The 115,343-nt window shown below is 66.5% G+C and carries 103 protein-coding genes and 2 pseudogenes (1 of these 105 running past the window's edge); 34 read left to right on the top strand and 71 right to left on the bottom strand.

Annotation, left to right across the window (positions count from 1 at the left end; translation table 11 throughout):
- Positions 1-283, bottom strand: the 5' portion of a protein-coding gene (locus tag A5724_RS29090) for an RluA family pseudouridine synthase (RefSeq protein ID WP_067810471.1). 647 nt of this gene lie to the left of the window's left edge; only the first 283 of its 930 coding nucleotides appear in the window; the start codon lies at positions 281-283; its stop codon lies off the left edge, out of view.
- A complete protein-coding gene (gene lspA, locus A5724_RS29085) occupies positions 280-843 on the bottom strand; it encodes a signal peptidase II (protein WP_067810469.1) in 564 nt (187 codons plus the stop codon). The genes A5724_RS29090 and lspA overlap by 4 nt, the downstream gene beginning before the upstream one ends.
- A 43-nt stretch (positions 844-886) precedes the next feature.
- Here lspA and A5724_RS29080 point away from each other — a divergent pair, with 43 nt between their 5' ends.
- Together A5724_RS29080 and A5724_RS29075 are read left to right on the top strand one after the other, a co-directional pair.
- Positions 887-1,819, top strand: coding sequence for an asparaginase (locus A5724_RS29080; protein WP_067810468.1), 933 nt, complete (start codon positions 887-889; stop codon positions 1,817-1,819).
- A gap of 12 nt (positions 1,820-1,831) precedes the next feature.
- Positions 1,832-2,284 carry a hypothetical protein gene (locus tag A5724_RS29075; protein WP_067810789.1) on the top strand — a complete coding sequence of 151 codons (453 nt, stop codon included), beginning with the start codon at positions 1,832-1,834 and terminating at the stop codon, positions 2,282-2,284.
- Here A5724_RS29075 and A5724_RS29070 read toward each other — a convergent pair.
- Entirely contained in the window at positions 2,266-3,615 is a 1,350-nt protein-coding gene (locus tag A5724_RS29070) for a DNA polymerase IV (RefSeq protein ID WP_197518827.1), read from the bottom strand. The genes A5724_RS29075 and A5724_RS29070 overlap by 19 nt on opposite strands.
- A gap of 44 nt (positions 3,616-3,659) precedes the next feature.
- On the opposite strand from A5724_RS29070, the gene A5724_RS29065 reads away from it, so the two are divergent.
- The gene (locus A5724_RS29065) at positions 3,660-3,866 is read left to right on the top strand and encodes an RNA-binding S4 domain-containing protein (RefSeq protein ID WP_067810464.1); all 207 of its coding nucleotides are present in this window, start codon (positions 3,660-3,662) and stop codon (positions 3,864-3,866) included.
- 26 nt (positions 3,867-3,892) lie between these two features.
- Here the strand turns inward: A5724_RS29065 and ileS are convergent, their stop codons facing one another.
- Positions 3,893-7,030: an isoleucine--tRNA ligase gene (gene ileS / locus A5724_RS29060; protein WP_369830680.1), complete on the bottom strand. Its 3,138-nt coding sequence runs from the start codon at positions 7,028-7,030 to the stop codon at positions 3,893-3,895.
- 175 nt (positions 7,031-7,205) lie between these two features.
- Positions 7,206-7,349: a hypothetical protein gene (locus A5724_RS34020; protein ID WP_156752503.1), complete on the bottom strand. Its 144-nt coding sequence runs from the start codon at positions 7,347-7,349 to the stop codon at positions 7,206-7,208.
- Between the two features lie 18 nt (positions 7,350-7,367).
- Between A5724_RS34020 and A5724_RS34015 the strand changes: the two are divergent.
- Positions 7,368-7,559: pseudogene (locus A5724_RS34015) on the top strand (PaaI family thioesterase); the annotation flags it as partial.
- On the opposite strand, the gene A5724_RS29055 reads toward A5724_RS34015, so the two are convergent.
- Positions 7,541-8,110: a carboxymuconolactone decarboxylase family protein gene (locus A5724_RS29055; RefSeq protein WP_067810460.1), complete on the bottom strand. Its 570-nt coding sequence runs from the start codon at positions 8,108-8,110 to the stop codon at positions 7,541-7,543. The pseudogene A5724_RS34015 and the gene A5724_RS29055 overlap by 19 nt on opposite strands.
- Positions 8,111-8,280: 170 nt before the next feature.
- A pseudogene (locus A5724_RS35250) lies at positions 8,281-8,448 on the bottom strand (alcohol dehydrogenase); the annotation flags it as partial.
- Between the two features lie 31 nt (positions 8,449-8,479).
- On the opposite strand from A5724_RS35250, the gene A5724_RS29045 reads away from it, so the two are divergent.
- Positions 8,480-8,695 (top strand): dodecin, encoded by a 216-nt coding sequence (locus tag A5724_RS29045; RefSeq protein ID WP_067810455.1) that lies wholly within the window; start codon positions 8,480-8,482, stop codon positions 8,693-8,695.
- A gap of 2 nt (positions 8,696-8,697) precedes the next feature.
- Here A5724_RS29045 and A5724_RS29040 read toward each other — a convergent pair whose 3' ends face one another.
- Entirely contained in the window at positions 8,698-9,342 is a 645-nt protein-coding gene (locus A5724_RS29040; protein ID WP_067810452.1) for a hypothetical protein, read from the bottom strand.
- Between the two features lie 136 nt (positions 9,343-9,478).
- On the opposite strand from A5724_RS29040, the gene A5724_RS29035 reads away from it, so the two are divergent.
- A complete protein-coding gene (locus A5724_RS29035; protein WP_067810446.1) occupies positions 9,479-9,844 on the top strand; it encodes a DNA-binding protein in 366 nt (121 codons plus the stop codon).
- Positions 9,845-9,895: 51 nt separating this feature from the next.
- Positions 9,896-10,630 carry a hypothetical protein gene (locus tag A5724_RS29030; RefSeq protein WP_067810444.1) on the top strand — a complete coding sequence of 245 codons (735 nt, stop codon included), beginning with the start codon at positions 9,896-9,898 and terminating at the stop codon, positions 10,628-10,630.
- Here the strand turns inward: A5724_RS29030 and A5724_RS29025 are convergent.
- The 4 genes from A5724_RS29025 to mutA are packed head-to-tail and all read right to left on the bottom strand — an operon-like array spanning position 10,627 to position 16,974.
- A complete protein-coding gene (locus A5724_RS29025; protein WP_067810442.1) occupies positions 10,627-11,898 on the bottom strand; it encodes a serine hydrolase domain-containing protein in 1,272 nt (423 codons plus the stop codon). The two genes, A5724_RS29030 and A5724_RS29025, sit on opposite strands and share 4 nt — an antisense overlap.
- A gap of 50 nt (positions 11,899-11,948) precedes the next feature.
- Positions 11,949-12,944 (bottom strand): methylmalonyl Co-A mutase-associated GTPase MeaB, encoded by a 996-nt coding sequence (meaB, locus tag A5724_RS29020; protein WP_067810438.1) that lies wholly within the window; start codon positions 12,942-12,944, stop codon positions 11,949-11,951.
- Entirely contained in the window at positions 12,945-15,167 is a 2,223-nt protein-coding gene (gene scpA, locus A5724_RS29015; RefSeq protein WP_067810437.1) for a methylmalonyl-CoA mutase, read from the bottom strand.
- A gap of 1 nt (position 15,168) precedes the next feature.
- On the bottom strand, positions 15,169-16,974 hold the full coding sequence (gene mutA, locus A5724_RS29010; protein ID WP_067810436.1) for a methylmalonyl-CoA mutase small subunit: 1,806 nt from the start codon (positions 16,972-16,974) through the stop codon (positions 15,169-15,171).
- Positions 16,975-17,074: 100 nt separating this feature from the next.
- Here mutA and A5724_RS29005 point away from each other — a divergent pair, with 100 nt between their 5' ends.
- Entirely contained in the window at positions 17,075-17,875 is an 801-nt protein-coding gene (locus A5724_RS29005; protein WP_082965339.1) for a TVP38/TMEM64 family protein, read from the top strand.
- On the opposite strand, the gene A5724_RS29000 is transcribed toward A5724_RS29005, so the two are convergent.
- Positions 17,785-18,990, bottom strand: coding sequence for an SPFH domain-containing protein (locus A5724_RS29000; RefSeq protein WP_067810434.1), 1,206 nt, complete (start codon positions 18,988-18,990; stop codon positions 17,785-17,787). The two genes, A5724_RS29005 and A5724_RS29000, sit on opposite strands and share 91 nt — an antisense overlap.
- Positions 18,991-19,023: 33 nt before the next feature.
- Positions 19,024-19,455, bottom strand: coding sequence for an NfeD family protein (locus A5724_RS28995; protein WP_067810432.1), 432 nt, complete (start codon positions 19,453-19,455; stop codon positions 19,024-19,026).
- A 59-nt stretch (positions 19,456-19,514) separates the two neighbouring features.
- Between A5724_RS28995 and A5724_RS28990 the strand changes: the two genes are divergently transcribed.
- Positions 19,515-20,357, top strand: coding sequence for a hypothetical protein (locus A5724_RS28990; RefSeq protein ID WP_067810430.1), 843 nt, complete (start codon positions 19,515-19,517; stop codon positions 20,355-20,357).
- 2 nt (positions 20,358-20,359) lie between these two features.
- Here the strand turns inward: A5724_RS28990 and A5724_RS28985 are convergent, their stop codons facing one another.
- The 11 genes from A5724_RS28985 to A5724_RS28935 form a co-directional block, all read right to left on the bottom strand.
- On the bottom strand, positions 20,360-21,706 hold the full coding sequence (locus A5724_RS28985) for a hypothetical protein (protein ID WP_067810428.1): 1,347 nt from the start codon (positions 21,704-21,706) through the stop codon (positions 20,360-20,362).
- A 361-nt stretch (positions 21,707-22,067) separates the two neighbouring features.
- The gene (locus A5724_RS28980; protein ID WP_156752510.1) at positions 22,068-23,060 is read right to left on the bottom strand and encodes a ferrochelatase; all 993 of its coding nucleotides are present in this window, start codon (positions 23,058-23,060) and stop codon (positions 22,068-22,070) included.
- Positions 23,061-23,091: 31 nt separating this feature from the next.
- A complete protein-coding gene (gene inhA, locus A5724_RS28975; protein WP_067810424.1) occupies positions 23,092-23,901 on the bottom strand; it encodes an NADH-dependent enoyl-ACP reductase InhA in 810 nt (269 codons plus the stop codon).
- Positions 23,902-23,916: 15 nt separating this feature from the next.
- A complete protein-coding gene (gene fabG1, locus A5724_RS28970) occupies positions 23,917-24,633 on the bottom strand; it encodes a 3-oxoacyl-ACP reductase FabG1 (protein ID WP_067810422.1) in 717 nt (238 codons plus the stop codon).
- Positions 24,634-24,676: 43 nt separating this feature from the next.
- Entirely contained in the window at positions 24,677-25,684 is a 1,008-nt protein-coding gene (locus A5724_RS28965) for a VWA domain-containing protein (RefSeq protein WP_067810421.1), read from the bottom strand.
- Between the two features lie 5 nt (positions 25,685-25,689).
- Entirely contained in the window at positions 25,690-26,697 is a 1,008-nt protein-coding gene (locus tag A5724_RS28960) for a VWA domain-containing protein (protein WP_067810420.1), read from the bottom strand.
- Between the two features lie 23 nt (positions 26,698-26,720).
- Positions 26,721-27,668 (bottom strand): DUF58 domain-containing protein, encoded by a 948-nt coding sequence (locus A5724_RS28955; protein ID WP_067810419.1) that lies wholly within the window; start codon positions 27,666-27,668, stop codon positions 26,721-26,723.
- On the bottom strand, positions 27,665-28,813 hold the full coding sequence (locus A5724_RS28950; protein ID WP_067810786.1) for a MoxR family ATPase: 1,149 nt from the start codon (positions 28,811-28,813) through the stop codon (positions 27,665-27,667). The genes A5724_RS28955 and A5724_RS28950 overlap by 4 nt, the downstream gene beginning before the upstream one ends.
- Positions 28,814-28,987: 174 nt before the next feature.
- A complete protein-coding gene (gene ripB / locus A5724_RS28945) occupies positions 28,988-29,686 on the bottom strand; it encodes an NlpC/P60 family peptidoglycan endopeptidase RipB (protein ID WP_067810418.1) in 699 nt (232 codons plus the stop codon).
- Entirely contained in the window at positions 29,680-31,065 is a 1,386-nt protein-coding gene (ripA, locus tag A5724_RS28940; RefSeq protein WP_067810417.1) for an NlpC/P60 family peptidoglycan endopeptidase RipA, read from the bottom strand. Before ripA ends, ripB begins: the two co-directional genes overlap by 7 nt.
- A gap of 233 nt (positions 31,066-31,298) precedes the next feature.
- The gene (locus tag A5724_RS28935) at positions 31,299-31,859 is read right to left on the bottom strand and encodes a DUF6676 family protein (protein WP_067810416.1); all 561 of its coding nucleotides are present in this window, start codon (positions 31,857-31,859) and stop codon (positions 31,299-31,301) included.
- A gap of 160 nt (positions 31,860-32,019) precedes the next feature.
- Between A5724_RS28935 and acnA the strand changes: the two genes are divergently transcribed.
- Together acnA and A5724_RS28925 are read left to right on the top strand one after the other, a co-directional pair.
- Entirely contained in the window at positions 32,020-34,869 is a 2,850-nt protein-coding gene (gene acnA, locus A5724_RS28930) for an aconitate hydratase AcnA (RefSeq protein ID WP_067810415.1), read from the top strand.
- 8 nt (positions 34,870-34,877) lie between these two features.
- Positions 34,878-35,444, top strand: coding sequence for a TetR/AcrR family transcriptional regulator (locus A5724_RS28925; RefSeq protein ID WP_067810414.1), 567 nt, complete (start codon positions 34,878-34,880; stop codon positions 35,442-35,444).
- Here A5724_RS28925 and A5724_RS28920 read toward each other — a convergent pair.
- The 7 genes from A5724_RS28920 to A5724_RS28890 all read right to left on the bottom strand — a co-directional run bounded on the left by A5724_RS28920 (position 35,441) and on the right by A5724_RS28890 (position 40,186).
- The gene (locus A5724_RS28920) at positions 35,441-35,635 is read right to left on the bottom strand and encodes a helix-turn-helix domain-containing protein (RefSeq protein WP_067810781.1); all 195 of its coding nucleotides are present in this window, start codon (positions 35,633-35,635) and stop codon (positions 35,441-35,443) included. The two genes, A5724_RS28925 and A5724_RS28920, sit on opposite strands and share 4 nt — an antisense overlap.
- Before the next feature lie 106 nt (positions 35,636-35,741).
- Positions 35,742-37,370 (bottom strand): ABC-F family ATP-binding cassette domain-containing protein, encoded by a 1,629-nt coding sequence (locus A5724_RS28915; protein ID WP_067810779.1) that lies wholly within the window; start codon positions 37,368-37,370, stop codon positions 35,742-35,744.
- Between the two features lie 33 nt (positions 37,371-37,403).
- Positions 37,404-38,213, bottom strand: a complete 810-nt coding sequence (locus A5724_RS28910) for an enoyl-CoA hydratase (protein WP_067810413.1) — start codon at positions 38,211-38,213, stop codon at positions 37,404-37,406.
- Between the two features lie 26 nt (positions 38,214-38,239).
- Entirely contained in the window at positions 38,240-38,605 is a 366-nt protein-coding gene (trxA, locus tag A5724_RS28905; protein WP_067810410.1) for a thioredoxin, read from the bottom strand.
- Positions 38,606-38,674: 69 nt separating this feature from the next.
- The gene (locus A5724_RS28900) at positions 38,675-38,917 is read right to left on the bottom strand and encodes an anti-sigma factor (protein ID WP_232005016.1); all 243 of its coding nucleotides are present in this window, start codon (positions 38,915-38,917) and stop codon (positions 38,675-38,677) included.
- A complete protein-coding gene (locus A5724_RS28895) occupies positions 38,914-39,546 on the bottom strand; it encodes an RNA polymerase sigma factor (protein WP_067810406.1) in 633 nt (210 codons plus the stop codon). The genes A5724_RS28900 and A5724_RS28895 overlap by 4 nt, the downstream gene beginning before the upstream one ends.
- A 7-nt stretch (positions 39,547-39,553) precedes the next feature.
- Complete coding sequence (locus A5724_RS28890; protein WP_067810403.1) at positions 39,554-40,186, bottom strand: hypothetical protein; 633 nt, start codon at positions 40,184-40,186, stop codon at positions 39,554-39,556.
- A 105-nt stretch (positions 40,187-40,291) separates the two neighbouring features.
- Between A5724_RS28890 and A5724_RS28885 the strand changes: the two genes are divergently transcribed.
- Entirely contained in the window at positions 40,292-40,813 is a 522-nt protein-coding gene (locus tag A5724_RS28885; RefSeq protein WP_067810401.1) for a phenylacetaldoxime dehydratase family protein, read from the top strand.
- On the opposite strand, the gene A5724_RS28880 is transcribed toward A5724_RS28885, so the two are convergent.
- The gene (locus A5724_RS28880) at positions 40,786-41,667 is read right to left on the bottom strand and encodes a MarR family winged helix-turn-helix transcriptional regulator (protein ID WP_197518812.1); all 882 of its coding nucleotides are present in this window, start codon (positions 41,665-41,667) and stop codon (positions 40,786-40,788) included. The genes A5724_RS28885 and A5724_RS28880 overlap by 28 nt on opposite strands.
- 95 nt (positions 41,668-41,762) lie before the next feature.
- Here A5724_RS28880 and A5724_RS28870 point away from each other — a divergent pair, with 95 nt between their 5' ends.
- The gene (locus tag A5724_RS28870) at positions 41,763-42,425 is read left to right on the top strand and encodes a DUF5666 domain-containing protein (protein ID WP_156752501.1); all 663 of its coding nucleotides are present in this window, start codon (positions 41,763-41,765) and stop codon (positions 42,423-42,425) included.
- Here A5724_RS28870 and A5724_RS28865 read toward each other — a convergent pair.
- The 8 genes from A5724_RS28865 to A5724_RS28830 are packed head-to-tail and all read right to left on the bottom strand — an operon-like array spanning position 42,382 to position 49,246.
- The gene (locus A5724_RS28865) at positions 42,382-42,960 is read right to left on the bottom strand and encodes a hypothetical protein (RefSeq protein ID WP_067810396.1); all 579 of its coding nucleotides are present in this window, start codon (positions 42,958-42,960) and stop codon (positions 42,382-42,384) included. The genes A5724_RS28870 and A5724_RS28865 overlap by 44 nt on opposite strands.
- A 28-nt stretch (positions 42,961-42,988) precedes the next feature.
- Positions 42,989-43,336: a metal-sulfur cluster assembly factor gene (locus A5724_RS28860; RefSeq protein WP_067810395.1), complete on the bottom strand. Its 348-nt coding sequence runs from the start codon at positions 43,334-43,336 to the stop codon at positions 42,989-42,991.
- Positions 43,333-43,791, bottom strand: a complete 459-nt coding sequence (gene sufU / locus A5724_RS28855; protein ID WP_067810394.1) for a Fe-S cluster assembly sulfur transfer protein SufU — start codon at positions 43,789-43,791, stop codon at positions 43,333-43,335. The genes A5724_RS28860 and sufU overlap by 4 nt, the downstream gene beginning before the upstream one ends.
- Entirely contained in the window at positions 43,788-45,023 is a 1,236-nt protein-coding gene (locus tag A5724_RS28850) for a cysteine desulfurase (protein ID WP_067810392.1), read from the bottom strand. Before A5724_RS28850 ends, sufU begins: the two co-directional genes overlap by 4 nt.
- A 2-nt stretch (positions 45,024-45,025) precedes the next feature.
- Positions 45,026-45,793 (bottom strand): Fe-S cluster assembly ATPase SufC, encoded by a 768-nt coding sequence (sufC, locus tag A5724_RS28845; RefSeq protein ID WP_067810390.1) that lies wholly within the window; start codon positions 45,791-45,793, stop codon positions 45,026-45,028.
- Entirely contained in the window at positions 45,790-46,989 is a 1,200-nt protein-coding gene (sufD, locus tag A5724_RS28840) for a Fe-S cluster assembly protein SufD (RefSeq protein WP_082965338.1), read from the bottom strand. The genes sufC and sufD overlap by 4 nt, the downstream gene beginning before the upstream one ends.
- Entirely contained in the window at positions 46,989-48,434 is a 1,446-nt protein-coding gene (sufB, locus tag A5724_RS28835) for a Fe-S cluster assembly protein SufB (RefSeq protein WP_067810387.1), read from the bottom strand. The genes sufD and sufB overlap by 1 nt, the downstream gene beginning before the upstream one ends.
- Positions 48,431-49,246 (bottom strand): metalloregulator ArsR/SmtB family transcription factor, encoded by an 816-nt coding sequence (locus tag A5724_RS28830; protein ID WP_082965337.1) that lies wholly within the window; start codon positions 49,244-49,246, stop codon positions 48,431-48,433. The genes sufB and A5724_RS28830 overlap by 4 nt, the downstream gene beginning before the upstream one ends.
- Positions 49,247-49,270: 24 nt before the next feature.
- Between A5724_RS28830 and mptB the strand changes: the two genes are divergently transcribed.
- The 4 genes from mptB (at position 49,271) to A5724_RS28810 (ending at position 53,750) form a co-directional block, all read left to right on the top strand.
- Entirely contained in the window at positions 49,271-50,983 is a 1,713-nt protein-coding gene (gene mptB, locus A5724_RS28825; protein ID WP_067810383.1) for a polyprenol phosphomannose-dependent alpha 1,6 mannosyltransferase MptB, read from the top strand.
- The gene (locus A5724_RS28820) at positions 50,980-51,912 is read left to right on the top strand and encodes an ABC transporter ATP-binding protein (RefSeq protein ID WP_067810382.1); all 933 of its coding nucleotides are present in this window, start codon (positions 50,980-50,982) and stop codon (positions 51,910-51,912) included. The genes mptB and A5724_RS28820 overlap by 4 nt, the downstream gene beginning before the upstream one ends.
- On the top strand, positions 51,909-52,682 hold the full coding sequence (locus A5724_RS28815) for an ABC transporter permease (protein WP_067810380.1): 774 nt from the start codon (positions 51,909-51,911) through the stop codon (positions 52,680-52,682). The genes A5724_RS28820 and A5724_RS28815 overlap by 4 nt, the downstream gene beginning before the upstream one ends.
- A gap of 156 nt (positions 52,683-52,838) precedes the next feature.
- Positions 52,839-53,750, top strand: a complete 912-nt coding sequence (locus A5724_RS28810; RefSeq protein ID WP_067810775.1) for a heme A synthase — start codon at positions 52,839-52,841, stop codon at positions 53,748-53,750.
- Here the strand turns inward: A5724_RS28810 and A5724_RS28805 are convergent.
- Complete coding sequence (locus tag A5724_RS28805; protein WP_067810378.1) at positions 53,700-54,638, bottom strand: RimK family alpha-L-glutamate ligase; 939 nt, start codon at positions 54,636-54,638, stop codon at positions 53,700-53,702. The genes A5724_RS28810 and A5724_RS28805 overlap by 51 nt on opposite strands.
- Positions 54,639-54,656: 18 nt before the next feature.
- Between A5724_RS28805 and A5724_RS28800 the strand changes: the two genes are divergently transcribed.
- Positions 54,657-55,628 carry a quinone oxidoreductase gene (locus tag A5724_RS28800; protein ID WP_067810376.1) on the top strand — a complete coding sequence of 324 codons (972 nt, stop codon included), beginning with the start codon at positions 54,657-54,659 and terminating at the stop codon, positions 55,626-55,628.
- Here the strand turns inward: A5724_RS28800 and A5724_RS28795 are convergent.
- On the bottom strand, positions 55,617-56,549 hold the full coding sequence (locus A5724_RS28795) for a heme o synthase (RefSeq protein ID WP_067810374.1): 933 nt from the start codon (positions 56,547-56,549) through the stop codon (positions 55,617-55,619). The genes A5724_RS28800 and A5724_RS28795 overlap by 12 nt on opposite strands.
- A gap of 176 nt (positions 56,550-56,725) precedes the next feature.
- On the opposite strand from A5724_RS28795, the gene tkt reads away from it, so the two are divergent.
- The 7 genes from tkt (at position 56,726) to A5724_RS33425 (ending at position 63,908) form a co-directional block, all read left to right on the top strand.
- The gene (gene tkt, locus A5724_RS28790; protein WP_067810371.1) at positions 56,726-58,816 is read left to right on the top strand and encodes a transketolase; all 2,091 of its coding nucleotides are present in this window, start codon (positions 56,726-56,728) and stop codon (positions 58,814-58,816) included.
- A gap of 12 nt (positions 58,817-58,828) precedes the next feature.
- Complete coding sequence (gene tal / locus A5724_RS28785) at positions 58,829-59,950, top strand: transaldolase (RefSeq protein WP_197518824.1); 1,122 nt, start codon at positions 58,829-58,831, stop codon at positions 59,948-59,950.
- On the top strand, positions 59,947-61,473 hold the full coding sequence (gene zwf / locus A5724_RS28780; protein ID WP_067810369.1) for a glucose-6-phosphate dehydrogenase: 1,527 nt from the start codon (positions 59,947-59,949) through the stop codon (positions 61,471-61,473). Before tal ends, zwf begins: the two co-directional genes overlap by 4 nt.
- Positions 61,474-62,385, top strand: coding sequence for a glucose-6-phosphate dehydrogenase assembly protein OpcA (gene opcA / locus A5724_RS28775; protein ID WP_067810367.1), 912 nt, complete (start codon positions 61,474-61,476; stop codon positions 62,383-62,385).
- Positions 62,382-63,119 carry a 6-phosphogluconolactonase gene (gene pgl, locus A5724_RS28770; protein WP_067810360.1) on the top strand — a complete coding sequence of 246 codons (738 nt, stop codon included), beginning with the start codon at positions 62,382-62,384 and terminating at the stop codon, positions 63,117-63,119. The genes opcA and pgl overlap by 4 nt, the downstream gene beginning before the upstream one ends.
- A 143-nt stretch (positions 63,120-63,262) precedes the next feature.
- Positions 63,263-63,460, top strand: a complete 198-nt coding sequence (locus tag A5724_RS33430) for a hypothetical protein (protein ID WP_232005015.1) — start codon at positions 63,263-63,265, stop codon at positions 63,458-63,460.
- Positions 63,461-63,611: 151 nt separating this feature from the next.
- Complete coding sequence (locus A5724_RS33425; protein WP_197518811.1) at positions 63,612-63,908, top strand: hypothetical protein; 297 nt, start codon at positions 63,612-63,614, stop codon at positions 63,906-63,908.
- On the opposite strand, the gene A5724_RS28760 is transcribed toward A5724_RS33425, so the two are convergent.
- Genes A5724_RS28760 through A5724_RS28745 form a run of 4 tightly spaced genes read right to left on the bottom strand, consistent with a single transcriptional unit; the run spans position 63,841 to position 82,218 of the window.
- The gene (locus A5724_RS28760) at positions 63,841-66,924 is read right to left on the bottom strand and encodes an RND family transporter (RefSeq protein ID WP_255397308.1); all 3,084 of its coding nucleotides are present in this window, start codon (positions 66,922-66,924) and stop codon (positions 63,841-63,843) included. The genes A5724_RS33425 and A5724_RS28760 overlap by 68 nt on opposite strands.
- Positions 66,921-68,270 carry a wax ester/triacylglycerol synthase family O-acyltransferase gene (locus A5724_RS28755; protein WP_067810356.1) on the bottom strand — a complete coding sequence of 450 codons (1,350 nt, stop codon included), beginning with the start codon at positions 68,268-68,270 and terminating at the stop codon, positions 66,921-66,923. The genes A5724_RS28760 and A5724_RS28755 overlap by 4 nt, the downstream gene beginning before the upstream one ends.
- 32 nt (positions 68,271-68,302) lie before the next feature.
- Positions 68,303-69,049, bottom strand: a complete 747-nt coding sequence (locus A5724_RS28750) for an NAD(P)/FAD-dependent oxidoreductase (protein WP_067810354.1) — start codon at positions 69,047-69,049, stop codon at positions 68,303-68,305.
- On the bottom strand, positions 69,049-82,218 hold the full coding sequence (locus A5724_RS28745; RefSeq protein WP_082965335.1) for a hybrid non-ribosomal peptide synthetase/type I polyketide synthase: 13,170 nt from the start codon (positions 82,216-82,218) through the stop codon (positions 69,049-69,051). Before A5724_RS28745 ends, A5724_RS28750 begins: the two co-directional genes overlap by 1 nt.
- Positions 82,219-82,788: 570 nt before the next feature.
- Between A5724_RS28745 and A5724_RS28740 the strand changes: the two genes are divergently transcribed.
- The gene (locus A5724_RS28740; RefSeq protein WP_067810772.1) at positions 82,789-83,163 is read left to right on the top strand and encodes an ATPase; all 375 of its coding nucleotides are present in this window, start codon (positions 82,789-82,791) and stop codon (positions 83,161-83,163) included.
- Here A5724_RS28740 and A5724_RS28735 read toward each other — a convergent pair.
- From A5724_RS28735 to uvrC, 13 genes are all read right to left on the bottom strand, one after another.
- A complete protein-coding gene (locus A5724_RS28735) occupies positions 83,132-84,409 on the bottom strand; it encodes an amidohydrolase family protein (protein WP_067810350.1) in 1,278 nt (425 codons plus the stop codon). The genes A5724_RS28740 and A5724_RS28735 overlap by 32 nt on opposite strands.
- Positions 84,410-84,420: 11 nt before the next feature.
- Positions 84,421-87,216, bottom strand: a complete 2,796-nt coding sequence (gene ppc / locus A5724_RS28730) for a phosphoenolpyruvate carboxylase (RefSeq protein WP_067810346.1) — start codon at positions 87,214-87,216, stop codon at positions 84,421-84,423.
- Between the two features lie 44 nt (positions 87,217-87,260).
- Positions 87,261-87,602, bottom strand: coding sequence for a hypothetical protein (locus A5724_RS33420; RefSeq protein ID WP_082965334.1), 342 nt, complete (start codon positions 87,600-87,602; stop codon positions 87,261-87,263).
- On the bottom strand, positions 87,599-88,231 hold the full coding sequence (locus tag A5724_RS28720; RefSeq protein WP_067810342.1) for an MspA family porin: 633 nt from the start codon (positions 88,229-88,231) through the stop codon (positions 87,599-87,601). The genes A5724_RS33420 and A5724_RS28720 overlap by 4 nt, the downstream gene beginning before the upstream one ends.
- 268 nt (positions 88,232-88,499) lie before the next feature.
- Positions 88,500-88,733, bottom strand: a complete 234-nt coding sequence (gene secG, locus A5724_RS28715; RefSeq protein WP_067810341.1) for a preprotein translocase subunit SecG — start codon at positions 88,731-88,733, stop codon at positions 88,500-88,502.
- A 31-nt stretch (positions 88,734-88,764) separates the two neighbouring features.
- Positions 88,765-89,550: a triose-phosphate isomerase gene (gene tpiA, locus A5724_RS28710; RefSeq protein ID WP_067810340.1), complete on the bottom strand. Its 786-nt coding sequence runs from the start codon at positions 89,548-89,550 to the stop codon at positions 88,765-88,767.
- 8 nt (positions 89,551-89,558) lie between these two features.
- Positions 89,559-90,785 carry a phosphoglycerate kinase gene (pgk, locus tag A5724_RS28705; protein WP_067810339.1) on the bottom strand — a complete coding sequence of 409 codons (1,227 nt, stop codon included), beginning with the start codon at positions 90,783-90,785 and terminating at the stop codon, positions 89,559-89,561.
- Positions 90,786-90,789: 4 nt separating this feature from the next.
- Positions 90,790-91,812, bottom strand: coding sequence for a type I glyceraldehyde-3-phosphate dehydrogenase (gap, locus tag A5724_RS28700; protein WP_067810338.1), 1,023 nt, complete (start codon positions 91,810-91,812; stop codon positions 90,790-90,792).
- Entirely contained in the window at positions 91,809-92,285 is a 477-nt protein-coding gene (locus tag A5724_RS28695) for a hypothetical protein (RefSeq protein WP_067810337.1), read from the bottom strand. Before A5724_RS28695 ends, gap begins: the two co-directional genes overlap by 4 nt.
- A gap of 56 nt (positions 92,286-92,341) precedes the next feature.
- Positions 92,342-93,319 carry a DNA-binding protein WhiA gene (gene whiA, locus A5724_RS28690; RefSeq protein WP_082965347.1) on the bottom strand — a complete coding sequence of 326 codons (978 nt, stop codon included), beginning with the start codon at positions 93,317-93,319 and terminating at the stop codon, positions 92,342-92,344.
- Positions 93,316-94,341, bottom strand: coding sequence for a uridine diphosphate-N-acetylglucosamine-binding protein YvcK (gene yvcK, locus A5724_RS28685; protein ID WP_067810333.1), 1,026 nt, complete (start codon positions 94,339-94,341; stop codon positions 93,316-93,318). Before yvcK ends, whiA begins: the two co-directional genes overlap by 4 nt.
- 25 nt (positions 94,342-94,366) lie before the next feature.
- A complete protein-coding gene (gene rapZ, locus A5724_RS28680; RefSeq protein WP_369830679.1) occupies positions 94,367-95,272 on the bottom strand; it encodes an RNase adapter RapZ in 906 nt (301 codons plus the stop codon).
- A gap of 8 nt (positions 95,273-95,280) precedes the next feature.
- A complete protein-coding gene (uvrC, locus tag A5724_RS28675) occupies positions 95,281-97,263 on the bottom strand; it encodes an excinuclease ABC subunit UvrC (RefSeq protein WP_067810330.1) in 1,983 nt (660 codons plus the stop codon).
- A gap of 53 nt (positions 97,264-97,316) precedes the next feature.
- Here uvrC and A5724_RS28670 point away from each other — a divergent pair, with 53 nt between their 5' ends.
- Positions 97,317-99,257, top strand: a complete 1,941-nt coding sequence (locus A5724_RS28670; protein WP_156752500.1) for a gamma-glutamyltransferase family protein — start codon at positions 97,317-97,319, stop codon at positions 99,255-99,257.
- A gap of 5 nt (positions 99,258-99,262) precedes the next feature.
- Positions 99,263-99,730 (top strand): GNAT family N-acetyltransferase, encoded by a 468-nt coding sequence (locus A5724_RS28665; RefSeq protein ID WP_067810769.1) that lies wholly within the window; start codon positions 99,263-99,265, stop codon positions 99,728-99,730.
- On the opposite strand, the gene A5724_RS28660 is transcribed toward A5724_RS28665, so the two are convergent.
- The 4 genes from A5724_RS28660 to A5724_RS28645 all read right to left on the bottom strand — a co-directional run bounded on the left by A5724_RS28660 (position 99,717) and on the right by A5724_RS28645 (position 104,094).
- The gene (locus A5724_RS28660; protein ID WP_067810326.1) at positions 99,717-100,172 is read right to left on the bottom strand and encodes a PH domain-containing protein; all 456 of its coding nucleotides are present in this window, start codon (positions 100,170-100,172) and stop codon (positions 99,717-99,719) included. The genes A5724_RS28665 and A5724_RS28660 overlap by 14 nt on opposite strands.
- Entirely contained in the window at positions 100,169-100,642 is a 474-nt protein-coding gene (gene ribH / locus A5724_RS28655; protein WP_067810324.1) for a 6,7-dimethyl-8-ribityllumazine synthase, read from the bottom strand. Before ribH ends, A5724_RS28660 begins: the two co-directional genes overlap by 4 nt.
- On the bottom strand, positions 100,639-101,910 hold the full coding sequence (locus A5724_RS28650) for a bifunctional 3,4-dihydroxy-2-butanone-4-phosphate synthase/GTP cyclohydrolase II (RefSeq protein ID WP_067810322.1): 1,272 nt from the start codon (positions 101,908-101,910) through the stop codon (positions 100,639-100,641). Before A5724_RS28650 ends, ribH begins: the two co-directional genes overlap by 4 nt.
- A gap of 63 nt (positions 101,911-101,973) precedes the next feature.
- Positions 101,974-104,094 carry an Ig-like domain-containing protein gene (locus tag A5724_RS28645; protein ID WP_156752499.1) on the bottom strand — a complete coding sequence of 707 codons (2,121 nt, stop codon included), beginning with the start codon at positions 104,092-104,094 and terminating at the stop codon, positions 101,974-101,976.
- A gap of 10 nt (positions 104,095-104,104) precedes the next feature.
- On the opposite strand from A5724_RS28645, the gene A5724_RS34010 reads away from it, so the two are divergent.
- Positions 104,105-104,296: a hypothetical protein gene (locus A5724_RS34010; RefSeq protein WP_156752498.1), complete on the top strand. Its 192-nt coding sequence runs from the start codon at positions 104,105-104,107 to the stop codon at positions 104,294-104,296.
- 457 nt (positions 104,297-104,753) lie between these two features.
- Here A5724_RS34010 and A5724_RS28635 read toward each other — a convergent pair whose 3' ends face one another.
- Positions 104,754-105,374, bottom strand: a complete 621-nt coding sequence (locus A5724_RS28635) for a riboflavin synthase (RefSeq protein WP_067810315.1) — start codon at positions 105,372-105,374, stop codon at positions 104,754-104,756.
- 118 nt (positions 105,375-105,492) lie between these two features.
- On the opposite strand from A5724_RS28635, the gene A5724_RS28630 reads away from it, so the two are divergent.
- Positions 105,493-106,191 carry an LppX_LprAFG lipoprotein gene (locus A5724_RS28630; protein WP_067810313.1) on the top strand — a complete coding sequence of 233 codons (699 nt, stop codon included), beginning with the start codon at positions 105,493-105,495 and terminating at the stop codon, positions 106,189-106,191.
- Positions 106,191-107,759 carry an MFS transporter gene (locus A5724_RS28625; protein WP_067810308.1) on the top strand — a complete coding sequence of 523 codons (1,569 nt, stop codon included), beginning with the start codon at positions 106,191-106,193 and terminating at the stop codon, positions 107,757-107,759. Before A5724_RS28630 ends, A5724_RS28625 begins: the two co-directional genes overlap by 1 nt.
- 4 nt (positions 107,760-107,763) lie before the next feature.
- Here the strand turns inward: A5724_RS28625 and A5724_RS34295 are convergent, their stop codons facing one another.
- Positions 107,764-107,931 carry a hypothetical protein gene (locus tag A5724_RS34295; protein WP_197518810.1) on the bottom strand — a complete coding sequence of 56 codons (168 nt, stop codon included), beginning with the start codon at positions 107,929-107,931 and terminating at the stop codon, positions 107,764-107,766.
- 148 nt (positions 107,932-108,079) lie between these two features.
- Here A5724_RS34295 and A5724_RS28620 point away from each other — a divergent pair, with 148 nt between their 5' ends.
- Genes A5724_RS28620 through A5724_RS28610 form a run of 3 tightly spaced genes read left to right on the top strand, consistent with a single transcriptional unit; the run spans position 108,080 to position 110,766 of the window.
- The gene (locus tag A5724_RS28620; RefSeq protein WP_197518808.1) at positions 108,080-108,643 is read left to right on the top strand and encodes a type 1 glutamine amidotransferase domain-containing protein; all 564 of its coding nucleotides are present in this window, start codon (positions 108,080-108,082) and stop codon (positions 108,641-108,643) included.
- Positions 108,644-108,691: 48 nt separating this feature from the next.
- Positions 108,692-109,741 carry an ABC transporter permease gene (locus A5724_RS28615; RefSeq protein ID WP_067810306.1) on the top strand — a complete coding sequence of 350 codons (1,050 nt, stop codon included), beginning with the start codon at positions 108,692-108,694 and terminating at the stop codon, positions 109,739-109,741.
- 2 nt (positions 109,742-109,743) lie between these two features.
- Positions 109,744-110,766, top strand: a complete 1,023-nt coding sequence (locus A5724_RS28610; protein ID WP_067810304.1) for an ATP-binding cassette domain-containing protein — start codon at positions 109,744-109,746, stop codon at positions 110,764-110,766.
- Here A5724_RS28610 and ribD read toward each other — a convergent pair.
- The 5 genes from ribD to A5724_RS28585 are packed head-to-tail and all read right to left on the bottom strand — an operon-like array spanning position 110,747 to position 115,324.
- On the bottom strand, positions 110,747-111,748 hold the full coding sequence (gene ribD / locus A5724_RS28605) for a bifunctional diaminohydroxyphosphoribosylaminopyrimidine deaminase/5-amino-6-(5-phosphoribosylamino)uracil reductase RibD (protein WP_067810303.1): 1,002 nt from the start codon (positions 111,746-111,748) through the stop codon (positions 110,747-110,749). The two genes, A5724_RS28610 and ribD, sit on opposite strands and share 20 nt — an antisense overlap.
- Positions 111,748-112,422, bottom strand: coding sequence for a ribulose-phosphate 3-epimerase (gene rpe, locus A5724_RS28600; RefSeq protein WP_067810302.1), 675 nt, complete (start codon positions 112,420-112,422; stop codon positions 111,748-111,750). The genes ribD and rpe overlap by 1 nt, the downstream gene beginning before the upstream one ends.
- Before the next feature lie 35 nt (positions 112,423-112,457).
- Complete coding sequence (locus A5724_RS28595) at positions 112,458-113,831, bottom strand: RsmB/NOP family class I SAM-dependent RNA methyltransferase (protein WP_067810300.1); 1,374 nt, start codon at positions 113,829-113,831, stop codon at positions 112,458-112,460.
- Positions 113,828-114,757: a methionyl-tRNA formyltransferase gene (gene fmt, locus A5724_RS28590; protein ID WP_067810298.1), complete on the bottom strand. Its 930-nt coding sequence runs from the start codon at positions 114,755-114,757 to the stop codon at positions 113,828-113,830. The genes A5724_RS28595 and fmt overlap by 4 nt, the downstream gene beginning before the upstream one ends.
- A 30-nt stretch (positions 114,758-114,787) precedes the next feature.
- Complete coding sequence (locus A5724_RS28585) at positions 114,788-115,324, bottom strand: LemA family protein (protein WP_067810295.1); 537 nt, start codon at positions 115,322-115,324, stop codon at positions 114,788-114,790.
- Positions 115,325-115,343: the final 19 nt, after the last annotated feature.

Raw genomic sequence — 115,343 nt, 5'->3', positions numbered from 1 at the left:
TGTCGACGGCGACGATGTCGGAGTCGGAGTACAGGATCGCCATGCCCTCAATGTCGACGGGCGTGTTCTCCACCGGCGCAGGCGCTTCCGGTAGCCGCACCTCCAACCAGGCGCCCGCCGTCAGCTTGTCGGACTTGCCCGCTAGCGCACCGTCCACCTCGACGCCGCCGTCTTCAGCCAGCGCCGCCGCAGCGGTCCGCGACAACCCGAGCAGCCGCGCGAGACCGGCGTCGACACGCATACCGGCCAGTCCCTCGGGGACTGGCATCGACCGCGTCGTCACTCGGACGAGTCAGCCTTGCGACGGCCGACCGTGTCGAAGTCAAAACCGAACAGCGACAACGCAACCAGCAGGATCGCACCGCCGACCACCGACGGGTCCGCCACGTTGAACACCGGCCACCACCCGATCGACAGGAAGTCCACCACGTGCCCGCGCAGCGGACCCGGTGAACGGAAGAACCTGTCGACCAGGTTGCCCATCGCGCCGCCCAGGATCATGCCCAGCCCGATCGCCCACCAGGGCGAGACCAGTCGCCTGCCCATCCAGATGATGCCGATCACCACCCCGGTGGCGATCAAGGTCAGCACCCAGGTGTAGCCGGTCGCCATCGAGAACGCCGCACCGGAGTTGCGCACCAACGTCCACGTGATGGTGTCGCCGACGATGGACACCGGCTGGCCGGGGGTCAACAACCGGACCGCGAGCACCTTGGTGACGATGTCCAGTATGAGGACCACCGCCGCGACGCCGAGCAGCAGGCGCAGCCGCTTCGGTGCAGGCTCGGACGGGGCCGCCTCGTCAGTCACGGGTTCGGCCGTCCCCGGGGATTCATCGGTCACTCCCCCATCATCGCAGGAGAGTCGTTTTGCGATGATTTCCCCCATGGGTCGCCTGGTCGTCGTCACCACCGGAGGCACCATCGCCACCAGCAGCGACGAGCACGGGATCAAGCGGCCGACCCGCAGCGGCGCCGATCTGACCGCAGGCCTCGACGTCGACGTGGTCGATCTGATGTCGGTTGACAGCTCGCAGCTGACACCGGCGCATTGGGACCGAATTCGCGACGCGGTGCTGACCGCCTGTAAGGATGCGGGCGCCGACGGCATCGTGGTCACGCACGGCACCGACACCATGGAGGAAACGGCGCTCTGGCTGGAGCTGACCTACGACGGCGCGGCGCCCGTAGTGGTTACCGGCGCGCTGCACAGCGCCGACGTACCGGACGCCGACGGGCCCGCGAACCTGCGCGACGCGCTCGCGCTGGCGGGCAGCCCGGATGCCCGCGGCCTCGGCGTGCTGGTGAGCCTGGCGGGCACGGTGTGGCAACCGCTGGGCCTGCAGAAGACCGCGACTGGTGACCTGCGCGGGTTCACCGGCGACGTGCTCGGCACCATGGTCGACGGCCGGTATCTGCCGCAGCGCGACAAGGCGCGGCCGTATCTGGGGCCGCTGTCGGCGGCGCAGGCGCCCCGGGTAGACACCGTCGCGGTGTACGCGGGGTCCGACGCGGTCGCGATGGATGCCTATGTGGCGGCAGGCGCCCGCGGCATCGTGCTGCAGGCCGTCGGTTCGGGCAATGCAGGCGCGGCCGTGGTCGACGGGGTGCGGCGGCACTGCCGCGACGGCGTCACGGTGGCGGTGTCGACGCGGGTGCCCGGCGGGCACGTCAACGCCGGCTACGGGCCGGGCCGCGAGTTGGTGGACGCCGGGGCCGTCGTGGTACCCCAACTGCCCGCCGCGCAGGCGAGGGTGTTGGTGATGGCCGCGCTGGCGGCCGGCTCACCCGTCGGCGACGTCGTCGCCCGCTGGGGCTGATAGAACCAAATGATGGAGTCGAGGTGGACCGCGGCCGCGATCGCCGGTCTGGCGCTGGCCGCCGCACCGCCCGCGGGCGCCGAACCGCCTGCCGACGACATTCGCGCCTACCCGATCGCGCAGGGCAACTACACCACGCCGAACGACTTCTACTACGTCTTCTTCAGGACACCAGACGGCCGATCATGCGGCATCGGGCCGAACGGCGGCCCGGTGGGCTGCGACGCCGTGCCCACCGATGCGCCGCCGGACACCAACCAGACCGTCGTCAACAGCTGGGCGCCCGCGGAATACCGCCACTCGGACACCGCGTCGTTCACCCGTGACGTCGCCGTCCTCCCGGCGGGGCAGCGGCTGGAGAACTGGGGTGTGAGTTGCGCTGTCGTGGGCGACGGGGCGGTGCGCTGCGAGACGTACAACAGCCACGGCTTCCTGCTGGCCCCCTCCTACGGCGAACTCTGGTAACGGCTCAGCTCGTCGACGTAGTCCGGCCAGTCGAGGCTGTCGACGGGGTTGGCCCGCGCAATCCGCGGCTCGTCGTCGGGAAACGTGCGCGCCGGGCCTGGGCCCGTGCCGCGCGTCTCGAACCGCACGGTCATCACGCCATGTCCCGCCCCTTGAATCCAGCCGTGGCCGTAGTCGGTGTGCACTACATCGTCGCCGATCCGCCACGCGGGCCCAGTGGCCGCAAGTTCGGTGACGGTCGGGCCCACGCTGGTGTTCGACACGTCCTCGGCCGCCAATTCCAAGTCGGGGAACAACGATTCCTGGCGTACGTCGGTCAATCCCGAAAACCCGACGCCGACAAGGCGAATCGGGCCGATCTCGAGGGGGTCGAGCAGCAGCCGCCGCGCCATCGCGGTCAGCGTCGACGCATCGGTGGTGGCGTACGGAAGGGTCGCGGACCGCGTGAGGATGCTCATATCGGATTTCTTCAGCTTGACGGTGACGGTGCGCGCTCCGCGACCGTCCTTCTCCAACCGTGCGTGGGCGTGTTCGCCGATGGGCCCCAACGCCTCCCGCAGCTGATCGAGCGTGGTCAGGTCTTCGGCGAAGGTGGATTCGGCGCTGATCTGTTTGGCGGGGGCGTTCTCGGCGACGGGCCGGTCGTCGATGCCCTGCGCGAGCCGGTGCAGCGCGGCGCCGACGGCCGTGCCGAGGATGTTCGCGGCCTCGGCGTCGGACAGCGCGGCGAGTTGGCCGATGGTCTCGATGCCGAGCCGATGCAGCTTCTCCTCGGCCACCGGCCCGATGCCCCACAACCGACGCACCGGAAGGCCGTGCAGCAGAACGGTTTCCTCGTCGCGGCGCACCACCCGGATGCCGTCGGGCTTGGCCAGGTCGGAGGCGATCTTGGCGATCTGTTTGCCTGAGCCGGCACCGACGGACGCGACCAGCCCGGTCTCGTCGCGGATCCTGGCCTTCAGGTGCCTGCAGAACGCCTCGACGTCGTCGGCACTCGCACCCGCCAGTTCCGGGGGTTCGCCGAACGCCTCGTCGAACGACAACTGCTCGAGGACCGGCACGAGGGTTCGGACCGTTTCGAACACGCGGCGACTGGCCACGCCGTAGACCACGCCGCGCGGCGGCAGCACGACGGCGGCGGCGCCGACCAGGCGGCGGGCCTGGTGCATCGGCATGGCGGAGCGCGCGCCGTACACCCGCGACTCGTAGCTGGCGCCCGCCACCACGCCGCGTCCGCCGAGACCGCCGACGAGCACTGGCCTGCCCCGCAGCGTGGGCCGGGTCAACTGCTCGACGGATGCGAAGAACGCATCCATGTCGAAGTGCAGCACCCAACGATCCATGGCGCCGATGCTAGGGGGCTAGCGTGACGGGAATGCACGACGTGCCGATTCGCGACGAGACGATCCGGTTGGGTCAGTTCCTGAAACTGGCTGGCCTGATCGACAGCGGGGCAGACGCCAAAGCCGTCATCGCCGACGGGCTGGTCATCGTGAACGACGAGATCGAGCGCCGCAGGGGCAGGCAGCTTCGTTCCGGCGACACCGTGTCGTTCGACGGCCGCAGTGCACGGGTCGGCTGACCGGTCCGTTACGGCCCCTTGGCGGGTCAGGCCTGCGCGATCGCTACCCGCACGCCGCCGCTCAACTTCGCGCCGTCGACGGGCTCGGCGAACTGGAAACTGGTCGCGAGGATCTCGCCAGCGATCAGATCGGCGTGCGTCCGGGCCCACTGCTCGCGTTCGGAGGGCACCGCGATGGTGACGCGGATCCGGTCCGACACGTCGAGACCGGTCGACTTGCGCAGATCCTGCAGCTCACGGATCAGGTCGCGGGCCCAGCCCTCGGCCTCCAGTTCTTCGGTCACGGTGCCGTCGAGGACCACCAGTCCGGCACCGTCGGGCAGTGCGCTGGTGTACTCCGGGTCGGCGGCCACCAACCGCGAGCTGTACTCCTCCGGCTGCAGCAGGGCCGGACCCGCCGTCAAGGTGCCGTCGGCGTTGACCACCGCTTCGCCCGCCTTGACGGCCTTGATCGCGGCCTGCACATCCTTGCCCAGCCGCGGGCCTGCCGCCTTGGCGTTGACGGTCAGCTCGAAACGCCCGTAGGTGTCGATGTCGTCGGTCAACTCGACCGCCTTGACGTTGAGCTCATCGGCGAGCAGGTCCGCGAACGGCGCCAGCCGCTGCGGATTGTCCACTGCCACAGTCAGTTTCGGCAGCGGTAGGCGTACCCGCAGCTTCTTCGCCTTGCGCAGCGACGACGCCGCCGATGCGACCTCGCGGACCAGGTCCATATCGGCCACCAGGTCAGGGTCGGTGGGCACCACACCGGCCTCCGGCCAGTCCGTCAGGTGCACGGACCGCTCACCGGTGACGCCGCGCCAGATGACCTCGGTGATCAGCGGGAGCAGCGGCGCCGCCAGCCTGCCGGTCACCTCGAGCACCGTATGCAGCGTGTCGATCGCGTCGGCGTCCTCCTCCCAGAACCGCTGACGCGACCGTCGCACATACCAATTCGTCAACGCCTCGGTGAACTGCCGCAACTGATCGCATGCGCCGAAGATGTCGCACACGTCCAGCGACGCGGTCAGGTCGTCACGCAACTCGGCGAGCTTGGCCAGGATGTAGCGGTCCAGCACATGCGGCGAGTCGGTGCGCCAGGTGCCCTTCTTCGGCGCGTACAGCGCCAGAAACGTATACGCGTTCCACAACGGCAGCAGCACCTGCCGCACACCCTCGCGGATGCCCTGCTCGGTGACGATCAGGTTGCCGCCGCGCAGGATCGGCGAGGCCATCAGAAACCACCGCATCGCGTCGGAGCCGTCGCGGTCGAACACCTCGGTCACGTCGGGGTAATTGCGCAGCGACTTGCTCATCTTCTGGCCGTCGTTGCCCAGCACGATGCCGTGTGCCACACAGGTTTTGAACGCTGGCCGGTCGAACAGCGCCGTGGCGAGCACGTGCAGTGTGTAGAACCAGCCGCGGGTCTGACCGATGTACTCGACGATGAAGTCGCCGGGGAAATGCGTGTCGAACCAGTCCTGGTTCTCGAACGGGTAGTGCACCTGCCCGTAGGGCATGGACCCGGAGTCGAACCACACGTCGAACACGTCCTCGATGCGCCGCATCGTCGAGCGCCCGGTCGGATCATCGGGATTGGGTCGGGTCAGCTCATCGATGTACGGCCGGTGCAGATTGTCCGGCCGCACCCCGAAGTCGCGCTCGAGTTCGTCGAGGCTGCCGTACACGTCGATCCGCGGGTAATCCGGGTTGTCGGACTTCCACACCGGAATCGGGCTGCCCCAGTATCGGTTTCGCGAGATCGACCAGTCCCGCGCGCCTGCCAGCCACTTGCCGAACTGGCCGTCCTTGACGTGCTCGGGATACCAGGTGATGTCCTGGTTGAGTTCGACCATCCGGTCCTTGAAGTCGCTGACCTTGATGAACCACGACGACACCGCCCGGTAGATCAACGGGTTTCGGCACCGCCAGCAGTGCGGGTAGGAGTGTTCGTAGGTCTCGTGGCGCAACAGCACCGCGCCGTTGGCCGCCGCCGCGCGACCCTGGTTCTTCAGGTCGCGGATGATCTGCGGGTTCGCGTCGAACACGTGCTGGCCGGCGTAGTCCGGGACGGTGTTGTCGAAGCGGCCCTTGGCGTCGACCGGCGTGACCGCGGTGATGCCCGCGGGCTGAGTTGTCGCCATGTCGTCCTCGCCGTACGCCGGCGACATGTGCACGATGCCGGTGCCGTCCCCGGTGCTGACGAAATCGGCGGCCAACACCCGGAACGAGTTCGGCGCGTCCATGAAATACGGGAACGGCGGCAGATACCGGGTTTCCAGCAGATCGCGGCCGGTGTAGGTGGCCAGCACCTCCGGTTCCTCGCCCAGTTCGCGCGCATAGGCCGCAAGCCGAGCCTGCGCCAGCACGTAACGCCGGTCGTCGGGACCCGCCACCAACACGTAGGTGACGTCGCGGCCCACCGCGACGGCCTGGTTCGACGGCAGCGTCCACGGTGTCGTCGTCCAGATCAACAGGTAGGCGCCCTCGAGTGGGCCCTCGCTGACCTTGAAGCCGACCGTGATCGCCGGGTCCTGACGGCTCTGGTAGACGTCGTCGTCCATCCGCAGTTCGTGGTTGGACAGCGGCGTCTCGTCGTTCCAGCAGTACGGCAGCACCCGATTGCCTTCGTAGGCAAGGCCTTTGTCCCACAGCTGCTTGAACGCCCAGATCACCGACTCCATGAAGCCGAGATCCAGTGTCTTGTAGTCGTTGTCGAAGTCGACCCAGCGGGCCTGGCGGGTGACGTAGGCGCGCCACTCGTTGGTGTATTTGAGCACCGACTCGCGGCAGGCTTCGTTGAACTTCTCGATGCCCATCTCTTCGATCTGCGCCTTGTCGGCGATGCCGAGTTGGCGTTGCACCTCGAGTTCGGCGGGCAGGCCGTGGGTATCCCACCCGAACCGGCGCTCCACCTTGTATCCGCGCATCGTGCGATAGCGCGGCACGATGTCCTTCACATAGCCGGTCAGCAGATGCCCGTAGTGCGGCAGGCCGTTGGCGAACGGCGGACCGTCGTAGAAGACGTATTCCGGCGCACCCTCACGCCGCGCGACGCTGGCGCGGAACGTGTCGTCTTTCTCCCAGTAGTCGAGGACGTCGCACTCGAGATCCGGGAACTTCGGGGCTCCGGATGTCGGCTTCGGATATGCGGTCACTGTGGTGCGTAGTCTCCATGCCGAGATGTCCAGGCACGGGGACGACGTCGCGCCGGTGCGCGAGCGCCGCGGTACCACCCCGCTTGCGCACACTGCTGTGCGCCGCTCAACTGCAGGCGATGACGGGCCCACCCGTTCGGGTCTACTTGGCTGGTTCAGCTGTTCTTCCGAAGGCTCCCCGGTGATGGCCGGATCGATGCCGTTAGCCCGATTCTAGTGGGCGCCGCAAATCAGGCTGACCAGGCGCCGCGTCGCCCGCCCGGCCGGATCCGACGATGCCGCTGACGACGGTCTCGCTCGCCGCCATCGACTGCACGACCTGGGTCAGCAGCGTCAGCAGGTCCATCGGATGCCACCGGGGGTCGATCAGGGCACGCGCGCCTGCACGCTCTCGATGACGGTGAACTGTGTCGGCGCCGCGAAACGCTCAGACTTGATCTGTCATGCCCGTACCGTGCGCAGGCCCGAGGAACTCACCTTCGCCGAGATCACCGCGACCGACGGCGACGGCATCGTCGTCGCGCACGCGGTGCAGACCTATCGGCTCGGCGGCTGACCGTCCGGCGGCCAGCTCTCGACCCCGTCCTCCAGCGGCACCTCGAGGCTGTGCAGCATCGAGGCGATCATCCGCCACGCCCCGATCGCGGTCACCAACTCGATCAACACCCCAGGATCGGCGCCGAGTTCCCGCTCGCACACCTCCCACGTCTGCGCGCCGACCGCGCCGTCGCGGACCACGTCGTCGGTGGCGGCCAACACCGCGCGCTCGGCGGCACCGAAGCCGGTGTGCGCCGAGGGGTCTTGGACGCCGAGCAGGTCGTCGGCCGGCACCCCGAGCCCGCACGCCACCCGCCAGTGCTGCGTCCATTCGTAGTCGCACGCGGTCAGCCAGCCGATCCGCATGATCACCAACTCCCGCAGCCGCGGCGCGAGCCTGCCGTGCCACAGCATCGTGGCGAGCAGGTCATTGATGGCACGCGCGAGCGTCGGATGGTTCAAAAGCACTTGGAAGATCGACAATTCGGCCATGTAGTCGGGCACGCCCGCCTCGTCGGCGGCGGCCTTGGCCTCGTCGATCGGCAAGCGCGGAACACGAGCTTCGGTCATGGCATCACCACCCCGTGTACCGGCGGGACGTCGTCACGCTTCCCCGCCATCGTTGCCAACAGGTCTTCTGCCGCGTCGAGCCCAACCACACGAAGCTCCTTCAGCACCACCATGTCGGGCCTGAATTTCGGTGCGCCGCTGTCAAATCCGCGGGTTCCGGCCACGACGACGCCTGCGAGTTGGCCGGTGCACTCCTCGTGGTCCGTGCCGCACAGTCCGCAGGGTTGCACCGAGACCAGCGCGACGTCCTCGCCGACATCGGGTAGTGGCAGTTTGCGAAGCACCAGGCGGTGCGGCCGTTCCAACACCAGGGCGCGCGCGCTCGCCGACTTCGGCATAGCCGCACCCTAAACCGCGTAGCGTCGCGACATGAGCGATCACACGTACCGAATCATCGAGATCGTCGGCAGTTCGCCCGACGGTATCGACGCGGCGATTCGCAACGGGATATCCCGCGCCTCGGAGACGATGCGCGGCCTGGACTGGTTCGAGGTCCAGTCAGTCCGCGGTCACCTCGAGGACGGTGCCATCGGGCATTTTCAAGTCACGCTGAAAGTCGGCTTCCGCCTCGAAGATGCCCAATGACCTCACACCGGAGCGGCGGCGTCCGACGTCATCTGGAAGAGCGCCAGCGCGAACTGCTCGGTGAGCTCTTCGATGGTGTAGCGGTCGAACCGGGTGGTGTCGTACCACCAGTCCAGGTGCAGCAGCCCGTCGACGCGGTAGACCCGCAGTTCGAGCGCGTAGCCGAGGCCCGGCGGCGTCTCGTACGACGGGTCGGTGCCGTCGGCCAGGTCGCCGATGTAGTTGAGGAAGAGCTCCGACGACAGCTGCGCAGACGGGGCGGGTAATGCGTTGAGCGTGCGGTGCACGTCGCGCAGCATGTCCGTCGGGCTCGCCTGCCGGTCGGACGCGCACAACAGCGGGATCGCGTGCAACAGCCAACGCCGTTCGCCAGTGACGTCGATGGCGACGACACCCTCACCGATGGTGCGAGCAATCGTTCGCCCGAGCGCGGCAAGCAAGATCTCGTCGGCGGCCACCCCCAGCCATTCGGTTGCTCCGTCAACTTCCGCGGTCACCTCGTCGGACGGGGCGGTGGACAGTTTGTCCAGGACCGGAGCGGTCCCTTCGGCAATGTCATGGTCGGCGACCCGCAACGTGGGCAAGGCCATGGCGTCGACCGGATACGTCAAGTCACGGGTGTGATCAGCTACATACGGAGCAACCATGTAGCTAACCGTACACCCGTTTCCCAAAAATGGGAGACTCCTCCCAAAACTGTGACGCCAGTGTCAATAACGGCTAATCCCTCCTATTTGCGAACGTTGCTACCCAAACCCGGGATGCAGGCTTTATGGTGTATTAATGCCACGGACCGATGAGAACGGCAGACAGCTCAAGGCGTTGCTCGACTACCTCCTCGACGGCGAGATCGATGCCAAAGACATTTATGACGCCCTCGGCATCTCCAGCAGCACCTATTACCGGCGAATCAAAGAAGCCGACTATCCCAATGCCGAGGAGCTGCGCCGAGTAGCCGACAGGTTCGCGCTCAGCTATCCCGACCTGCAAATCCAGTTCGGCTTGATGAGCCGCCAAGAGGTGTGGAGCTACATCGAATCGGCCCCGTTCACGATGACGGCCGTACAAGACGCCGTGGAAACCAAGCAGACGACCCGGCCGCCGAAACTGTCCGAGATGAAGCCGAGAGCAGACGCTCCTCCTCTTTAGGACGGATAGGCCGTACACTTTGCTGACAGGTTCAGTACGAAGGCAACTCTCATGGCTCTGGCAACACTCATAGCGATCACCCTCGGGTGTATCGCGTGGAGCCTGTGGATCCGTCGCGTCACATGGTCGTGCCGATGGGAAGTCGCCGCCACCCTGAACATCGCGCTGCAGGGCATCGCGGTGATCCTGATGTCGCCGCTGGCCTCGGAAACCCTCGGTCACTGGCTGCACGCCCTGACCGGCATGTGGAACCTCGAGGACTACATCGGCCACGACGCCTACATCGTGGCCGCCTCCGCCGTCGTCTACAACGCGTTGGGCAGACTCGCCGACGACCACGCCATGCAGATCTCCTTCAAGCAATATGTGGAGCGGCCGGCCACGCTGTGCATCCCGCTGCTGCTGGTGACATTCTCGATCGGTAACGGCGCCACCGTCTATCGCCCCGACTTCTTCGAGGTACCGACCGACTTCTGGCTCAACACGTACTGGCTGCTGCTCTGCGGCATGTTGATCTATCTACTGACCTACGGGGCGCGCGCGCTGCTGATCCTGCGCCAGGACCCGCGGTCGCGGAAGATCGCGAACATCTATCTGGTCGCTTCCGCCAGCGGCATCCTCGCCTGCGTCGTGCGCATCGTCACCGCCTACGTGCCGCCACTGCAGACCGTCGAGGGCGGCACGCTGGTCTGGATCTTCGCCTGCGGTTGCGGCGCCGGATTCGCGCTGACGTCCGCGCAGTCCTGGCGGATCAAGACCAAGTGGTTCACCCGCGCCAGTAATTAACCCGCGACGGGCTTCGGCATCTCGTACGGTGCGCCGAACGCAGGCGTGGTCTGGTAGCCCCGCTTACGCGCTTGTGCCGCGTCGCGGCGGATCAGGGCGTGCAGTCCGGCGAACACCGCCTGGTCCAGCACCATGCGGGTGAGCAGGCGGTTGTGCACGAACCCGAAGGACAGCCCGGACGACGGATCGGCCCAGCCGACAGAGCCTGCCAGGCCGGCGTGTCCGAAGCCAGGCATCAGCCCCGGCGGGATCGGCAGCGAGTGGTAGCCGAGGTGGAAGCTCAACGGCATGAAGATGTTGCGGTCGGGCAGCAGGCTGGGCTTGCCGGTCAACCCGGCCGTCAGCTCCTCGGACAGAAACTGCGTGCCCTCGATGCGGCCACCGTTGGCAAGCGCGGCGTACACCTTGGCCAGGCTGCGAGCGGTGGCCACCCCGTTCGCCGCGGGGATCTCGGAGTCCAGGAACGGCGTGTCGCCCTGCACAACGGCCTTCATTCCGGGGAAGTACATCGAGCCGAAGCCGCCGGAGTACTGCAGCGCGGCGACCCGGGGTGCGACGAAGTTGAACAGCGGATTGCTGAACGTGCCCTGGGGCGCCAGGATCTGCGCGGCCCGCGTCGGCGACTCGATGGGCGGACGGCCGAGGTGCAGCCCATCGGTGTTCAGCGGCTCGGCCAGTTCCTCCCGGATCAGCACCCGCATGCCCTTGCCGGTGACGGCGCGGGCAAGTCCCGACATCAGCCAGCCGTAGGTCAGCGCGTGGTACGCGGGCTTGCCGTAGAGCACCTTGTTCACCGACGCGGCCGCGAGGCGGGCCTCCATCGCGTGATGGTCCATCAACTCGGCCTTGCTCACGCCGTTGAGCTGAGACAGGCCGGCCCGGTGGCGCATCACGTCGCGAACGGTGATGCGGCTCTTGCCGTTGGCTGCGAACTCCGGCCAGTACTCGGCGACCGGGGTGTCGTAGTCGACCAGGCCGCGGTCGGCCAGCCGGTGGATGACCGTCGAGGCCAGGCCCTTGGTCACCGACCACACCATCGCGCCGGTGTCGGCGGTCCAGTACTGCGTGCCGCGCCGGTCCGCGTATCCGGTCCAGACGTCGACGACGGGCTCACCGTGCAGGTAGACCGCTAACGCGCCCCCGCCGAACCGCCTACCGGGAAACAGCTGTCGAAACGCGCGGACCGTACAGGCGAAGCTGGAGTCGGCAGCGCCCTGTACGCCGTGTGGAAGCGCCGCGCTGCGCTCCCCGTTTTTGACACCCGTCACAATGTATTGAATTTACCTGCAACCCCGGCAAATAAACGAAGTGTTACCAATTAGTTAGGTCTCGGAACGTCAGCGGCGTCCAGCAGCTGTTGTGCAGCAAGCGTGGGGGTCAGTTCCCCATCGCGTACTTTGCGTTCCACCTCGGGGCGAATCTCGCGGACGCCGGGATGGGACAGCACCCGGTCCAGCACCGCGTCGCGGACCATCGACCAGGTCCACTCCACCCGCTGCGCACGCCGGCGCGCCTCGAACTCCCCCGCCTCGGTGAGCACCTGCCGATGTTTTTCCACGGTGTCCCACAGCTCCGTCAATCCGCGGCCCTCCATCGCGCTCATCGTCAAAACCGGTGGGCGCCAGAGGGTTTCGCGCGGATAGATGAGACGGATGGCGCCGGTGAGTTCGCGGGCCGCCTTCTTGGCTTCGGCCGCATGCTCACCGTCGGCTTTGTTGACCACCACGATGTCGGCGAGTTCGAGCACGCCCTTCTTGATGCCCTGCAGCTGGTCGCCGGTGCGCGCGAGGGTCAGGAACACGAATGTGTCGACCATGTTCGCGACCGTCACCTCGGACTGCCCGACGCCGACGGTCTCCACCAGGATGACGTCGAAGCCGGCCGCCTCGAGCAGCACGATCGTCTCACGAGTGGCTCTGGCCACCCCGCCGAGCGTCCCTGAGGTGGGCGACGGCCGGATGTAGGCGTCCGGGTGCACCGCGAGTTTCGCCATCCGCGTCTTGTCGCCGAGTATCGAGCCGCCGGTGCGGGTCGACGACGGGTCGACGGCCAGCACGGCCACCCGGTGCCCCTGCTCGATCAGATGCATGCCGAGCGCCTCGATGGTGGTCGACTTGCCGACGCCGGGCACCCCGGTGATGCCGACATGCATGGCCTCGGCGCAGTCGGCGTCACCCGTCAGCTCGAGCAGCAGCTGCTGGGCCTGCTTCCGGTGATCGGCCCGCGTCGACTCGACCAGCGTGATGGCCTTCGGCAGCGCGGCACGGTCGCCGGCGCGGACGGCGGCCGCCAGTTCCTCGACCGAGCTGGCCATCTAGCTCAGGTCGTAGCCGAGTCGCTCGGCCAGCTTCTGCAGCAGGCCGATAGCGGCATCGGCGATCACCGTGCCCGGCGGGAAGATCGCGTTCGCGCCCGCGGCGTACAGCTCGTCGAAGTCGCCGGGCGGGATGACACCACCGACCACGATCATGATGTCTTCCCTGCCCACTTCGACGAGCGCGTCGCGCAGCGCGGGCACCAGCGTCAGGTGCCCCGCCGCCAGTGACGACACCCCGACCACGTGCACGTCGTTGTCGGCGGCTTGACGCGCGACCTCCTGCGGGGTGGAGAACAGCGAGCCGACGTCGACGTCAAAGCCGATGTCCGCGAACGCCGTTGCGATCACCTTCTGACCGCGATCGTGCCCGTCCTGGCCCATCTTGGCGACCAGGATGCGGGGCCTGCGGCCGTCGGCCTCGGCGAACTTCTCGACGAGCTCTGTCGCGCTGGCGATGTTGCTGACCTTTCCGACTTCGTCGCGGTAGACCCCGGCGATGGTACGGATCTCAGCCTGATGGCGTCCCCAAACCTTCTCGAGGGCATCGGAGATCTCGCCGACGGTGGCCTTGGCCCGCGCCGCGTTGATGGCCAGTTCGAGCAGATTGCCTGTCCCGTCTGCAGCACGACTCAGCTCTGCAAGGGCAGCCTCGACGGCGTTCGGGTCACGGTCGGCGCGCAACTGCTCGAGCTTGGCGATCTGCTCGGCCCGTACCCTGCTGTTGTCGACCTTGAGCACCTCGATCTCGTGGTCCTCGTCAACCTGGTACTTGTTCACGCCGATCACGGGCTGCTGGCCGGAGTCGATGCGCGCCTGGGTGCGTGCCGCAGCCTCTTCGATGCGCATCTTGGGGATTCCGTCACTGATGGCCTGCGCCATCCCGCCGTGTTCGTTGACTTCCTTGATGTGCGTGCGCACCCGCTGCGCCAGCTGATGGGTCAGCCACTCGACGTAATACGAGCCGCCCCACGGATCGATCGGCCGCGTGGTCCCCGACTCCTGCTGCAGCAGCAGCTGCGTGTTGCGTGCGATGCGGGCCGAGAAGTCGGTGGGCAGGGCCAGCGCCTCGTCGAGCGCATTGGTGTGCAGCGACTGGGTGTGTCCCTGGGTCGCGGCCATCGCCTCGATGCAGGTCCTCGCGACGTTGTTGAACGGATCCTGCGCCGTCAGCGACCAGCCCGAGGTTTGCGAATGTGTGCGCAGCGAAAGGGATTTCGCGTCCTTCGGGCCGAACTCCGCGACCAGCTCACTCCACAGCAGCCGACCCGCCCGCAGCTTGGCGACCTCCATGAAGAAGTTCATCCCGATGCCCCAGAAGAACGACAGCCGGGGTGCGAACTTGTCGATGTCCAGGCCGGCGTCCAGGCCCGCCTTGATGTACTCGACCCCGTCGGCCAGCGTGTACGCCAGCTCCAAATCGGCTGTCGCACCGGCTTCTTGGATGTGATAGCCGGAGATCGAGATCGAGTTGAACTTCGGCATCTTGGCGCTGGTGTAGCCGAAGATGTCGGAGATGATCCGCATCGACGCCTTGGGCGGATAGATGTAGGTGTTGCGGACCATGAACTCTTTGAGGATGTCGTTCTGAATGGTCCCGGCCAGCTTCTCCGGCGGCACACCCTGTTCCTCGGCCGCCACCACGTACAGCGCCAGGATCGGCAGCACCGCGCCGTTCATGGTCATGGACACCGACACCGTGGACAGGTCGATACCGTCGAACAGTTGGCGCATGTCGAGGATGGAATCGATTGCCACGCCTGCCATTCCGACGTCGCCCTGCACGCGCGGATGGTCGGAGTCGTAGCCGCGGTGGGTGGCCAGATCGAAGGCCACCGACAGACCCTTCTGACCGGCCGCGAGGTTGCGGCGGTAGAACGCGTTGGACTCGGCGGCGGTCGAGAAACCGGCGTACTGGCGGATGGTCCACGGCTGGTTGACGTACATGGTCGGGTAGGGACCGCGGGTGTACGGCGGGGCGCCGGGGAGGCTGTCCAGCGGATAGCCGGCGTCGGCGACGGCATCACGGTCGGCGCCGATGTAGACCGGTTTGACGTCGATACCCTCCGGCGTGGCCCAGACCAGTTGGTCGGACGAGTAGCCATGGGCGGCCGCCGCGGCTTCGACCGCTTTCGCGACGGCAACGTCGGTCGCCGGTGCGCTATTGTGCTCGCCGTGCAACGGAACGTCGGCGAAACTCCCGATGCCTGTAGTCGCAGTCATGTCATGCCCCCAATCGGCTGAGCAGGTCCGAGAGCGCCTTGACCGCGTCGATCTTGGCGGTCAGGTAGTCATCAGGTTTCGAATCCGCTTCGGCCACTGCCTTTTCCGGACCTGCCAGCAGAACGTGTGAGATCCCCGCTTTGCGTGCCGCGTCGACCGCGGCGGACGCCTCGGTCGCGTAGCGGGCGTCGGTGCCGCAGATCACCGCGATTTCGGCGGCAGCGTCTTTGATGTCCTCCGATACCGCCTCGATGCCACCGGACGCCAGCAGGTTGGTCGCGAACGTGGCGCGGACGTTGTGCTCGGCCAGCGGGCCGAGTGGCAGCAGCAACACCTTCGGCCGTGACCCTGTCTTCTCAAGGAAGGCATCCGACCGGTTGCGCAGGGCCTCGAACCCGGCGGCGTAGCGCACCACCGTCTCGAGGGCATCGCCTCGCGGGAGTGGCGGTTCCGCGAGATTCGGGTACTCGTTGACGCCGGTGAGCGATGTGCGCCGGTGGGCGATGTCGTCGGCGCGGCGGTCGGCGACTTCTCTGATCTGATCGACGACATAGTCGCGGGCGGCCTCGAAGCCGCCGCGGGCCTCGATGTCCTGGAAGTGTTTCCACGTCTGTTCGGCCAGGCGCTCGGTGAGGTCCTCGACGAACCACGATCCGCCCGCGGGGTCGAGCACGCGCCCGATGTGCGACTCCTCGAGCAGCAGCAGTTGGGTGTTGCGGGCGATGCGTCGCGCGAAACTCGGCGCGGTGCCGGGGAATCCGCCGGGGATCGCCACGTCGAACGGATGGACCAGCACGGTATCCGCACCACCGGCGCCTGCGGAAAACGCCGCCACCGTGGTGCGCAGCATGTTCACCCACGGATCCCGTTGCGCCATCATCGGCAGCGACGTGACCGCATGCAGACGCGCCGCTCCCGCGTCGGGCTCCCCCACCACCTCGGCCATCCGCGCCCAGAGTTGCCGCGCCGCACGCAGTTTGGCGATGGTCATGAACTGGTCGTCGTCGGCGGCGAAACGGAAACTGATCTGCCGCAGCGCATCCCGCGTCGCCAGCCCGCCGTCGGCGAGCACGCGCAGATAGCTGACCGCGGCGGCGATGGCCGCTGCGAGTTCCCACGAGGCGCTCGCGCCGAGATTGTGGAAGGCGGGACCGTCGACCGTGATGGCACGCACGCCGCCGTCGTACCCGGTCACCTTGCCCGCCACCGCGACGACATCGGCGACGCCGGGTGCTGATTGCCCACTCAACGGCGCGGTGAGCGGGTCGGCGCCCAGATCCACCGACAGCCTCGACCGCTGGTCGCTGTCCAGGTCGGTCAACAGCGCGAGCAACGCATCCGACGTGGCCGCGTAGTCGGCACCGGCGTCCAGGACGACAGGGACGAGGTCGAGGAAGACCCCGTCGAGCAACCGGTCGAGGTGCATCGCCGCACCCTCGACGCGCAGCACCAGCGCGCTGACTCCCTCGGTCAGCGCCAGCAGTACCGCGCCGTTGGCGTCCGCAGCGGCCGACCCGTTCGCGGGGAACGCCTCGGCCACCCGCCATCCGGACTTGACGTCGCGCAGCGCGTCACCGCCCCTGACGAACGGCCACTGCCCCGGCAGCGCAGCTTCCGGCAACGCGTCGAGTGACGTGTACAGCGGGCGGACCACAAATCCTTCGTAGGTCGGCGAATCGAGCAGCCGCTCGGGCTCGGCGGGCAAATCCGCCGGTTCGCGCCTGGTGCTCTTGGCCAGCACGCCGGCGACCGCCGCGCGCCACCTCGCGATATCGGAATCCGCAACGCCGCGTTTCTGCACGGCCATCAGGCTAATTGATCGCCATCACAAGATCGCCTGCTGGTCGGCCAACTCACACCGGCGCCCAGAGCGTGTCCGCGGCGCGCTGCCCGTAGTCTTGGGAGGCGTGAAACCCGTCGTCAACACCCTTCGCGCGCTGCGTGCCGCGGTGATCTCGACGGCATCCTCGGTGTCGCCCCTCCGGTTCATCACGATCCTCACAGCAATTGTGATTCTGATCGCAGTTGCGGTGCTGATTCCGTTGCCGACGGCTCTTCAGATGCGTGATTGGGCGAAGTCGGTCGGCCCCTGGTTCCCGCTGGCCTTCCTCGCCGCCCACATCCTGGTGACGGTGTTTCCGTTTCCGCGCACGGTGTTCACGCTGACCGCAGGCCTGCTTTTCGGCCCCTACCTCGGCGTTCCGTTGGCGGTGCTGGCCAGCACAGTGAGCGCGGTGATCGCCTTGCTGTTGGTGCGCGCCGCGGGTTGGCAGTTGAGCCGACTGGTCAAACACGACCGGGTGGAATCCGTCGACGCGCGCCTTCGCCAGCGTGGCTGGCCCACCGTGATCTCGATGCGGATGATCCCCGCGATGCCGTTCTCGGTGGTCAACTACGCATGCGGTGCGTCGGCGGTGCGGGTGCTGCCGTACACGCTGGCCACCCTGGTCGGCCTGCTGCCGGGCACGGCAGCCGTGGTCATCCTTGGCGACGCGCTGACCGGCAATGTCAGTCCGCTGCTGTTCGTGGTGTCGCTGTGCACGGCGAGCATCGGCATCGCAGGCCTGATCTACGAGATCCGCACCCACCGGCGTCACCACCAGCAGCACCTGGCCGACTACAGCGAGTGCGCGCCGCCACCGCCGTCACGGATGACCGGCGCGGTCGCGCCGGGAGGCGGCGCATTCAACGACGGCGAAGGCGAATAGGCAGGGCCCGCTACGGGCGTGCGCGCTTCGGCCTCGGCCTTGGCGACGGCCTGGGCGATCGCCGGATCCGTCTGCGTCGAGAACCAGTCGGCCACCTCTTCGGAATCGTCCTCGGGCTTCGGCAGGTTCTCCTCGACCGGTGACGGCGCGTAGCGGAACACGCCGTCTTCGCCCGGCGCGCCGAGCAACTTGGTGAAACCCTGTAGCGCCGAACCGAAGTCGCTCGGCACCACCCACACCTTGTTGGCCTCACCCTTGGCCATTTGGGGCAGCGTCTGCAGATACTGGTAGGCCAGCATCTCCGGCGTCGGCCTGCCCGCCTTGATCGCCGCGAACGTCTTCTCGATGGCCTTGGCTTGGCCCTGCGCCTGCAAATACTGGGCGGCGCGCTCACCCTGGGCGCGCAGGATCCGGGACTGCCGGTCAGCCTCGGCGGCCAGGATCGCCGCTTGTTTGGCGCCCTCGGCCGCCAGGATCTGCGACTGCTTCTGGCCTTCGGCCTGTTTGATCGACGCCTCCCGGGTGCCCTCCGCGGTCAGGATCATCGCGCGCTTCTCGCGGTCGGCGCGCATCTGCTTTTCCATCGAGTCCTGGATCGACGGCGGCGGATCGATGCTGCGCAATTCGACGCGCGCGACACGCAATCCCCAACGGCCGGTTGCCTCGTCGAGCACGCCCCGCAATTGCGCGTTGATCTGGTCGCGTGAGGTCAGTGTCTGCTCCAGCGTCATACCGCCCACCACATTGCGCAGCGTGGTGGTGGTCAACTGCTCGACGCCGACGATGTAGTTGCTGATCTGGTACACCGCGGCCTGCGGGTTGGTGACCTGGAAGTAGACCACCGTATCGATGTTCACCGTCAGGTTGTCCTCGGTGATCACCGGCTGCGGCGGGAAGGACACCACCCGCTCACGCAGGTCCACCCTGGCACGGATCTTGTCGATGAACGGCAGCAACAGCGTCAGTTGGCCGGACACCGTCTTGCTGTAGCGGCCGAGCCGTTCGATCACCGCGGCTTCAGCCTGCGGGATCAGCGCTATCGACTTCGCGACGATGATGGCGGCGAACACCACCAACACCCCGACCAGAATGAGGCCGGCGACGGCACCTTCCATGCGGGTTCCTTCCCCTCGTTTGCCCAGTGTTCTCTAGATGACCTTTTGGACGACCGCGGTCGCGCCGTCAATGTGCACGACGGTGACGTGGTCGCCAGGTTCGTAGACATCGTCCTGGTTGTACGGGCGCGCCGTCCAGATTTCGCCGTCGAGTTTCACCTGTCCCTCATGGCGCGCCACCCGGTCGAGCACGAGAGCGCTCTTGCCCTCGAGTGCCTTCACCGGTTCGGGCAGCCCCCTGCCCGACATGAAGTGTCGCTTCAGCGCGGGCCGCACCAGCACCAGCAGGAGCACTGAGACAACGAGGAAAACAGCGCCGTGCACCCACAGGTCGTCGAAGATCAGACTGGACCCGGCCGCGGCCAGCGCACCGCCGCCGAGCATGAGCAGAAACAGGTCGCCGGTGAGCGCTTCGGCCCCGGCAAGACCCAGTGCGGCGATTAGCCAGATCAGCGGGACGGGCATGCCGTCAGCCTAGCGCGTAGCCGACTCAATGAGCGGCTAACAACTACACTGCGAGCATCATGTGGTGCCCTAGTGTCTCTCTCTCTGTGTGGGCCAACGCCTGGCTCGCAGGCGCAGCCGCGCCTGACGATGTGCTCGATGCGTTATCGCAATGGGCACCAAGGCATTCGGTAACGGCCTACGACTCCGTTGCGGCAGGTCGCACCGGTTTGCCATGGCCCGATCTGAACGACGCGGGCGCGGTGTCGCTGTTGCAGACGGTGCGCACGAGCGCGGGAACGGGATTGTCGGCGCCCGCCATCGGCGTGGCGTTGCCGGTGCCCGGCGACGTGCGCGGGCTTCCTGCAGGCACCCAATTCCAGCGTGACGCAGTGACAGCGGGTGAGGCCGTCATCATCGGGCGTGACGCGTCGACCGCGGTGGGTCTGGTGCCGGAATTCGAATACGACGAACTCGACGACGAGTCCGAGTACGAACCGGAACCGACGTCGTTGTCGTGGACGGTGTACTCGGTGTCCGCGCCGGTGCCCGACGAATACCACGACCTCGGTGACGCGGAACTCACGCTGCGAAATGCCGTGCGCTCAGCCGCCGATGCGCTCGGGGCCATCCGCGCCGCCGGCAGTGACGTGGCCGATCCCCGCGGTCTCGTCGAGCAGGTGCTGGAGAGCAACCGCGGGCACCGGGTGCCCGATCATGCACCGTCGCGCGCGGTGCGCGTGCTCGAGAACGCCGCCCACATCGACGCGATCATCACCGTCAGTTCGGGCCTGATCCCGATCGGGCTGCAGACGTCGTCAGAGGTTCAGATCGCCAGTGACGCGCTGCGCCCGCTGTCCTCGGTGGTGCGCGAGGCGCGGATGGCCGCGATCACCGCGATCCTGTACTCAGCCTGGCAGTAGCGCTATTTGGCGTCCTGGCCGGCGTCGGCATTCTCGGTGGTGTGCTCGCCGTCGACGCTGTTGTCCGGTGCGCCTTCGGTGTCCGGGCTGCCGGCGCCCGCGTTCACCGGGCTCACGATTTCGGGCGTGTCGGAGTCCGCCTGATTCGACGGATCCGCACTGACCGTCTTCGTGTCATCGAGCTTGCCGACCAACGGGTTGACCTTCTTCACGTTCAGTCGCACATGCCCGTTGGCGCGCGCTTTGTTCGTCGTTGTGCCCGGATCATCGGCCTCGGGCGGATCCTGTTGCGCCGACGCGGCTTTCACGTCGCCGCCGGTATCGCCGGGATCCTTGACATAATCCTTTTCGGGGTCCGCGACTGATGTGTCGGCGACCGCAACGTTGACCACCCGAGCGTTGTCCGCCGGGACCACTTCGGCGCTCGACACGTCATTCGCCGGCGCCCGCAACGGCGAGACGAACGGCGACGGGGCCACGGGCGCGGGCAGCGCATTCAGCACGGCCGTCAATGCGCCGTCGAGCCCGTTCTTGACGGCAGCGACAAGACCACCGATGGGCGGCACGGCGGTGTTGATCACGCCGTCGATGAGAGGCTCGATCGCGAGCGAGTAGACCGAGTCGATCGGAACGGGGTTCGAGAAGGGGTTTATCAAGCTGTACGCGAGGAAGCTGGCCAGCCCGGGAATATCGCCGGGGTCGGCGATGGCCGATTGCGCGACACTCAGCAGCGCGTTGGGCGCCTGGCCGACGAATCCCAAGCCGCCCCAGATCGATACGCCGACGCTGTCGAACGCGGTAACGATTCCGTTCGTGAAACTGTCGACGAGCGGCGGGAGCAGCGCCGCGTTGATGGCATTGATCCCGTCGGTCGGATCCGGCAGCAGGCCGCCCAATCGACCCGGATCGATGAATTCGAACAACGCGTCGTATGCGTCCGCGATGGGTTGACCCAACTGCGCCGGGAGCAAACTGGTGAGCGCACCGATCAAGGGAGACGGTATGCCCAGGAGGTCGAGCAGTTCCAGCGTGACGACGCCACTTGCAATACTCGCCACCAATCCCGGGTTCTGAATCAGCGCCTGCGCCCAGCGAGCCTCGAAGTTGGGCTCCACCCCGACAAAGTAAATCGCGTTGCTAATGGTCTCGCCGGTGGCGTCCGCCACGAGCGCGAACGCGTCGAGCAAATCGTTGACAAACGCCTTCTGCTCGACGGCTATCGTTCGCTCAGCGATGGCGAGGGGCTGGCTGATATCGGGCGGCGAAATGGTGATGGGTGCGGCGACTAGGGCGGCTGCACCAGCAATGACGATGCCATTCGTGACGTACGGCTTGAGGCTGAGTTGCATGATGACCCCCGGACAGAAGTTAACTGACGATGTGCCAGAAAGTAGCTGAAAATCTGCTGTGGGTCGGCGGAATCCCCCGCACTCCTGAGCCGTAAGTGCATAGATAATTGCGCAGTCAAGTAATTGACGCGGAAAATAATTAGCTGTTTCGGCATATCCCTACCGCGACGTTCGAAACGACAAATACGCGACACGATGACTGCGCAATCTTTGTCGGCTGGCCGAAGAAACGAAATAAAGGGATTTCGTTGTCGTCGCAAAAATCCAGCAACCGACCGCGATGTTGCGTGGGTATGGTGATCGCCGGTCTGTGCGCAAAGGCCGATAGATTGCTCCGCCCGGTCGGGCTGGCCGAAATTCGCTAGCTGCAGTTCGACGTGCAAACCACGCCGTCGACCGAAAAGCCCTGTAGCGGCGGCGCATCCGGTCCCGGCACCCTCGACGGTTCTCGGCCTGCGGCCACCTCGTCGATCAAGTCGGCAACTAGCCGAGCGAACCGCGGATCTGCGTTCGGGGTCGCTGCCCTCGCAAATGCGATGCCGAGGTCGGCCGCCTGCTGTGCCGACTCGTGGTCCAGGTCCCACACCACCTCGATGTGGTCGGAGACAAAACCGATCGGACAGACGATCACCGCCGTGGTGCCGCTTTCCGCCAGTGCCGACAGGTGATCGCCGATGTCGGGTTCCAGCCAGGGCACCTGTGGCGGGCCCGAGCGCGACTGCCATACCTGGTCGTAGTCGTCGTAGCCCGCGGCGGCGGCCACCAGACCCGACGCATAGCCCACCTGACGGCTGTACAGGTCTGCGCCACAACGGTTTCGGGCCGCCAGCGGAATGGAATGCGCCGTGAACACCAGGCGCGCGTCGTCGGGCATCGTCTGCTTGGACGATGCGATGCCCTCGGCGAACATCTCCACGAACAACGGATGGTCGAAGAACTGACGCAGCTTCACCAACTCCGGTGCCCCGTCACCCGCTGCGGCCCTGGCTCGGGCGATGTCCTCGACGTACTGCGTGCAACTGGAGTAGCCACCCCACGCTGAGGTCGCGAACACCGCGGCGCGGCGAACCCCGTTGTCGCGCATGGCAACAACCGTGTCCTCGACGTAGGGTTCCCAGTTCCGATTACCGAAGTACACCGGCAGGTCGATCTCGGCTTCGATCGCGGCGATCAGTTCGCGGTTGATGCCGTTGATCGGCGAGACACCACCGAAGTGCAGGTAGTGCTCGGCGACCGATTGCAGTCGTTCGCGGGGGATGCCGCGGCCCCGGGTGACGTTCTCCAGGAACGGCATCACGTGTTCGGGCGCCTCCGGCCCGCCGAACGACAGGAGCAGAAGCGCGTCAAGGTCAATGCTCTTCGCGCGAGCGCTCATCGGCCTCCATCTAGAGCAGCTGCGTGCTGGCGCCGCCGTCGGCGTAGACGACGGTGCCGGTGGTGGCGGGCAGCCAGTCGGACAACAGTGCGCACACCGTCTTGGCCACCGGCGTCGGATCCTTCATGTTCCAGCCGATCGGGGCGCGCTGGTCCCAGCCCTCTTCGAGCAGCTGCATCTGGGCACCGGCTTCCTCGCCGAGCGCCCCACCGACGATCGCGCTCATCGCCAGGGTCCGGATCGGCCCTGCTGCAACGAGATTCGACCGCACACCGTACTTGCCGGCTTCCCGTGCGACGAACCGGTTCACCGACTCCAGCGCGCTCTTGGCCACGGTCATCCAGTTGTAGGCGGGCATCGCGCGGGTCGGGTCGAAGTCCATTCCGACGATGCCGCCACCGGGATTCATGATGGGCAGCAGCGCTTTCGCCAGTGAGGCGTAGGAGTACGCGGAGATGTGGATGCCCTTGGCGACGTCCTCATAAGGCGCATCGAAGAACGGGTTGATGCCCATCCCGGTCTGCGGCATGTAGCCGATCGAGTGCACCACGCCGTCGAGCTTGTTGCCCTGCCCGATCACCTCGAGCACCCGGTCGGCGAGCGAATTGAGGTGCTCGTCGTTCTGCACGTCGAGTTCCAGCAGCGGCGCCTTCTCCGGGAGGCGGTCGGCGATGCGTTGGATGAGCTTCATCCGGTCGAAACCGGTGAGCACCAGTTCGGCGCCGGCCTCCTGCGCCACCTTCGCGATGTGGAACGCGATCGACGAGTCGGTGATGATCCCCGTGACGAGGATGCGCTTGCCTTCAAGAAGTCCTGCCATGTCCTGGTTTCCTTTCTAGTGGCCCATGCCCATGCCGCCGTCGACCGGGATCACCGCGCCTGCGATGTAGCTGGCGTCCTCGGACGCCAGGAAGCTGACCGCCCCGGCGACCTCCTCGGCGGTGCCGACCCGCTTGGCAGGGATGAACTCCAATGCGCCCTGCTGGATCCGTTCGTCCAGCGCGCGCGTCATCTCCGTGTCGATGTAGCCGGGCGCCACCACATTGGCGGTCACTCCGGCCTTGGACAGCTCCCTGGAGATCGAGCGGGCCATGCCGATCAGCCCGGCCTTGGCGGCCGCGTAGTTGGCCTGATTGCCGATGCCCCACATGCCCGACACCGATCCGATGAAGATGATCCGACCGAAGCGCTTGCGCTGCATGCTGCGCGACGCCCGCTGCGCCACCCGGAAAGCGCCGGTGAGGTTGGCGTTGATGACCTCTTCGAACCGCTCCTCGGTCATCCGGATCAGGAACGCATCCTTGGAGATACCGGCGTTGGACACCAGCACCTCGACCGCCCCCTGGTGCGCCTCGACCTCGGAGAAAGCGCGGTCCACGGCGGCGTTGTCGGTGACGTCACACTCGACACCGAACAGCCCCTCGGGCGCACCGGAGCCACGGTGGGTGACCGCGACCTTGTGACCGTCGGCGGCAAGCCGTTGGGAAATGGCCAGTCCGATGCCACGGTTTCCACCGGTCACCAGCACGGAGCGCGACACGAATTCGGGCATGCAGGCCAACTTAGTGCCTGGGGCACATTCTTAAGAAATCGCCTTAGTTCGGCAGCCTGCGGTTGATCAGCAGCGCCGCAACCGCGGCCAGCGCCAACACGAACGCACCCAGTCGCAGCCAGCCCGCGCTGGCATCGCCCTTGCGGGTCTCATAGCCGATCTGCTCCTGCAGGTTGGTGAAGACCTCCTTGAGCTGTTCGAGGCTGTCCGCGGTGTAGGACTGGCCGTTCGACAGCTGGGCGATCTTCTTGAGCATCTCGTCGTCCACCGGCACGGGGGTGCGCTGATCGTTCATCTCGACGTAGCCGTACGGGGTGCCGAAGGCGACCGTGGAAATGCCGACGCCTTGATCTTTCGCGGTGCGCGCGGCGGTGTAGGCGCCCTTGGGATTGTCCGGGTTCGACGGCACGGTCTCTTTGCCGTCGGACATCAGCACGATGCGGGCGGGCGGCGGCGTGTCACCGCCGCCGATCACCGCGCCGACGGTGTTGATGGCCTGCAGTGCGGTGAAGATCGCCTCGCCGGTCGCGGTGCGGTCGGCCACCTGCAGCTTGTCGATCGCGTTCTTGGACGCGTCGCGGTTGGTGGTCGGCGACACCAGCACGGTCGCCGTGCCCGCATAGGAGATGAGCCCGAGGTTGATGCCGGGCGTCATCTGGTCGACGAACTGCTTGGCCGCCTCCTGGGCGGCGGCCATCCGGCTCGGCTCGATGTCGGTGGCCCGCATCGACTGCGACACGTCGATCACCAACATCACCACGGCGCGGTTGCGCGGAATCCGGACGTCGTGCGTCGGCCCGGCCATCGCGATGGTGAACGACACCAGCGACACGATCAGCAGCACCGTCGCCAGATGGCGCCAGCGCGAAGGCCGTTTGGGCGCAACGCTTTCCAGCAACTCGGTGTTGGCGAACTGCTGCAGTCGCTTGCGCCGCGAGCGCTGCATCGCGAGGTACAGCACGACGAGTCCGGCCACCACGAACAGGAACAGGAAGTACCAGACGTGGTCGAAGCCCGTCAGCGTCATCGGTCCGAGCAATGGAAGTGTCATGGGCCTCAGTTGGGTAGTCGGCGGTTGATCAGCATGGCCGCCAGCGCTGAGAGCGCCAGCACCAGCGCGCCCAGCCGCAGCCAGCCCGCGCTCGCGTCACCCTTGCGGGTTTCGTAGCCGATCTGCTCCTGCAGGTTGGTGAAGACCTCCTTGAGTTGCTCCAGGCTCGACGCGGTGTAGGCCTCGCCACCGGACAGTTCGGCGATTCTCTTGAGCATCTCGTCGTCAACCGGCACCGGCTGCCGCTGATCGTTGATCTCGACGTAGCCGTACGGCGTGCCGAACGACACCGTCGAGATCGGCACCCCCTGGTCCTTGGCGGTGCGCGCGGCGGTGTAGGCGCCCTTCGGGTTGTCCGGGTTCGACGGCACCGTCTCCTTGCCGTCGGACATCAGCACGATGCGGGCGGGCGGCGGTTCGTCACCGCCGCCGATCACCGCGCCGACGGTGGCGATGGCCTGCAGCGCGGTGAAGATGCCTTCCCCCGTCGCGGTGCGGTCGGCCAGTTGGAGCTTGTCGATCGCAGCCTTCGACGCCTCCCGGTTTGTCGTCGGCGATACCAGCACGGTCGCCGTGCCCGCGTACGCGATCAACCCCAGATTGATGCCTGGCGTGAGTTGATCGGCGAATTGCTTGGCGGCCTCCTGCGCCGCGGCGAGACGGTTCGGGGACACGTCGGTTGCCCGCATCGACTGCGACACGTCGATCACCAACATCACCACCGCGCGGTTGCGCGGAATCCGGACGTCGTGCGTCGGCCCCGCCATCGCCACGGTGAACATCAGCAGTGCGGCCACCAACAGGATCGCAGGCAGATGTCGCCAGCGCGAAGGCCGTTTGGGCGCAACGCTTTCCAGCAACTCCATGTTAGCGAACCGCAGCATCCGCCGGTGCCTGGCCACCTGCACCAGCACGTACAGCGCGACGATTGCGGCGACGGCGATCAGGAACAGGAAAAACCAGGCGTGTTCGAATCCCGACAGCGTCATCGGACCGAGCAACGGTAATGTCATGCGCCAGTTGTCATTTCGTTGGTTTAACCCAGCCCGGCAAGCGCTCCGCGGCGGCGGTTGGCGACGAACCGGACGACGTCGGCAATCCAGTCCCTGTCGGTGCGGAGCGACAGCAGCGGGGCGTCACAGCGCCGCAGCGTGCGGGCGACCTCGGCACGATGCGCCGCCGCCGCCTTCTCGAAGTCGTCGCGCAGCTGCTCGTCGATGGTGAACTCGCGGGTGACCCCGGTCTCGGTGTCCTGCAGGATGACGTCGCCGACGGGTGGCAGTTCGACGTCGCGCGGGTCGAGAACTTCGATGCCGAGCACCTCGTGCCTGCCCGCGATCGCCCGCAGCGGGCGCATCCAGTTGATCGGGCCGAGGAAGTCGCTGATGATCACCGCCATGCCGCGTCGGCGCTCCGGCCTGCGCAGCGCATCGATGGCGGCGGCCAGGTCGCCACGGACCCCGGGCGGCGCCTTGGGCATCGTGGCGATCGTGCGCAGCAGTTCCTGCTCGTGCATGCGCCCCGACAACGCGGGCACCCGGCGCACCGAGTCGCCGTTGGCGATGATGGCGCCGATCCGGTTGCCGCCGCCGCTGTTGAGGAAGGTGATGGCGGCCGCCGCAGCCACCGCCAGATCGCGCTTCTCGCAGCCGGTGGTGCCGAAGTCCAGGCTGGCGGACATGTCGACCACCAGCCACGTCTCGAGCTCACGGTCGGCGATCATCTGACGCACGTGCGGGTGCGTCGTGCGCGCGGTCACCGACCAGTCCATCCGCCGGACGTCGTCGCCGGGTTGATACAGCCGCGACTCCCCCGGCTCCGAACCCGGGCCGGGCAACAGCCCGAGGTGGTCACCGTGCAGCACCCCGTCGAGTTTGCGGCGCACGGTCAGCTCGAGTTTTCTCAGAGCTGCCGTCAGCGCGGGATCACGGATCTCCCCGCGCTTGAGCGACGGAAGATCGACCCCTCGCCTCGAGGTAGTCACCGATTACCGGCGGCGGCCGCTGCGGTGGGCATCACCGGCGGCACCGAATGTCCTTGCTGCGGAATGGCGTTCACCTGAGGCAGCGCGACGGTCTGCAGGATCCGGTTGATCACGGTCTCCGCGGAGATCTCGTCAGCCAGCGCGTCGTAGGTCAGCACGAGGCGGTGGCGCAGCACGTCGGGGATGACCTCGACGACGTCTTGGGGGATCACGTAGTCGCGGCCACGCACCAACGCCAGCGCGCGGGATGCCGCGATGATGCCGAGCGACGCACGCGGTGAGGCGCCGTAGGCGATCCACGCCTTGGCGTCGGGCATGCCGAACTTCTCCGGCGCGCGGGTCGCGGTGACGACGCGCACCACGTAATCAACGAGCGCGTGATGCACGAAGGTGTTGGCCGCCACGTCTTGAAGGCGCAGCAGGTCACCGGGCGCCAGGATCTGCTTGGGTTCCGGCGGCTTGACGCCCATCCGGTAGACGATCTCGCGCTCCTCTTCCGGCGACGGGTAGTCGATGTTGAGCTTGAACAGGAAGCGATCCCGCTGGGCTTCTGGCAGCGCGTAGACACCCTCCTGCTCGATGGGGTTCTGCGTGGCCATCACCAGGAACGGCGCCGGCAGCGGGAAGGTCTTGCCGCCGATCGAGATCTTGCGCTCGGCCATCACCTCGAGCAGCGCCGACTGCACCTTGGCGGGTGCGCGGTTGATCTCGTCGGCGAGCAGGAAGTTGACCACCACAGGGCCGAGTTCGATGTCGAACTCCTCTTTGCCCTGCCGATAGATGCGGGTGCCGATGATGTCGGTGGGCACCAGGTCCGGGGTGAACTGGATGCGGGCGAAGGTTCCGCCGACCACCTTGGCGAATGTTTCGACGGCCAGCGTCTTGGCCACGCCGGGCACACCTTCGAGCAGCACGTGCCCCTTGGCGAGCAGGCCGACCAGCATTCGCTCGACCAACTGGTCCTGGCCGACGATGATCCGCTTGACCTCGAAGATGGCGCGCTCGAGGGTGTGGACCTCTTGTTGCAGACCTCCGTTGGTCGGCGGCGCTGCATGCGTGCCGGGGGTCCCGGGGTTGTAGGCCTGGGTCGGCGCCTGTCCGGAATAACCCCCAGCGCCCTGCGGTGGCCCACTCGGTGACGTCATCAACGGTCCTTCCACATCAATTAAGACGCTGGTCGCAGCGGCGTCGGCCGGAGTTGGCCACACGCTCGTCGTCAACTATTCCAGGCGGTCCGGATTCCGTCGACGTTGCCCGACGAAGTGTCGGCGCCCCGCCGAGCATTCATCAGGAGTGCTCAGGTTTAACTCAGGCCACGCTCAGGAATCGATCATGCGGGACAGATGGGGCGACATACCAGCGGTGCGCACCGGGCTGATCGTGACGTGCCCCGCCGCGCTGGACGCTTCGAGCATCTTGCCGCCGCCCAGGAAGATCGCGACGTGCTGGCTACCGCCGGGCCCGTAGAAGATCAGGTCGCCGCGCTTGGCCTGGGACGGCGGGATGGGGCGGCCGGTGTTGTACTGGTCGCCCGAATACTTCGGGATCTGCACGCCGACACCCGCGAAGGCGAATCGGGTCAGCCCCGAACAGTCGTAGCCGACCTTGCCCGCGTCCTGGTCCACCCCTTCGCTCGGCCCTGTCAACGATCCGCCGCCCCACGAGTAGGGCACACCGATCTGCGAACCGGCGCGGCGGATCATGTACTCGATGGCCTGCGGGCCGCGCACGCGTCCACCGGCGGGCATGGCCGCGGTGGCGGGACTGCCGCCGAGGCCGATGCTGGCCAGGAACTGCTGGCCGAGGTTCTGCGTGGTCTGAATGGCCAACTGGCTCACCGAGAATGCGGCGTTGGCCGCCGCCACCGGATCGCCGGGGGCACCCGAGCTGATGATCTTCGGCAGGGTCGGGTCCCATTGCCCGTCGTCGGGGGCCGCCACTGCGGGTATCGCAAGGCCGAGCAGCAGCGCGACGGAAATCAATAGTCCAATTGTTAAGCGGCGCAGGAGAATCACCATTCGATCATTCGGGTCACGTACGGCGTCATACCGCTGGTGCGCACGGGCGAGACCTTCACCACGGACCCCGTGTACGGGGCCTCGAGCATCTGGCCGTTGCCCAGGTACATCGCGACGTGCTGGCTAGCGTTGGGGCCGTAGAAGATCATGTCGCCCCTGCGCATCTGCGAGGACGGCACCTTGCGGCCCGCGTTGTATTGGGAGCCCGAGTAGTGGTCGAGCTTGATGCCGACACCGGCGAACATGTAGAGCATCAACCCGGAACAGTCGAAACCGACTGTGTTGGCGCCGGAGTCGATACCGCGGCTCGCGCCCGCGGCGTTGCCGCCACCCCACGAGTACGGCGTGCCGCGCACCGCGAGGCCGCGGTTGATCACGTATTCGGTTGCCTGCCTGCCGTACACCCGCGGGATCGCGCCGTTGGTATAGCCGCTCGGGGTCGGCAGCAGGCCGATCGACTGCAGGAAGTTGCGCCCCATCTGCTGGGTCACCTGCGCCGAGGTGGACATGTAGCCGAGGATCGTGTTGATGATCGCGATCGGGTCGCCGCTGACGAACGCGCTCGGGATCGCAGGCAGTGTCGGATCCCACAGCGAGTCCCAATTGCCCGCACCGGCACGGGCGCCAGGTGCGCGGTCCCAGTTGGCGTTCGCGTCACCGACGGCCGCGGCGGCGGGCGCAGCGGGCGGCTTACCGGCGGCCTGCGCCGACCAGTTGCGCGCCTCGTCGAGTTTGGCCTTGGCGGCCGCGCGTTCGGCCGTCAACCGATCCAGATCCGTCTGCTGACTCTTGAACGTCTGCTGCGCATTGGTCAGCGCTGTCACCGCGTCCTGTTGCCTGGCCTCGGCGTCGGCGACGGCCTTGTCGGCGTTCTGCTTGGCCAGTCGCGCCGCCGATTCCTTGTTCACCTGCTCGGTGCGTGCCCGCTGCAGGTTGGTCATCACCTGCTGGGCGCTGGCCGACAGAGTCTGGCCCGCGGCGGCCGTGTTGAGCATGTCCGCCGGATCGGCTGCGGTCAGGTACGAGTTCGACGGTCCGTTGACATACGTTGCGGCAGCGAAGATGTCGAAGCGCTGCTGCGCCGCCGCGATCGCGGTGTTGGCGTCGGCAACCCGCCGCGCGCTGGCGTCGACTTCCTGCTGGGCGACCGCGGCGTTGTCCCTCGCCGTCTGCACGTCGACGATTGCCTTGTTGACGCTTTCTTGTTGCGCCTGAATGGCTGCTCCGAGCTCCTGCAGCTTCTGGTTGGCGTTGGCGACCGCCGCGACGAGCGCACCGAGGGAGTCGGGACTACCCGGTTGCGCAACGGCGAGGCCGGGGGTCGCGAGCAGCATGCCGATGGCAAGCGTCACCGCGCTGACCCGAGGGGTGCGTCTCATTCGGCTCGTGTCTCCTATGGCTCACACGCGAACGTGTCGGCACATCTTGTGAGGACAGCTGTGTGCAGTCACACAATTCACAACTGCATCATCTGCCACCGAATGCACGCTACGTCACATCTGACGCTAAGGAAACTTTAGTAACAAATTACAAGTTTGTAATTGAATTAAGCGTTATCCGGCCGTGACATTTTCATTTGCCGGCGGACGCCAAATCGCACAAATGTGCGGGTTCAGGCCTGCTCGTGGGCAGCCGCGCGTTTCGCCTTGACCTGCAGCACACGGGTGCCGACAACCGCAGCAATCACGGCCAGCACGACGACAATGGTGAATGGCGTCCACGGGAAATGCGGCGTCGTCAACTCACTGACGAAATTCTTCGACGACTGCACGGCATCCGGGGTCTTCGCGATGTCCTGACCCGCCTCGAGCGTGACCCGGTCGAAGGTCGTGCTGTAGGTGCCAGCCCACCCCGGACTGATCACCAACACGGTCGAACCCGGATACGCCTTGCCCACCTCGGTGGCGATATCGCGCAACGGGGTGTCGATCGGCGGGCTCTGGTCGAGCACCACGATCTTGAGGTCGATGCCCTTCTGCTTGGCGTCGGCGACGACGCCACTCAGTCCGGTCCTGTCCTGGGTGGCCGAGGCGCTCGCACCGTCGTCGCGGACGTCGGCGAGCACGAGGTCCATGCAGGCGTCCGGTGGCGTCGAGGCGTCCTTCCCCACTGTCGCGCACACCTGCGGCGGGATGTACGTCGGCGGGAACGGAATCACGTGCGGTCCGGTCACACGGGCACGGTACGCGATGAGTGGGTATGCGGGTGACAGCACGCGCTCGCGGAGACCAGACTGAGAGGACCACTAGGGTGCGTTGCAGGACAAGCGTACTGTTAGAGTTGTGGGCGCCGACGACACAGCCCGTCGCGGCGGTATCTAGCCGGGAGTTGATGTGAGCAAAGGCAATAACGGAAATTCGTCCTTGAACTCTTTTAAGGCCCGCGACACGTTGAAGGTCGGGGACAAGAGCTATGAGATCTACCGCCTCGACGCGGTTCCCGGTACCGAGAAACTTCCCTACAGCCTCAAGGTGCTCGCGGAGAATCTGCTGCGCACCGAGGACGGCGCCAACATCACCAAGGACCACATCGAAGCCATCGCCAACTGGGATCCGTCGGCCGACCCGAGCGTCGAGATCCAGTTCACGCCCGCGCGGGTGATCATGCAGGACTTCACCGGCGTCCCGTGCATCGTCGACCTGGCCACCATGCGTGAGGCGATCGGCGATCTCGGCGGCGATCCGGAGAAGGTGAACCCGCTGGCGCCCGCGGACCTGGTCATCGACCACTCGGTGATCGCCGACCTGTTCGGCCGCCCGGACGCGTTCGAGCGCAACGTCGAGATCGAGTACGAGCGCAACGGCGAGCGCTACCAGTTCCTGCGCTGGGGGCAGGGCGCGTTCAACGACTTCAAGGTGGTGCCGCCCGGCACCGGCATCGTGCACCAGGTCAACATCGAATACCTGGCCAGCGTCGTGATGAACCGAGACGGTGTCGCGTACCCCGACACCTGCGTCGGCACCGACAGCCACACCACGATGGAGAACGGTCTGGGGGTCCTGGGCTGGGGCGTCGGCGGTATCGAGGCCGAGGCGGCCATGCTGGGCCAGCCGGTGTCAATGCTGATCCCCCGCGTCGTCGGCTTCAAGCTGTCCGGTGAGCGGCGGCCGGGTGTGACCGCCACCGACGTGGTCCTCACCGTCACCGAGATGCTGCGCAAGCACGGCGTGGTCGGCAAGTTCGTCGAGTTCTACGGCGAAGGCGTGGCCGAAGTGCCGCTGGCCAACCGCGCGACGCTGGGCAACATGAGCCCCGAATTCGGTTCTACCGCAGCGATTTTCCCGATCGACCAGGTCACCATCGACTATCTGAAGATGACGGGCCGCAACGAGGAGCAGCTGGCACTCGTCGAGGCGTATGCCAAGGAACAAGGAATGTGGCACGACCCGAAGCGGGAGCCGAAGTACTCCGAGTACCTCGAGTTGGACCTGTCGGATGTCGTCGCATCGATCGCCGGGCCGAAGCGGCCGCAGGACCGTATCGCGCTCTCCGACGCAAAGTCCGCCTTCCGCAAGGACATTCACAACTACGTCGAAGACAACATGCCCACCGAGCACACCAAGCTCGATGAGGCCGTCGAAGAGACGTTCCCGGCGAGCGACCCGGCGTCCAGCCTGGCGTTCGCCGACGACGACGCCATCGTGCCGTCGGCCGCCGTGGGCGCCAACGGCAGGCCGACCAATCCGGTCGAGGTGAAATGCGAGGGTCGCGGCGAGTTCGTGCTCGACCACGGCGCGGTGGTGATCGCGGCGATCACGTCGTGCACCAACACCTCCAATCCCGAGGTGATGCTCGGTGCGGCGCTGTTGGCTCGCAACGCGGTCGAGAAGGGCCTGACCTCCAAGCCGTGGGTGAAGACCACGATGGCGCCTGGCTCGCAGGTCGTCACCGACTACTACGAGAAGGCCGGCCTGTGGCCCTACCTCGAGAAGCTCGGTTTCTATCTCGTCGGCTACGGCTGCACCACGTGCATCGGCAACTCGGGACCGCTGCCCGACGAGATCAGCAAGGCGATCAACGACTGTGACCTGTCGGTCAGCGCGGTGCTGTCAGGTAACCGCAACTTCGAGGGCCGCATCAACCCCGACGTGAAGATGAACTACCTCGCGTCGCCTCCGCTGGTGATCGCCTACGCGTTGGCGGGCACCATGGATTTCGACTTCGAGAGCGAGCCGCTCGGCAAAGACACCGACGGCAACGAGGTGTTCCTGAAGGACATCTGGCCGTCACAGCAGGACATCAACGCCACGATCGCCGATGCGATCAACACCGAGATGTTCGTCAAGAACTACTCCGACGTGTTCAAGGGCGACGACCGGTGGCGCAACCTTCCGACGCCGTCGGGCAACACCTTCGAGTGGGACAGCAACTCGACGTACGTGCGCAAACCTCCGTACTTCGACGGGATGCCCGCCGAGCCGCAGCCGGTGACCGACATCACGGGCGCCAGGGTGCTTGCGCTGCTGGGTGATTCGGTGACCACCGACCACATCTCCCCGGCCGGCAGCATCAAGCCAGGCACGCCTGCGGCGCAGTACCTCGACTCGCACGGGGTCGACAAGAAGGACTACAACTCCTACGGCTCACGGCGTGGCAATCACGAGGTGATGATCCGCGGCACGTTCGCCAACATCAGGTTGCGCAACCAACTGCTCGACGACGTGTCCGGCGGCTACACCCGCGACTTCACCAACGGCGGCGAGCAGGCGTTCATCTACGACGCAGCGCAAAACTATGCGGCGCAGGACATTCCGCTGGTGGTGTTGGGCGGCAAGGAATACGGGTCTGGTTCGTCACGCGACTGGGCGGCCAAAGGCACCAGCCTGCTGGGGGTGCGCGCGGTCATCACCGAGTCCTTCGAGCGCATCCACCGCTCCAACTTGATCGGCATGGGTGTCATCCCGTTGCAGTTCCCCGAGGGTGAGTCGGCGGCGTCGTTGAAGCTCGACGGCACCGAGACGTTCGACATCACCGGCATCGAGGCGCTCAATGACCAGGGCGAGCGAAGCGACGGGGAAGACGGCGGCAAGACACCGAAGACCGTGCACGTCACGGCCACCAAGGAAGACGGTTCGAAAGTCGAGTTCGACGCGGTGGTCCGCATCGACACACCAGGTGAGGCGGACTACTACCGCAACGGCGGCATCCTGCAGTACGTGCTGCGCAACATGTTGAAGTCGTAAGGACTTCCATGCCCCGGGTGACCGATGACCATCTGGCGGCGCGTCGACGCCAGATCCTTGACGGCGCCAGGCGGTGCTTCGCGGAATACGGATACGACAAGGCGACCGTGCGGCGGCTCGAGCAGACGATCGGGCTGTCGCGCGGCGCCATCTTCCACCACTTCCGCGACAAGGACACACTGTTCTTCGAGTTGGCGCGCGAGGACGCGGAACGAATGGCCGACGTCGCGTCCCGCGAGGGTTTGATTCAGGTGATGCGCGACATGCTGGCCGCGCCCGACCAGTTCGACTGGCTGGCCACCCGGTTGGAGATCGCGCGGAAGTTACGCAACGACCCGGAGTTCAATCGCGGCTGGTCGGAGCGGTCGGCCGAATTGTCGGCCGCCACCAACGCGCGGTTGCGCAGACAGAAGCAGGCAGGGCGCCTACGTGACGACGTGCCGAGCGCGGTGCTGCAAACGTACCTGGACCTGGTGCTGGATGGGCTGGTGGCGCGGCTGGCTTCCGGCGACGACCCCGAAAAGCTCAGCGCCGTACTGGACCTCGTCGAAGCGTCAGTAAGACAGCCGTCCTAACTGGCTTTCCGACTGCGATGGTTGGGGCCGCCGCGGCTGCGCATCGTGGTGCCCGACTCACGCAGCATGCTGTGGATCGACCCGTACGAGCGGCCGGTGGTCGCCACCAACGAACGTATGCTCGCACCCCCCTCGTAGGCGCTGCGCAATTCGTTCAGCACTTCGTCCCGGGACTGGTTCATTTTCTTCATCGACGTCTCCCCGCTGTGGATGCCCCGACTCATACCCAGCGTAGGAAGGCTTCACACACATCGGGCGAAATTGGTGAAACGGTTCGCAATTCGCACAGCGGCGCGCTCAGGCCAGTTCGATGAGATCCCGATATTCGTCAGACCAGAAGTCCTCTGTGCCGTCCGGCAGCAACACAACGCGTTGCGGGTCGAGCGCTTCGGCGGCGCCGGGATCGTGCGTGACCAACACGACCGCGCCCGCGTAGCTGCGCAGCGCGTCGAGCACTTGCTCGCGCGACGCCGGGTCGAGGTTGTTGGTCGGCTCGTCGAGCAGCAGCACATTCGCGGTCGACGCGACGAGGCCCGCAAGTGCCAGCCGTGTCTTCTCACCACCGGACAGCGTGCCAGCGGGTTGATCTAGTTGCGCACCGCTGAACATGAACGCGCCCAATAGCCCCCGCAGGTCCTGCTCGCCGGTGTCGGGCGCGGCATGGCGGATGTTCTCCCACACCGTCGCCATGTTGTCGAGCGTGTCGTGCTCCTGCGCGAAGTAGCCGATCTTCATTCCATGGCCGGGTTCCAGCGCCCCGGAGTCCGGTGTCTCGACGCCTGCCAGCAACCGCAACAGAGTGGTTTTGCCCGCGCCGTTGAGCCCGAGCACCACGACGCGTGAACCACGATCGATCGCTAGGTCGACGCCGGTGAACACCTCGAGCGAGCCGTAGTTCTTCGTCAGGCCCTTCGCCACCAACGGCGTGCGGCCACACGGCGCCGGGGTCGGGAACTTGATTCTGGCCACCTTGTCGGCCACCCGTTCCTCGTCAAGGGCGGCCATCATCCGGTCGGCGCGACGCAGCATGTTCTGTGCGGCAACGGCTTTGGTGGCCTTCGCGCCCATCTTGGCGGCCTGGGCCCGCAACGCGGAGGCCTTGCGTTCGGCGTTGGCGCGTTCGCGGCGCCTGCGTTGTTCGTCGGTGGCCCGCGCGTCGAGGTACTTCTGCCAGCCCATGTTGTAGACGTCGACCTCGCCGCGGACGGCGTCGAGGAACCACACCCGGTTGACGACGTCGGCGAGCAGTTCAACGTTGTGGCTGATCACCACGAGGCCGCCGGTGTGCCCGCGCAGGAAGTCGCGCAGCCAACCCAGCGAGTCGGCGTCGAGGTGGTTGGTCGGCTCGTCGAGCAACAACGTAGTGGCCGAGCCCGCACCCGTGTCACTCGCCGCGAACAGGATGCGGGACAGTTCGACCCGGCGGCGCTGGCCACCCGAAAGGGTGCGAAGCGGTTGGGTCAGAACACGTTCCGGCAAACCGAGACTCGCGCAGATGCGGCCCGCCTCGCTTTCGGCGGCGTAGCCGCCGAGCGCTGCGAACCGTTCCTCCAGTTGGCCGTAGCGGCGCACCGCGCGATCGCGGGTGGCGTCGTCGGCCACCTCGGCCATCAGCGCCTGCTGCTTCTCCAGATCAGCCAGCAAGGTGTCCAGGCCTCGTGCCGAGAGCACCCGGTCGCGGGCCAGCACCTCGAGGTTGCCCTCCTTGGGATCCTGTGGCAGGTAGCCGATTTCCCCGCTGCGGGCGATCGTGCCCGCATACGGCTCGCCCTCGCCCGCGAGGATGCGCATGGTCGTGGTCTTGCCTGCGCCGTTGCGGCCGACAAGTCCGATCCGGTCACCGGGCTGCACCCGCAGCGCCGTGCCATCGGTGGACAGCAGCGTGCGCGCCCCTGCGCGGACCTCGAGGTCTGTTGCGGTGATCATGGCCGCCACTCCACGCTGCTACTACTCCCCTACTTACTTGTCGTCGGTGAAGATGGGCGCACGCTTCTCGGTGCGCGCGGCGACGGCTTCTTCGAAGTTGCCGGTGAGCAAACGGACGAAGAGCTGTCCCAGGCCCTCGGCCTGCATGTGCCCCTCCAGGCTAGCGGCGTCCAGTCCACTCCAAAGTGTGCGCTTGGTCAACTCGATTCCTGGCCGGGAGAACCCCGCGATCCGCTCACCGAGTTGATAGCAAACGTCGAGCAGCTCTTCGTCGGGAACCGTGCGCGACACGAGACCGATACGTTCGGCCTCGTCGGCGTCGACGTCGCGGCCGGTCAGCATCAGCTCGAACGCCCTCGACGTCCCGATCGCGCGCGGCAGCAGATACGACAGCCCGAGTTCGCTGGCGGTCAGGCCGTTGTTGATGCCCGCCGCGCGGAAATATGCCCCGGCAGCTGCGATTCGGATGTCGCAGGCGAGCGCCAGGCACAACCCGCCGCCGATCGCCGCGCCGTTCACCGCGGCGATCACCGGTTGGTGCATCTTGCGCAGCGCCAGGATCACCTCGTCGAGTACCTCCATCGACCGCAGCGCGAACGTCGGCCGGGTCAGCCCCTCGATGTGCGGTACGGCTCCGGCCGATTTGTGGTCGGCACCGGACGAGAACCCGCGGCCCGCCCCTGTGAGCACAATCACCCGGATGTCGTTGTCGTAGCTGAGCTCGTCGAGCACTTTCTTGAGCGGAACCATGACGTCGAACGCCATCGAGTTCATTCGCTCGGGCCGATTCAGCGTCACCAGCGCCACGTGCGGGCGCGGCTTATCTACTAGGACAAAGTTCACTCGTGCACGCTATCGCGTGCCAGGAGCTACTTTGCTTCGCCGTTGTCCTGCGCCGCGATCGCGGCGTCGATATCGAACTCCTTGACCCGTTGCACCAGTTCCTCGAGCGCCGCAGGCGGAAGCGCGCCGGGCTGGTTGAACACCAGCTTGCCCTTCTTGAACGCCATCAGCGTCGGGATGGAACGAATGTCGGCGGCGGCAGCCAACTGCTGCTCGGCCTCGGTGTCGACCTTCGCGTACACGACGTCGGGGTGTTCCTCCGACGACGCCGCGAAAGTGGGCGCGAACGCCCGACATGGGCCACACCACGACGCCCAGAAATCCACCAGCACGATTTCGTTGTCGTTGATGGTGTCGTTGAACTGTTCGGCGGTGATGTCTCGCGTAGCCACGATGTTCCTAACGCTGGGGTAAATCAGGATGTTCCCACGATGTGGGCGGCAGAAACCGCTAGGCACCCATCAGCGGAAGTCTTTGAACGCATCGAGCAGCCGGCTGCGAAAGGCCGGGTCGAGCTGATCGTCGGAGATCTTGCCGACCGTGCGCACGGTTTCGCGGAACTGTTGGAGATAGTTGTCGCAGCCATCGCAGTCGAGCAGATGCATGTCGAATCTCGCGCGGGTCTCCGGGTCCAGAGACCCGTCGAGGTAGGCCGTGACCAACTCGACCAGTTCGTTGCAGTCCATTGCGTCGCGGCCTGTCATGAGGCGTCCTTCAAATAGTCCTCGAGAACTTGTCTGACCACGGCCCTGCCGCGGTGCAGCAGCACCCGTTGGTTGGCCATGCTGATGTCGAGCAGTTGACACACCTCGGCGGAGTCGAACCCGAGCATGTCGCGGAGTGTCACCACGATCCTCTGCCGGTGCGGCAGCTTGTCGAGTTCCCGGCGTGCGACGTCGACGAGTTCGTTGCCGAGCAGCGAGTCTTCCGGGGTCTCCGGGAACGGCGCAGGCTCGTGGCCCTGTTTCCAGTGCCCGGGGTAGGCATCGTCGGAGGCGCGGAAGCGGGCCGGGTCGACCGTGCCGCCGGTGTATGCGGCGACCGCCGCATCGGCATCGCGGCGCTCCCGCACCCCGCGGGCCTTGGCGATGTTGATCAACACCGTGAAAAGCCATGTGCGCAAGGAGGATCGGCCTTCGAAGTTGTCGATGCCTTTCAGTAACGCGATCCACGTCTCCTGGACCACGTCTTCGGCGATCTCGCGGCTGGGCACATATCCGCGGGCGATCCGCAACATGGCAGGCGTGTGCTGGTCGACCAGCCGCGCGAACGCTGTCTCGTCGCCGGCCCGCAGCGCGGTGATGAGGGTGGTTTCGTCGACGGCTGAGCTCATGGTCGCGTCACAAGTGCTCTTGGCCGCGGCGGAAGAAGTCGGCGATGCGCGACGCGAGCGTGTCGACGTCGTGCGCGGGATCGAGCGGGTAGAAGGCCCCGAATGGCGCGTTCCAGAACGTACCGCTGCGCTGGGTCCACGGCCCGACGTACGCGTAGGGCGTCTGGTGGTAATCGTCACCCGCGGACACGCCGTAGTTCACCTCGTCGTCGGTGGCGGCGACGTCGAAGTGCTCGGGCCACAGCACCGGATGCCCCTCGGGCAAGGCGTTCTTGATCGCGTGCCCGCCCGCGTAGTGACTCCGGTAGACCCAGTCGGCCGCCGCGGCGTCGATGTCGAGCAGGGTGTCGGCGGAAAGCGGGTCGACGATCTCGTACACGCCGTCCGGTGGTCCGGCGGTGATGTCGGCGGCCTTGGCCAACTCATCGACGCGGCCATTGAGGTTGGCCGCGCCGTTGGGCCAGACGAGCTGGGTGCCGCGGACGGACAACGGCACTGCAACCCCTGCAAAGCCGTCGGGACGCACCGCCAGTCGGATGGTGCCTGCAGCGCGGTATTGAGGTCCTGCGATCAGGCTCTCGGCGACGCCGCGCAATTGGCGGCGGGTCTCGACGTACACCGCGTCGGACGCGTCGACCATCAAGGCTCCCCTCTGTCTTCTCTGTTGTGGGCGAACCGAGTTTCAGCGTTACACGAAATCCTCTTCCTGAGCGGTCTACCGTCGGCCTACCGGAGGGGAGGCCCCATGTCCGTCGACCGACAAACCGTGGATCTGACCGCATTCCCCGACCTTGTCGTAATCTACCTGGGCATGCGGGTGCGACGACCGCGCGGAATCTTGCGGTTGTTCGGGCTCGGACCCCAGATCAGGAAGTCGTGGAAACAGGAGCCGGATGGCCTGCTGCTGCACGAAGACCTCATCTGGTCGGTGGTCCCACCGCATGTCGGTATGCGCCAGTACTGGCGCGATCTCGACAGCCTGGAGCGCTGGACCCGATCGGAGCCCCACCAGCGCTGGTGGCGTGACTTTTTGAGAGACTCCGGCGGGACCGGCTTCTGGCACGAGACATATCTGATGGGTGGAGGAATCGAAGCGATCTACGACGACCTCGACCACCCGATCGGCATGGCGAGGTTTGCGCCGACTCGGTCGGCGCGGGGCGCGTTGTTCTCGGCGCGCCGCCGGGCACTGGGCACCGAGGCGCCGAAGGTCGAGCCTGTGATCTCAGAAGAGAACTACTACTCCACCGGCTTTTCGAACCAGTGATGCGCATACGGCTCGTCGTTGAACGGCTCGACTTCCCGGTACCCGGACGTCTCGTACATCTGGATGGCTTCGGGCAACTCGTCACGCGTCTCCAGACGCATCAACCGGACACCCGCGGCGCGTGCACGGTTCTCCAGCTCGTAGAGCAGCCTGCGGCCCAGCCCGAGACCGCGGACGGCGGGGGCCACCCACATCCGCTTCACCATGCCGACGGCGTCGGCGTGAAAGATCAGGGCCCCGCAGCCGACGGGCTCACCGTGTAACGAGGCGACGAGCAAAAGCCCTGCGGGCGGGGTCATTTCGATGTCGGCAACCGGGCTGACGGCCGGGTCGTACCCGTCGCTGAACCGGACGGCGAGCTCACCGTAGTAGGTCTGCAGGCAGTGCCGCGCGTCGCGATGGCGCGGATCGCATTCGCGCACCTCGACTGTGGAGGCGATCAGCAGGCGCTCGACTTCCGCCATGGCCGAGACGAGTTTGGCGCGCTGCCGAGAATTGAGCGGTTGCAGGATGGCCGCCGCCGCGTCGTCGGAGCGCCGGTCCAGGGCGGCCAGTTCGCGGCGCCCGCCTTCGGTGAGTCGCGCGATCCGGACGCGGCCGTCGGCCGGGCTGGGCTCGACGACGACGTGGCCTGCGGTCTGCAACGCGCGCAGCAGCCTGCTGACGTAGCCGGAGTCGAGGTCGAGGCGTTCCCGCAGCGATCGGACGTCGCACCCGTCGACGCCGATCTCCCACAACAGCCGGTTCTGGCCCAGCGACCGATCACTGGCCAGGTAGTTCTCGTTGAGCACCCCGATCCGCTGCGTGACGGTGCGATTGAACCGCCTCACCTGCGCGACCATCTCCGCCGTCACTTCTCTGACTTTAGTCAGAGATCAGTGCGGTGACCACAGGCTTTTCCCACTCGCCTGCGAGGTCGGCACCAGACCGGCCGTCGATCGTGTCAACCATGCGATTTATCCTCTGCGCCCTGGCCGCCACCGTTGCGCTGTCCGTCGCCGCCTGCGGTTCGTCGACGACCGGGACACCGGCGGCCTCCGGTACTTCGTCGTCGGCGTCGACCCCCACCTCATCCGCGCCGGCGAAGTCCAGAGATCACGTCGCGGGTCTGGTCTCGTCGTTGTCCGGCAACACCATTCAGGTCACGCAGCAAAATGGAAGCGCGACAGTCGATTTCACCAGCTCCACCAAGATCTGGTCGTTCGCCCGCGCTCAGTTGTCCGACGTCGCTGCCGGCACCTGTGTCTTTGTCCGCCCGACCCGCGACAGCAACGCCGGTAGCGGAACCGTGACCGCTGCGGCCGTGCAGATCGTTCCGTCGTCGAATGGCCAGTGCCCAGGTCTGCGCGGCGGTCGGCAGGTCGCAGGTGCGGTCGGCACCGTCAACAACAACACGTTCACGATCGCGGCGAGCGGTACTGCGGCGCAGACGTCGGTGTCGGTCAGCGACAAGACCCGATACGGCAGGCGACTTGCCGCCGATGCTCAGGCGATCAGCCAGGGCGAATGCCTGTCCGCCTTCGGGACGAAGGACAGCGGCGGTGCGTTGCAGGCAGCGTCGATCGCGGTCAGGCCTGCGCGGAAGGGTTCGTGCCCTGGTTCGCAAGGGTGACCGCGGCGGCGTCTGAGGCCCGGTCGCCGTTGGCGAGCAACTCGTCGCGGCGCTTGGGCCACCAGAAGCACTCGAACAACAGCGCCACCAGATAGATGACCGACGCGAGCAGGTTGTTCCACGAACCGTAGACGGCATCCCAGGCCGTGGTCGCCACCCCGACCACGAGAACGAGTGGCACCACCCAGCGGAACGGCCGCAATTGCTCTGCCGCCTTGTGCAGACCCGCGTTGTAGTCGACGACCGGCTGCGCCAGGCGGGGGTCGTCGATCTGGTCGCCGCCCCGCACGGTGCGCGCTACCCGCACCCGGTCGTCACCGGAAAGTTGCTGTGCGCCAGGCCAATACCGTGCCATCCGGCGCGGCAGCCAGATGCCGTAGACCAGCCCGATGACGACTAGCACGATGACCGCGGGCAGCAGCATTCCCGAGTCGAGCCACGCGAGGGCGGCCAACACGATGGCGGTGCCACCGCCGAGGATCACCGCGCGGCGAGCGAAACCGCCCCGCCAGACGAACGCGGGCACCGTGACCATGGGTCGATTGTGACCCACGCAGCGGTTGCTAGACGGTGAATCCCAACGCCCGCAACTGTTCGCGGCCGTCTTCGGTGATCTTGTCCGGCCCCCACGGCGGATTCCACACCCAGTTGATCCGGATCTCGTCGACGAGTCCGGCGCCCACGAGCGCCGTCCGCGACTGATCCTCGATGACATCTGTCAGCGGACAGGCTGCCGACGTCAGCGTCATGTCGATCAACGCGACGTTGCCCTGCTCGCCCTTCTCGACGTTCAGGTCGTACACGAGGCCCAGATCGACGACGTTGATGCCGAGTTCCGGGTCGACGACGTCGCGCATCGCCTCCTCGAGGTCGGCGAGCAGTTCGTCGTTGGGCACTGCGGTGTCGCTCATCCTGCCTCCTGAAATCCTTCCGATGCCTGCGAAAGCGCATCCTTGAAAGCCATCCACCCCAGCAGCGCGCATTTCACCCGCGCCGGGTACTTCGCGACACCGGCGAATGCGATGCCGTCTCCGATCACGTCCTCGTCGCCCTCGACCGTGCCGCGCGAGGCCACCATCTCGGTGAACGCCGCGACGGTCGCCAGGGCGTCTCCGACGCTCTGGCCGATCACCTGATCGGTGAGCACGGACGTCGAGGCCTGGCTGATCGAGCAGCCCTGGCCGTCATAGGACACGTCGTCGATTCGTTCGCCGTCGCCGCTGAGCGCCACCCGCAGCCTGACTTCGTCACCGCAGGTCGGGTTCACCTGGTAGGACTCGGCGCCGAACGGTTCCCGCAGCCCGCGGTGGTGCGGGTGCTTGTAGTGATCCAGGATCACTTCCTGGTAGATCTGCTCCAGCCTCACGCGAAGAACTCCACGGCCCGCTTCACGCCTGCCACCAACCGGTCCACCTCGTCGACGGTGTTGTAGACGGCGAACGAGGCCCGCGCGGTCGCGGCGATGCCGAACCGGCGATGCAGCGGCCAGGCGCAGTGATGCCCAACGCGCACCGCCACCCCGTCGTCGTCGAGCACCTGGCCGACGTCGTGGGCGTGCACGCCTTCGACCACGAAAGACACTGGCGAACCGCGGTTTTCGAGGACGGTGGGGCCGATGATGCGTACGCCGTCGATATCGGACAGTCCGGCGAGCGCGGCGGCCACCAACTCGTTCTCGTGGGCTTCGACGGCCTCCATCCCGATGTCCTGCAGATACCGGGCAGCGGCGGCCAATCCGACCACCTGCGACGTCATCGGGGTGCCCGCCTCGAACCGTTGCGGCGCAGGCGCGTAGGTGGTCTGCTCCATCGTGACCGTCTCGATCATCGAACCGCCGGTGATGAACGGCGGCATCGCGTTGAGCAACTCGCCGCGGCCGTACAGCACACCGATCCCGTTTGGGCCCAGCATCTTGTGGCCGGAGAACGCGGCGAAGTCGACCCCGAGCGCGTGGAAGTCGACCGGCTGGTGCGGCACCGACTGGCAGGCGTCCAGCAGGGTCAGCGCTCCGACCGCCTTGGCGCGGGCGACCAGCTCGGCCACTGGGGCGACCGCACCGGTGACGTTCGAATGGTGGCTGAACGCAACCACTTTCACGCGTTCATCCAGAGCCAAAGAGTCCAGATCGATGCGGCCGTCGTCGGTCACGCTATACCACCGCAGCGTGGCACCGGTGCGACGGGCCAGTTCCTGCCACGGGATCAGGTTCGCGTGGTGCTCCAACTCGGTGGTGACGATGACGTCACCAGGCCGGACCGCGTGCTCGAACCGCTCGTCGCCGAGCACATAGGCGACCAGGTTGATCGCCTCGGTGGCATTCTTGGTGAACACCAGCTCGTCAGGATCGGCGCCGACAAACGTCGCGATGTCGGCGCGACCCTGCTCGTAGGCGTCGGTGGCCTCTTCCATCAGTTGGTGCGCACCGCGGTGCACCGCGCCGTTGGACGTGGTCAGAAAATCACGCTCGGTGTCGAGCACCTGAATCGGCCGTTGCGACGTCGCACCGGAATCGAGGTACGCCAACTGGCTTCCGCCGCGCATCACCCGCTTGAGGATCGGAAAGTCCGACCGGATTCTGGCGGTGTCCACAGCGGTCATTGTCAGGCTCCAACCGCCTGGGTGAAGCGCACGTACCCGTTCTCCTCGAGCTCGTCGGCCAGTTCGGGACCGCCGGACTCGACGATGCGTCCGCCGACGAAGACGTGCACGAACTGCGGCCTGATGTAGCGAAGGATGCGGGTGTAGTGCGTGATCAGGAGGACGCCGCCGTGCTCCGCTTCGGCGTACCGGTTGACGCCCTCGCTGACGACGCGCAGCGCGTCGACGTCGAGGCCGGAGTCGGTCTCGTCCAGAATCGCGATCTTCGGCTTCAGCAGCGACAGCTGCAGGATCTCGTGGCGCTTCTTCTCGCCACCCGAAAAGCCTTCGTTGACACTGCGTTCCGAAAACGACGGGTCGATCTCGAGGCCCTCCATCGCGGCCTTGACCTCTTTGACCCAGTGCCGCAGCTTCGGCGCCTCACCGCGCACCGCGGTGGCCGCCGTGCGCAGGAAGTTCGACATCGACACACCCGGCACCTCGACGGGGTACTGCATGGCCAGGAACAGGCCGGCGCGGGCGCGCTCGTCCACCGTCATGTCGAGCACGTCCTGGCCGTCCAGCGTGATCGATCCGGAGGTGACCGTGTATTTCGGGTGTCCGGCGATCGCGTATGACAGGGTGGACTTGCCGGATCCGTTAGGCCCCATCAGCGCATGGGTCTCCCCCGATTTCACGGTGAGGTCGACACCCTTGAGGATCGGGATATCGGCGCCGTCTTCAGCGGAGACGACGCTGACGTGCAGATCCTTGACTTCCAGTGTGGTCATTTCGCAGTGTTTCCTTCGGTTAGCTCAAGTTCGTGTTCGATTGCCCCGGTGAGCCGTTCGCGCACCGCGGGCACGGCGATCTTGGCGATGATCTCGCCGAAGAAGCCGCGCACGACCAGGCGGCGGGCCTGATCTTGTGGGATGCCGCGGGCTTGCAGATAGAACAGTTGCTCGTCGTCGAAGCGCCCGGTGGCACTGGCGTGTCCAGCGCCGACGATCTCGCCGGTCTCGATCTCCAGGTTGGGCACCGAGTCGGCGCGCGCGCCGTCGGTCAGCACGAGGTTGCGGTTGGTCTCGAAGGTGTCGGTCCCGGTGGCCTCGGCGCGGATCAGCACGTCGCCGATCCACACGGTGTGCGCGTCGGGCTTCTTCGACGCCGGATCACCTTGCAGCGCACCCTTGTACGTGACGTGCGAGCGGCAGTTCGGCTGGGCGTGGTCGACCAGCAGTCGCGATTCGAAGTGTTGGCCGTCGTCGGCGAAGTACAAGCCGAGCATCTCTGCATCTCCGCCGGGCGCACAGAACCGCGTCCGCGCCGTCAACCGGACCAGGTCACCGCCGAGCGTTACCGCGACGTGGCGCAGCACCGCATCCTTGCCGAGCGAGGCGTGATGGGTGCTGACGTACACCGCGTCGTCCGCCCAATCGGCGATCGAGACGACCGTCAACCGCGCGGCGTCGCCGACGACGAATTCGACGTTGTCCGCGTAGGTTCCGCTGCCGCGCTGGTCGATGACGACCACCGCTTCGGCCAGTTCGCCGACCCGGATCTGCAGATGTCCGTAGGCGACCTTGTCCTCCCCCGGCCCGGTGACCGTCACCTGGATCTCGTCGCGGATCACGGTGTCCTTGGGTATCTCGATCAGCGTCGCGGACTCGAACGACGAATACGCCTGTGCCGCAACGCGGTCGGCGGGCACGCCGGCTTGGCCCAACCGGGCGTCGTCGCGGGTGGTCGTGTCGACCCGGACGCCGTCCGGTGTCTGCACGTCGATGGTCGCGGCGCCGGTGGCGACAGCGGAACCGTCGTGCAGCCCGCGCAGCCTGCGCAGTGGCGTGAACCGCCAGATCTCGTCGCGGCCGTGCGGCACCTCGAAGGCGTCGACGTCGAACGACGTGAACAGCTCGCCCTTGTTGGCGTCAGCCAACGATCCGGCCTGAGCGACTCCCTCGACCGCAGTAGTCAGGTCTGCCACTATCCGACCGCGCCTTCCATCTGCAGTTCGATCAGCCGGTTGAGCTCCAGCGCGTACTCCATCGGAAGCTCCTTGGCGATCGGCTCGACGAAGCCGCGCACCACCATGGCCATCGCCTCGTCCTCGGTCATGCCGCGGCTCATCAGATAGAACAGCTGATCCTCGCTGACCTTCGACACCGTCGCCTCGTGGCCCATCGTCACGTCGTCCTCACGGATGTCGACGTACGGATAGGTGTCGCTGCGGCTGATCGTATCCACCAGCAGCGCATCGCATTTCACGCTCGACCGGGAACCGTGCGCTCCCTTGTTGACCTGAACCAGGCCGCGGTAGGACGCGCGGCCGCCTGCGCGGGCCACCGACTTGGACACGATGTTGCTCGACGTGTTCGGCGCCAGGTGCAGCATCTTGGCGCCGGTGTCCTGGTGCTGCCCCTCGCCCGCGAACGCGACCGAGAGCACCTCACCCTTGGCGTGCTCACCGGTCATCCACACCGCGGGGTACTTCATGGTGACCTTCGAGCCGATGTTGCCGTCGACCCACTCCATGGTGGCGCCCGCCTCGGCCCTGGCGCGCTTGGTGACCAGGTTGTAGACGTTGTTCGACCAGTTCTGGATAGTGGTGTAGCGGCACCGGCCGCCCGGCTTGACGATGATCTCGACCACCGCGGAGTGCAGCGAATCGCTCTTGTAGATCGGCGCGGTACAACCCTCGACGTAGTGCACGTAGGCGTTTTCGTCGACAATGATCAGTGTCCGCTCGAACTGGCCCATGTTCTCGGTATTGATCCGGAAGTAGGCCTGCAGCGGGATGTCGACGTGCACACCGGGTGGCACATAGATGAACGATCCACCCGACCACACCGCGGTGTTCAGTGCGGAGAACTTGTTGTCACCCGCCGGGATCACGGTGCCGAAGTACTGCTTGAAGATCTCCGGGTGTTCCTTCAGACCGGTATCGGTGTCGAGGAAGATGACCCCTTGCGCCTCGAGATCCTCGCGGATCTGGTGGTAGACCACCTCGGACTCGTACTGCGCAGCGACACCGGCGACCAGGCGTTGCTTCTCCGCCTCGGGTATGCCAAGCCGGTCGTAGGTGTTGCGGATGTCTTCGGGCAGGTCCTCCCACGATGCGGCCTGCTTCTCGGTGGAGCGCACGAAGTACTTGATGTTGTCGAAGTCGATGCCCTCGAGGTTGGAACCCCAGTGCGGCATCGGCTTCTTGTCGAACGTACGCAGGGCGCGCAGCCGGGTCTCGAGCATCCACTCCGGCTCGCTCTTCTTGGCCGAGATGTCGCGCACCACCGCTTCGGACAATCCGCGCTGTGCGCTGGCACCCGCGGCGTCGGAGTCCACCCAGCCGTAGCCGTACCGGCTCAGCGAGGCGATGGCCTCGTCTTGGCTGAGCGGTTCGCCCACCTTGTGGACCTCGGGGGTGGTCGTCATGTCGACGCTCCTTGCTTGCTCGTGGTTTTTCCGACGCGGGCTGTGCGCCGGATCGGTGTTGGCTTCTCTGGTGTCAGCGGGACGTGGGTGGTGCATGCGCAGTCGCCGTTGACGATGGTCGCCAGCCGCTGCACGTGGGTGCCGAGGATCTCGGCGAACGCTTCCCGCTCCGTCTCGCACAGCTCGGGAAACTCCTCCGCGACGTGCGAGACCGGGCAGTGATGCTGGCACAGCTGGATGCCGTGGATCGGCCCGTCGACGGGCGTCACCGACGTCACATAGCCGGCCTTGGTCAGCGCCGTCGCGACCTTGTCGGCCTTGGCTTCAACGTCCGCTGGGCCGTCGGTTACTCCCGACAGGATGCTGTCGATCCGGCGGCGCGCGAACGTCCGTACCGCATCGTCGCCACCCAGTTCCCGCAACTGGCGGATGGCGGCCACCGCAAGGTCGTCGTAGCTGTGTTCGAGCTTGGCCCTGCCCTCGGCCGTCAGCCGGTACCGTTTGGCCGGCCTGCCACGTCCGTGATGCTGCCAGGCCGCCGCCGCGCTGGATTGCGCGTCACCGGCCTCCATCAAGGCGTCCAGGTGCCTGCGCACCCCTGCCGCGGAGATGCCGAGACGGTCGCCGATCTCACCGGCGGTGATGGGTCCGGATTCCAGCAAAAGCTGGACGATCGCGCCACGGGTGCGGCGATCGCTGGATGTCGCCGCCTTCGCGGCTCCATCAGCTTCTGGACCGAATTTCACAACACTATTGTGACGGAATTCCGAAACCCGGTAAAGCAAGGGTCCCCTTACGGTGACGGGAACCATATCCGTGGCGGTTACGCTGCTGGGATGGCGTGGCGCCTGCGGTCCCTCAGCACGTCGATTGCCGGATGGCACGGCGACGAACGCGCTGTCGGTTCCCCGCTCAACGACGCCGAGTTGATCGCCTTCCGGCGCACCCGGCTGTTCGGGGCCACCGGCACGGTGTTGATGGCCATCGGCGCGCTCGGCGTCGGTGCTCGACCGGTGGTGCAGGATCCGACGTTCGGGGTCCGGCTGCTGAACCTGCCGTCGCGCATCCAGACGGTGTCGCTGACGATGACCACCACGGGTGCGGTGATGATGGCGCTGGCCTGGCTGATGCTCGGTCGCTTCACCCTCGGCGACCGGCGGATGACGCGCAGCCAACTCGACCGCACGTTGCTGCTGTGGGTGCTGCCGCTGCTCATCGCGCCGCCGATGTACAGCAGGGACGTCTACTCGTATCTGGCGCAGAGTGAGATCTCGCTGCAGGGCCTCAACCCGTATCGCGTCGGACCCGCACCGGGCCTCGGCCTGGACCATGTGTTCACGCTGTCCGTGCCGAACATGTGGCGCGACACCCCGGCGCCGTACGGGCCGTTGTTCCTGTGGATCGGCCAGGGCATCTCGGCGTTGACCGGCGAGAACATCGTCGAGGCGGTGCTGTGCCACCGGATCGTGGTGCTGCTCGGCGTGGGCATGATCGTGTGGGCCGTGCCCCGACTAGCTCGCCGCTGCGGCGTCGCCGAGGTGAGCGCACTGTGGCTGGGCGCGGCGAATCCGCTGCTGATCATGCATCTGGTCGCGGGCATCCACAACGAGGCGCTGATGCTGGGGCTGATGCTGGCAGGTACGGAGTATGCGTTGCGCGGCATCGACGCGATCAACCCACTGCTGCCCAAACCCCTGGCCTGGCCGCATGGCCGCGACCGCTGGGCACGCTGGATGCCGATGGCGAACCTGCTGCTGGGCACCATGCTGATCACCCTGTCGTCGCAGGTGAAACTGCCGTCACTGCTGGCGCTCGGCTTCGTCGCGATGGCGTTGGCCTGCCGCTGGGGCGGCACGGTCAAAGCGTTTTTGATCGCGGGCGGTTCGCTGACCGCGGTCTCGGTGGCCGTGATGGCGTTGATCGGCGGGGCCAGCGGGCTGGGCTTCGGCTGGCTGTTCACGCTCGGCACCGCCAACGTGGTCCGCAGTTGGATGTCGTTGCCGACGTTGTTGGCACTCGGCACCGGACAGGTCGGCATCCTGCTCGGCCTAGGCGACCACACCACCGCGGTGCTGGGGCTGACCCGCGCGATCGGCGTGTTCACAATCGCGATCGTCGTCACGTTCCTTCTGCTCGCGGTGCTGCGCGGCCGATTGCACCCGGTCGGTGGCCTGGGTGTCGCGCTGGGCATGACCGTGCTGCTGTTTCCGGTGGTGCAGCCGTGGTACGTGCTGTGGGCGGTGATCCCGCTGGCCGCGTGGGCCACCCGGCCGCCGTTCCGCACCGCGACGATCGCCGTAACCCTCGTGGTCGGCATCTTCGGCCCGACCGCCAACGGTGACCGCTTCACGCTGTTCCAGATCCTGCTCGCGGTGATCGCCAGCACATTGATCGTGCTGATCTTGATCGGTATCACCTACTACCGCCTGCCGTGGCGGAAGCTGCCCGATGCGGGCCCCCGGCAGCCGGAACCGGCAGCTGAAATCGTCGAACCTGTAATACCGGCAGGGCACGCTGCCAAGCCGGGCGCTTACGCTGAATCCCCGTGACCTCCGAGCAGACCGTGCCCGTGCGTCTGCGCGGCGTGATCAAGCGGTACGGGTCGACGACCGCCGTCTCCGAACTCGACCTCGACGTGAATGCCGCCGAAGTGCTGGCGTTGCTCGGCCCCAACGGCGCGGGCAAAACCACCACGGTGGAGATGTGCGAAGGCTTCCTCAAGCCCGACGCGGGCAGCATCGAGATCCTCGGACTGGACCCATTCGCCGACAACGCGCGGGTGCGTGAGCGCATCGGGGTGATGCTGCAGGGCGGCGGCGGATATCCCGCGGCAAGGGCGGGCGAAATGCTGAACCTGGTCGCGTCGTACGCGGCCAACCCGCTGGACCCGCAGTGGCTGATGGACACCCTTGGCCTGACCGAGTCGGCCCGCACCACCTACCGTCGGCTCTCCGGTGGACAGCAACAGCGGCTGGCGCTGGCGTGCGCGGTGGTGGGCAGGCCCGAGTTGGTGTTCCTCGACGAGCCGACCGCGGGCATGGACGCGCACGCGCGAATCGTGGTGTGGGAGCTGATCAACGGCCTGCGCCGCGACGGCGTCACGGTGGTGTTGACCACGCACCAGCTGACCGAGGCCGAGGAGTTGGCTGACCGGATCGTGATCATCGACCACGGCGTCGCGGTGGCTACCGGTACGCCCGAGGAGTTGATGCGCAGCGGCGCCGAGAACCAGTTGCGGTTCCGCGCACCACGGATGCTCGACCTGTCGCTGCTGATTTCGGCGCTGCCGGAGAGCTACAAGGCGACGGAGACCTCGCCAGGCGAATATCTGGTCGAGGGCCACATCGATCCTCAGGTGCTTGCGACGGTCACCGCGTGGTGCGCGCGGCTCGACGTGCTCGCCACCGACATGCGCGTCGAGCAACGCAGCCTGGAGGACGTCTTCCTCGATCTGACCGGCAGGGAGCTGCGCTCATGACGAATCTGTTTGCGCCAGGAACGTTTTCGCCCGATCCGCGGCCTGCGACCGTGCAGAAGATGTTGGCCGCGCAGTTCGGCCTCGAGCTCAAGCTGTTGCTGCGCAACGGCGAACAGTTGTTGCTCACCATGTTCATCCCGATCACGCTGCTGGTTGGCTTGACGCTGCTGCCGTTCGGCTCGTTCGGGCCTAACCGCGCGGCGACGTTCGCGCCGGCCATCATGGCGCTGGCGGTGATTTCGACGGCGTTCACCGGACAGGCCATCGCGGTGGCGTTCGACCGGCGCTACGGGGCGCTGAAGCGACTGGGTGCCACGGCGCTACCGGTCTGGGGCATCATCGCGGGCAAGTCGCTGGCCGTGGTCACCGTGGTGTTCCTGCAGTCAATCCTGTTGGGCGTCATCGGGTTTGCACTCGGTTGGCGGCCACACGTCCTGGGCCTGGCGCTCGGTGCGGTGATCATCGCGCTCGGCACCGCGGGCTTCGCGGCGCTCGGCCTGTTGCTCGGCGGCACGCTCAAGGCGGAGATCGTGCTGGCGATCGCGAACCTGTTGTGGTTCGTCTTCGCCGGACTTGGCGCGCTGACCCTGGAGGGCGGGATGGTGCCGCACGGCGTGCAGTGGGTGGCCCGGTTGACGCCGTCGGGAGCGCTGACCGAAGCGTTGTCGCAGGCGATGACGCTGTCTGTGGACTGGTTCGGGATCGCGGTGCTCGCGACGTGGGGCGCGATCGCGGCGCTCTGCGCGCTACGTTGGTTCCGCTTCACCTGAGCTCGCGAAATGCACCTTTTGCAGGCCTCTACTCGAACTTCTTCTGCAAAACGTGCGTTTCGGCGGTAGGCCAACCCGCTACTACGAGCTGTAGTTGCCGTCCTCTACCATCGGGGCGTGCGACGCGCATTTCTGCGACTGGTCGACCTGCTGCCCATGCCGAGCCTGCGGGTCCAGCGCATCATCGCTGCCGCCGTGATCCTGACCCAGGGTGGCATTGCGGTGACAGGGGCCATCGTGCGCGTCACCGCGTCGGGTCTCGGCTGTCCGACCTGGCCGCAGTGCTTCCCAGGCAGTTTCGTCCCTGTCCCCCACGCCGAGGTCGCGGTCGTCCACCAGGCCGTCGAGTTCGGCAACCGGATGATCACGTTCCTGGTGGTGTTGACGGCGGTGCTGGCAGTGTTGGCCGTGACGCGGGCCCGCCGTCGCCGCGAGGTGCTGATCTACGCGTGGCTGATGCCGGCATCGACTGTGGTGCAGGCCGTGATCGGCGGCATCACCGTGTTGACCGGGCTGCTGTGGTGGACCGTGGCCATTCACCTGCTGGCGTCGATGACGATGGTGTGGCTGGCAGTCCTGCTGTACGTCAAGATCGGTGAGCCCGACGATGGCGTCTCGACACCGGTCGCGCCAAAGCCGTTGCGGCAGTTGACCGTTCTGACTGCTGTGGTGTTGGCGGCCCAGCTCGTCAGCGGCACGCTGGTGACAGGCGCGGGACCGCATGCCGGCGACAAGAGCATCACCCAGCCGGTGCCGCGGCTTCACATCGAGATCACCACGCTGGTGCATGCGCACTCGTCGCTGCTCGTCGCCTATCTTGCGTTGCTGGTCGGCCTCGGTTTCGGCCTGCTAGCGGTGCACGCGCCGCGTCCAGTCATGCAGCGGTTGGGCGTGCTGCTGGCGCTCGTCGTCGCACAGGGGTTCGTCGGCACCGTGCAGTTCTTCACCGGTGTGCCCGCCGCGCTGGTGGCCGTGCACGTGCTCGGCGCGGCGGCCTGCACCGCTGCAACCGCCGCGCTATGGGCGTCGATGCGAGAGCGGTCCAAGCCCCAGCCGCTCGAGGGCTGACTCGACGCCGAGCGCGAACTGCCGTTGCTGTCGCGTCCTCGTCGCCGGGTCCAACTGGCGCCAGCCCAGCGACGGCTCGACCAACTCGACCTCGAGGACGTGCGCATCACGGCGGTCCCCGATCACATCGACGCGCGCATACAGGAACTCTGCGGTCGCGATGCCGAGGTGATCGGCCGCTGCCGCCAATGCTGCGTGCCCGAGTTCCCACAATTCGAAGTCGGGATCCGCGGGCGTCAGCGTCTCCTCGGCGTAGGTGCCGGACTCGTCGAACACCGGCGCCTCGCCGGGCGGCGGCAGGATCGGGCCCTTGGTAAAGGCGTGCGACTGCTCGCCGCCGATGAACACCAATGCCGCTTCGCCGTGCTTGATCCGCGTGTCATAGGGCTGCACCAGCACCGTGCGGCCCTCCGCGTGCAGGGCCGCAGCATGCCCGCGCGCCTGGTCGTGATCGGTAAATCGCAGCGCCCCAACCGAACCCGCGCCGATCGCCGGTTTGACCACTACCTCGCCCGCCGGCAACGCCACCTGATCCCCCGGCGCGTAGAACCGGCTCGGCACCGTCGGCACGCCCGCGCCGGCCAGGTCGGCGAGATAACGCTTGTCGGTGTTCCACCGCACCACCTCAGGCGCGTTGAGCAGGTTGCGCACGAGCGTTGTCCACCGAAGGAATTCGTCGAGCCGGTCGATGTAGTCCCACGCCGCGCGCAGGATCACCAGATCCGCGTCGAGCGTGCCCGGGTCGTCCCAGGACAGCCAGCGCGCGTGCAGTCCACGTTGGCGAAGCGCGTCGACCAGTCCGTCGTCGTCTCCGTCGCCCTCCGGCAACGCCGGGCAAGCAGCCAGCACGACGCGCGGATGGAACAGGTCGGGCTTCGCGAGCTTCACCTTGGCAGGATAGACAGCATGAAGGCCATCCAAGTCGCCGAGACCGGCGGACCCGAAGTCCTGAACTACGTCGACACCGACCAGCCCTCTCCTGGGCCGGGCGAGGTAATGATCAAGGCCGAAGCCATCGGGGTGAACTTCATCGACACGTACTTCCGGTCGGGTCTGTATCCGCGGGAACTGCCGTTCGTGCTCGGCACCGAGGTGTGCGGCACGGTCGAGGCGGTCGGTGACGACGTCGCGGCGTTGAGCGTCGGGGACCGCGTCGTCACCGCGCAGGCGGTCGGTGCGTACGCCGAATACTGTGTCGCGCCAGCCGATTTCTGCGCCTACGTGCCCGACGGCGTCACCGCCGATGTGGCCGCAGCGTCGCTGTTGAAGGGCATGACGGCGCATTACCTGATCAAGTCGACGTATCCGGTGCAGGAGGGCGACGCCGTGCTGGTGCACGCGGGCGCGGGCGGTGTCGGGCTGATCCTGACGCAGTGGGCCACCAGCCTCGCCGTGCGGGTGATCACCACGGTGTCGACGCCCGAGAAGCGCGAGTTGTCCCGTAAGGCCGGCGCCGTCGAGGTGCTCGGCTATCCGGACGACCCGGAGGCGTTCGGCGCCACGATCAAGGACCTGACCGACGGCGGTGTCGCGGCGGTCTACGACGGTGTCGGCGCGGACACGTTCGAGGCGAGCCTGGCCAGTTGCCGGATCCGCGGCACGGTCGCGCTGTTCGGCGCGTCCAGCGGTCCGGTGCCCCCGTTCGACCCGCAGCGGCTCAACGCGGCCGGTTCGCTGTTCCTGACCCGGCCCACGCTTGTCCACCACACCCGCACACCCGACGAATTTGCTTGGCGGGCAGGTGAACTGCTGGACGCGATCGCCTCAGGCACCATCGACATCACGGTCAGCGAGCACTACCAGCTGGAGAATGCCGAGCAGGCGCACCGCGACCTGCAGGGCCGCAAGACCGTCGGCTCGGTGGTGTTAGTGCCCTAACAGCCTCGGCAGCGCCAGCGCCGAATCCACTGCGAGCGCCAGGAAGATGACGGCGAGATAGTTGTTGGACTGCAGGAACAGCCGCAGCGGCTTCACCGGCTCACCGCGACGCACGCCGGCGTACAACTGATGCGCCATCACCAGGAACCAGGCACCCGCCAGGATGGCCACCGACGCATACAGCCAACCCGTCGCCAACGCCAACGCCAACGTCGCCAGCACGGTCAGCCAGGTGTAAACCAGGATCTGCTTGGTGACCTGCCGCTCGGTGGCCACGGCGGGCAGCATTGGCACGCCGGCCGCCTGGTAGTCTTCCTTGTAGCGCATAGCCAGCGCCCAGGTGTGCGGCGGAGTCCAGAAGAAGATGATCGCGAACATCACCAGCGCGGGCCACTGGATGGTTCCGGTGACCGCCGACCAGCCGATCATCACCGGCATGCAGCCCGCGGCGCCGCCCCACACCACGTTCTGCGACGTGCGCCGCTTCAGCAGCAGCGTGTAGACCAGCACGTAGAACGCGATGGTGGCGCCCGCCAGATGCGCGGACAGCATGTTCGTCGTCCACCACAACCAGAAGAACGACCCCACCGACAGCGCGAGCCCGAACACCAGCGCGTGGCTGCGCGGCACGGTGTCCCTGGCCAGCGGCCGACGCGAGGTCCGCTTCATCTTCTTGTCGATGTCGGCGTCGGCCACGCAGTTCAGCGTGTTGGCTCCCGCGGCTGCCAGCAGCCCGCCGAACAGCGTGTTGGCGATCAGCAGCGGATCGACCGAGCCGCGGTGGGCCAGCAGCATCGCCGGAATCGTGGTGACGAGCAGCAGCTCGATAACCCTGGGCTTGGTCAATGCGAGGTAGCCGAGGAACTTGTTGCGGATTCGATTCGGCGACCCTTCGACAAGGCTGCCTTCGCGAATTCTCACGCAGTTACTCCTCAGCGTCGCCGCCGCACGCGGCGTCTACTACAGACGATGGTAGACCGCGCCTAAACGCCTTCCTAATCGTCCCCCGCGCCGCTGCACCGGATGGCTCTGCCGCACTAGGGTGTTTTCTAGACAAGCAGCTAGCGGAGCCCCATCCTCGACAAGGAGTTCGCCACGTGACCACTCTCGACGAGATCTCTGTCCTGACCCGGCCGAATCACCCCCACGACTGGACCGAGCTGGACTCGCGGGCAGTGGACACCGTCAGAGTGTTGGCCGCGGACGCGGTACACAAGGTCGGCAACGGCCACCCCGGCACGGCCATGAGTCTCGCTCCCCTGGCGTACACCCTGTTCCAACGGGAGATGCGCCACGACCCCAGCGATGTGCACTGGCTGGGCCGCGACCGCTTCGTGCTGTCCTGCGGGCATTCCAGCCTGACGTTGTACATCCAGCTGTACCTGGGCGGGTTCGGACTCGAGCTGTCCGACATCGAGTCGCTGCGCACCTTCAAGTCCAAGACGCCCGGGCACCCGGAGTTCCGCCACACCAGGGGCGTTGAGATCACCACGGGACCGCTCGGCCAGGGCCTGGCGTCGGCGGTCGGCATGGCGATGGCGTCGCGCTACGAGCGTGGTCTGTTCGATCCCGACGCCGCACCGGGCACCAGTCCGTTCGACCACTACATCTACGTCATCGCCTCGGACGGCGACATCGAGGAAGGTGTCACCAGCGAAGCGTCGTCGTTGGCGGGCACCCAGCAGCTCGGCAACCTGATCGTGTTCTACGACCACAACCAGATCTCGATCGAGGACGACACCAACATCGCGCTGAGCGAGGACACCGCCGCCCGGTATCGCGCCTACGGGTGGCACGTGCAGGAGGTCGAGGGCGGCGAGAACGTCGTCGGCATCCGGGAGGCCATCGAGCAGGCCAAGGCCGTCACCGACAAGCCGTCGTTCATCGCGCTGCGCACCGTCATCGGCTACCCGGCGCCGAATCTGATGAACACCGGCAAGGCGCATGGCGCCGACCTCGGCGCCGAAGAGGTCGCGGCCGTCAAGAAGATCCTCGGATTCGACCCTGACAAGTCGTTCGAAGTCAGCGACGAAGTGATCGAGCACACCCGCAAGCTGGTGGCCCGCGGTAAGGAAGCTCACGAGAAGTGGCAGAGCGAGTTCGACGCGTGGGCGCAGCGGGAGCCGGAGCGCAAGGCTCTGCTCGACCGGCTGATCGCGCAGGAACTGCCCGACGGCTGGGATGCCGACCTGACCTATTGGGAGCCGGGTTCCAAACCGCTGGCCACCCGCGCCGCATTCGGTCAGGTGCTCAACGACGTGGCCCCGAAGTTGCCCGAATTGTGGGGCGGCTCAGCGGATCTCGCGGGCAGCAATAACACCACCATCAAGGGCGTGAAGTCGTTCGGCCCGTCGTCGATCTCCACCAAGGAGTTCAGCGCCGATCCGTATGGCCGCGTGTTGCACTTCGGCGTCCGCGAGCACGCGATGGGATCGATTCTGTCCGGCATCGTGCTGCACGGACCGACCCGCGCGTTCGGCGGCACGTTCCTGCAGTTCTCCGATTACATGCGGCCCGCGGTGCGGTTGGCGTCGCTGATGAACATCGACACCATTTACATCTGGACGCATGACTCGATCGGACTCGGCGAGGACGGCCCCACCCACCAGCCGATCGAACACCTGGCGGCGCTGCGGGCCATCCCGAACCTGTCGGTGGTGCGGCCCGGCGACCCGAACGAGACGGCCTACGCGTGGCGCACCATCCTCGCGCGCGGCGCGAGCAGCGGTCCGGTCGGTTTGGTCCTGACCCGGCAGGGAATCCCGGTGTTGGAGGGCACTAGCGCTGACGGCGTGGCCAAGGGCGGCTACATCCTTGGCGGCACTCCCGACGCGAATCCCGACGTGGTCTTGATCGGCACCGGGTCCGAGTTGCAGTTGGCGGTGGCCGCACAGAAGATCTTGGCGGACAAGGGAATCACCGCAACCGTGGTCTCGATGCCGTGCGTCGAATGGTTCGAATCGCAGCCGGCGGAGTACCGCGACAGCGTGCTTCCCCCGGCCGTGTCGGCACGCGTCGCCGTCGAAGCCGCGGTGGCGCAGAGCTGGTACAAGCTGGTCGGCGACACCGGCGAGATCGTCTCGATCGAACACTACGGCGAGTCCGCCGACCACAAGACGCTGTTCCGCGAGTTCGGCTTCACCCCAGAAGCTGTGGTGGCCGCCGCGGAACGGGCACTGGACAACTAGAGAAAAGGACCGATCATGGCTCAGAATCCCAATCTTGCAGCCCTATCCGCAGCAGGTGTCTCCGTATGGCTGGACGACCTGTCCCGCGATCGCCTGCAGACAGGCAACCTGCAGGAGTTGATCGACACCAAGAGCGTGGTCGGCGTGACCACCAACCCGTCGATCTTCCAGGCCGCGCTGTCCAAGGGCCACGCTTACGACGAGCAGGTCTCCGAACTCGCCGAGCGTGGCGCCGACGTCGACGCCACCATCCGCACCGTCACCACCGACGACGTCCGCAACGCGTGTGACGTGCTGGCCAAACAGTACGAGCAGTCCGACGGCGTCGACGGCCGGGTGTCCATCGAGGTGGACCCGCGGTTGGCGCACGACACCGACAAGACGATCCTCCAGGCGATCGAACTGTGGAAGATCGTCGACCGGCCGAACCTGCTGATCAAGATTCCGGCCACGATGGCGGGGCTGCCTGCGATCACCGCCGTTATCGCAGAAGGCATTTCGGTCAACGTGACGCTGATCTTCTCCGTCGAGCGGCACCGCCTCGTGATGGACGCCTATCTGGCTGGCCTGGAGAAGGCCAAGGAAGCGGGCCACGATCTGTCCAAGATCCACTCCGTGGCCTCGTTCTTCGTCTCCCGCGTGGACACCGAGATCGACAAGCGGCTGGACAAGCTCGGCAGCGAGGAGGCGTTGGCGTTGCGCGGCAAGGCCGGTGTGGCCAATGCGCGGCTGGCGTACGCGGCCTACGAAGAGGTCTTCGTCGGCGGCTCGCGTTATGAGGCACTCAAGTCAGACGGTGCGCGGGTGCAGCGGCCGCTGTGGGCGTCCACCGGCGTCAAGAACCCGGAGTACTCCGACACGCTGTACGTGACCGAACTGGTCGCGCCCAACACCGTGAACACCATGCCGGAGAAGACGATTGACGCGGTGGCCGATCACGGCGTCATCACCGGCGACACGGTGACCGGGACCGCGGACGCCGCCCAGGCCATCTTCGACGAGCTGGCAGGCGTCGGCATCGATCTACCGGACGTGTTCAGGCTGCTCGAGGACGAGGGCGTGGAGAAGTTCGAGAAGTCGTGGCTCGAGTTGCTCGAGGCGACACAGGGTCAGCTCGACGCCGCCAAGAAATGACGGATTGGCACAATCCGCTTCGCGACAAACGCGACAAGCGGATGCCGCGGATCCCTGGGCCCTGCGGCGTAGTGATCTTCGGCGTCACAGGCGATCTCGCGCGCAAGAAGCTGATGCCTGCCATTTATGACCTTGCGAACCGCGGCTTGTTGCCTGCCACGTTCGCACTGGTCGGGTTCGGCCGAAGAGATTGGAGCCACGACGCTTTCGCTGACGTCGTGCTGGAAAGCGTAAAGCTGCACGCCCGTACGCCGTTTCGTCAGGAAGTCTGGGATCGCCTGGCGGAAGGCATCCGGTTCGTGCAGGGCAACTTCGACGACGCCGCGTCGTTCGGCAAGCTCGCCGAGCAGCTCGACAAGCTGGACGCCGAGCGGGGCACGGGCGGCAACCACGCGTTCTATTTGTCCATCCCGCCCAAGGCTTTTCAGGAAGTGTGCGAGCAGCTGCAGCAGTCAGGCCTGGCGCGTCCTCAGGAAGGTCGGTGGAGCCGGGTCGTCATCGAGAAGCCGTTCGGGCACGACCTGGCCAGTGCACGCGAGCTCAACGAGGTGGTGAACAGCGTCTTCCCGGAGGAGGCGGTGTTCCGCATCGACCACTATCTGGGCAAGGAGACCGTCCAGAACATCCTGGCGCTGCGGTTCGCGAACGAGTTGTACGAGCCGATCTGGAACAACAACTACGTCGACAGCGTGCAGATCACCATGGCCGAGGACATCGGCCTGGGTGGTCGCGGCGGCTATTACGACGGCGTCGGCGCGGCCCGCGATGTCATCCAGAACCATCTGATCCAGTTGATGGCGCTGACCGCGATGGAGGAACCGGTCAGTTTCAGCCCGCACGAGTTGCAGGCCGAGAAGATCAAGGTGTTGTCGGCGACCCAGCCGATGCAGCCGTTCGATCAGACCACCGCGCGCGGCCAGTACTCAGCGGGCTGGCAGGGCAGCGAGAAGGTGGTCGGGTTGCTCGAGGAGGACGGGTTCTCGAAGGACTCGACCACCGAGACGTACGCGGCGATCACGCTGGAGATCGACACCCGTCGGTGGGCAGGTGTGCCGTTCTTCCTGCGGACCGGGAAACGCTTGGGGCGCAGGGTTACTGAGATTGCACTGATCTTCAAGCGGGCGCCGCACCTGCCGTTCGACAAGACGATGACCGAGGAGCTCGGCCAGAACGCGTTGGTGATCCGGGTGCAGCCCGACGAGGGCATCACCACCAGGTTCGGCTCCAAGGTGCCGGGCAGCGCCATGGAGGTCCGCGACGTCAACATGGACTTCTCCTACGGTTCGGCGTTCGCCGAGGACTCCCCCGAAGCCTACGAACGGTTGATCCTGGATGTGCTGCTCGGTGAGCCGTCGCTGTTCCCGGTGAACCGGGAAGTCGAATTTTCCTGGGAGATATTGGATCCGGTGCTCGACTTCTGGGCGTCGAACGGCAAGCCGGATGCATATGAGTCGGGGACGTGGGGCCCCGCGTCAGCGGACGAGATGATGCATCGCATGGGCAGGGAGTGGAGGCGCCCTTAAATGATTGTCGATCTGCCCGATACGACCACCAACGACATCAACAAGAAGATCACCGGGCTGCGTGAAGAAGGCGGCGCCATCACGTTGAGCCGGGTGCTCACACTGGTGATCTCGCTGCACTCGGACGACCTCCTCGAGGATTCGATCGAAGCGGCCAACTTCGCGAGCCGCGAGCATCCCTGCCGGGTGATCGTCGTGGTGCCCGGGGACCGGAACGCCACCGGATCCCGACTCGACGCGCAACTGCGCGTCGGTGCGGACGCGGGCGCCGGCGAGGTGGTGTCCCTGCGCCTGCATGGCCCACTGGCCGATCACGCCAGCAGCGTGGTGCTGCCGTTCCTGCTGCCCGACACCCCCGTGGTGGCGTGGTGGCCGGCCGGCGGCCCCGACGTGCCCGCTCAAGATCCGTTGGGCCGGTTGGCGGTTCGGCGCATCACGAATGCCACCGACTGTGCCAACCCGATGGCTGCCATCAAGAGCCGACTGCAGGGCTACACCTCGGGCGACACCGATCTGGCGTGGGCCCGCATCACCTATTGGCGTGCGCTGCTGGCCTCGGCGGTGGACCAGGAACCGCACGAGCCGATCACCTCGGCACTGGTGTCGGGCCTCAAGGACGAACCGTCGCTGGACGTGCTGGCGGGCTGGCTCGCCGAGCGGATCGACGGCCCGGTGCAGCGCGCGGTCGGCGAACTGAAGGTGGAATTGGTCCGCACCAGCGAGACGATCACGCTGCGCCGGCCGCAGACGGGCGTCACCGCGACCCTGACCCGCACCGGCAGGCCTGAGGCACGAATCCCGTTGGCGCGCAGGGAAGCCAAGGAATGCCTCGCTGAGGACCTGCGCAGGCTGGACGCCGACGAGATCTACCACGAGGCATTGCAGGGCATCGAGAAAGTGCAATACGTATGAGTGTGTCGGTGCACAGGTATCCGGACACGGACGGGCTTGTCGCGGCGGCCGGCGACCGACTGGCCCAGGAGATCAACTCGGTGATCCAGTTCCGCGGCCGGGCGTCCATCGTCCTGACGGGCGGCGGCACCGGGATCGGGTTGCTGAAGCGGTTGGCCGAACACGCCGACCAGATCGACTGGTCCAGGGTGCACTTCTATTGGGGCGACGACCGGTTCGTGCCGGAAGACGACGACGAGCGCAACTACAAGCAGGCCCGCGAAGCGCTGCTCGACCACGTCGACATCCCGGCCGCCAACGTACATCCGATGGCGGCGAGCGGTGCCGCGTTCGGCGACGACCTGGATGCCGCGGCGGCCGACTACGCCCAGGTGCTGGCGGCGAACGCCGAAGCCGGAGAGCCAGCACCGGTTTTCGACGTGCATCTGCTCGGGATGGGACCCGAGGGGCACATCAACTCGCTGTTCCCCGACACGCCGGCGATGCGGGAGACCGACCGACTGGTGCTCGGTGTGGCGGACTCCCCCAAGCCGCCGCCACGCCGAATCACATTGACGCTCCCGGCGATTCAACGGTCGCGCGAGGTCTGGCTCGTGGTGTCCGGTGCAGGCAAGGCCGATGCGGTGGCAGCAGCCATCGGCGGCGCCGACCCGGTCGACGTGCCCGCGGCCGGTGCCGTCGGCCGCGACCAGACCGTGTGGCTACTCGACGAGGACGCCGCTTCCAAACTCTGAGCCCCCGATTTGTCGGGCCCGGATGGCATTATCGGACATGTGTTCGGAGGTATCGCGGATGGGGATCTCGCGTTGACTCTCCAGATATGCGCGCGAATGGGTGATTCGTTGCCTCATCGAAAATGCGCGCGTACGCCCACTGGATGGGGTTGACACTGGCAGAGCGCAGAGCAGTCACCGAGACGACCGCAAGCCCCTACCAACTGGCGAGTAAGCGCGGCAAGACTCGCATTCTCGACGAGCTATGCGCCAACACCGGGTGGCACCGAGACCATGCCCGCAAGGCGCTGGCAGCGGCCCTGCAACCCAAGGTGCTGACCCCACGCAGTCCCGGCCAGTGAAGGACGGTGCCGATGTCATCGAAGCGCTGCGGCCACGATCGATCGCCGCCTGGCCGGTGAAGGAGCTAAACATCGGCTCAAAGGACGCGCAAGGACAAAGCCGGAATCACCATCTGTAAATACGTTTCATCGCGGGTGGGTCGAGCAGCAGTTGCCCGACGGCACGCTGACCTTGACCAGCCCGACCGGACACACCTATACCAGCGAGGCGCACGGCGCGGCACTGCTCCCGATTCTCGGCCAGTCGACCGGGGCGCTACCCGTGTCGACGGTTGACGAACCCAGCCCATACCAGACGCTGATGATGCCGCGACGCCAACAAACCCGCGAACACAACAAACGCGACCGCATCAACGCCGAACGCCGCGAACGCGGCGTACTCATCGCCGGAGAACAACGCCAACGCCAAGCCTGGCTCGCCGCCAACTACCAACCCCCACCCTTCTGAAGCGACGAGACCATCTGTCGAAGCCCTTCAGTGATTGCGATGGCCACCAGTTCGCTTGTCCGACAAGCACCGCCATGGCGGGTACCGTCACCGTGCGCACGATGAAGGTATCGAGCAGGATGCCCACGCCCACGATGAAGCCGGCTTCGACCATCGTGGTGATACTGCCGAACAACAGGCCGAACATCGACGCGGCGAAGATGAGTCCCGCAGAGGTGATGACGCTTCCGGTGGAGCTGATGGTGCGCATCACCCCGGAGCGGATCCCGTAGGACGACTCGTCGCGGATCCGGGACACCAGCAGCATGTTGTAATCGGCCCCCACCGCGACCAGGACGAGGAACGTCAGCGACGGAACGCTCCAGGACAGCGGACTGCCACCGATGATCTGAAACACGAGGACACCGATGCCCAGCGCCGACAGGTAGGAAATAATTACAGAGGCAACCAGATACAGCGGCGCCACGAGGGCGCGCAGCAGCACGATCAGGATCAACAACACCACGGCAATGGTGACGATGTTGATCATGTGGAAGTCCTGCTCGAAGTCGTGCCGCATATCGTGGTAGAGCGGCGTGATGCCGCTCGCCGACACCGTCGCATCGGACAATGACGTGTTCGGCTGCGCCTTGTGCGCGGTATCCAGGATCGCGTCCAGCTGATCCATCGCCTGCGTCGAGAACGGATTGAGCTTCGTCTGTATCAGATAACGAGCCGTGTGACCGTCGGGTGAAATGAAGATCGTGGCAGCCTGTTTGAACTGGTCAATAGAGAAGTACTGCGGGGGTATGAAGAATCCGGCCATCGACGGCTGAGACGCGCCGTTCTTCATCGACATCAGAAAGGTCGACGCCTGCGACAGTCCCGAGCCGATTTCCTTTGTCTTGTCCACCAGCAGCTGCACCGCGTCGGCGAGTTGCTGACTGCCATCGGCGATCTTGTTGGCGCCCTGCTGAAGGGTGTTCAACTGTCGCTGAGCATCCTGCGGGCTGTTGATACCCATGCTGCGAAGGTTTTTCATCGCGGAATCCAGCGTTCCGCGCAGCCGCTCGATCGATTGAGTAGAGGGCGTGTTGTCCTGGATGCCCTGAAGTTGGCGTGCCAGCTCGGACACCTGATCGAACGCGCCGCTTACCCGAGCGGCGTCGACAACGTGCAACTGGGAGCGCGCGGCGGTACACGACGGGTCGGCGTCGCATACCGCGCTGGAGTCCAATGCGTTCAAGATCGGACCGGTCCAGCTCAGTAGCTGGTTGATATCGAGCACATTGACGCCGAGCGTATTGCCGACCGACCGCATACTCGACACGAGTCGCGCCATCTCGTTGAGCTGAGCAAGACTCTTCGACCCACCATATTGCTTTTCAATGTCACTCACTTCGCTGATCAGTGTGGTGACCATTGTCATCGACTGATTGACTGTGCCCCGGATTTGCCCCAGCGCGCCGGAGAGCTCCTTGGCACCGCCTGCGAGTTTGTCGAGATTGCCTGTGTTGCCCTCGATCTGAGACGACGCATCGCCCAGTCTGCTGCCGACTTCGCCCGCTTGCCAAGACAACGTGGCTTGTTGGAGTGTCTGCCCGGTGGGCCGGGTGATCCCTCTCACCAGCGCAATGTTCGGCAATTGACTTATCCGGGAGGCCATTTCGTCAAGATCGGCGAGCGCCTGCGGAGTGCGCAGATCGTGAGGCGATTGCACGAGCAGATACTGGGGGATCAGGGAGTTGACATCGAAATGGCTCTCCATGGCGGCGTAGCCGATGTTGCTCTGTGCTGACGCAGGCAACGTGGTGCGATCGTCGTAGTTGTAACTGACGAGGGTCGCGAAACTGGCCAGGATGAGCAGAACGACAAGACTGAACAGGAGGTTCCGCCGCGGGCGGCGGACGATGTGCACGGCCGACACCCGCCAGAAGCGGCCCGCGAGTTTCTTCTTGGGCGGTGCGATCCAGCCCCGCCGCCCGGTGAGCACGAGAATGGCAGGCAGAAGCGTGATCGCGGCGAGGAACGCGACGGCGATCGCCATGGCGAGCGCCGGGCCGACGGTGGAAAGCAGGGGAAGCCTTGCGAAGATCAGGCCGACAAACGCCAGCCCGACCGTTCCCGCCGACGCCGCTATCACCTTGCCGATCGCGTCCAACGCCTTGACGACGGCGCCGTCCGAGGCGACTCCCTGTTCCAGGTATTCGTGGTATCGACTGATGAGGAACACCGCATAGTCGGTACCGGCGCCCATCATCATTCCGCTGAGCAGCACGACGGTCTGGTTGGAGACCCCCCAACCAAGAAGACCGATCACAATGACCAGGCTTTGCGCAACGGCCAGTGCGATTCCGATCATCAGCAACGGCACCACCATCGACACCGGGCGCCGATAGACCAGAAAAAGAATGCCTAGAACCATCAGACCGGTTGCTATCTCGATGACGCTGATGTCTCGTTCCGACACGACCAGTTGATCGCTGATCGTGACTTGCGGACCGGTCACGTCCGCGTGGAGCGATGTCCGCGCGGTCGCGTCGGAAACCACTTTGTCGACCCAGTTGTACGAGTCCTGGGCGCCTGGTGAGCCGAGATTGCCGACCAGACTGAGGGGAAGAATCCACGCCTTGTGATCATCGCTCTCCAGGACCTGCCGCAGCGGCGGCATGGAGATGAAGTCCTGAACGGCGGTGACGGCGCCGGGATTTGCCTTCAACTTGTCGGTGAGGCCCCGATAAGTGTCTTCGTCTGACTTGCTGAGCCCGCGTTCGTCGGTGAGAACGACCAGCAGGACGTTCTGACTCTCGTGGAACGCCGACGCCATCAGATCCGCGGCGACCGTCGACGGGTCGCGGGCAGGCAACAGATTCACGGTGTGGTCGCGAACCACCTGAGCCAACGACGGCAGGAACAACGGACCGAGCGCTGCCATCACGATCCATAACAGGATCACAAGGACCGGATGGCGAACTACATGGCCACCGAGCCGACTGAAGAAGCTACGAGCAGGAGAAGTTTCGACAGCAGCCGTCACGCAGTTGCCGCCACAATTTGGGTCTCGAGTTCGCCGACGGCATCGCCGAACAGATCAGCCAGCCGTCTGGCGTCCAGCGCCGCAGCGCAAGCCGTGAAAGCCACGCCGAGCCGTCCGGCCGCCGATACCACCGACAGGTTGAGCAGCTGGCCGGGAAAGATCGGGGCCGCGGCAAACAGGCCGTCCATCGGGGCGCCCAGCAGGTATTGGGGCGTGCTCGGACCGGCCACATTCGACACCGTGACATTGAACGGGGCGCGCACACGCCCACTCAGCCCAGTCGCCGCCTGCAGCAAGGCCGGCGCCATCGCCAGCACCGCGTAGCGGTCGGCGGCTTGGCGTGACATCGATGCAACGTGCTCTTTGGCCAGACGACTGGAGCGGATGATGTTGTGCAGGCGTTCTGCGGGGTCGGCGACATCGGTGAACAGGTTCACCAGGATCATCCCGCTTGCATCGTGTCGTGGGTCGGCATCCGGTCCGCGGTTGGACGCGGGTACTCCAGCCGTGAGACTGCGGCGCGGCAACTCACCGCACGCGCTCAGATAGTGGCGCAGCACGGTGGAAAGCGCCGCGAGGATCAGCTCGTTCAGCGACGCGTCTGCGCGTCTCGCCAGATCGTGCAGGCGCCGGGCATCGAACTCGATTGCCGCCCAGCTACGCTCACGACTCAGCAGGCCGTTCAACAGACGGGAGCGGGGACAGCGCAGCGGAATGGCGAACGCCGGGTCGGTCCGTCGCCACGCCTCCAGGAGGATTCGCCACGCGGCGAGCAGGAGTTCGCCCACCACGCCAAATGTACGCGCCAATCCCAATCGCTTGGGCCGGGCGCAGGCGGATGATCGGGGCGGAAGCGCCCATATCGGCTGCAGTTCAACGTTATTGGGGCTCGAGGAAAACGTTCGAGCCATGAACTTCAGTAGGGTCATGGCATCCATCAGTGCGTGATGAACCTTGAGGCACAGCGCGATCCGGCCATCGGCGAGCCCGTCGATGATGTGGAGTTCCCATAGCGGTTTGGACCGGTCCAGCGGTTTGGAATGAATGTGCGCAATTACGGTTTCCAGGTCCCGCATGCTGCCCGGTGAGGGCAGCGCAGTCCGCAGCACGTGCGCGGAGAAGTCGACGGCGCGGACATCGATGATCTCCCACCGCCGCCGCGGCCAGCGGGCCGGTACGCGATAGTTGAACGGTGGGGTGACGGCTGCCGATGACCGTGCCCGAGTCATCAGGTCTTCGACGAAATCCGAAACAGTGCCTGGTATCCGGAATATCGGGACGCCGGATATGTGGGTGTGCACGACGTCGGTGTCAGACGACAGGAATACCCGGTCAGCCAACGACATCTTGGTCCGGCGGATACTTGTCTGTGTCTCCGTCATACAGGAGCCTCCAGATCTAGGCGCAAGGTCTTCGCCTGCATCGTCAGGATTCGATTCGGCGCACGCGATACCACGTGATTGCGGACGCTTTGCACCACACTGCTGTCGGACTGCTCGATCCGACTCAACCGACGAGCGTACCCAACCAGCATCCTGGTTCGCTTCCGGCGAACGTCCGCGTACAACCGCAGTGCCACAACGGGATCGCTGTTCTTGTCGAGAGCTGTTGCAAGCACATAGCCGTCCTCGACGGCATGGGCGGTGTCCCCGAGAAACGTGACCGCCCCTCGCCCCCACTTCGACAGAAACGGAATCCGCGAACCATCTTGGCCCACGAACGCTGCCGGCACCACCGAGCCCACGCCGTCGGCGCCGATCACCACATCCCCCGACAGCACCCGACCGTCAGCGCACCGGATGGCGGGACGCTCGCCTCCGATATCCACACTGACGGCCTCGGTGCCGCAGTGAATAGGCGTGTCCCCACAGGCATCTCGCAGGGTAGCCATCAGGTTGTCACGGTTGACACAGACGATCGGACTGCCGGTCTCGGCGTCACCGAGGCCGATTCTGATGCCCAATGCGCGCAGTACCGCGGTGGTGTTGTTGGCCAGGGCGGTGCCGCTTGTCCTGGGTGCTGGCGCCGCAGATCGCGACGGGATTCCTCTCGCGCGCAGCGCAATCGCCGCCGTCAAACCGCCGATTCCCGCACCGACGATCAGCACGCTCGGCCGGTCGGCCATCACGGCGTCCCGTCGATGGCTGCGCCGAGCTTCGCTGCCACGTCGACGATGTGGGGGTGGCCCATCATCGTCAGGTGATCGCCGTCGACGTCGACGACGGTGAGGCTGCGGGGCGATAGCTGATCCCAGCCGTTCGTCGGGCTGGTGTAGCTGCTACCGAATATCCGGTGCACACCCGCTGCGACTTCCGGCATCTTCCCCTGGCATCGCAGCAGGGTGATGTCACGGTCGAGTGCCTCGTGGGTGTAGTTCAGCGTGGCCTCGTAGTTCGCGCGGAAGATCTCGTACAGTCTTCGGATCGATTGCGGTGACGCGTTTCCCGGCAAGATTCCCGCGGTGATCGCATGCCGCAGCCCGGATTCGAACAACTCATCGCGCGTCGTTCCGGCCAGCGTCAGCTCTGCCACGCCCTCGCCGCGGGCGACCCACAGCAACTCCATGAAGAAGTACTTGATGAGATCTTCTTCGGCCACCGGCGTGCGGGGGCCGTCACCCATCGCGATGGTGTCCAGCAACACCAGCGCAGCAATGTCCGCCTCGTCGAGCTGACGCGACATCTCCACCGCGACGTATCCGCCGAACGACCAGCCCGCGAGCACGTACGGCCCCTCGGGGTGTACCCGCCGGATCGCTGCGAGGTACGTCTTGGCCAGCTCATCGACGGTGCGCAGCGGCGCCACACCGGGTTCAGCACCCGGCGCCTGGAGCGCGTAGACGGGTCTCCCTGGTGGTAGCTGTTTGACCAGTTCGAGGTAGCACAACACGTTTCCACCGATCGGGTGCACCAGCACCAGGGGTGGCTCGTCGCCGTCCTTCCGCAACACCACGACCGGATCGAACTCGCGGACCTCACCGCTGCCCACCACCGCCGCCAGAGCTGATGCGCCAGGTGCCGCGACGAACTCGGCCAACGGTATCTGAACACCCCAGCGGTGTTCGATGGCCATCACCACTCGCAGGGCACCGATTGATGTCCCGCCCGCCGCGAAGAAGTCCGCTCCCGCGGTGACCGCGTCGCTGTTCGCATACTCGGCCATGATTTCCGCGATCGCCTGTCGGATCTCGCTGTCCGACGAACTCTCCACGCGCTGCCCCGACGGTGTCGGCAGCGGCCGCTCCATCAACGCCTTGTCATCGCGCTTGCCACTCGGAGTGAGTGGCATTTCGCGCAGCCACAGGAAGTGATGCGGAACCATGTGCGCCGGCAGTTTCTCGCGAAGCCGTGTTCGCAGAGAGTCGGTGGCCGCCGTGTCCTCATCGCCGACGAGATAGCAGACCAGCACGCTGTCGATTTCTTCGAGCCGGTGGGCGACCACGGCGACCGATCGGATCGCATTGTCCCCCAACGACAGGACGGCGTTCTCCACTTCGGCGCATTCCACCCGGTAGCCGCGAACCTTCACCTGACGGTCGGTCCGGCCGAGGTAGGCGATCTCCCCGTTGGGCAACCTGGTGCCGAGATCGCCGGTGCGGTACATCGGAATCCCGTCTACCGTGCTGAAGCGCTCCGCGGTCAGGTCGGCTCGATGCTCGTAACCGTGAGCCAAACATGCTCCACCCAGCCAGATCTCGCCGGTGGCGCCGTCCGACACCGGATGACCATCCTGGTCGAGCAGCTGCAGCATCACGCCGTCGATGGGACGCCCGATCGGCGGCAGCGTCGGGTAGTCCTGAGGCGGGCCCGACAGCGTGTAGCTGGTCACGACGTGGGTTTCTGTTGGCCCGTACTGGTTTTCCAGCAGAAGCTGCGGATTTGCACGACACCACTTGCGGATCTCAGGGGTGATCCGCAACTGCTCGCCCGACGACACCACAACCCGAAGGTCGGGCAGCGCAAGCTCGGCGATCAGCGCGGCTTCTGCAAATGTCTGCAGAGCCACGAACGGCAGGAACACGCGTTCGACGCGATCTTCGGCGACCAGGCGCACCAGGGCAGGCAGGTCGCGCCGATCCTGATCCGCAACCAGTCGCAACGTCCCTCCGCCACACAGCGTCGAGAAGATCTCCTGAAATGACACATCGAAGGACAACGGCGCGTACTGCAGCGTGGTGCCGCCGACCATGCCGGAATCACGTTGGTTCTGCCACCTGACCAAGTTGGCCAACGATCGGTGCGGCATGGTGACGCCCTTGGGCTCACCGGTCGACCCGGACGTGAACAGGACATATGCGGCATCGGCCGGATCGATCGCGGGCAAGGTCCTGCTCGGTGTCTGCATCAGCGCCTGCACCTCGCCTGAGTCGGTGAGCACGCGGAAAGGCTCTGCGCAGGCCACCATCGCATCGATACGGGCTTGTGGGTAGGACCGATCCAGCGGCACCACCGCGGCGCCGGCCCTGAGCACGCCGAGCACCGCCGCGATGAGCTCCGGCGAGCGATCCAGCATCACCCCGACACGCGCACCCCCCGGCATACCGTCAGCGAGCAGACCCGCCGCGATCCGGTCGGCCGCGCCGTCCAGTTCGGCGTACGTCCACCGTGCGTTGCCGTCACCGATCACCGCGACCGTGTCCGGGTTGGCCGCAGCTTGCGCCGAAACACGTTCCGGGACATCACCATTGGCCATCGCACCGAAATCGACGGGCGCGTCGGGATCCCGCACGATGCTCGCAAGAACCCGCAGATACGACTCCGCGTATTCACGGACCTGCGTGGCAGAGAGTGCAGCGGGGTCGGCGCTGACACGCAGCGACAGACGTCGTGAACGAGGATCGGATCCGACGGTCACCAGCAGGGCGAAGTTCGTCTGCTCCAACGCTTCGAAGTCGACCAGCGCCAACTCCGGGTTCGCGCTGAGCGTTTGGAACTGGTGGTAGCTGACGAAGTTGAAGACCGAGGCCACAATCGCGCGCCCCGCATCTGACTGCATCGCCTGCAGCGGGTACCGGCGGTACTGATGGCTGTCACGGTCGAACCTGCTGAGTTGTTCGACGGTGTCGATCCAGCTGGTCGGTCGCTCGCGCAGTCGAACCGGGAGGGTGTTGAGGAACAGCCCGGCAGTCCGCTCCGCACGGGCCGCGCCCGGGCGACCGTGAGTGATGATGCCTGTGGTGACGTCATCGTCACCGGTGGATTTCCGCAGCGTCAGGCAGTGCGCGGCCAGCATCACCATCTTCAGTGTCAGACCGCGGTCGAACGCGAGTCGCTGCGCCGAGTCCTGCAGCCACTCCGGCATCACCAGATTGACTTCGGACTTCGCCGCACTCGCCTGTGACTCGTACGCGGTCCTGGAGTCCAGAGCCGTGGGATGCGAACCCTCCAGGCACCGCTGCCAGTACTCGCGTGCTGCCGGGTTGGCGCGGGCATCCTGCTCGAGCTTCGCGTACTCCGCGAGCACCGCAGTCGAATGAGGCTTTTCGTCCACGGGGGCGATGCCGAGAACGACATGAGACAGGTAGTCGGTTAACAACTCCTGCATCAGACTCGCGACACTCCAGCCATCCAGCACCGCATGGTGGAACGCGAACACCAGATCTACCCTGTTGTCGCCGAACACGTAGGCCCGCATGCTGTAAAGCGGTACCTCGTCGAACGCGTAGGGCCGCACGGCCAGCTCGGCGGCATATGCCCGCTGCTCGGCCTTGGTCGCACCCGTCACCACCTGGAACGCCGACGGCACACTTCGATGCACAATCTGCACCGGTACCGAATGGCCGGTCAGCTCGAACGACGAGCGCAGCGCGGGGTGGCGCGCCACCAGGCGGCCGAACGCCTCGACGAACTCCGCTTCACGCCATGGCATCTGCAAGCCGTAGGTGAAGACATCGCGATACGTCGCCGAATCGACTCTTTCCATGCTGTGGAACAGCATTCCGAGCTGCAGCGCGGTCGCCGGAAACGCGTCCTCGGCATGCTGCAGTGCCGCTCGGTCGATCAGCGGTAGAAGCTCGAACGGCTCGACCGAAGCCGACTCGGCCGCTGTTGCTTTCACCGCCGATACGGCCAGTTCGGCGATCGTCGGCTTGGCGAACAGCTCGTCGATGTCCAGCTTCAAACCACGACGCTCTGCGTGGGTCCGCACCGTCAACGCGAGTATGGAATCGCCGCCGATGAGGAAGAAGTTGTCGTGGACCCCAACGGATTCGACGCCGAGAACCTCTGCGAATACTTCTGCCAGGACGGCTTCGGCCTCGGTGCGCGCAGGCTGTCCGGACGGGTCTGTCGAAGACGTCGCCAACGAGCGACGATCGAGCTTGCCGCTCGCGGTCAGGGGAAGCTCGGCCAGTTGGACGAAACTGGTAGGCACCATGTATGCGGGTAACCGCAGCGCGACGTGCGTGGCCAGGTCGTCCACACTCAGCTCGTCGGCCGCGTAGTAACCGACCAGACGCGTGCCGTGTGTCTCGCTGTCCTCGGCGACGGCCGCGGCCGCGCGCACCCCCGGGCACGACAGCATCGCCTCGTTCACCTCCGCGAGGGTGACGCGGTTGCCTCTGATCTTGACCTGATCGTCGATCCGGCCCAGATACTCCAGTGACCCGTCAGAACTCCAGCGGGCGAGATCCCCTGTGCGGTAGCGGCGCCCGCCTGGCACCGACGCGTCCTCGACGAATGCCGCCGCGGTCTCGTCGGGCCTGTTGCGGTAACCGCGGGCTACGCCCACTCCGGCGATGTTGAGCTCACCCGCAATACCGATCGGGGTCCGCTCCCCTCGCTCGTCAAGCACCTGAAGCGTGATGTTGTCGATCGGCCGGCCGATCGGTACGGAGTCGACGGATCCCGTTGTGGGGCAGTCATAGTAGCTGACGTCGACGGTCGCCTCGGTCGGGCCGTAGAGGTTGATCAACCGCGGCGGCTGCGGCAACGAGCCAACCATCCGGTTGAAACGCTCGACCTGCGCCGGCGCCAAGGCCTCTCCACTGCAGAACACCAAGCGCAATGTGGCGATGCGCGCGGCGACGTCCTCCCCGGCCTCCATCTGATCCAGGAAGGGGCTCAGCATCGACGGTACGAAATGCATCACCGACACGCGGTGACGTTCGATCACGTCGATGAGCTTTCGCGGGTCACGTTCGGCCCCCGGGGGTGCGATTGCGACACCGGCTCCCGACATCCACCACCACATCAATTCCCACACCGACACATCGAATGTGGTCGGCGTCTTTTGCAGGACCACGTCGTCGGCGTGTAGCGGGTACCGCCATTGCATCCAGGCCAGTCGGTTGACCACCGAACGGTGTTCGACCATCACCCCCTTCGGCCGACCGGTGGAACCCGACGTGTGGATGATGTACGCCAGATCGTCCGGTGTGGCAACGGTTGGCGAAGGCTCGCCGTCCGTGAGGTCGGCGGCTATCAGCTTGACGCCGAATTCATCTGCCAGTGACGCGAATCCGGGTCCAGCGACGATGGCCTGGGCCTCACACTCGGACAGAATTGCGCGGATGCGCAACTCCGGATACTCCGGGTCGATCGGTACGTATGCGGCACCGGCACGCATGATGCCGTGGACGGCCACGAGCATCTCGACTGAGCGCGTCAAGATCAGCGCAACACTGTCACCACGCCCGATTCCGTTGTCGCGCAGCCTCCGCACCATCCCGTCGGCCGCTCGGTCGAACTCGCCGTAGTTGAATGTGCCCTCATCGGTGTGCACTGCGGTCCGATCGGGCCGGACCGCGATGTCGAATCGATCCGTGGCCAACGCCGTGGGCACGTCGACGACGGAACCATTCTCAAACGACGTCAGCTCGGCCTGTTCGGCGAAAGACAGCATCGCCAGGTCTCCCGCAGGCTTCTCCGGGTTGGCCAACGCGGCCCCGAGCAGCGCCGTGAGGTGATTCACCGCGGTGCTGAACGGATACGGTCCCGCGAACGCGTCCTCGGCGTAGAACACCTCTAGTTCAAGCGAACCGTCGGCCTGGTAGTCGCGGACGCCGATGTTGACGGCGTCAAGTGAGTAACCCATCGACACCACATTGACGTCCACCCCTTCGATGTCGGGGATTGCGGCGTACGAGTACGTGACGTCGAACAGTGTTGACGCTGCGCCGGTCTCCTCCAGTAGGGCGTTGACAATGTCGCCGAATGCGAACCGCTGACGGCGCTGCAGATCCCACACCCGGTCGCCGACCTGGGCGGCGAGGTCGACGATCGAGGCGGCAGGGTCGGTCGGCAGTTGCAGGGGCAGCATGTTGACCGTATCGCCGACGGTGAACATTTCCTCCTCGGAGGAGCGATTCAGGAACGGAACGCCGATCACGACGTCGCGATCGCCGTGCACGCGGCGCAGGTACTCGCCGAGAACCGCGGTAGTGAACGCGAAAATCGGTATGCCGGTGTCGCGAAGGCGCCTCGCTTCCGCCGGACTGATGCGCACACTGTGCTTGCGCCGACGGTGCTCACGCACCGAAGCCGAGCGTGTGAACAGCGCAGGCTCGACGCCGCGCAATGCCTCGACGAAGTAGCGCCGGTCGTCGGCCCATGCGTCTGAGGCCCGGTAATTCTGCTCGGCGCGCACGACATCCAGATAGCTGTGTGCTTCGTCCAATTTCCCGATCTCATCGCGACCGTGCGTGTAGACGCGCAGCATCTCGGCCATAGCCAGGTGGCTGCCCCACCCGTCGACGATCGCATGGTGGAAACAGACGTAGACTACGAACGAGTCGGGCTGGTCAACGAGCACGGCGACGCGCGTCAACGGTCCGTCCATCGGCAGCACCGCCTGAGCCGCATGCTCGATCCAGCGGGCGGATGCGCCTTCAGGGTCCGCTTCGGCGGTGAAGTCCATGTACTCGATGTCCGGTACCTCGGTGCCGACCCACTGCCGCAACTCGTTGTCGCGCAGCTCGAACCGCAGTCTTAGTGCGTCGTTACGCATGTGCACCAGTTGGACGCACTCGCGCAGCCAATCCATGTCAACCGTTCCGGTCAGTCGCGAGTGACCCGCGACCTGGACCAGCGGCAGGTCCGGATAGCGCATCCCGGTGGCCACGATGTCGCGCTGGTATGCGGTCAACGGCCATGTCTGTGAATCAGAAGCGGGCGTGAGCACCGCCGAGGCGTCTGCGCCAAACGATTCAGACAGGTAGCGGGCCAACGCTGCCGGTGTCGGGTAGTCGAACACAGCTGTCGTCGGCAGCTTCACACCGGTGGCGCCCTTCACCCGGTTGCGGAACTCCACTGCACCCAGCGAGTCGAATCCAAGTGCCCTGAACTCCTGGTCGGCGCCGACGGCGTCGACAGAGTCGTAGCCCAGCACCGCGGCGGCGTGCCGACGCACCACGTCGAGCAACTCCCGCTCGCGTTCGCCCGGGCTCATCGCCGCCAACCGATCGCTGAAGTCGGTGACGGCACCATCCGCGTCGGCGTTGCCCATTTGGCGGCGAACCGGCCCGATGAGACGCCGGAACACCGTCGGAGGTGCGGCATCTCCCGCCGCCCGAATGCGACCGCGGACGCCGGCAAGGTCGAGGTGCGCGGGCAGCACGAGCGAGTGCGGTTCGCGGCGAGCCGCATCGAACAGGGCCAGCCCGTCGGCCGTCGGCATCGGGATGAAGCCACTGCGGCTCATCCGTGCCCGGTCGGTGCTGTCCAGGTGTCCGGTCATACCGGTGGCCTCAGCCCACCATCCCCATGCGAGTGACACCGCAGGCAGGCCGAGTTGGTTGCGATGCCTGGCCAGCGCGTCGAGGAACGAGTTGGCCGCGGCATAGTTGGCCTGTCCCGGTGAGCCGAGGACTCCTGCCGCGGAGGAGAACAGCACGAACGCCGCCAGATCGGCGTCGCGAGTGAGCTCGTGCAGGTTCCAGGCGGCGTCGACCTTGGGTCGCAGCGCCACCTGAAGGTGTGCGGGCGTCTGCGCGGTGAACACCGAATCGTCGAGAGCACCGGCGGTGTGGATCACCGCGGTCAGCGGATGGTGGGCCTGGATACCGTCCAGCACCGACGCCAGCGCTTCGCGGTCGGCGGCATCGCACGCCTCGATCCGAACCGATGCGCCGAGATCACTTAACTCGGAACGGATTTCGGCGGCACCCGCGGACGACTCACCCTGCCTGCTCACCAGGACCAGGTGACGGATTCCGTGATGGGTGACCAGGTTCCGCGCGACATGCCTGCCCAGCACACCGGTACCGCCGGTGATCAACACCGTCCCGTCCTCATCCAGCGCCGTGGGCACCCGCAGGGCGAGCTTGCCGGTGTGGCGCGCCTGGGTGAGGAAGCGGTACGCATCCGGCGTATCGCGAATGTCCCACGCCCGCACAGGAAGCGGCCGCAGAATGCCGGACTCGAACAGTGTGACCAGTTCGGCGAGCATCGCACCCAGCCGATCCGGACCCGGTTCGAAGAGGTCGAAGGCGCGGTAGTACACGCCGCGATGGCGGACCGCCACTTCGTCAGCGTCACGCACATCGGTCTTGCCCATCTCGATGAACCGCCCACCCCGGGGCAGCAGGCGCAGCGACGCGTCGACGAATTCGCCGGCGAGGGCGTCGAGTACCACGTCCATTCCTGCGCCAGCGGTCGCCTCGGTGAACTTGTCCTCGAAGTCGGTAGTGCGGGAGTTGCCGATGTGGTCATCGTCGAATCCCATGTCACGCAAAGTGTTCCACTTCGGTGGACTGGCGGTTGCGTAGACAGTCGCGCCCCAGTGCCGAGCGAGTTGCACCGCGGCCATACCGACGCCGCCCGTCGCGGAGTGGATCAGGATGCGTTCGCCGGCGCGGAGCGACGCGAGATCCGCAAGCGCATAGTACGCGGTGAGAAATACCGCAGGCACGGTGGCGGCCTGGGCGAACGACCAACCGGCGGGCATCCGGGCGATGGTCCGGTGGTCTGCAGAGACGACGGCCCCGGCACCGAAAAACATGCCGAAAACGCGATCGCCGGGCGCGAATCCGGATACGTCGTCGGCCACTTCGAGAACGACACCCGCACCTTCGCAACCGATCATCGCGTCGGGGTCGGGGTACATGTCCAGCGCAACCATGGTGTCGCGGAAGTTCACACCGACACAGCGCAGACCGATCCGAACCTGTCCGGGTGCCAGGGTCCCAGCCGAGTCGGAGACCGGCTGCAGCGTGAAGTTGTGCCGTTCGAGTGTGCCGCGCCCGAGCGTGGTCAGCTGCCAGTTCTCCACGCCGCCCGGCCTCGTCCCGGACATCGCTTCTGCAGGCATCCGGGACAGGAACGGGGCACGCCACATACCGCAGCGCTTTGCCAGTTGTGGCTCGTTGTGCGGAAACTCGATCTCCGCATCACTCATTTCGTCGGCGTCATCGACATCGGCGAGCACGATCATGCCGGGGTTCTCCGTCTGGGCGGTCCGCAACAGACCCCAGATCGCGGCGTGACCGAGGTCTGTCACCTTATCCGTGCCGTCAACCGCGACCGCACCCTTGGTGAGCACCAGAATCTGCGCGTCATCAGGGCGCCGGGCGTCGGTCAGCCACTCCTGCACCGAGGCGAGAACCCGTGCCACGCCGCTGTGGATCGCAGCCGGCACGTCGCCGCCGGAGACTGACGTCGCGGGACAGCGCAGGACGGTGAGATTGTCACGAGCCACCGCGTCGGCGGATGGCGGCACCGGCATCCAGTCCAGGATGTAGAGGCCGTCGTCAGCGGTGGCCGCCGCGGCAAGCTGCTCGGGAGCAACACCACGCAGTGTGATTCCCTTGACGTCGCAGACCAAAGAGCCTGTAGTGTCGACGATCCGAACTGCGATCGTGTTGTCGTTGACCAACGTGATCCGGCCGCGCAACGAGCGCGCACCCGTCGCCAGCAGCGACACACCCTGCCAGTCGAACGGAATTCTGGTCAGCTCGGATTCAGGGAGCAGCCCTCCCGCATCGGTGCCATGCAGGATCGAATCCAGCAACACCGGGTGCATTCCGAACCGTTTTGCATCTCCGCTGACCTGCTCCGGCAGCGAGGCCTCGACGAATACCTCGCCGCCGCGGCCCCAGGCCCCGCGCAGACCCCGGAAAGCGGGACCGTAGTGGTACCCCTGCGCCGCGGCGGTCCCATCGTAGGAGTTGCTCAGGTCGATCTGGACGGCACCTGCGGGCGGCCACTCGGCGAAGTCCGGGTCGACGGTGGATGTACCCGAGTCATCAGGCCGCAGAACACCTTCCGCATGTCGGGTCCAACTCAGGTCTGCGCCGTCACGGTCGGTGCGAGAGAAGAAGCGCACCGCTCGCTGACCGTCCTGGCCGGGCGGTCCGACGATCACCTGGATGAGGATTGCACGCCCCTTGTTGAGCACCATGGGCGCTTGCAACACCAACTCTTCGATGTGAGGGCACCCCACCTCTTCTCCTGCGTGCAGCGCGATCTCGATCAACGCCGCCCCGGGGACCACCACCGTGTGGTGCACCGCGTGATCGGCCAGCCACGGCTCGGAATCCAGGGACAACCGTCCGGTGAATATCGTGTCGTCGGAATCCGCGTGTGCCACCATGGCGCCGAGTAGCGGGTGCTCGGTGCGTCCGACGCCGAGACCACGTGCATCGACCGAGGTTTCGCCGTGGGTGAGCCAGTAGCGCTTGCGCTGGAATGCGTAGGTGGGCAGTTCTACGTGGTTACCCTCAGTGGCGTCGATGGTGCTCGCGATGTCGGCGGGGATACCACCGACGTACGCTTCGGCCGCCGACAGGAGCAGACGATCTAATCCACCCTCGTCGCGTCGCAGGGTGCCCACGATCCTGTGGTCGTCCCCGAAGTTGTCGAGTGAATCTAAAATTCCGGCGGTGAGCACCGGATGCGCGCTGCACTCGATGAACGCGCGGAAGCCGAGACGGTGAGCGGTGCGCACCGCCTCCGTGAACCGAACAGTCTGACGCAGGTTGGTGAACCAGTACTGACCGCTCAGTTGAGTGGTTTCCAACGGTTCACCGGTGACCGTAGAGATGAATTCGACGTCGACCGCGCGCGGTTGTACCGCGGCGAGAGCCTCAAGCAACGGCTCATGCAAATTGTCGACGTGTGACGAGTGCGACGCGTAGTCGACTGGAATCCAGTTTGCCCGCAACTCATCACGTTCACAGATGGCCATGACTTCGGCAAGCGCTTCTGGCGATCCGGAGATCACGGTATAGAACGGGCCGTTCTCGGCGGCGATCGCGATCTGGTCCGCCCACGGCGCGATGAGCCCGCGGACGGCGTCAACGGGCGACGCGACTGACAGCATCGCGCCACTCCCGGCGATCGCGCGAATAGCTTTGCTGCGCAGGGTGACCACTCGGGCCGCGTCGGAGAGCGTGAGGGCGCCGGCGACATAGGCGGCGGCGATTTCCCCCTGGGAATGTCCGATGACGGCGTCAGGGTGCACACCGAGGGCCCGCCATTGGGCAGCGAGCGACACCATCACCGCGAAAAGCACAGGCTGCACGATGTCGACTCGGTCGAGAACAGTCGGGTCCGCAACACCGAGCACCACGTCGAGCAGCGACCAGTCGACGTACTCGGCGAACGCCGCGTCACAGGCGCGCATCTCCTCGGCGAACACAGGCGACGTTGCCATCAGCTCGGTCGCCATCCCCCACCACTGGGAACCCTGCCCGGGGAACACGAATACCGTCTTGGTATCTGTGCTCGCCCTGCCTGTGACGACGTTGAGGGCGGGGGCGCTCTGCTCGATCGCGGCCAGACCACCGAGCAGTTCGTCGCGATTGTCGCCGACCGCTACCGCGCGGTGCTCGAATGCTGTGCGGCGAGTCAGCGACTGCGCGATGTCGACGACATCGAGGTCGCTTTCGGTTTCCACGAATTCGCGCAACCGTGCCGCCTGCGCGGCCAGCGCGGTGGGAGTGGTAGCCGACAGTGTCCATGGCACCACGTGCGGGGTGCCGTTACGCGAGCCGTTACGAACCGCACCGCTGGGTGTCGCGGGTGCTTGCTCGAGAATGATATGGGCATTGGTGCCGCTCACCCCGAACGACGAGATGCCAGCCCGCCGTGGCTGATCGGTCGCCGGCCAGGCCCGAGCCTCGCCGACCACCTCGATGGTGCCTGCCGACCAGTCGACCTGAGGAGTGGGACTGTCCAGGTGCAAGGTCGCGGGCACGATGCCGTGCCGCATCGCTTCGACGGTCTTGACGATTCCCGCCAAGCCCGCCGCCTGCTGCGAGTGGCCGATGTTCGACTTGACCGAGCCGATCAGCAGCGGCCGTGCCGGATCGTGTGCCACCCCGTAGGTGGCCTGCAACGCGCGCACCTCGAGCGGATCGCCGACCTTGGTGCCGGTCCCGTGCGCCTCCACCACGTCGACATCCGCGGCCTGCAATCCGGCGTCGGCCAATGCCTGGCGGATGACCCTTTCCTGCGCTTCGCTGTTGGGAGCCGAGATGCCGTTCGATGCGCCGTCTTGTCCGACCGCGGTGCCGCGGATGAGCGCTACGACGGGTAGCCGCCGCGCGCGTGCGTTGGATAGCGTTGTCAACACCAGCATTCCGGCGCCCTCGGCAACACCGAACCCGTCGGCCGCGGCGGCGAACGGCTTGCATCGACCGTCTTCTGCCAACGCGCCAAGGCGGGCAAACCCGACATAGATGCTCGGTCCGCACACGACGGTGGCGCCGCCGGCCAGCGCGAGTTCGCATTCGCCAGACCGAAGCGACCTGGTCGCCAGGTGCACGGCGACCAAGGATGCCGAGCAGGAGGTGTCGACTGTCAGGGCAGGGCCCTGGAGGTCGAGGGCGTAGGCGATGCGCCCCGAAGCCACGCTAGGCGTGGTCCCGGTGGCTAAGTGGCCGGCGTTGCCGTCGCGGTCCTCGCTGATCCGTGGGCCGTACTCCTGTGGGCCAGCGCCGACGAACACTCCGGTGTCGCTGCCCCGCAACGTCGTTGGATCGATACCGGCCCGCTCCAGAGCCTCCCAGGTCGTCTCCAGCAATAGCCGCTGCTGCGGCTCCATGGCGTTGGCCTCACGCGGTCCGGTGCCGAAGAACGCGGCGTCGAATCCGCCGACTTCGTCGATGAATCCCCCGGCCCGCACGTAGGTGGCTCCGGGCGCATCCGGGTCGGGACTGAACAATTCCTCTAGCTTCCAGCCCCGATCGGTGGGGAACTGCGAGATCGCGTCTGCCTTGTCCTGCACCAGTCGCCATAGGTCCGCCGATGAGGCCACACCGCCAGGGAAACGACAACCGATACCGACAATGGCAATCGGTTCTGCAGGGGCGGTTGAGGCAAGTCCGTTGGTACGGGCACGCTGGGTCGGACTCATAGACAAGACGGCTCTCCCAAGAGGTATGACATCAACAACGAATTCGCTGTGAGGCAAACGGTTCGCGGCTCAATGTCAAGCTGCGACTGACGTCGACAACAATGTCGATGCCTTTGCCCAGTCCGGCTGCGTTCAGGTCACCGATCGACACCGCAGCGGTAACGGCACGTATATCTATACGCAGCCGCCCCGAGAATTATTCGTGTTGCTCCGGATCTCTTCGGTCAGAGATCGAGTTGGATGTCACCGGCCCGCAATTGAACCCCGGGCTCACTACCAGCAAAGTCGTTGGGCACGTTGGCAACTCACTGTGAAACCTTTGAGATTACGGACGAAGGCACCAACCGGCAACGCGGCTCAATCCGATGAGCTTCTCCCGCAGTCACTTTCGCCGTCCCGCAGTCCCTGCAGATACTGTGGGGTTCGGATCGCCGGGTCACCGTTGCCAGCTCGGCGGCGCGGATCGAGTTGGCACTGCCGGGACGGCACGTCCCGTGCTGGCTGAGTCACACTTGATTTAGACGACCAGTCCGCCCCGGGGGTTCCCTCCGTGTGGTGATAATGGCCGTCATGGCAGACAAGGCTGGCAAAGCAGCACCGCGCACAGGGACCGAGCGGATCCGCAAGCTCGCGCAGGCCGCACTGAACGCGGACGTCACGGTGGACCAGGTCGACACCATCCTCGAAGACCTTGGCGAGACGCTGATCGACCTGAACAACTCCACGGCCACCCTGGACACCACCCTCGAGCGGTTCAACGAGACGATCAACCAGATCAACGACCTGGCGCCGCGGCTGTTCGCGATGGTCGACCGGTTGGAAGGCATAGTGGCGCGCGTCGAGCGCATCGTCGATCTCGGTGAGGCCGCCGTCGCACCGATCGCCGCGACCGAATCCGCAGTGCGCGGCGTGGTCAATCGGGTGCGCCGGTCCACCGGTCTGTGACGTTCTTGACCACCGTGCCGTCCTTGACGATGACGGCGATGTTCTTCGCGGGATCCGCCAACAACCCTAGATCCGCGGTTGGGTCACCGTCGATCAGTAGGGCGTCCGCCCATGCGCCGACGCTGATCTCGCCGAGCCTGGCCGCCCTGTACGGGTCGCGCTCGCCGGCAAGCCGGAACAGGCTGGCGTTTCCCGACGTCACCATCTTCAGCGCCTCGACGTTCGTCATGTAGGCGCCGAGCCTGGTCATCATCTCGCTCTGCTTGCCTGCCAGATCGGGCTCGAAGAGCAGGTCGGTGCCCCACGCCGTCTTGACGCCGTGCTTGCGCGCCCAGCCGTACAGCCGGTCGGTGCCGGTACAGATCTCGCGGTTCTTGTCGGCGTTCTCGGGGTTGGGGAAGTTGTGGTCGTGTTCGGCGAACGGCTGAGTGGACAGCCATACATCGCGCTCGGCGAGCATCGCCACCGTCGGCTCGTCGGCCAGGTGACCGTGCTCGATGGACTGCACCCCCGCATCGACAGCGCGGTGAATTCCCATGACGCTGTACACGTGGGTGGCGACGTAGGTGCCGTAGTCCTTCGCCGCATCCACCGCCGCGCGAAGTTCACGGGGCGTGAACTGCATTGTGTACAAGGGGTCGTACGGCGAGGCCACGCCGCCACCCGCCATCAGCTTGATCTGCGAGGCGCCCTGGCGAAGCTGCTCACGCACCGCCGCAAGTACCCGGGATTCGCCGTCGGCGACCCGCATCATGCCGATCTGCTCGGCCCGGGCCTCCTCGCCACCCAGCGCGGTCGGCCGATGGTACACCAGCCCGAAATCGCCGTGCCCTGCGGTCTGTGAGATCGCCGCCTGGCTGGGATAGATGCGCGGTCCGAGCGCTGGTTCGCCGTCGATGACGTTCTTGATGCCCGCGGTGTCTCCGGCCATGTCGCGGACCGTGGTGAAGCCACGCAACAACGTGTCCTTGGCGCGGGCGAGTGTGGTTGCGACCAGCTGGGACTGGGACGCCAGCATCATGTCGAACATGGTGTTCGCCATCCCCATTAGGTGCACGTGCGCGTCGCTCATGCCAGGCATCAAAACCCTGTCGGCGCCGTCGATCACGACGATGTTCGCGTCCTCCGCGATGGGCGATGTCTCGACGGCAGCGACCTTCGTCCCGTCGATCAGCACATGGCCTGCGAAGAGGTGGTCGGTCAAACCGTCGAAGATGCGGACGTTCTTGATCAGTAGCCGACCCATGCCTGACGAGGTTAGCCGCTGTTGCGCAACGCGGTAGCCAACCCACTCATGGTCAACAGGATGCCTCGCCTGACCAGGTCGGCGTCGTCGCCGGACCGGTACCGCCGCAACAGTTCCACCTGCAGATGATTCAGCGGTTCCAGATACGGGAAGCGGTTGAACACCGACCGGGCCAACGCCGGGTTGTCGGCCAGCAGGTCGTCGTGGCCGGTGATCAATTTGTGCATGCGGATGGTGCGGTCGTGTTCATCGACGATCTTGTCGAACACCCTCTTGCGCAGCGCTTCATCGTCGACGAGTTCGGAGTAGCGCGCCGCCAATCCCACGTCGGCCTTGGACAACACCTGCGCCATGTTCGACAGCACGGTGCGGAAGAACGGCCACCGGCGGTACAGGTCCTGCAGCACTTCCAGTCGGCCGTCGCCCTCACCGATCCACGTCTCGAACGCCGTGCCGGTGCCGTACCAACCGGGCAGCATCACCCGCGACTGGCTCCACGCCAGTACCCAGGGGATGGCGCGCAGATCGGAGATCGACGTCGTCGGCTTGCGCGACGTCGGCCTACTGCCGATGTTCAGCGACCCGATCTCGCTGACCGGCGTGGACGCCTGGAAGTACTCGACGAAACCCGGTGTCTCATGCACCAGTTCGGCGTAGGCACGTTGCGCCCTCGCCGCGACGTCGTCCAGTACTTCGTACGCGGGACCGGCCGCATCGCCGAGGCCTTCGACGTCGAGCAGGGTGGCCTCCAGCGTCGCGGCCAACAGCGTCTCGAGGTTGCGGTGGGCGATCCGCGGTTCGGCGTACTTCGCGGCGATCACTTCGCCCTGTTCGGTCAGTCGCAGCGACCCGTTCACCGCGCCGGGCGGTTGGGCCAGGATGGCGTCGTAACTCGGGCCGCCGCCACGACCGACCGTCCCCCCGCGACCGTGGAACAGCCGCAACCGAATTCCGGTCTTGCGCGCGGACTCCACGAGATCCAGTTCGGCTCGGTACAGCGCCCAGTTCGCGGCCAGGTAGCCGCCGTCCTTGTTGGAGTCGGAGTAGCCGAGCATCACTTCCTGGCTGTCACCACGCGAATTCACCACCGCGCGGTACAGCGGAAGGTCAAGCACCGCCTCGAGAATCGACGAGCCGCGCTGCAGATCGTCGATCGTCTCGAACAACGGCACGATCCCGACGGGAGCGAAGGGCTGGTCACCCGAGACATCGAGCAGGCCCGCCTCCTTGAGCAGGATCGCCGCCTCCAGCATGTCCGAAACCGATTGGCACATCGAGATGATGTAGTTCGGTACCGCCTCGGCACCGAACACCCGCACCGCGCGGGCGGCCGCACCGACGATGTCGAGTTCCTTGCGGGCCAACTCCGACAGTTCCGCGTCCGGTTTCGTCAGCGGCCGTCGAGTCGCCAGTTCGGCAGCCAGCAACTCGAGGCGGTCCGGCTCGGACAGCGAGCGGTAGTCGGGGTGCACACCGGCCCACGCCAAGAGTTCGGCGACGACCTCCTCGTGCACGTCGGAGTTCTGTCGCAGATCCAGGCCGGACAGGTGAAACCCGAAGACGTGCACCGCTTCCCGCAACCTGGCCAGCCGATCGTCGGCAAGCACCGCGCTGCCGTTGGCGCGCAATGACCGGTCGACGACGTCGAGGTCGGCGAGCAGTTCGGCGGGCGTCGAGTAGCGCTCGAGACCGAGGTCGAGCTCGTGCTCGGGCTGGACGTCGAGGATCTCGGCCGCCGTCGCGGTGAGTCGGCCGTGGATGACGCGCATCGCGCGACGATACGGTTCGTCGGCGCGCACCGGCTCGTCGCAGTCACCTGCCAGTTCGGAGAGTTCATCGCTGATCTTCACCAGCCGCGCCGACATCGACAATTCCTGTTCCAGCGCGCTGATCTCGGCGAAGTAGTGTTCCAGCGCGGTGTAGGCCGCCCTGCCGGTGGCCAGCCGAACGACGTCGGCGGTGACGTTCGGATTGCCGTCGCGGTCACCGCCTATCCACGAGCCGGGCCGCAGGATCGGCTGCTCGAGCAGGTGCGCGTCGGGCCAGCGCGCCTGCAACGCGGTCCGCACCTCCGCGTTGACCTTCGGGATGACATCCAGGAACGCGGCCTGGTAGTAGCGCAGCCCCGTTTCGATCTCGTCCTGAATCTTCAACCGCGACAACCGGATCAGCGCGGTCTGCCACAGCGTGAAGATGTGCCTGCGCAACTCGCGGTTGATGTCGCGGCCGTCCTCGGTCTCGGTGTGGCCGTGCAGGCGCAGCCGCATCAGCTCGGTGATCCGGTGCTGGGCGTCGAACACGGTGCGGCGTCGCGTCTCGGTGGGATGCGCGGTGATCACCGGCGACACCAACGCTCCTGTCAGCGCCTCGGCGACCGTGGCCGAATCGAGGGCGGCGGAGTCGAGTTTGAGATAGGTGGCGGCCAGGGTGCTGTTCTGCGGCGGGTCGCCCGCCGCGACGTGCGCGGCTCTGCGCCGTTCGCGGTGGATGTCCTCGGCGACGTTGGCCAGCAGCGCGAAGTGGGTGAACGCCCGGATGACGGGGACGGCCAACCGGACGTCGATGCCGTCGAACATCCGCGCCAGTTCGGCCCGGTCGATCTCCGAGCGCCGCACCCGGAACGATTCGACACGGGCCCGCTCGACGAGATCGAACACTTCTTCGCCGTTCTGCTCCCTGACAGTGTCGCCCAGGATGGTGCCGAGCAGCCGGATGTCCTCCCTCATCGGCTCGGTGGCCTCGCGGCCCACTTGGGTGCGCCGCACCGAACCGATCGGTGCGAGCGCGACGTCGGGTCCTTCAGCCATCAGACAAGTATCGACGGGGGCGCACAAGGCTGCATGGCGAGGCCCTAGTGCTGAGGCACGACGATCGGGGTGGGTTTCGCGCTGGTGCTTGTGCTCGTCGTCGCGGGCGGGGGCTTTTCTCCGTACGGCATGACGATCGGCGTCTTCGATTTGGAGTCCGCGTCCTTGTCGTCGCTGTCGGAGTCCGACTTCAATTGCGGCGGCCAGTCCACCGATGTCGGCGGCCAACTCTCGGCGTCGCCCGATCCCGACGACGGAGGCGCACATCCGGCGCCGGCGCCGAAGTCACCGGGACTGGTGCAGTCGGCGTTCGCGATCGCGATCGGGACGAAGCCGGCGACGGTCGAAAGCGCCGCTGCCGCAAGCCATATCCGGACGGCGCTCATATCGTGAGGATGTCGCCGTAGGTGTTCACGCTGTCGTCGGACTTGTCGGTGTCGATCATCGTGGTCGCGAAGAATCGCACGGCCACCTGTCCTCCGCAGCCGTCGACTTTGACGTGCGCGTCGTGCACGACGATTTCCCCGCTGCGGCCCTTGAGCTCTTTTTTGCCCAGTCCGAGATTCGTGATGTTGCCTGGCAGCAGATTGATGGACGCGTTGCCGCCGACATCGGCGTACGGGCCGATGACGTTGAGCAGGTTGCCGCCGTTGAAGCCGGGGCTGATGCCCGCGTCGGCGTCGACACCTACGCTGCCGCCCTCGCTGAGGTCGACCTGGCACCCCAATTGCAGACCGAACACCAAGGTGCCCGAGTTCACTGGGCTGCTGCCGTTGCCGTCGATGGTGGCCTCGGCTTTTCCTGTGACGAAGCCTTCCCTCGTGAAGGCGGTGGCCGCCATGTTCGGCACGGAGTTGATGGTCATCCGGGTCAGCGCCGCACTGAGGTGCCAGCCATCGTCGGTGACTGCGGACTGCGTGACGTCGGCAACCGGCAGCGGGTCAGCCGCCGCCACCCCGTCACCGAGGCAGAGAAGGACAACACCGACCGCGCCAGCACGAAGAAGTCGGGGCACGGCCGCGATCCTATGGGCGAGTCCTGAACGATTCCTGTCACCGGACTTTTGCCGCGGCCAGTGTCGCCGCTGCGCTCGCGCTGGCGGGTGCGGCGACCGCGGCCGCCGAGCCAACGGCGTGTCCGAAAAACACCGTCACCACCGGTAATCAGGGGCAGGTCGTGAAAGTGCCTCAGTTCAGCCAGGTCTGCGACGACGCCCCGGTGAGCAGCGGACTGCTCGGCAATCTAGCCGGCCTCGGCGGCGTCCTGTAGCCGCGTGCGCGGCGTCAGCTGTATTTGATCAGCAGTGCGACGGCGATGATCGACACCAGCCAGATGCCCGTCACGAACAGCGTCAGCCGGTCGAGGTTCTTCTCGACGACGGTCGACCCGGAAAGGCTGGACTGCACGCCGCCGCCGAACAAGGTGGACAGACCGCCGCCCTTGGCGCGGTGCAACAGAACCAGGAGCACGACCAGCACACTGGTCACGATCAGCGTGATCTGGAGGGCCAATTCCATGGCCGCCAGACTACAGGCTGTTCGGCCCGCGTCAGGGCAGGGGCCCACCAGCGGCGATGGCCGACAGCGTGGCGAACTGCTCGCCGTCCAGCGACGCCCCACCGACCAGTGCGCCGTCCACGTCTTCCTGGGCGACGATCTCGCCGACGTTCTTGGCGTTGACGGAGCCGCCGTAGAGCACCCGGACACCGGCCGCGAGCTGCGGGGACGCCAACCTGCCTAGTTCGTCGCGAATGGCCTTGCAGACCTCCTGCGCGTCGGCGGCACTGGCTACCCGGCCGGTGCCGATCGCCCACACCGGCTCGTAGGCGATCACGGCGTTGCCGATCTGCTCGGCGGTCAGCCCCGCCAGCGAGCCCTGTAGTTGGCTGACGCAGTACTCGACGTGGCTGCCTGCCTCGCGGATGTCGAGTTGCTCCCCCATGCAGATGATCGGGGTGAGGCCGTGCTTGAACGCGGCCGCGGCCTTGGCCGCCACGACCGCGTCGTCCTCATGGTGATAGGTGCGCCGCTCCGAGTGGCCGACCACCACATAGGTGCAGCCTAGCTTGGCCAGGAAGGCGCCGCTGATCTCGCCGGTGTACGCACCCGAGTCGTGCTGCGACACGTCCTGCGCGCCGTAGGTCAGCCGCAGCTTGTCGCCGTCGACGAGCGTCTGCACGCTGCGCAGGTCGGTGAACGGCGGCAGCACCGCGACGTCGACCTTGTCGAAGTACTTGTCCGGCAGCGAGAACGCGATCTTCTGCACCAGCGCGATCGCTTCGAAGTGGTTGAGGTTCATCTTCCAGTTGCCGGCGATCAGCGGCTTACGGGACACGGGATCTCCTAATCGCTCGAGGACTGCTCAAGTACTTCGATACCGGGCAGGGTCTTGCCCTCAAGGTATTCCAGCGAGGCACCGCCACCAGTGGAAATGTGCGAGAAGCCGTCCTCGGGCAGCCCGAGTTGGCGCACCGCGGCCGCGGAATCTCCGCCACCGACGACGCTGAACGCGCCCTTGCCGGTGGCGCCGATGATCGCCTCGGCGACACCCTTGGTGCCCGCCGCGAACGCCTGGAACTCGAACACACCCATCGGGCCGTTCCAGAAGATCGTCTTCGCGTTGGACAGCAGCGTGGTGAACCGCTCCACCGTGCCGGGGCCGACGTCGAGGCCCATCTTGCCGTCCGGAATACGGTCGGCCGCAACGGTTTCCGACGGCGAATCGGCCTTGAACTCGTCGGCGACGACGATGTCTACCGGCACATGGATCACGTCACCGTAGTCGTCGAGCAGCTTGCGGCAGGTGTCGATCATGTCCTCTTCGAGCAGCGACTTGCCTACCGAAACACCTTGCGAGGCAAGGAAAGTGAAGCACATCCCACCGCCGATGACAATGCTGTCGGCCTTGGTCGCGAGGTTCTCGATGACCGCCAGCTTGTCCGACACCTTTGAGCCGCCGAGCACCACCGCGTACGGCCGCTCGGTCGAACTCGTCAGCTGCTCGAGCACTTTGACCTCGGCCGCCACCAGCGTGCCCGCGTAATGCGGCAGCAGGGTGGCTACGTCGTAGACCGACGCCTGCTTGCGGTGCACGACGCCGAAGCCGTCAGACACGAAAGCGCCGTCGTCACCGACCAATTCGACCAACTGCTGGGCGAGCGCGAGTCGCTCCGCGTCGTCTTTGCTTGTCTCCCGAGCGTCGAAGCGGATGTTCTCCAGCAGCAGGATATCGCCGTCGGTCAGTCCCTCTGCGCGGGCCAGCGCGTCCGTCCCGACCACGTCGCCGGCCAACTGGACATGTCGACCGAGCTTTTCCCCCAACGCTTTTGCGACTGGCGTGAGCGAGAACTGTGGATCGGGTCCGCCTTTCGGCCTGCCAAGATGCGCGGTGACGACGACCTTGGCCCCGGCGTCGGACAGCGCCTGCAACGTCGGCACCGACGCGACGATGCGGCCGGGGTCGGTGATGTGGCGTGCGTCGTCGAGAGGGACGTTCAGGTCGGAGCGTACGAGCACGCCCCGACCCGAAACCCCTTCTGCCAGTAGGTCGTCGAGTGTTTTGATAGCCACTTGGTTACAGGGACTTGCCGACCAGCGCGACCAGATCGACGAGGCGATTGGAGTAACCCCACTCGTTGTCGTACCAGGAGACCACCTTGGCCTGGTTGTCGATCACCTTGGTCAGCCCTGCGTCGTACAGCGAGCTGTGCGGGTCGGTGACGATGTCGCTGGAGACGATCGGGGCGTCGTAGTACTTCAGGATGCCCTTGAGCGGACCGTCGGCGGCGGCCTTGAATGCGGAGTTGATGTCCTCGACGGTGGCCGACTTGGACAGCTCAGCGGTCAGGTCGGTCACCGAACCCGTTGGGATCGGCACCCGAAGGGCATAGCCGTCGAGCTTGCCCTTCAACTCCGGCAGCACCAGCCCGATGGCCTTGGCGGCGCCGGTCGAAGTGGGCACGATGTTGATCGCGGCGGCGCGGGCGCGGCGCAGATCCTTGTGCGGGCCGTCCTGCAGGTTCTGGTCCTGCGTGTAGGCGTGGATGGTGGTCATCAGGCCCTTGACGATGCCGAACTCGTCGTTGAGGACCTTGGCCAGCGGGCCGAGGCAGTTCGTGGTGCACGACGCGTTGGAGATGATGTCCTGGCTGCCGTCGTACTTGTCGTCGTTGACGCCGAGCACGATCGTGATGTCCTCATCGGTGGCCGGCGCGGAGATGATGACCTTCTTGGCACCCGCGTCCAGGTGGCCCTTGGCCTTTGCCGCGTTGGTGAAGATGCCGGTGGACTCGACGACCACGTCGACGCCAAGGTCGCCCCACGGCAGGGCGGCGGGGCCTTCCTTGACCTCGAGCGCCTTGATCTTGGTGCTGCCCACGACGATGGTGTCGTCACCCTCGAGGCTGACGTCCTCGGGGTAGCGACCCAGGATCGAGTCGAATCGCAGCAGATGCGCCAGCGTGGCGTTGTCGGTGAGGTCGTTGACGGCGATGACCTCGATGTCGGTGCTCTTGCCCTCGGCCTTCTGCGCGGCCAGGGCCCGATAGAAATTGCGTCCGATGCGGCCGAAGCCGTTTACGCCGACCCGGATGGTCACTTTGTGTCTCCTCTTAGTCGCCTAATCACTCGCGACCAGCCTAGTGGTGTGGTAAACACCACGCGCGGCCTGGTCAGTGCACCGCCGAACTCTGGTCGGCATCGGGGTTGGCCAGCCACTTCCGGCGCAACTGTGGCAATGTCCCGTCCTGCCCGAGTTCTTCCTGTGCGACGGCGATGCGCGCCAGCAGAGCCGCCGGTGGTGAGGTCGGTCAAGGCGGTAGCGATCTCGCCGTAGTCGTAGACTCGCACCCGGGCGGCCCTGCCATCGGCGACGAGTTCGTCGACGACGGGTTGGCTGGTGCTGCCCTGCTGCACGCCATGACGGTGGTGCCCCGCGGCGACGCAGTCGTAGGCACGGCCGAGGCCGTCGAAGATGCCGTTGAAGTCGGCGCCGTCATACGTGATGAATTCAACTGTGGCGCCGAGCGATTCGGCGATCAGCTCACCGTACGGGTCGAAGATTGCGTTCATGGTCGTGTTTCGGCGAAAACCACGACCCTCAGTGCAAATTCGAGCCCGCGACGAGGCTAGGCGTCTTCGAGCAGATCCGGCGTGACTGCCGACTCGGTGTCGGGGATGCCGTCCTGCTTGGCCTTGCGGTCGGCCATCGACAGCAACCGCCGAATGCGGCCGGCGACAGCGTCTTTCGTCATCGGCGGGTCGGCGAGGCGGCCCAGCTCCTCCAGCGACGCCTGCCGGTGCTCCACCCGCAGCTTGCCCGCGGCGGCCAAATGGTCCGGCACAGTGTCGCCGAGGATTTCCAGCGCCCGCTCCACCCGCGCCGCCGCGGCCACCGCGGCCCGGGCTGACCGCCGCAGATTGGCGTCGTCGAAGTTGGCCAGCCGGTTGGCCGTCGCGCGCACCTCGCGGCGCATCCGACGCTCCTCCCACGTCAGCCTGGTGTCCTGCGCGCCCATCCGGGTCAGCAAAGCACCGATCGCTTCCCCGTCGCGCACAACCACGCGGTCGCTGCCGCGCACCTCGCGCGCCTTGGCGCTCACGCCGAGCCTGCGCGCCGCGCCGACCAACGCCAGCGCCGCTTCCGGCCCAGGGCAACTCACCTCGAGCGCCGACGAGCGGCCCGGTTCCGTCAACGACCCGTGTGCCAAAAACGCTCCGCGCCAAGCTGCTTCGGCGTCGGCAACGCTGCCACCGACCACCTGCGCGGGCAGCCCCCGCACCGGCCTGCCGCGCAGGTCCAGCAGCCCGGTCTGCCGTGCCAACGCTTCCCCGTCTTTGGCCACCCGCACCACGTAGCGGGTGCTCTTGCGGATGCCGCTGGCCGACAGCACGTGCACCACAGCGTTGTAGCCGTACAGGTCGTAAATGTCCTTGCGTAACCGCCGCGCGATGATGCCGAGATCCACCTCGGCCTCGACCACCACGCGTCCAGACACGATGTGCAGGCCGCCCGCGAAACGCAGCAGCGACGCCACCTCAGCGCGGCGGGCGCTCACCGAATTGACCACCAGACGGCTCAGCTCGTCCTTGACCTCGGCCGTCATCGCCACGGATCGTCACCTCTCGGTCCATTCACTGTCGGTGTGGGCATGGTCGGCTCCTGAACGTCGCGAGTCGGCACCATGCCGCGGACACGTACCCCTTCCAGAGCCGCGGCCAACCTCGCCGGGTCATGTAAAGGTGTACCAGGTCTGGACACGTCAGCAAACTCGACTTCGGCTTTCAAAATCCGCGCCGTGCGGCGCAATTGTTCACGCTCGCGTTCACTGGGCACCCGGCTGGAATCGACGATGATGTCGTGCACCGAGAAACCCGGCGCGTGCTGAGCCAGCACGTGAATATGCCGTTCAACGGAGAAGCCCGCGGTCTCCCCCGGCTCGGCGACCAGGTTCAACACCAGAGCCCGGCGGGCGGTCGTCGCCTGCAGCGCCGCAGCCAATTGCGGCACCAGCACGTGCGGGATCACGCTGGTGAACCACGAACCGGGCCCGAGCACCACCAGATCGGCCGACATGATCGCGTCGACGGCCTGCCGGGTGGCAGGCGGATCGGCAGGCAGCAACCGCACCCGTCGCACCTGCCCGACGGTGGTCGCGATCGCCACCTGGCCGCGGATCACCCGGAACATCCGCGGATCGGACTCCAGCCCGGAGACGTCAGCCTCGATGCCCAGCCCCATCGGGCACATCGGCAACACCCGGCCCTTGAGACCGAGCACGCGGCCCAGCTCGTCGAGCGCGGCCACCGGGTCGGCCAGCACCTCGTTGAGTCCCGCCAACATCAGGTTGCCGATCGGATGCCCGGCCAGCGCGCCGCTGCCACCGAACCGGTGCTGGATGATGGTGGCCCACAGGCGGCCGTGCGGTGTGTCGGATGCCAACGCCGCCAACGCCATTCGCAGGTCGCCCGGCGGCACTACATCCAGCTCGCTGCGCAACCGGCCCGACGATCCGCCGTCGTCGGCGACGGTGACGATCGCCGTGACATGCGGGGTGAGCCGACGCGCCGCGGACAGCGTGGCATACAACCCGTGCCCGCCACCGAGCGCAACAATGCGAGGGCTCACCTGTCCTCCTCGCGTGCGGGGCAACTCATTCGCGGCCCAAGTCCCGGTGCAGCACCCGCACCGTGAGCTCATCGTCCTGGAGTTTGGCCGCCAGCGCCTCGGCCATCGCGACACTGCGGTGTTTGCCGCCGGTGCAGCCGATGGCAACGGTCATGTAGCGCTTCCCTTCCCGGCGATAGCCTTCGATCACCACGTCAAGCAGTTGATGGTAGGTGTCGAGGAACTCCGCGGCGCCCGGTTGCCCGAGCACGTAGTCGCGCACGGCGGGATGCTGCCCCGTGTGCGGCCGCAGTTCGTCGACCCAGTGCGGGTTCGGCAGGAATCGGACGTCCATCACGGTGTCGGCGTCCATCGGCAGCCCGTACTTGTACCCGAACGACTCGACGGTGACGCTGGTCTGGCCGATGGTCTCGCCGCCGAACGCGCGCTCGATGCTCTCCCGCAGCGCAGGCACCGACAGCGTCGACGTATCGATCACCAGATCCGCCACCGCGCGCAGCGGCGCGAGCAGCTGCCGCTCCGCTGCGATGCCCTCGGCCAGAGTCTGGTTGCCCTGCAACGGATGACTGCGCCGGTTCTGCTCGTAGCGGCGCACCAGGATGTCGTCGGACGCCTCCAGGAACAACACCCGCGGCGAGATGTTGCGGGTGGCGAGGTCGTTTCGCACCCAGTCGAGATCGCCGGTGAACCCACGCGACCGGACATCCATCACGACCGCCAATTGCGTGATGCGCGACCCCGCCGCCAGGCCGAGTTCCACCATCTGCGCGATCAGCTCCGGCGGTAGATTGTCTGCGACGTACCACCCGAGATCCTCGAGTACCTTCGCCGCGGTGCCCCGCCCTGCGCCGGACAGCCCGGTGACAAGCACCACGTCAATGCCGGATTCGGCCCTGTCCTCGCCCGCGCCGTCGCGCAGTTCCTCTTGCATGTGTTCTGTCATCCCGATGCTCTGGTCTGATCATTGCCGATAACCGGGTCCGGCGCTTCGGAATCGGGCGGTACACCCAGCGCCTCCAGCACCGCCTTGGCCGTTGCCGCGCCGATCCCGGGCACCGCGGTGATCTCCTCGACAGTGGCCTGTTTGAGCCGGGCCAGCGAGCCGAAATGGGTGACCAACGCCTTGCGCCGATGCTCCCCGAGTCCACGCACGGAGTCGAGTGCGGAGGCCGTCATCCGCTTCGAACGCTTGCTGCGGTGGTATGCAATGGCGAACCGGTGTGCTTCGTCACGCACCCGCTGCAACAGGTACAGCCCCTCGCTGTTGCGGGGCATGATCACGGGGTCGGGCTCCGACGGCACCCAGACTTCCTCCAGCCGTTTCGCCAGCCCGATGACCGCGACGTCTGACACCCCGAGATCGTCGAGCACCGCCTGCGCGGCGTTCACCTGTGGTGCGCCGCCGTCGACCACGTAGAGGTTGGGCGGATACGCGAACTTGCGCGATTTTCCTTCCGGGGCAAGCTCTGTCGGATGCTGGGTATCGTGCAGGTGCCGGTAGAACCGCCGCCGCGTCACCTCCGCGATCGAGGCCACGTCGTCGGACCGGCCTTCGCCCGCGGCCTCCCGGATCGCGTAGTGGCGGTAGTCCGACTTGCGTGGCAACCCGTCCTCGAACACCACGAGCGACGCCACCACGTCGGTGCCCATCACGTGGCTGATGTCGACGCACTCGATGCGCAGCGGCGCCTCAGCCAGCCCCAGCGCGTCCTGGATGCTCTGCAGCGCAGCGGTTCTCGCGGTGAAGTCGCCTGCCCGCTTGAGCTTGTGCTGATTCAACGCGTCCTGGGCGTTGCGTTTCACGGTGTCGGCAAGGGCTCGTTTGTCTCCGCGTTGCGCGACTCGCAGCGAAACCCGCGAGCCGCGAAGTTGCGACAGCCAGGTGGCCAGTTCGTCGGCGTTGTCCGGAAGGCACGGCACCAGCACCTGCCGCGGCACCGGGTTGAGCGATTCGTCGGCAGCGCCGTCGAGTTCGGCCTGATCGCCGTAGAACTGCGTCAGGAACTGTTCGACGAGCTGGCTCTCACCGGATCCGTTTGGCTCCCCTGACTTTTCGACGATCCACCCACGCTGGCCTCTGACCCGGCCGCCGCGTACGTGGAACACCTGGACCGCCGCTTCGAGTTCGTCGTCGGCGAACGCGACCACATCGGCGTCGGTCCCGTCACCGAACACGACTGCCTGCTTCTCCAGCGCCCGCTTCAGCGCGGAGATGTTGTCGCGCAGCCGGGCGGCGCGCTCGAAGTCCAGTTCCGCGGCGGCGGCGTTCATCTGCTGTTCCATGTCGCGGGCCAGCCGGTCGGTCTTGCCGGCGAGGAAATCGCAGAAGTCGTTCACGATCTGCCGATGCTCGTCGGCGGTCACCCGCTCGATGCACGGCGCCGAGCACTTGTCGATGTAGCCGAGCAGGCATGGACGCCCGATTTGCCTGTGCCGCTTGAACACTCCCGCGGAGCAGGTGCGCGCCGGAAAGACCCGCGTCAACAGGTCGAGCGTCTCGCGGATGGCCCACGCGTGGGAGTACGGTCCGAAGTAGCGCACCCCCTTGCGGCGCGCTCCGCGATAGACCATCAGCCGCGGGTACTCCTCGTTGAGCGTGACCGCAAGCACCGGATAGGACTTGTCGTCGCGGTAGCGGATGTTGAACCGCGGATCGAACTCTTTGATCCAGTTGTATTCCAGCTGCAGCGCCTCGACTTCGGTGGTGACCACCGTCCACTCGACGCTGCCCGCGGCCATCACCATCTGCCGGGTGCGCGGCGCCAGGCCCGCGATGTCGGCGAAGTAGGAGTTCAGCCTGCTGCGCAGGCTCTTGGCCTTGCCGACGTAGATCACCCGGCCGTGCGGATCCCGGAACCGGTAGACGCCCGGCTCGACGGGTATCGACCCGGGGGCAGGCCGGTACGTCGCTGGATCAGGCACGGATTCCAGGTTACTGCCGCCATCAGACGGCTCCGATGAACTACCGTCTACTGATGCGGATCCTGGCGCCGCTCGCAATTGTGATCTTGGTCCTTGCCGGTTGTGCCGCCGAGGAGAATGCGTCCCCACCCACGTCGGCAGGCCCCTGCTCGATCGTCGCCAACGGGACGGCTGCTCCGAAAACGCCCGCGGCGCCCGCGTCGGGCTCGGCGACGACGTCGAAGAACATCTCCACCAACCCCGAGGTGGCCACCGCCTACCGCAAGGACATGACGCCGGTACGGACGTCCCATTTTGCGGTGGTCACGGCCAACCCGCTGGCCACTGAGGCCGCCTGCGAAGTGCTGAGCGAGGGCGGTACCGCCGCCGACGCACTGGTCACCGCCCAGGCGGTGCTCGGCCTCGTCGAGCCGCAGTCCTCCGGCATCGGCGGCGGAGGCTTCCTGCTGTACTACGACGCCGCGGGCGGCTCGGTGCAGGCCTACGACGGCCGCGAGGTGGCCCCCAAAGCGGCCACCGAGAACTATCTGCGCTGGATCTCGGACTCCGACCGGACCGAGCCCAAACCCGACGCCCGCGCGTCCGGCCGGTCCATCGGCGTACCGGGCATTCTGCGACTGCTGCAGGACGTGCACGCTGAACATGGCAAGACCGCGTGGCGCGATCTGTTCACCCCGGCGGTGACAATGGCCGACGACGGCTTCGACATCAGCCCGCGGTTGGCCACCGCGATCGCCGACGCCGCCCCGCAGCTGAAGGCTGACCCGAACGCGTCGGCGTATTTCCTCACCGACGACGGCTCCCCGAAGGCGTCGGGCACCAAGCTGACCAACCCCGCGTACTCAAAAACGTTGGGAGTCATTGCATCCGATCCGCAGTCGTTCTACACCGGCGACATCGCGCGCGACATCGTGGCCGCGGCCGCCGACACCAGCGGTGGACGGACGCCCAGCCTGATGACCCGCGACGATCTGGCCGGCTACCTCGCCAAACGACGCGAGCCGTTGTGCACGCCCTACCGCGGCAAGGAGATCTGCGGCATGCCCCCGCCATCCTCGGGCGGCATTGCGGTGGCGGCGACGCTCGGCATGCTCGAACATTTTTCGATGGCCGACCACAAGCCCACCGACGTCGACCTCAACGGCGGCAAACCGACGGTGATGGGCGTTCACCTCGTCTCAGAAGCCGAGCGGCTGGCCTACGCCGATCGCGACAAGTACGTTGCCGACACCGATTTCGTGCCGTTGCCCGGCGGTTCGCCCGACACCCTGCTCGGCAGCGACTACCTCGCGGGCCGGGCAGCACTGATCTCCACGCAGCGCACGATGGGCACCGCGAAGCCGGGTGAATTCGGGCCGCCCACGCCACCCGCGCCGCCGACGCCCGAACACGGCACCAGCCAGATCAGCATCGTCGATGCGCAGGGCAACGCCGCGGCGCTCACCACGACCGTGGAGTCGGCCTTCGGCTCGTTCCACATGGTGGACGGGTTCATCCTCAACAATCAGCTCACCGACTTCTCCGCCGAGCCGGCCAAGGACGGGGTGCCGGTGGCCAATCGGGTCGAGCCCGGTAAGCGGCCACGCAGTTCGATGGCGCCCACGCTGGTGTTCGACGGGGCGGGCCAGCCCGGCGGCAAGCGGGCGCTGTACGCGGTGCTGGGTTCGCCGGGCGGTTCGGTGATCATCCAGTTCGTGGTGAAAACGCTTGTGGGAATGATTGATTGGGGTCTGGATCCGCAGCAGGCCGTGTCGGCGGTGGACTTCGGAGCGGCGAACTCACCCAAAACCAACGTCGGCGGTGAGCATCCCGCCATCGACACCGCCGACAACGGCGACCACGACCCGCTGGTGACCGGTCTGCGCCGACTCGGCCACCAGGTCGACATCGCCGACCAGTCCAGCGGCCTGTCTGCGATCTCGCGGGACGAAGCGGGCTGGATCGGCGGCGCGGATCCGCGTCGTGAGGGCCTGGTCATGGGCGACACCCGGTGACAAGTGTGGCGGCCCGCGTCGCCAGGCTGACGGACTCGGACTGGCGGGTGTTCGCGGGGGTGCGGTTGCGGGCATTGAGCGATTCTCTGGGCGAGGATGATCCGCAGTTCCGACAGGAGTCGGCGTTCACCGCTACGCAGTGGCGTCGCAGACTACGCGAGCACGCGCAGTTCGCCGTGCTGATCGGTGACCGTCCCGTCGGGTTGATCGGCGCGCAACTGGAGAGCGCGGACACCGTGTACCTCTATTCCCTGTGGCTCGACCCGGCGGTCCGCGGTCAGGGTCTGGCGCGCCCACTGGTGGCTACGGCGGTGGAGTGGGCCCGCGACCGCAGGGCACGCACCGTCACCCTGCGGGTGGCTCATGACAACGCGGTGGCCCGCGGTGTGTACGAGGGCCTCGGCTTCACCCTGCAGAACGGCGAAAACCCGTGCGACCGCGGCGAAGTCGCGATGTCGCTCAGCGTGAGCTGATGTCAGGCCGGTAGCGGGCCAGCAACTCCCGCACTGTGTCCATGGCGTCGACGGCGCGCTCTCTGTCGACGGCCTGGATCGCCATCACCGGGACGTACTCGTCGTCGGGCAGGTCGACCCTGGCCCACCGCGCCCCGCGCGGAAACGAGACGTCGACCACGTCCGACCACGGAATGAGCCTGTAGCCGATCAGGTTTCGCACCGCGACTCCTGCCGAGCCGACACGTAACCGCGGCCGCGCGAACAACAGCACCGCGCCGGCGATCACGACGCCGAGCAGCGCGATGGCCACCTGGTCCGCCGTCCGGAAGATCACGCCGGTTGAGGCGATCTTGAGCAACGCGCCGACGGCGACATGAGCGGTCACGATCAACGCGGCCGCCCCGTACGCGAAATACGGTGTCAGATGGGGCCGTATCTCGACATCCCAGTCCTGACTCATGACCTCAGTTCACGTAGGGTCAGCGCTGTCGACAGCGCGGCGGCCGCGGCCTGCGCGCCCTTGTCCTCGGCCGAGTCGGGCAAACCGGCCCGGTCAAGGGCCTGCTGCTCGGTGTTCGTAGTCAGCACGCCGTTGGCCACCGGGGTCGACGCATCCAGCGACACCCGGGTCAACCCTTGGGTGACCGCGTCGCAGACATAGTCGAAATGCGGCGTCTCGCCGCGGATCACCACGCCGAGTGCCACCACCGCGTCGTGTTGGGCGGCCAACGCCTGTGCCACCACAGGGATCTCGATCGCGCCGAGTACCCGCACGATGGTGGGGTTGCCGATGCCGGCGTTGGCGGCCACCTTTCGGGCGCCCTCTAGGAGGGCATCGCAGATGGTCTCGTGCCATGTACTGGCGACGATGGCCAGCGTTATGCCCGATGCATCCAGATCCGGAAGATCGGGAACGCCGGTACCGCTCATAGCGCTCCGCCGAACTCGCCCGGCACCGCTTCGTCGTAGTCGTCGAGCCCGGTCAGATCATGACCCATCCGGTCGCGTTTGGTCATCAGGTAGCGGATGTTCTCGGCGTTGGCGCGCACCGGCAGCGGCACCCGCTCGATGATGTGCAGCCCGTAGCCGTCTAGGCCGACGCGCTTGGCGGGATTGTTGGTCAGCAGCCGCATGGACCGCACGCCAAGGTCGACCAGGATCTGCGCGCCGATGCCGTAGTCGCGGGCGTCGGCGGGCAGACCCAGCTTCAGATTGGCGTCGACGGTGTCCTCGCCCGCGTCCTGCAACTGGTAGGCCTGCAGCTTGTGCATCAGACCGATGCCGCGGCCCTCGTGGCCACGCATGTACAGCACCACCCCGCGGCCCTCGCGAGCCACCATCGCCAGCGCGGCGTCCAGTTGCGGCCCGCAGTCGCAGCGACGCGAGCCGAATACGTCGCCGGTCAGGCACTCGGAGTGCACGCGGACCAGGACGTCGTGCCCGTCGCCGTGCGGTCCGGCGATGTCGCCGCGGACCAGCGCCACATGCTCGACGTCTTCATAGATGCTGGTGTAGCCGACCGCGCGGAATTCCCCATGCCGGGTCGGGATGCGGGCCTCGGCGACGCGTTCGATGTGCTTTTCGTGTTTGCGCCGCCATTCGATCAAGTCGGCGATCGAAATCAGCGCCAGATCGTGTTCGTCGGCGAAGATCCGCAGCTCGTCGGTCTGCGCCATCGCGCCTTCGTCCTTCTGGCTGACGATTTCGCAGATCGCCCCCGCGGGCTGCAGTCCCGCCAGTCGGGCCAGGTCGACCGCGGCCTCGGTGTGACCGGGGCGGCGTAACACCCCCCCGTCCTTGGCCCGCAAGGGCACGACGTGGCCCGGTTTGGTGAAATCCTCGGCGGCGCTTGACGGATCGGCGAGCAGCCGCATGGTCGTGGCACGGTCAGAAGCCGAAATACCCGTCCCCACACCGGTTTTCGCGTCAACGGTCACGGTGTATGCGGTGCCGTGCTTGTCCTGGTTGACCGCGTACATCGGCAACAGCCCGAGCCGGTCGCAGATCTCGCCGTCGAGCGGCACACACAGATAGCCGGAGGTGTAACGGACCATGAATGCGACGAGCTCCGGAGTGGCCTTCTCGGCGGCGAAAATGAGGTCTCCCTCGTTCTCCCGGTCCTCGTCGTCGATGACGACAACGGCCTTGCCCGCAGCGATGTCGGCAACCGCCCTCTCCACGGAGTCCAGCCTCGTCATCACAACAGTATGAACCACACCCGCTGGATAGTTATTGCCGCTCCCCTGACCTGGGCTTCGACCCTAGATCGTCAAGGTGATCGGCACCTTCCCGCCGTGCCCGTCGGACATGGTGACCACGAAGGTCTTGCCGCTCTCGGTGAGCAGGCTCACAAGGGTCACGGTGTTGCCGAGGATCACCGGCAGATTCAGCAATCCGCCCGATGGAAGGGAGGTGACGGCCAGCGTCAGCGTGTCGTCGTCGGCGTCAATCATGCCGTTGACGGTCCACGTCTTGGTCAGGCCCAGCACGCCACCGCTGGACTTGCCGACGTTGGTGTAGGCCGGCGCGGTGTTCTGCGGGGTGACGTTGAACGCCCCGCTGCTGAATGTCGCCGTGCCGCCGTGCCCGTCATCGACGGTGATGGTGATGGTGTCCTGTTTGATGGCGGTGCCGGCATTGTCGGCGGCTGCCGCATGCCTGGCGTCCAACGTCGGCGTGTACGTGAAGGTGGTGCCGTTGAAGGTGACGGTGCCCTTACCGGCCGTGCCGGTGTACGTCAGCGTGTCGCCGTCGGCGTCGGTGATGCCTGTCACCGAGCCGGTGATGACGCCGTTCGCGTTGGCGGCGGGGAACGTGGCGGTGCCGCCGGCCGGTGCACTGTTGGCGGGCAGGATGTTCACCGACACCGTCGTGACGGTGATGGACCTGCCGTTGGCGTCGGTGCCCTTGATGGTGAACGTGTCCGTCTTGTCGGCGGCGGTGGCGTTGGCAGCCGCTGCGGCGTGGCGCGCCTGCGGCGTCGGCGTGTAGATGAAGCCGCCCGTCGAGGTGACGAAGACGCTGCCCTTCGACGACGGCCCGGTGCCCACCGAGTAGGTCAGCAATCCGTTGTCGCCGACCGGGATGTCCAACGAACCGCTGTAGGCGCCGTTGGAGGTGTTCGTGTTCGCCCCTGTCACCGCGATGCCGAGGTCCGCGCCGACCGACACCGTCGTCTGGACGGCGCCGTGGACGCCGTCGTCCACGGTCACCACGAAACTGTCTGTGTTGTCCGGGATTCCGAGGATGTTGTGGCCGGACACCGCCGGTATGTAGGTCCAGTCGCCTGTCGTCGTGTTGAGGCTGACGATGCCGCCGAGGGTGGTGAACGCCGACGTGGCGGTCGCGCCAGCGGTGTTGCCGTTGGCAAGGCTGTACGTCCGCCCGTCGACGCTGCCGCCCGCGAAGCCGCCGCGCACCACCCCGATGCTGTCGCGTGGGCCGACCGTCGCGGTGGGCACGTCGAGACTGACTGTGTACGAGGTGGTGTGGCCGTTCGGAGCGTAGAAGTGGTCCCCGACGCCGGTGTCGTCGAAGGTGACGGTGAACGAGTTCGGCCCCCCGCCGCCGAGCAGTGGCGGGGTGTAGACGTAGGCGTACTGGTTCGTCAGGGGCACGTTCGTCACAACGACCAGGCCGCCGTTGGTGGGCTGCGTGTAGGTGAACGTCAGCGGGTCACCGTCCGGATCGGTCGCGACGAGCGTGCCCGTGATTGTGCCCAGCACCGGAACCTGAAGCGCCGGAGTCGGTTGCGTGACGACCGGGACGTGGTTCAGCGCGATCTCGGTGAGGCGCTGATACGCCGCGACCAGCACCATGTAGATCGGGATCGCGATCGGATTCGGGATGGGTCCCGACAGCGCGGTCTGCAGCGCACGCCCCAACACGACGACGACGGCCACCGCCACCCTCGTCGGTGATACGCCGGGGATGGTGGGGTACGGCGGCAGGGTCACGGTCGGAAGCCCGAACGTCGGCGGGGTGACCGCGGTGGTCGCCACCGTTGTCCGTGCGAGGGGCCCCACCACCGTCTGCGCGGTCTTCGGCTCCGCGGTTTGCGCCGCGGCCGTGACGGTTTCGCCGGTTTCGGGCTGGGTGACCGCGGCCTTCTCCCCTACCACCGCCTGCGCCGACTTCTGCTTGTCATCGGTCGCTGGTGTCTCCTCGGGCGTCGGAGTCGTTGTCTCCGAGGGTGTTTGGTCGTGTTCCTGCGGCTTGGGCTTCTCCGTGGTGGGTTCGGCGGCGGCCTGCGGCGGCGTGGGCGTAGACGAGTTCTCGTGCGGGACCGTCGAGACCGTGGTGCCGGAACCACCGGAGGCACTGACCGACGTTGTCGGACCATCGCCGGAGGTCGTGGTGGTCGTGGTCTGCGATCCCGACAAGGTCGTGCTCGTGGTTGTCGTCGAAGTCGACGTCGACGTCGACGGGTGCTCCGACTCCGTGCCTGTGGTGGCACCGGAGGTGCCCGTTGCACCGGAAGTCGTTGTGCCCGAGTCGGTTGTGGTGTTCGACTTCGATCCGCCGTCGGTGTCCGGTGACCCTGAGGTCGAGTTCTCGCCTGTGGTGGCAGACGCGACGCCGTGACCTGTGGTGACCACCGCGACCCCGAGGCCGACAGCGACCGCTAGCCCGCTCGCGCGACCAGCCCTCTCGGGTCGCTTCGCATGCTTGCCACGCTTAGCTGCCGACATGTCAGGCTCCCGACTCCCCCGAGTGACGGCTTCATGGGGCCCGGAGGCCGATACATGAATTTTCAAATAACTGCGGCGAAACTTAACATGTGCGTCAATAACTGGCAAGGATCGTTCGCAAACCATACGACTGTGTCGGACGCAAGCCGCGAGCTGTTGGTTTCACCGCTGTGAACTGGGCGAACAATAGCGTGCAGGCGACACGCCCGTGCGTCAGGGCAAATTTAACTCTGCCCGTCGGCTAATGGTGTATAGGCCGCAGAAGCTCATCGGAGCATGCCTGTGTTGACAGCCGAGATCCCGATTCGGAACCGGGGCTGTGGAAGCTGGGCCAAGCTGTGAATCGGCTGTCAGGCGTTGCCAGCGCCGCTGTCGTCGTCGGTGGAGCCGAGGAGACGCTCCACGTACTTCGCGATGATGTCGACCTCGAGGTTCACGCGGGTGCCGACCTCGGCACTGCCGAGAGTGGTGAGTTGCAGCGTCGTCGGGATCAACGACACCTCGAACCAGTCATGGCCGAGACCGGAAACCGTCAGGGACACCCCGTCGACCGTGATCGACCCCTTCTCGACGACGTATCGAGACAGCGCTGTGGGCAAGGCAATTCGGATGACTTCCCAATGTTCCGACGGCGTCCGCGCGATGACGTGCCCTGTCCCGTCGACATGGCCCTGCACGATGTGCCCGCCAAGGCGGCTGTTGACCGCGGCCGCCCGCTCGAGGTTCACCTGGCTGCCCACGCCGACACCGCGCAGGCTCGATCGGTTCAGCGTTTCACCCATCACGTCGGCGCTGAAGACACCGTCGGGCAACACCTCGACGACGGTCAGACAGACACCGTTGACCGCGATCGAATCGCCGTGCCCTGCGTCGGCCGTCACGACAGGTCCGCGGATGACCAACCGGGCCGAGTCGCCGAGTTCTTCCTTGGCTACGACCTCGCCCAGTTCTTCGACGATTCCGGTGAACACCGGGCCAGAGTAACCAGCCGCACACCGGTGTCGAAAGTCCAGTTCGGAAGCCACGTTTGCCCTTCGGCCGGGAGTACGCGCGACACGTTGGTGTGAGCGCACCCTCTACGATGCAGTCATGCAGACGCGCCTCTTGGCGATCTTCGCCGCCCTTTTTGCCGCCGTCGCCCTGATCGCAGGGTGCTCCTCGAACTCCCAGGATTCGTCGAAAGCACTGCCCGACGCGGCCACCCTGCTCAAGCAGTCCAGCGAGACGACGAAGGCGCAAACGAGCGTCCACCTGAAGCTGTCGGTGCAGGGCCAGATCCAGGATCTGCCGATCGAAACCCTAGAAGGCGATTTGACCAACAAACCCGCCGTCGCCGCGCAGGGCACGGCCAACATCATCTTCTTGGGTCAGCGCCTCGAGGGCGTCGACTTCGTGGTGGCTGACGGCAACCTGTTCGGCGCGATCACCAAAGGCAGCTTCCAGGACTTCGGCCCCGCCGCCGACATCTACGACGTGTCGGCGCTGCTGAACCCCGACGTCGGCTTCGGCAACATCCTGGCCAACTTCTCGGATCCCAAAGCCGATGGCCGCGAGAACATCAACGGCGTCGACGCCGTCCGCATCACCGGGACCGTGAGCGCCGACGCCGTCAACAAGATCGCGCCGCAGCTCAAGGTGACGGGCCCGGTGCCGGGCACCGCGTGGATCCGCGAGGACGGCAACCACGAACTGGTGCAGGTCAAGCTCGAAGTGTCGCCCAACAACAGCCTCACGATGACGTGCAGTGACTGGGGCAAGCCGGTCACCGTCACCAAGCCCACGGTCTGATGGGCTCGTCGCCAGGAGCCGTCAAGCCGGCGACAACCAGCCGCAGAGTCGCGATCAGCGCTGGCAGCCTGGCGGTGCTGCTGGGTGCGCTGGACACCTACGTCGTGGTCACGATCATGACCGACATCATGCGAGACGTCGGTATCGGGATCAATCAGATCCAGCGCGTCACGCCCATCGTCACCTGGTATCTGCTCGGCTACATCGCGGCCATGCCGCTGCTCGGTCGGGCATCCGACCGGTTCGGCCGCAAGTTCGTGCTGCAGGTCAGCCTGGCCGGGTTCGCGATCGGCTCAGTCGTCACCGCGCTGTCGAATGATCTGACGCAGCTCATCATCGGACGCGCGATCCAGGGCATCGCCAGTGGCGCACTGCTGCCGGTGACGCTGGCTCTGGCGGCCGATCTGTGGGCGGCCCGCAACCGCGCGGCAGTGCTCGGCGGTGTGGGCGCCGCACAGGAGTTGGGCAGCGTGTTGGGCCCGCTGTACGGCGTCGCGGTGGTGTGGGCGCTCAACACCTGGCGCGACGTGTTCTGGATCAACGTGCCGCTCGTGGTGATCGCGATGGTGATGATCCACTTCAGCCTGCCCTCGAAGGAGAAGTCCGAGCACCCGGAGAAGGTCGACGTGATCGGCGGCGTGCTGCTGGCCATTACGCTGGGCCTGGCCACGTGGGGCCTCTACAACCCGGCACCCGACGGAAAAACCGTGCTGCCGAGTTACGGCCCACCCCTGCTGATCGGCGCGCTGGTCGCGTGTGTGGCGTTCTTCGTGTGGGAGAAGTTCGCCCGCACCCGACTGATCGAACCCGCGGGCGTGCACTTCCGGCCCTTCCTGTGCGCATTGGGCGCCTCGTTGGCCGCGGGCGCGGCGCTGATGGTGACGCTGGTCAACGTCGAACTGTTCGGGCAGGGCGTCCTCGGCATGGACAAGAACGGGGCCGCCGCACTGCTGCTGCGGTTCCTGATCGCGCTGCCGATCGGCGCGCTGCTCGGCGGCTGGGTCGCCACCAAGGTCGGCGACCGGATCGTGGCGTTCGTCGGCCTGATGATCGCGGCAGGCGGCTACTGGCTGATCTCGAAGTGGCCGGTGGACCTGCTGGCCGCCCGGCACGACCTCGGGCTGTTCAGCGTGCCCGTGCTGGACACCGACTTGGCCATCGCCGGCCTGGGCCTCGGCCTGGTGATCGGACCGCTGACGTCGGCGACCCTGCGGGTGGTGCCCGCCGCACAGCACGGCGTCGCGTCGGCTGCGGTGGTGGTGGCCAGGATGATCGGCATGCTGATCGGGATCGCGGCCCTGAGCGCCTGGGGCCTGTACCGGTTCAACCAGATTCTGGCCGGCTTGCCCGCGGGCACCGGGAACAACCTGGTCGAGCGGCTCGCCGCGCAGGCGGCCCGCGTCCGCACGGCCTACGTCATGCAGTACGGCGAGATCTTCTGGATCACGGCCCTGGTCTGTGTGGTCGGCGCGCTGCTCGGCCTGCTGATCAGCGGCCGGCACGAACACGCCGACGAATCAGAGCCCGCCGTGGAGGCGGAGCCGGCGGGCAAGCACCGGGCCCCCTAGCCGCTCAGCAGCGTTCCAAACCCCTGCGGATCAGCTGGGGTTCGCGTGCCTCGGGCTTTGCTGTCTTTGCCGGCTCATCGGTGGTCAGGTTGCGCAACGCGTCGCAGACCAACATTTTGAGGGTTTTCGGGTCTACGGGTCGGGCATTGAGCCAGTCCTGCAATGCAGTCATGCTCGTCGTCCTTTGTTAGTGCTCACCAGGCGGCAACTCTCGTCGGTGAAAGCGCTTTGGTACCAGTGTACCGATCGCGGCGCTCTGATTGATTGCTCGCCGCGCCGGGTAAGCGTGCCGAAGACGACAACCTGACAGGAGACGATTCATGGCAAGTTCACTGAATGGCAAGACGATTGCGTTCTTGGTGGCCCCAGAGGGCGTGGAGCAGGTCGAGCTGACCGAACCGTGGAAAGCCGTCGAGGAGGCCGGCGGCCACCCCGAGTTGGTCTCGACGGAAGTCGGAAAGATCCAGGCATTCAACCACCTCACGCCCGCGGACACCTTCGAGGCGGACAAGGCGGCCGACGGTGTTTCCGCCGCCGACTATGACGCGCTGGTGCTCCCGGGCGGTGTGGCCAATCCCGACTTCCTGCGAACCAACAAGGCGGCGGTCGCATTCGCGAAGAGCTTCTTCGATGCGGGCAAGCCGGTCGCGGTGATCTGCCACGGCCCGTGGACCCTGATTGAAGCGGATGTCGTGCGGGGCAGGACGATGACGTCGTGGCCGAGTGTGCAGACCGATCTGCGCAACGCGGGCGCCAACTGGGTCGACGACGAGGTGGTCGAATGCTCGCGCGGGCCAAACACGTTGGTGTCCAGTCGTAAGCCCGACGACCTGCCCGCGTTCTGCAACACGCTGGTCGGGGCTTTCGCCCAAGAGAAGTCATAACCGTAAAACCCGACGCACAGCTGTCGAGGCGTCGGTAATCTCGCAGACATGCTGATCGCCGCTCTGCGCGACATGCAGTGGCGTAAGCGGCGCTTCGTCATCGCGATCTTTTCCACGGCCATCATCTTCGCGATGACGCTCGTACTGACCGGCCTGGCGAACGGATTCCGGGTGGAAGCCGAGCAGACCGTGGACTCGCTGGGCGTGGACCAATTCGTGGTCAAGGAGGGCGCGTCGGGGCCGTTCGTCGGCGCCACCCCATTCGCGCCGGTGGAGTTGGGTCGCATCGCGGCTGCTCCCGGTGTGACCGCGGCGGCGCCGCTCGTGTACGCCGGGGGCACCGCGACCATCGGTGACACCACGCGAAACGTCGACATCTTCGGCGCACCCGAGCGTGGACCGGGGATGCCCGCGGTGTCCGACGGTCGTGCCGCCTCGACCCCCGACGAGGTCGCGGTGTCCAGCACGCTCGGTCTCGCCGTCGGCGGCGACATCGAAATCGCTTCCCGCACATTGCGTATCGTCGGCATCGTGGAAAACTCCACGGCGCTTGCCAACCTGCCCAACGTGTTCCTCACCACGGCCGGCGCACAGCGGTTGGTGTACGGCGGTGAACCGCTGGTGGCCTCGATTGGAGTGCGCGGCAACATGACTGAGGTGCCGCCCGGCTATCACACCATCGATCGCGACGGCGCCATCGCCGATCTGCTGCGTCCGTTGAAGGTCGCGGTGAACTCGATCACCATCGTCGCGATCATGCTGTGGATCGTCGCGGCGCTCGTTGTCGGATCGGTCATCTACCTCTCGGCGCTAGAGCGCCTCCGAGACTTCGCGGTGTTCAAGGCAATTGGCGTGCCGACGCGCAACATCGCGGGCGGACTCGCGCTGCAGGCGGTGGTGATCGCGCTACTTGCCGCACTCCTCGGTGCCCTGCTGTCACTGGCCCTGGGACCGCTGTTCCCGATGAAGGTAATCGTGCCAGCGGCGGCATACATCGCTCTGCCGATCGTCGCCGTCGTGATCGGCTTGATCGCCAGCGGCAGCGGATTGCAGCGCGCGGTGTCGGTGGACCCCGCCATCGCGTTCGGGGGCCCGTGACCATGGGCGATCTCAGCGTTCAGAACCTGGTGGTCGAGTACCCCAGCGGGACAGACAAAGTCCGCCCCATCGACGGGTTCGACCTCGACGTGGCCGCCGGCTCACTGGTGATTCTGATGGGCCCCAGCGGTTGCGGGAAGACGACGCTGCTGTCCTGCCTCGGCGGCATCCTGCGGCCCAGCAGCGGCGCCATCAAATTCGGCGACGTCGACCTGACCTCCCTCGATGCCCGCGGCCTGTCGATCTACCGCCGCGAGACCGTCGGCATCGTGTTCCAGGCGTTCAACCTCGTGCCGAGCCTGACCGCGGCGGAGAACGTGATGATCCCGATGCTGGCGGCGGGCATGTCGCGCCGCGCCGCATTCAAAAAGGCCGAGCAATTGCTGTCGCGGGTGGGTCTGCAGGACCGCATGTCGCATCGTCCGGGCGACCTCAGCGGCGGGCAGCAGCAACGGGTCGCGGTCGCACGCGCGATCGCCCTCGATCCGCCGCTGATCCTGGCCGACGAGCCCACCGCGCACCTCGACTTCATTCAGGTCGAGGAGGTGCTGCGGCTCATCCGCGAACTCGCGTCCGGCGACCGGATGGTCGTGGTCGCCACCCACGACAGCCGAATCCTGCCCCTGGCCGATCGCGTCGTCGACCTCGTTCCGGATTTCATCTCGATGGACCGGCCGCCCGACACCGTCGAACTCGCCGAGGGCGAGGTGCTGTTCGAACAGGGCACGATGGGCGACCTGATCTACGTGGTGTCCAGCGGTGAGCTCGAGATGTTGCGCGAATTACCGGGCGGCGGTGAGGAATTGCTGAAGGTGGTGACGAAGGGCGACTACTTCGGCGAGATCGGGCCGCTGTTCCACCTGCCCCGCAACGCCACCGCTCGTGCACGCTGTAAGGCGACGGTGATCGGCTACACGGTGCAGGCGTTCCGTGAGCGACTCGGCACGGGCGGTGTGCGCGACCTGATCGAACACCGTCCGCTGGACGCCGACGATCTCGAAACGCCTACGCAGGAATCAGGCTGAGCAGCAGATCCGGCCCGATCGGCTCGATCCCGTCGTAGCGCCAGCGCTGCGCGTGCGCGATCGACAGCACACCGACATCGTCGACGGCGGTGATGGGGCCACCCAACAGAATCGGCGCTACGTAGGCGATGATCCGGTCGATCGCGCCCGCCCGCAGGAACGCGCCCGCCAGCGTCGGCCCGCCCTCCAGAATCACATCGGTGCGGTCCGACAACGCCTTGATCACCTCGTGCGGATCGCGGGTGCGGATCACCATCGTCCGCGAGTCGTCGTTGAGAACCCGCGCCTCCGAAGAGATCTCACGTTCCCCGACGACCACCCGCAGCGGCTGGCGGTCAGCCAGCGAACCGTCGGGCAGACGCGCGGTCAGCACCGGGTCGTCGACGAACACCGTGCCGGTGCCGACGATGATCGCGTCCGCCGCGGCGCGGCGGCGGTGCACGTCGGACCGCGCCGCCTCGCTGGTGATCCATTGACTGGTGCCGTCGGCGGCGGCGCTGCGCCCGTCGACGCTGGTGGCGAATTTCCACGTGACATGCGGCAACCCGGTGCGCTGTTTGTGCAGCCATTCCCGAAGCGGACCGCCCGCCACCACGTCCGTCAGCACCCCCGCCTCGACGCCGACACCCGACTCGGCCAGCCGCGTCGCTCCGCCTGCCGCCTGCGGGTTCGGATCGGCGACGGCATAGACCACCCGCGAGATACCCGCGGCGACAAGGGCATCCACACACGGTGGGGTCCTGCCGAAGTGATTGCACGGCTCCAGCGTCACGACCGCGGTCCCGCCGACGGCCCGCTGCCCCGCCCTGCGCAACGCCATCACCTCGGCGTGCGGGCCACCCGGCGGTTGAGTGGCGCCGACACCGGCGATCTCGCCGTCGCGGTCCAGGATGACCGCGCCGACAGGCGGATTGGGATAGGTGCTGCCCTTGACCCGGTCGGCGTGTTCGACCGCGAGTCGCATGGCTGCGTCGAGCTTCATCACCGCAAGTGCTTGGACGCGGCGGCGGCCTGCCTGCGTAGCGATTCCACTGCGGCGGCTGGATCCTCAGCGCTGTAGACGGCCGACCCCGCGACGAAGCAGTCCACGCCGGCCACAGCGGCCTGTTCGATGGTGTCGGCGTTGATGCCGCCGTCGATCTCGACCAGGATCGTCAACTCACCGGAGTCGACAAGCCTGCGCACGATGCCCACCTTCGGCAGCACCTCGGGGATGAACTGCTGTCCGCCGAAGCCCGGTTCCACCGACATGATCAGCACGGTGTCGAAGTGCGGCAGTATCTCCAGATAGGGATCGATGGGTGTGCCGGGTTTGACCGAAAGGCCCGCCTTGGCGCCCGCGGCGCGGATGTCGTTGGCCACCGCGACCGGATTGTCGGTGGCCTCGGCGTGGAAGGTGACGTTGTAGGCGCCCGCTTCGGCGTACGGCGGCGCCCATCTGCCCGGGTTCTCGATCATCAGGTGGCAGTCCATCGGGATGTCGGTGCGCGTGAGCAACGCCTCCACGACCGGAAGGCCGATGGTCAGATTGGGCACGAAATGGTTGTCCATCACGTCGACGTGCAGCCAGTCGGCACCGGTGACCGCCGCGGCTTCGTTACCGAGTTCGGCGAAGTCGGCGGCCAGGATCGACGGCGCGATGAGGGGTGCTGCCATGGAGCTACCTTATCGTTGGCTCTTCGCGCGAACGCTCATCGCTCCACTAAGAGGGCGGCAGCGAACATCGCGTCGGTGCCGTGCCGGTGCGGCCAGAGCTGCACGTAGGCACCGTCGCCGAGGTTGTCGACGGGTGCGAACAGCGGCCGGGTGTCCACGGCGGTGACGTTGTGGCGGCGCACGACGTCCGCGACGACGCCCGCCGTTTCGGCCAGATGCGGCGAACACGTCGCGTAGAGCACCACACCGCCCGGCCGGGTCAGCCGGATCGCCGAGGCCAGCAGCTCGCGTTGCAGCCGGCCCAGTGCGGGCACGTCGGCCGGTTGGCGCCGCCAGCGAGCCTCGGGCCGACGCCGCAAGGCACCCAGCCCCGTGCAGGGCGCGTCGACGAGCACCCGGTCGAATCCCGGTTCGAGCCCCGGATCGCGGCCGTCGACGCGCAGCACCTCGACGGGAAGGCCGCGGGTGTTCTCCTCGACCATGTCGGCGCGCCTGGCCGCGGGTTCGACCGCCGTCACCCGGGCATCGCCACCGAGCGCGGCCAGCAGCGCGGTCTTGCCGCCGGGACCCGAGCACAGGTCCAGCCAGCGCCCGGTGTCCGGGCCGTCCAGGTCGGCGAGGGTCAGCGCACGGGCCACCAGTTGGCTGCCCTCGTCCTGCACCAGCGCGGCGCCGTCGCGGACCGGGCCCAGCCGCGCCGGGTCGCCCCCGGACAGGTAGACGGCATACGGCGAGTAGCGCCCGAGAATGCCGTCGACCTGCGCGGCCAACTGGTCGGCGGTCAGCACCCCCGGCCGCGCGGCCAGGTGCACGGCGGGCCGGTCGTCGTCACTGCTCAACAGCGCGTCCAACTCACCTGCGGACGCACCGAGCGCGTCGGCGAACGCCTGCGCGATCCAGCGAGGGTGCGCGTGCACGAACGCCGCGTGGCCCACCGGGTCGCTGGCTGCGGGCGGGGCGAGCTCGGCTACCCACGACTGCTCGTCACGCCCCGCGATGGTCCGCAGCACCCCGTTGACGAAACCTGCTCGCGCCGAGTCGAACTCGATACCAGCCTGTTCGACGGTGGTGGACACTGCGGCGTGCTGTTCCACCCTGGTGCGCAGCAGTTGGTAGGCGCCGAGCCGCAACAGGTCCAGCAGGACGGGATTGATCTTCTCCGGCGGTCGATCGGCGGCTTTGGCGATGATCGCGTCGAGCAGGCCGCGGGTGCGGCAGGTGCCGTAGGTGAGTTCGGTGGCGAACGCGGCGTCGCGGCCGGTGATGCCCCGCTCGCGTAGCATCGCGGGCAGCGCGAGGTTGGCGTAGGCGTCGCGGTCGGACACCGCGCGCAGCACGTCGAACGCGGCGCGGCGAGCCGGGTCGAGCGGTTTACGCCGCGGCGGGCGTTTGTTGCGGGGCTTGGTCATTGGGCGCGCGTCGTTTCGTCGAGGCGGGCGCCACGGGCCCAGTCGGCCGCGTTCATCATCTTCTTGCCCGGTGGTTGGATCTGCCCGAGCCGCACCGGCTGTGATCCGGTGCCGACCTGCACGCCGTTGCGCTCGACGCGAATAGTGCCCGGCGGCAAGGTTTCTGCAGTGTCCTCGGCGGTAACCGGACCGACCTTGACGCGCAGATCACCAATCATGGTCCATGCGCCGGGATTCGGGGTGACGGCCCGGATCCGGCGGTCGACCACGTGGGCGGGCAGATCCCATCTGATCCGTGCGTCTTCGACGGTGACCTTGGGTGCGATGGTGACACCGTCTGCGGGTTGAGGCACCGGTGTCAGCGATCCGTCGGCGATGCCGTCGAGTGTCCTTTCCAACAGCTCCGCTCCCGAAATGGACAGCCGCTCAAGCAGATCGCCTGCGGTGTCGGTCGGCCGCACCGTCTCGGTCACCACGCCGTAGACCGGGCCCGAGTCCAGCGCGAGTTCGATTTGGAACGTCGTCGCCCCGGTAACGGTGTCTCCGGCGGCGATGGCCGCCTGTACGGGCGCGGCGCCACGCCACGCGGGCAGCAGCGAGAAGTGCAGGTTCACCCAACCGTGCGTCGGCACCGCCAGCAGCCGCTCGGACAGCAGCGCACCGTAGGCGACCACACCGCAGGCGTCCGGCGCCAACTTGGTGAGCTCCGCGACGAACTCCTCCGAGTTCGGCCGCGTCGGCCGCAGCACCGGGATGTCGTGTTCGGCCGCCAGCTGCGCCACCGGCGACGGTGTCGGCTTACCGTGCCTGCCCTTCGCGGCGTCGGGCCGAGTCAGCACCGCGACCACCTCGTGACGTGGCGACTCGATCAGCCGGCGCAGCGACGGGAGCGCCGGGTCGGGGGTGCCCGCGAAGACGATGCGCATCGCGCCAGTGTAGGGAGCGCTGCTCGGCCGCTAGCGAGGCGTCTGGTAGTACTCCCGCTCCGACACCCCCGCCAACGGCGCGACGAACATCCACGGGATGGTGGTGATCAGCCGGTTCAGCGTGGCCACCGCGTCGTTGTAGTACTGCCGCGCGAACGCCAATTTGTTCTCGGTGTCGGCGAGATTATCCTGCAGGTTCAGGAAGTTGTTCGACGAGTTCAGCTGCGGATAGGCCTGCCCGAGCGCGAGCACCGGCGCCAGCGCGGTATCGAGTTCCTTCTCCGCCGCGCTGCGCTGCGCCACCGATTCACCTGTGGTCGCCGAGTTCAACGCCGCGCGTGCATTGGTGACGTGGTCGAGAATGCCCTTCTCGTGGGCGGCGAACGTCTCGACGGTGTGCACCAGGCTGGGAATCAGCGAGGCGCGCCGTGTCAACTCGACGTCGATACCGGAAAGCGCCTCAGCGACACGGACATCGGCGGCTCGGATCTTGTTGTAGCCCACCACGAATCCGATCAGCGCCAGTACCGCCAGCACCAGCACGAGAATCAGCAGGAACCTCACCACGAGCCGCCCCCTCCGCCAC

Origin of the sequence: Mycobacterium sp. ACS1612, from assembly GCF_001667505.1 — a bacterium.
Lineage (GTDB): Bacteria > Actinomycetota > Actinomycetes > Mycobacteriales > Mycobacteriaceae > Mycobacterium.
Note: the sequence above shows the minus strand (reverse complement) of the source record. Positions and strands in the feature narration are given on the sequence as shown.

Bases quoted from the DNA above. Each gene is read 5' to 3' on its own strand.
- A5724_RS28885 (WP_067810401.1), top strand. From the start codon at position 40,292: ATGTCCGTCGACCGACAAACCGTGGATCTGACCGCATTCCCCGACCTT.
- A5724_RS28830 (WP_082965337.1), bottom strand. From the start codon at position 49,246: ATGGTTCCCGTCACCGTAAGGGGACCCTTGCTTTACCGGGTTTCGGAA.
- A5724_RS28615 (WP_067810306.1), top strand. From the start codon at position 108,692: ATGCTGATCGCCGCTCTGCGCGACATGCAGTGGCGTAAGCGGCGCTTC.
- A5724_RS28920 (WP_067810781.1), bottom strand. From the start codon at position 35,635: ATGAAGAAAATGAACCAGTCCCGGGACGAAGTGCTGAACGAATTGCGC.
- mptB (WP_067810383.1), top strand. From the start codon at position 49,271: ATGGCGTGGCGCCTGCGGTCCCTCAGCACGTCGATTGCCGGATGGCAC.
- A5724_RS28800 (WP_067810376.1), top strand. From the start codon at position 54,657: ATGAAGGCCATCCAAGTCGCCGAGACCGGCGGACCCGAAGTCCTGAAC.
- A5724_RS28960 (WP_067810420.1), bottom strand. From the start codon at position 26,697: ATGACATTACCGTTGCTCGGTCCGATGACGCTGTCGGGATTCGAACAC.
- A5724_RS28755 (WP_067810356.1), bottom strand. From the start codon at position 68,270: ATGTCGTTGGCTGACCGGGTATTCCTGTCGTCTGACACCGACGTCGTG.
- rapZ (WP_369830679.1), bottom strand. From the start codon at position 95,272: ATGCAAGAGGAACTGCGCGACGGCGCGGGCGAGGACAGGGCCGAATCC.
- zwf (WP_067810369.1), top strand. From the start codon at position 59,947: ATGACGGATTGGCACAATCCGCTTCGCGACAAACGCGACAAGCGGATG.
- A5724_RS28950 (WP_067810786.1), bottom strand. From the start codon at position 28,813: ATGACGTCACCGAGTGGGCCACCGCAGGGCGCTGGGGGTTATTCCGGA.
- A5724_RS28925 (WP_067810414.1), top strand. From the start codon at position 34,878: ATGCCCCGGGTGACCGATGACCATCTGGCGGCGCGTCGACGCCAGATC.
- A5724_RS28965 (WP_067810421.1), bottom strand. From the start codon at position 25,684: ATGACACTTCCATTGCTCGGACCGATGACGCTGACGGGCTTCGACCAC.
- pgl (WP_067810360.1), top strand. From the start codon at position 62,382: ATGAGTGTGTCGGTGCACAGGTATCCGGACACGGACGGGCTTGTCGCG.
- A5724_RS28985 (WP_067810428.1), bottom strand. From the start codon at position 21,706: ATGCAACTCAGCCTCAAGCCGTACGTCACGAATGGCATCGTCATTGCT.
- sufB (WP_067810387.1), bottom strand. From the start codon at position 48,434: ATGACGACCACCCCCGAGGTCCACAAGGTGGGCGAACCGCTCAGCCAA.
- A5724_RS28595 (WP_067810300.1), bottom strand. From the start codon at position 113,831: ATGACCAAGCCCCGCAACAAACGCCCGCCGCGGCGTAAACCGCTCGAC.
- A5724_RS28815 (WP_067810380.1), top strand. From the start codon at position 51,909: ATGACGAATCTGTTTGCGCCAGGAACGTTTTCGCCCGATCCGCGGCCT.
- A5724_RS28810 (WP_067810775.1), top strand. From the start codon at position 52,839: ATGCCGAGCCTGCGGGTCCAGCGCATCATCGCTGCCGCCGTGATCCTG.
- inhA (WP_067810424.1), bottom strand. From the start codon at position 23,901: ATGGCAGGACTTCTTGAAGGCAAGCGCATCCTCGTCACGGGGATCATC.
- A5724_RS28745 (WP_082965335.1), bottom strand. From the start codon at position 82,218: ATGAGTCCGACCCAGCGTGCCCGTACCAACGGACTTGCCTCAACCGCC.
- ribD (WP_067810303.1), bottom strand. From the start codon at position 111,748: ATGAAGCTCGACGCAGCCATGCGACTCGCGGTCGAACACGCCGACCGG.
- fabG1 (WP_067810422.1), bottom strand. From the start codon at position 24,633: ATGCCCGAATTCGTGTCGCGCTCCGTGCTGGTGACCGGTGGAAACCGT.
- A5724_RS28995 (WP_067810432.1), bottom strand. From the start codon at position 19,455: ATGCCCGTCCCGCTGATCTGGCTAATCGCCGCACTGGGTCTTGCCGGG.
- A5724_RS28850 (WP_067810392.1), bottom strand. From the start codon at position 45,023: ATGACCGCTGTGGACACCGCCAGAATCCGGTCGGACTTTCCGATCCTC.
- A5724_RS28990 (WP_067810430.1), top strand. From the start codon at position 19,515: ATGTGGTGCCCTAGTGTCTCTCTCTCTGTGTGGGCCAACGCCTGGCTC.
- A5724_RS28915 (WP_067810779.1), bottom strand. From the start codon at position 37,370: ATGATCACCGCAACAGACCTCGAGGTCCGCGCAGGGGCGCGCACGCTG.
- meaB (WP_067810438.1), bottom strand. From the start codon at position 12,944: ATGGCCAGCTCGGTCGAGGAACTGGCGGCCGCCGTCCGCGCCGGCGAC.
- A5724_RS28695 (WP_067810337.1), bottom strand. From the start codon at position 92,285: ATGAACGCAATCTTCGACCCGTACGGTGAGCTGATCGCCGAATCGCTC.
- ribH (WP_067810324.1), bottom strand. From the start codon at position 100,642: ATGAGCGGTACCGGCGTTCCCGATCTTCCGGATCTGGATGCATCGGGC.
- mutA (WP_067810436.1), bottom strand. From the start codon at position 16,974: ATGGCCGTGCAGAAACGCGGCGTTGCGGATTCCGATATCGCGAGGTGG.
- A5724_RS28650 (WP_067810322.1), bottom strand. From the start codon at position 101,910: ATGACGAGGCTGGACTCCGTGGAGAGGGCGGTTGCCGACATCGCTGCG.
- A5724_RS28660 (WP_067810326.1), bottom strand. From the start codon at position 100,172: ATGAGTCAGGACTGGGATGTCGAGATACGGCCCCATCTGACACCGTAT.
- A5724_RS28630 (WP_067810313.1), top strand. From the start codon at position 105,493: ATGCAGACGCGCCTCTTGGCGATCTTCGCCGCCCTTTTTGCCGCCGTC.
- A5724_RS28670 (WP_156752500.1), top strand. From the start codon at position 97,317: ATGCGGATCCTGGCGCCGCTCGCAATTGTGATCTTGGTCCTTGCCGGT.
- A5724_RS28870 (WP_156752501.1), top strand. From the start codon at position 41,763: ATGCGATTTATCCTCTGCGCCCTGGCCGCCACCGTTGCGCTGTCCGTC.
- A5724_RS29000 (WP_067810434.1), bottom strand. From the start codon at position 18,990: ATGGAAGGTGCCGTCGCCGGCCTCATTCTGGTCGGGGTGTTGGTGGTG.
- opcA (WP_067810367.1), top strand. From the start codon at position 61,474: ATGATTGTCGATCTGCCCGATACGACCACCAACGACATCAACAAGAAG.
- rpe (WP_067810302.1), bottom strand. From the start codon at position 112,422: ATGGCAGCACCCCTCATCGCGCCGTCGATCCTGGCCGCCGACTTCGCC.
- A5724_RS29040 (WP_067810452.1), bottom strand. From the start codon at position 9,342: ATGGTTGCTCCGTATGTAGCTGATCACACCCGTGACTTGACGTATCCG.
- ripA (WP_067810417.1), bottom strand. From the start codon at position 31,065: ATGAGACGCACCCCTCGGGTCAGCGCGGTGACGCTTGCCATCGGCATG.
- A5724_RS33430 (WP_232005015.1), top strand. From the start codon at position 63,263: ATGGGGTTGACACTGGCAGAGCGCAGAGCAGTCACCGAGACGACCGCA.
- A5724_RS28750 (WP_067810354.1), bottom strand. From the start codon at position 69,049: ATGGCCGACCGGCCGAGCGTGCTGATCGTCGGTGCGGGAATCGGCGGT.
- A5724_RS34295 (WP_197518810.1), bottom strand. From the start codon at position 107,931: ATGACTGCATTGCAGGACTGGCTCAATGCCCGACCCGTAGACCCGAAA.
- A5724_RS29075 (WP_067810789.1), top strand. From the start codon at position 1,832: ATGGAGTCGAGGTGGACCGCGGCCGCGATCGCCGGTCTGGCGCTGGCC.
- A5724_RS28860 (WP_067810395.1), bottom strand. From the start codon at position 43,336: ATGAGCGACACCGCAGTGCCCAACGACGAACTGCTCGCCGACCTCGAG.
- scpA (WP_067810437.1), bottom strand. From the start codon at position 15,167: ATGACTGCGACTACAGGCATCGGGAGTTTCGCCGACGTTCCGTTGCAC.
- fmt (WP_067810298.1), bottom strand. From the start codon at position 114,757: ATGCGCATCGTCTTCGCGGGCACCCCCGACCCGGCGCTCCCGTCGCTG.
- A5724_RS28740 (WP_067810772.1), top strand. From the start codon at position 82,789: ATGGCAGACAAGGCTGGCAAAGCAGCACCGCGCACAGGGACCGAGCGG.
- A5724_RS28900 (WP_232005016.1), bottom strand. From the start codon at position 38,917: ATGACAGGCCGCGACGCAATGGACTGCAACGAACTGGTCGAGTTGGTC.
- A5724_RS28620 (WP_197518808.1), top strand. From the start codon at position 108,080: ATGGCAAGTTCACTGAATGGCAAGACGATTGCGTTCTTGGTGGCCCCA.
- A5724_RS28610 (WP_067810304.1), top strand. From the start codon at position 109,744: ATGGGCGATCTCAGCGTTCAGAACCTGGTGGTCGAGTACCCCAGCGGG.
- A5724_RS29045 (WP_067810455.1), top strand. From the start codon at position 8,480: ATGAGCGATCACACGTACCGAATCATCGAGATCGTCGGCAGTTCGCCC.
- A5724_RS29065 (WP_067810464.1), top strand. From the start codon at position 3,660: ATGCACGACGTGCCGATTCGCGACGAGACGATCCGGTTGGGTCAGTTC.
- A5724_RS28735 (WP_067810350.1), bottom strand. From the start codon at position 84,409: ATGGGTCGGCTACTGATCAAGAACGTCCGCATCTTCGACGGTTTGACC.
- A5724_RS33420 (WP_082965334.1), bottom strand. From the start codon at position 87,602: ATGAGCGCCGTCCGGATATGGCTTGCGGCAGCGGCGCTTTCGACCGTC.
- A5724_RS29055 (WP_067810460.1), bottom strand. From the start codon at position 8,110: ATGACCGAAGCTCGTGTTCCGCGCTTGCCGATCGACGAGGCCAAGGCC.
- A5724_RS28895 (WP_067810406.1), bottom strand. From the start codon at position 39,546: ATGAGCTCAGCCGTCGACGAAACCACCCTCATCACCGCGCTGCGGGCC.
- secG (WP_067810341.1), bottom strand. From the start codon at position 88,733: ATGGAATTGGCCCTCCAGATCACGCTGATCGTGACCAGTGTGCTGGTC.
- A5724_RS29035 (WP_067810446.1), top strand. From the start codon at position 9,479: ATGCCACGGACCGATGAGAACGGCAGACAGCTCAAGGCGTTGCTCGAC.
- A5724_RS29080 (WP_067810468.1), top strand. From the start codon at position 887: ATGGGTCGCCTGGTCGTCGTCACCACCGGAGGCACCATCGCCACCAGC.
- A5724_RS28890 (WP_067810403.1), bottom strand. From the start codon at position 40,186: ATGGTCGACGCGTCCGACGCGGTGTACGTCGAGACCCGCCGCCAATTG.
- A5724_RS29030 (WP_067810444.1), top strand. From the start codon at position 9,896: ATGGCTCTGGCAACACTCATAGCGATCACCCTCGGGTGTATCGCGTGG.
- whiA (WP_082965347.1), bottom strand. From the start codon at position 93,319: ATGACGGCCGAGGTCAAGGACGAGCTGAGCCGTCTGGTGGTCAATTCG.
- A5724_RS28625 (WP_067810308.1), top strand. From the start codon at position 106,191: ATGGGCTCGTCGCCAGGAGCCGTCAAGCCGGCGACAACCAGCCGCAGA.
- A5724_RS28865 (WP_067810396.1), bottom strand. From the start codon at position 42,960: ATGGTCACGGTGCCCGCGTTCGTCTGGCGGGGCGGTTTCGCTCGCCGC.
- ppc (WP_067810346.1), bottom strand. From the start codon at position 87,216: ATGGCTGAAGGACCCGACGTCGCGCTCGCACCGATCGGTTCGGTGCGG.
- A5724_RS34020 (WP_156752503.1), bottom strand. From the start codon at position 7,349: ATGGACCTGCTGACGCTGCTGACCCAGGTCGTGCAGTCGATGGCGGCG.
- sufC (WP_067810390.1), bottom strand. From the start codon at position 45,793: ATGACCACACTGGAAGTCAAGGATCTGCACGTCAGCGTCGTCTCCGCT.
- ripB (WP_067810418.1), bottom strand. From the start codon at position 29,686: ATGGTGATTCTCCTGCGCCGCTTAACAATTGGACTATTGATTTCCGTC.